Source organism: Catenisphaera adipataccumulans, from assembly GCF_014202755.1.
GTDB lineage: Bacteria > Bacillota_I > Bacilli_A > Erysipelotrichales > Erysipelotrichaceae > Catenisphaera > Catenisphaera adipataccumulans.
In genome coordinates this window covers 57,672-173,014 of sequence record NZ_JACHHK010000002.1, presented here as the reverse complement: position 1 = coordinate 173,014, position 115,343 = coordinate 57,672, and the positions used below count along the sequence as shown (strand labels likewise).

At 46.7% G+C, this 115,343-nt stretch carries 95 protein-coding genes, 1 tRNA gene and 1 riboswitch (2 of these 97 cut by a window edge); of the genes, 24 read left to right on the top strand and 72 right to left on the bottom strand.

The features are described from left to right. The 4 genes from HNQ47_RS02900 to glgB form a co-directional block, all read right to left on the bottom strand. On the bottom strand, positions 1–1,812 hold the 5' portion of the coding sequence (locus HNQ47_RS02900) for a DUF7601 domain-containing protein (protein WP_183327369.1). The gene continues 912 nt to the left of window position 1, outside the view; 1,812 of the gene's 2,724 nt are visible here — the first part of the coding sequence; its start codon is at positions 1,810–1,812; the stop codon falls past the left edge of the window. 186 nt (positions 1,813–1,998) lie between these two features. Continuing rightward, complete coding sequence (locus HNQ47_RS02895; protein WP_183327367.1) at positions 1,999–4,689, bottom strand: DUF7601 domain-containing protein; 2,691 nt, start codon at positions 4,687–4,689, stop codon at positions 1,999–2,001. Between the two features lie 212 nt (positions 4,690–4,901). Next, positions 4,902–5,615, bottom strand: coding sequence for a gamma-glutamyl-gamma-aminobutyrate hydrolase family protein (locus HNQ47_RS02890; protein WP_221247952.1), 714 nt, complete (start codon positions 5,613–5,615; stop codon positions 4,902–4,904). A 54-nt stretch (positions 5,616–5,669) separates the two neighbouring features. Further along, complete coding sequence (gene glgB, locus HNQ47_RS02885) at positions 5,670–7,436, bottom strand: 1,4-alpha-glucan branching protein GlgB (protein WP_183327363.1); 1,767 nt, start codon at positions 7,434–7,436, stop codon at positions 5,670–5,672. Positions 7,437–7,557: 121 nt separating this feature from the next. On the opposite strand from glgB, the gene HNQ47_RS02880 reads away from it, so the two are divergent. Further along, a complete protein-coding gene (locus HNQ47_RS02880) occupies positions 7,558–8,127 on the top strand; it encodes a TetR/AcrR family transcriptional regulator (RefSeq protein WP_183327361.1) in 570 nt (189 codons plus the stop codon). Here HNQ47_RS02880 and HNQ47_RS02875 read toward each other — a convergent pair. The 5 genes from HNQ47_RS02875 to HNQ47_RS02855 are packed head-to-tail and all read right to left on the bottom strand — an operon-like array spanning position 8,103 to position 15,126. After that, on the bottom strand, positions 8,103–8,879 hold the full coding sequence (locus HNQ47_RS02875; protein WP_183327359.1) for an enhanced serine sensitivity protein SseB C-terminal domain-containing protein: 777 nt from the start codon (positions 8,877–8,879) through the stop codon (positions 8,103–8,105). The two genes, HNQ47_RS02880 and HNQ47_RS02875, sit on opposite strands and share 25 nt — an antisense overlap. Positions 8,880–8,881: 2 nt before the next feature. Further along, positions 8,882–10,627, bottom strand: coding sequence for a metallopeptidase TldD-related protein (locus HNQ47_RS02870; protein WP_183327357.1), 1,746 nt, complete (start codon positions 10,625–10,627; stop codon positions 8,882–8,884). Then, positions 10,620–12,002, bottom strand: coding sequence for a TldD/PmbA family protein (locus HNQ47_RS02865; protein ID WP_183327355.1), 1,383 nt, complete (start codon positions 12,000–12,002; stop codon positions 10,620–10,622). The genes HNQ47_RS02870 and HNQ47_RS02865 overlap by 8 nt, the downstream gene beginning before the upstream one ends. A gap of 2 nt (positions 12,003–12,004) precedes the next feature. Further along, entirely contained in the window at positions 12,005–12,721 is a 717-nt protein-coding gene (locus HNQ47_RS02860) for an SEL1-like repeat protein (RefSeq protein ID WP_183327353.1), read from the bottom strand. Further along, on the bottom strand, positions 12,721–15,126 hold the full coding sequence (locus tag HNQ47_RS02855; protein WP_183327351.1) for a hypothetical protein: 2,406 nt from the start codon (positions 15,124–15,126) through the stop codon (positions 12,721–12,723). The genes HNQ47_RS02860 and HNQ47_RS02855 overlap by 1 nt, the downstream gene beginning before the upstream one ends. 52 nt (positions 15,127–15,178) lie before the next feature. On the opposite strand from HNQ47_RS02855, the gene HNQ47_RS02850 reads away from it, so the two are divergent. Beyond that, positions 15,179–16,033 (top strand): carbohydrate kinase family protein, encoded by an 855-nt coding sequence (locus HNQ47_RS02850; protein WP_183327349.1) that lies wholly within the window; start codon positions 15,179–15,181, stop codon positions 16,031–16,033. A 24-nt stretch (positions 16,034–16,057) separates the two neighbouring features. After that, a complete protein-coding gene (locus tag HNQ47_RS02845) occupies positions 16,058–16,807 on the top strand; it encodes an alpha/beta hydrolase-fold protein (protein WP_183327347.1) in 750 nt (249 codons plus the stop codon). Here the strand turns inward: HNQ47_RS02845 and HNQ47_RS02840 are convergent. Together HNQ47_RS02840 and HNQ47_RS02835 are read right to left on the bottom strand one after the other, a co-directional pair. Beyond that, positions 16,784–17,167, bottom strand: coding sequence for a hypothetical protein (locus HNQ47_RS02840; protein ID WP_183327345.1), 384 nt, complete (start codon positions 17,165–17,167; stop codon positions 16,784–16,786). The two genes, HNQ47_RS02845 and HNQ47_RS02840, sit on opposite strands and share 24 nt — an antisense overlap. Positions 17,168–17,207: 40 nt before the next feature. Further along, entirely contained in the window at positions 17,208–17,981 is a 774-nt protein-coding gene (locus tag HNQ47_RS02835; protein ID WP_183327343.1) for a DeoR/GlpR family DNA-binding transcription regulator, read from the bottom strand. A gap of 248 nt (positions 17,982–18,229) precedes the next feature. Here HNQ47_RS02835 and HNQ47_RS02830 point away from each other — a divergent pair, with 248 nt between their 5' ends. From HNQ47_RS02830 to HNQ47_RS02810, 5 genes are all read left to right on the top strand, one after another. Next, complete coding sequence (locus HNQ47_RS02830; RefSeq protein WP_183327341.1) at positions 18,230–19,597, top strand: radical SAM/SPASM domain-containing protein; 1,368 nt, start codon at positions 18,230–18,232, stop codon at positions 19,595–19,597. A gap of 47 nt (positions 19,598–19,644) precedes the next feature. Beyond that, entirely contained in the window at positions 19,645–20,130 is a 486-nt protein-coding gene (locus HNQ47_RS02825; protein WP_183327339.1) for a peptidylprolyl isomerase, read from the top strand. Between the two features lie 314 nt (positions 20,131–20,444). Continuing rightward, positions 20,445–21,023, top strand: a complete 579-nt coding sequence (locus tag HNQ47_RS02820; RefSeq protein WP_183327337.1) for a cytidylate kinase-like family protein — start codon at positions 20,445–20,447, stop codon at positions 21,021–21,023. Next, entirely contained in the window at positions 21,023–22,417 is a 1,395-nt protein-coding gene (locus HNQ47_RS02815; RefSeq protein WP_221247950.1) for an MATE family efflux transporter, read from the top strand. The genes HNQ47_RS02820 and HNQ47_RS02815 overlap by 1 nt, the downstream gene beginning before the upstream one ends. After that, entirely contained in the window at positions 22,410–22,889 is a 480-nt protein-coding gene (locus HNQ47_RS02810; RefSeq protein WP_183327335.1) for a DUF2798 domain-containing protein, read from the top strand. Before HNQ47_RS02815 ends, HNQ47_RS02810 begins: the two co-directional genes overlap by 8 nt. 27 nt (positions 22,890–22,916) lie before the next feature. On the opposite strand, the gene HNQ47_RS02805 is transcribed toward HNQ47_RS02810, so the two are convergent. The 5 genes from HNQ47_RS02805 to HNQ47_RS02785 all read right to left on the bottom strand — a co-directional run bounded on the left by HNQ47_RS02805 (position 22,917) and on the right by HNQ47_RS02785 (position 26,684). Then, positions 22,917–23,324 carry a hypothetical protein gene (locus HNQ47_RS02805; protein WP_183327333.1) on the bottom strand — a complete coding sequence of 136 codons (408 nt, stop codon included), beginning with the start codon at positions 23,322–23,324 and terminating at the stop codon, positions 22,917–22,919. Positions 23,325–23,394: 70 nt separating this feature from the next. Further along, positions 23,395–24,417: a PTS glucitol/sorbitol transporter subunit IIB gene (gene srlE, locus HNQ47_RS02800; RefSeq protein ID WP_183327331.1), complete on the bottom strand. Its 1,023-nt coding sequence runs from the start codon at positions 24,415–24,417 to the stop codon at positions 23,395–23,397. An 11-nt stretch (positions 24,418–24,428) separates the two neighbouring features. Further along, positions 24,429–24,947: a PTS glucitol/sorbitol transporter subunit IIC gene (srlA, locus tag HNQ47_RS02795; RefSeq protein ID WP_183327329.1), complete on the bottom strand. Its 519-nt coding sequence runs from the start codon at positions 24,945–24,947 to the stop codon at positions 24,429–24,431. 107 nt (positions 24,948–25,054) lie between these two features. Continuing rightward, positions 25,055–26,263: an iron-containing alcohol dehydrogenase gene (locus tag HNQ47_RS02790; RefSeq protein ID WP_246346021.1), complete on the bottom strand. Its 1,209-nt coding sequence runs from the start codon at positions 26,261–26,263 to the stop codon at positions 25,055–25,057. A gap of 130 nt (positions 26,264–26,393) precedes the next feature. Beyond that, positions 26,394–26,684 (bottom strand): hypothetical protein, encoded by a 291-nt coding sequence (locus HNQ47_RS02785; RefSeq protein WP_183327327.1) that lies wholly within the window; start codon positions 26,682–26,684, stop codon positions 26,394–26,396. 167 nt (positions 26,685–26,851) lie between these two features. Here HNQ47_RS02785 and HNQ47_RS02780 point away from each other — a divergent pair, with 167 nt between their 5' ends. Together HNQ47_RS02780 and HNQ47_RS02775 are read left to right on the top strand one after the other, a co-directional pair. Beyond that, positions 26,852–27,226 carry a winged helix-turn-helix transcriptional regulator gene (locus HNQ47_RS02780; RefSeq protein WP_183327325.1) on the top strand — a complete coding sequence of 125 codons (375 nt, stop codon included), beginning with the start codon at positions 26,852–26,854 and terminating at the stop codon, positions 27,224–27,226. 17 nt (positions 27,227–27,243) lie between these two features. Continuing rightward, positions 27,244–28,209: a helix-turn-helix transcriptional regulator gene (locus HNQ47_RS02775; protein WP_183327323.1), complete on the top strand. Its 966-nt coding sequence runs from the start codon at positions 27,244–27,246 to the stop codon at positions 28,207–28,209. A 1-nt stretch (position 28,210) separates the two neighbouring features. Here the strand turns inward: HNQ47_RS02775 and HNQ47_RS02770 are convergent, their stop codons facing one another. The 20 genes from HNQ47_RS02770 to HNQ47_RS02675 form a co-directional block, all read right to left on the bottom strand. Further along, a complete protein-coding gene (locus HNQ47_RS02770) occupies positions 28,211–28,777 on the bottom strand; it encodes a sugar O-acetyltransferase (RefSeq protein ID WP_221247949.1) in 567 nt (188 codons plus the stop codon). Positions 28,778–28,880: 103 nt separating this feature from the next. After that, positions 28,881–29,147, bottom strand: a complete 267-nt coding sequence (locus tag HNQ47_RS02765) for a hypothetical protein (protein WP_183327321.1) — start codon at positions 29,145–29,147, stop codon at positions 28,881–28,883. 84 nt (positions 29,148–29,231) lie between these two features. Next, positions 29,232–30,407, bottom strand: a complete 1,176-nt coding sequence (locus HNQ47_RS02760; RefSeq protein WP_221247947.1) for an iron-containing alcohol dehydrogenase — start codon at positions 30,405–30,407, stop codon at positions 29,232–29,234. Between the two features lie 37 nt (positions 30,408–30,444). Then, entirely contained in the window at positions 30,445–30,891 is a 447-nt protein-coding gene (gene lepB / locus HNQ47_RS02755) for a signal peptidase I (RefSeq protein WP_183327319.1), read from the bottom strand. Beyond that, positions 30,888–31,547: a DUF2238 domain-containing protein gene (locus HNQ47_RS02750; RefSeq protein WP_183327317.1), complete on the bottom strand. Its 660-nt coding sequence runs from the start codon at positions 31,545–31,547 to the stop codon at positions 30,888–30,890. Before HNQ47_RS02750 ends, lepB begins: the two co-directional genes overlap by 4 nt. A gap of 63 nt (positions 31,548–31,610) precedes the next feature. Continuing rightward, on the bottom strand, positions 31,611–32,390 hold the full coding sequence (gene trpA, locus HNQ47_RS02745) for a tryptophan synthase subunit alpha (RefSeq protein ID WP_183327315.1): 780 nt from the start codon (positions 32,388–32,390) through the stop codon (positions 31,611–31,613). Continuing rightward, entirely contained in the window at positions 32,383–33,573 is a 1,191-nt protein-coding gene (gene trpB, locus HNQ47_RS02740) for a tryptophan synthase subunit beta (RefSeq protein ID WP_183327313.1), read from the bottom strand. Before trpB ends, trpA begins: the two co-directional genes overlap by 8 nt. After that, positions 33,570–34,175 (bottom strand): phosphoribosylanthranilate isomerase, encoded by a 606-nt coding sequence (locus HNQ47_RS02735; protein ID WP_183327311.1) that lies wholly within the window; start codon positions 34,173–34,175, stop codon positions 33,570–33,572. Before HNQ47_RS02735 ends, trpB begins: the two co-directional genes overlap by 4 nt. Further along, complete coding sequence (trpC, locus tag HNQ47_RS02730) at positions 34,172–34,954, bottom strand: indole-3-glycerol phosphate synthase TrpC (RefSeq protein WP_183327309.1); 783 nt, start codon at positions 34,952–34,954, stop codon at positions 34,172–34,174. The genes HNQ47_RS02735 and trpC overlap by 4 nt, the downstream gene beginning before the upstream one ends. Further along, positions 34,947–35,969: an anthranilate phosphoribosyltransferase gene (trpD, locus tag HNQ47_RS02725; protein WP_183327307.1), complete on the bottom strand. Its 1,023-nt coding sequence runs from the start codon at positions 35,967–35,969 to the stop codon at positions 34,947–34,949. The genes trpC and trpD overlap by 8 nt, the downstream gene beginning before the upstream one ends. 393 nt (positions 35,970–36,362) lie before the next feature. Then, positions 36,363–37,697, bottom strand: a complete 1,335-nt coding sequence (locus tag HNQ47_RS02720) for a prealbumin-like fold domain-containing protein (protein WP_183327305.1) — start codon at positions 37,695–37,697, stop codon at positions 36,363–36,365. Between the two features lie 196 nt (positions 37,698–37,893). Beyond that, on the bottom strand, positions 37,894–39,231 hold the full coding sequence (locus HNQ47_RS02715; protein ID WP_183327303.1) for a SpaA isopeptide-forming pilin-related protein: 1,338 nt from the start codon (positions 39,229–39,231) through the stop codon (positions 37,894–37,896). Between the two features lie 193 nt (positions 39,232–39,424). Next, entirely contained in the window at positions 39,425–40,801 is a 1,377-nt protein-coding gene (locus HNQ47_RS02710) for a SpaA isopeptide-forming pilin-related protein (protein ID WP_183327301.1), read from the bottom strand. A gap of 180 nt (positions 40,802–40,981) precedes the next feature. Next, entirely contained in the window at positions 40,982–42,274 is a 1,293-nt protein-coding gene (locus HNQ47_RS02705; protein ID WP_183327300.1) for a SpaA isopeptide-forming pilin-related protein, read from the bottom strand. Positions 42,275–42,474: 200 nt separating this feature from the next. Beyond that, entirely contained in the window at positions 42,475–42,723 is a 249-nt protein-coding gene (locus tag HNQ47_RS02700; protein WP_183327298.1) for a hypothetical protein, read from the bottom strand. Then, on the bottom strand, positions 42,710–45,037 hold the full coding sequence (locus HNQ47_RS02695; RefSeq protein WP_183327296.1) for an HAD-IC family P-type ATPase: 2,328 nt from the start codon (positions 45,035–45,037) through the stop codon (positions 42,710–42,712). Before HNQ47_RS02695 ends, HNQ47_RS02700 begins: the two co-directional genes overlap by 14 nt. 47 nt (positions 45,038–45,084) lie before the next feature. Further along, the gene (locus HNQ47_RS02690) at positions 45,085–45,525 is read right to left on the bottom strand and encodes a bifunctional 2-C-methyl-D-erythritol 4-phosphate cytidylyltransferase IspD/2-C-methyl-D-erythritol 2,4-cyclodiphosphate synthase (RefSeq protein WP_183327294.1); all 441 of its coding nucleotides are present in this window, start codon (positions 45,523–45,525) and stop codon (positions 45,085–45,087) included. A gap of 10 nt (positions 45,526–45,535) precedes the next feature. Then, the gene (gene ispD / locus HNQ47_RS02685) at positions 45,536–46,180 is read right to left on the bottom strand and encodes a 2-C-methyl-D-erythritol 4-phosphate cytidylyltransferase (protein WP_183327292.1); all 645 of its coding nucleotides are present in this window, start codon (positions 46,178–46,180) and stop codon (positions 45,536–45,538) included. A 193-nt stretch (positions 46,181–46,373) separates the two neighbouring features. Then, on the bottom strand, positions 46,374–46,622 hold the full coding sequence (locus HNQ47_RS02680) for a hypothetical protein (protein WP_183327290.1): 249 nt from the start codon (positions 46,620–46,622) through the stop codon (positions 46,374–46,376). Next, positions 46,619–47,875 (bottom strand): DNA polymerase Y family protein, encoded by a 1,257-nt coding sequence (locus HNQ47_RS02675; protein WP_183327288.1) that lies wholly within the window; start codon positions 47,873–47,875, stop codon positions 46,619–46,621. Before HNQ47_RS02675 ends, HNQ47_RS02680 begins: the two co-directional genes overlap by 4 nt. Before the next feature lie 108 nt (positions 47,876–47,983). Between HNQ47_RS02675 and HNQ47_RS02670 the strand changes: the two genes are divergently transcribed. Together HNQ47_RS02670 and nrdD are read left to right on the top strand one after the other, a co-directional pair. Continuing rightward, a complete protein-coding gene (locus HNQ47_RS02670) occupies positions 47,984–48,583 on the top strand; it encodes a LexA family protein (protein WP_183327286.1) in 600 nt (199 codons plus the stop codon). A gap of 169 nt (positions 48,584–48,752) precedes the next feature. Further along, the gene (nrdD, locus tag HNQ47_RS02665; protein WP_183327284.1) at positions 48,753–50,903 is read left to right on the top strand and encodes an anaerobic ribonucleoside-triphosphate reductase; all 2,151 of its coding nucleotides are present in this window, start codon (positions 48,753–48,755) and stop codon (positions 50,901–50,903) included. Positions 50,904–50,979: 76 nt separating this feature from the next. On the opposite strand, the gene HNQ47_RS02660 is transcribed toward nrdD, so the two are convergent. Next, complete coding sequence (locus HNQ47_RS02660) at positions 50,980–51,345, bottom strand: DUF488 domain-containing protein (protein ID WP_183327283.1); 366 nt, start codon at positions 51,343–51,345, stop codon at positions 50,980–50,982. 1 nt (position 51,346) lies between these two features. Next, a complete protein-coding gene (hcp, locus tag HNQ47_RS02655) occupies positions 51,347–52,996 on the bottom strand; it encodes a hydroxylamine reductase (protein ID WP_183327281.1) in 1,650 nt (549 codons plus the stop codon). A gap of 379 nt (positions 52,997–53,375) precedes the next feature. Here hcp and nrdG point away from each other — a divergent pair, with 379 nt between their 5' ends. Further along, positions 53,376–53,897 (top strand): anaerobic ribonucleoside-triphosphate reductase activating protein, encoded by a 522-nt coding sequence (gene nrdG / locus HNQ47_RS02650; protein ID WP_183327278.1) that lies wholly within the window; start codon positions 53,376–53,378, stop codon positions 53,895–53,897. Positions 53,898–54,022: 125 nt separating this feature from the next. Beyond that, entirely contained in the window at positions 54,023–54,622 is a 600-nt protein-coding gene (gene thrH / locus HNQ47_RS02645; RefSeq protein WP_183327276.1) for a bifunctional phosphoserine phosphatase/homoserine phosphotransferase ThrH, read from the top strand. 29 nt (positions 54,623–54,651) lie between these two features. On the opposite strand, the gene HNQ47_RS02640 is transcribed toward thrH, so the two are convergent. The 3 genes from HNQ47_RS02640 to HNQ47_RS02630 form a co-directional block, all read right to left on the bottom strand. Then, the gene (locus tag HNQ47_RS02640; RefSeq protein WP_183327275.1) at positions 54,652–56,394 is read right to left on the bottom strand and encodes a glycerophosphodiester phosphodiesterase family protein; all 1,743 of its coding nucleotides are present in this window, start codon (positions 56,392–56,394) and stop codon (positions 54,652–54,654) included. Between the two features lie 106 nt (positions 56,395–56,500). Next, positions 56,501–59,326, bottom strand: coding sequence for a heavy metal translocating P-type ATPase (locus HNQ47_RS02635; protein ID WP_183327273.1), 2,826 nt, complete (start codon positions 59,324–59,326; stop codon positions 56,501–56,503). A gap of 10 nt (positions 59,327–59,336) precedes the next feature. Further along, the gene (locus HNQ47_RS02630; protein ID WP_183327271.1) at positions 59,337–59,624 is read right to left on the bottom strand and encodes a metal-sensing transcriptional repressor; all 288 of its coding nucleotides are present in this window, start codon (positions 59,622–59,624) and stop codon (positions 59,337–59,339) included. A 108-nt stretch (positions 59,625–59,732) separates the two neighbouring features. On the opposite strand from HNQ47_RS02630, the gene HNQ47_RS02625 reads away from it, so the two are divergent. Beyond that, positions 59,733–60,425 (top strand): PrsW family intramembrane metalloprotease, encoded by a 693-nt coding sequence (locus HNQ47_RS02625; RefSeq protein WP_183327269.1) that lies wholly within the window; start codon positions 59,733–59,735, stop codon positions 60,423–60,425. A 26-nt stretch (positions 60,426–60,451) separates the two neighbouring features. On the opposite strand, the gene HNQ47_RS02620 is transcribed toward HNQ47_RS02625, so the two are convergent. From HNQ47_RS02620 to HNQ47_RS02595, 6 genes are all read right to left on the bottom strand, one after another. After that, complete coding sequence (locus tag HNQ47_RS02620; RefSeq protein WP_183327267.1) at positions 60,452–61,462, bottom strand: alpha-hydroxy-acid oxidizing protein; 1,011 nt, start codon at positions 61,460–61,462, stop codon at positions 60,452–60,454. Positions 61,463–61,514: 52 nt separating this feature from the next. Then, positions 61,515–63,155 carry a Na/Pi cotransporter family protein gene (locus tag HNQ47_RS02615; RefSeq protein WP_183327265.1) on the bottom strand — a complete coding sequence of 547 codons (1,641 nt, stop codon included), beginning with the start codon at positions 63,153–63,155 and terminating at the stop codon, positions 61,515–61,517. Between the two features lie 131 nt (positions 63,156–63,286). Next, positions 63,287–65,176 carry an extracellular solute-binding protein gene (locus HNQ47_RS02610; RefSeq protein WP_183327262.1) on the bottom strand — a complete coding sequence of 630 codons (1,890 nt, stop codon included), beginning with the start codon at positions 65,174–65,176 and terminating at the stop codon, positions 63,287–63,289. Beyond that, the gene (locus HNQ47_RS02605) at positions 65,173–66,012 is read right to left on the bottom strand and encodes an ABC transporter permease (protein ID WP_183327260.1); all 840 of its coding nucleotides are present in this window, start codon (positions 66,010–66,012) and stop codon (positions 65,173–65,175) included. Before HNQ47_RS02605 ends, HNQ47_RS02610 begins: the two co-directional genes overlap by 4 nt. Continuing rightward, complete coding sequence (locus HNQ47_RS02600; protein WP_183327258.1) at positions 66,009–67,595, bottom strand: ABC transporter ATP-binding protein; 1,587 nt, start codon at positions 67,593–67,595, stop codon at positions 66,009–66,011. The genes HNQ47_RS02605 and HNQ47_RS02600 overlap by 4 nt, the downstream gene beginning before the upstream one ends. A 12-nt stretch (positions 67,596–67,607) precedes the next feature. After that, positions 67,608–68,141, bottom strand: a complete 534-nt coding sequence (locus HNQ47_RS02595; protein WP_183327256.1) for a helix-turn-helix domain-containing protein — start codon at positions 68,139–68,141, stop codon at positions 67,608–67,610. A gap of 166 nt (positions 68,142–68,307) precedes the next feature. Between HNQ47_RS02595 and HNQ47_RS02590 the strand changes: the two genes are divergently transcribed. Beyond that, positions 68,308–68,832, top strand: coding sequence for a hypothetical protein (locus HNQ47_RS02590; protein WP_183327254.1), 525 nt, complete (start codon positions 68,308–68,310; stop codon positions 68,830–68,832). Between the two features lie 12 nt (positions 68,833–68,844). Here HNQ47_RS02590 and HNQ47_RS02585 read toward each other — a convergent pair whose 3' ends face one another. The 5 genes from HNQ47_RS02585 to HNQ47_RS02565 all read right to left on the bottom strand — a co-directional run bounded on the left by HNQ47_RS02585 (position 68,845) and on the right by HNQ47_RS02565 (position 74,141). Further along, the gene (locus HNQ47_RS02585; RefSeq protein ID WP_183327252.1) at positions 68,845–69,693 is read right to left on the bottom strand and encodes a patatin-like phospholipase family protein; all 849 of its coding nucleotides are present in this window, start codon (positions 69,691–69,693) and stop codon (positions 68,845–68,847) included. Between the two features lie 79 nt (positions 69,694–69,772). After that, positions 69,773–70,078, bottom strand: a complete 306-nt coding sequence (locus tag HNQ47_RS02580) for a PTS sugar transporter subunit IIB (protein ID WP_183327249.1) — start codon at positions 70,076–70,078, stop codon at positions 69,773–69,775. Positions 70,079–70,209: 131 nt separating this feature from the next. After that, positions 70,210–71,685, bottom strand: a complete 1,476-nt coding sequence (gene malQ / locus HNQ47_RS02575) for a 4-alpha-glucanotransferase (protein WP_183327248.1) — start codon at positions 71,683–71,685, stop codon at positions 70,210–70,212. Positions 71,686–71,820: 135 nt separating this feature from the next. Further along, positions 71,821–73,050 (bottom strand): pyridoxal phosphate-dependent aminotransferase, encoded by a 1,230-nt coding sequence (locus tag HNQ47_RS02570; protein ID WP_183327246.1) that lies wholly within the window; start codon positions 73,048–73,050, stop codon positions 71,821–71,823. Next, positions 73,047–74,141 (bottom strand): chorismate mutase, encoded by a 1,095-nt coding sequence (locus HNQ47_RS02565; protein ID WP_183327244.1) that lies wholly within the window; start codon positions 74,139–74,141, stop codon positions 73,047–73,049. The genes HNQ47_RS02570 and HNQ47_RS02565 overlap by 4 nt, the downstream gene beginning before the upstream one ends. Before the next feature lie 138 nt (positions 74,142–74,279). Here HNQ47_RS02565 and aroB point away from each other — a divergent pair, with 138 nt between their 5' ends. From aroB to HNQ47_RS02545, 4 genes are read left to right on the top strand one after another with little or no spacing between them, the layout of a single operon-like run. Further along, entirely contained in the window at positions 74,280–75,293 is a 1,014-nt protein-coding gene (gene aroB, locus HNQ47_RS02560) for a 3-dehydroquinate synthase (RefSeq protein ID WP_183327242.1), read from the top strand. After that, positions 75,283–76,392 carry a chorismate synthase gene (aroC, locus tag HNQ47_RS02555; protein ID WP_183327240.1) on the top strand — a complete coding sequence of 370 codons (1,110 nt, stop codon included), beginning with the start codon at positions 75,283–75,285 and terminating at the stop codon, positions 76,390–76,392. The genes aroB and aroC overlap by 11 nt, the downstream gene beginning before the upstream one ends. Then, positions 76,383–77,639: a 3-phosphoshikimate 1-carboxyvinyltransferase gene (gene aroA / locus HNQ47_RS02550; RefSeq protein ID WP_183327238.1), complete on the top strand. Its 1,257-nt coding sequence runs from the start codon at positions 76,383–76,385 to the stop codon at positions 77,637–77,639. Before aroC ends, aroA begins: the two co-directional genes overlap by 10 nt. Beyond that, positions 77,636–78,472: a prephenate dehydrogenase gene (locus HNQ47_RS02545; RefSeq protein WP_183327236.1), complete on the top strand. Its 837-nt coding sequence runs from the start codon at positions 77,636–77,638 to the stop codon at positions 78,470–78,472. The genes aroA and HNQ47_RS02545 overlap by 4 nt, the downstream gene beginning before the upstream one ends. Positions 78,473–78,960: 488 nt before the next feature. Here the strand turns inward: HNQ47_RS02545 and HNQ47_RS02540 are convergent, their stop codons facing one another. The 13 genes from HNQ47_RS02540 to sstT form a co-directional block, all read right to left on the bottom strand. Then, the gene (locus HNQ47_RS02540) at positions 78,961–79,902 is read right to left on the bottom strand and encodes a site-specific integrase (RefSeq protein ID WP_183327234.1); all 942 of its coding nucleotides are present in this window, start codon (positions 79,900–79,902) and stop codon (positions 78,961–78,963) included. A gap of 49 nt (positions 79,903–79,951) precedes the next feature. Beyond that, on the bottom strand, positions 79,952–83,125 hold the full coding sequence (locus HNQ47_RS02535; protein WP_183327232.1) for a type I restriction endonuclease subunit R, EcoR124 family: 3,174 nt from the start codon (positions 83,123–83,125) through the stop codon (positions 79,952–79,954). 42 nt (positions 83,126–83,167) lie between these two features. Further along, a complete protein-coding gene (locus HNQ47_RS02530; RefSeq protein WP_343052892.1) occupies positions 83,168–83,662 on the bottom strand; it encodes a restriction endonuclease subunit S in 495 nt (164 codons plus the stop codon). 26 nt (positions 83,663–83,688) lie between these two features. Beyond that, positions 83,689–84,210: a restriction endonuclease subunit S gene (locus HNQ47_RS02525; RefSeq protein ID WP_221247942.1), complete on the bottom strand. Its 522-nt coding sequence runs from the start codon at positions 84,208–84,210 to the stop codon at positions 83,689–83,691. 140 nt (positions 84,211–84,350) lie between these two features. Next, entirely contained in the window at positions 84,351–85,592 is a 1,242-nt protein-coding gene (locus tag HNQ47_RS02520; protein ID WP_183327228.1) for a restriction endonuclease subunit S, read from the bottom strand. After that, complete coding sequence (locus HNQ47_RS02515) at positions 85,592–88,171, bottom strand: type I restriction-modification system subunit M (protein WP_183327227.1); 2,580 nt, start codon at positions 88,169–88,171, stop codon at positions 85,592–85,594. Before HNQ47_RS02515 ends, HNQ47_RS02520 begins: the two co-directional genes overlap by 1 nt. Before the next feature lie 178 nt (positions 88,172–88,349). Then, the gene (locus HNQ47_RS02510; protein WP_183327225.1) at positions 88,350–90,440 is read right to left on the bottom strand and encodes a DUF262 domain-containing protein; all 2,091 of its coding nucleotides are present in this window, start codon (positions 90,438–90,440) and stop codon (positions 88,350–88,352) included. Between the two features lie 205 nt (positions 90,441–90,645). After that, complete coding sequence (locus tag HNQ47_RS02505; protein WP_183327223.1) at positions 90,646–95,898, bottom strand: DUF7601 domain-containing protein; 5,253 nt, start codon at positions 95,896–95,898, stop codon at positions 90,646–90,648. Between the two features lie 342 nt (positions 95,899–96,240). After that, complete coding sequence (locus HNQ47_RS02500; RefSeq protein WP_183327222.1) at positions 96,241–98,925, bottom strand: DUF7601 domain-containing protein; 2,685 nt, start codon at positions 98,923–98,925, stop codon at positions 96,241–96,243. Positions 98,926–99,164: 239 nt separating this feature from the next. Further along, on the bottom strand, positions 99,165–99,638 hold the full coding sequence (locus HNQ47_RS02495; protein WP_183327220.1) for a flavodoxin: 474 nt from the start codon (positions 99,636–99,638) through the stop codon (positions 99,165–99,167). A gap of 29 nt (positions 99,639–99,667) precedes the next feature. After that, positions 99,668–100,924, bottom strand: coding sequence for a bifunctional folylpolyglutamate synthase/dihydrofolate synthase (locus HNQ47_RS02490; protein ID WP_183327218.1), 1,257 nt, complete (start codon positions 100,922–100,924; stop codon positions 99,668–99,670). Continuing rightward, a complete protein-coding gene (locus HNQ47_RS02485; protein WP_183327216.1) occupies positions 100,921–101,439 on the bottom strand; it encodes a folate family ECF transporter S component in 519 nt (172 codons plus the stop codon). Before HNQ47_RS02485 ends, HNQ47_RS02490 begins: the two co-directional genes overlap by 4 nt. A 65-nt stretch (positions 101,440–101,504) precedes the next feature. Continuing rightward, positions 101,505–101,602, bottom strand: a riboswitch (THF riboswitch). A gap of 47 nt (positions 101,603–101,649) precedes the next feature. Continuing rightward, a complete protein-coding gene (gene sstT / locus HNQ47_RS02480) occupies positions 101,650–102,909 on the bottom strand; it encodes a serine/threonine transporter SstT (protein ID WP_183327214.1) in 1,260 nt (419 codons plus the stop codon). Positions 102,910–103,065: 156 nt separating this feature from the next. On the opposite strand from sstT, the gene ftsH reads away from it, so the two are divergent. Further along, entirely contained in the window at positions 103,066–104,952 is a 1,887-nt protein-coding gene (gene ftsH / locus HNQ47_RS02475) for an ATP-dependent zinc metalloprotease FtsH (protein ID WP_183327213.1), read from the top strand. A 904-nt stretch (positions 104,953–105,856) separates the two neighbouring features. Then, positions 105,857–106,531, top strand: a complete 675-nt coding sequence (locus tag HNQ47_RS02470) for a DUF4186 domain-containing protein (protein WP_246346019.1) — start codon at positions 105,857–105,859, stop codon at positions 106,529–106,531. On the opposite strand, the gene HNQ47_RS02465 is transcribed toward HNQ47_RS02470, so the two are convergent. Further along, the gene (locus HNQ47_RS02465) at positions 106,528–107,481 is read right to left on the bottom strand and encodes a carbohydrate kinase family protein (protein WP_183327211.1); all 954 of its coding nucleotides are present in this window, start codon (positions 107,479–107,481) and stop codon (positions 106,528–106,530) included. The genes HNQ47_RS02470 and HNQ47_RS02465 overlap by 4 nt on opposite strands. 204 nt (positions 107,482–107,685) lie before the next feature. Here HNQ47_RS02465 and HNQ47_RS02460 point away from each other — a divergent pair, with 204 nt between their 5' ends. Together HNQ47_RS02460 and HNQ47_RS02455 are read left to right on the top strand one after the other, a co-directional pair. Beyond that, entirely contained in the window at positions 107,686–108,213 is a 528-nt protein-coding gene (locus HNQ47_RS02460; RefSeq protein ID WP_183327209.1) for a DUF8052 family protein, read from the top strand. Positions 108,214–108,278: 65 nt separating this feature from the next. Continuing rightward, positions 108,279–109,997, top strand: coding sequence for a carbon starvation CstA family protein (locus tag HNQ47_RS02455; protein WP_183327207.1), 1,719 nt, complete (start codon positions 108,279–108,281; stop codon positions 109,995–109,997). Between the two features lie 44 nt (positions 109,998–110,041). Here the strand turns inward: HNQ47_RS02455 and trxA are convergent, their stop codons facing one another. From trxA to HNQ47_RS02425, 6 genes are all read right to left on the bottom strand, one after another. After that, on the bottom strand, positions 110,042–110,362 hold the full coding sequence (gene trxA / locus HNQ47_RS02450; RefSeq protein ID WP_343052879.1) for a thioredoxin: 321 nt from the start codon (positions 110,360–110,362) through the stop codon (positions 110,042–110,044). A gap of 53 nt (positions 110,363–110,415) precedes the next feature. Beyond that, entirely contained in the window at positions 110,416–111,792 is a 1,377-nt protein-coding gene (gene purF, locus HNQ47_RS02445; protein WP_183327205.1) for an amidophosphoribosyltransferase, read from the bottom strand. Positions 111,793–111,833: 41 nt separating this feature from the next. Further along, positions 111,834–112,172: a hypothetical protein gene (locus HNQ47_RS02440; protein WP_183327203.1), complete on the bottom strand. Its 339-nt coding sequence runs from the start codon at positions 112,170–112,172 to the stop codon at positions 111,834–111,836. Between the two features lie 42 nt (positions 112,173–112,214). Next, positions 112,215–113,792 (bottom strand): glucose-6-phosphate isomerase, encoded by a 1,578-nt coding sequence (locus HNQ47_RS02435; protein WP_183327201.1) that lies wholly within the window; start codon positions 113,790–113,792, stop codon positions 112,215–112,217. Positions 113,793–113,905: 113 nt separating this feature from the next. After that, a tRNA-Leu gene (locus tag HNQ47_RS02430) sits at positions 113,906–113,991 on the bottom strand. 138 nt (positions 113,992–114,129) lie between these two features. Beyond that, on the bottom strand, positions 114,130–115,343 hold the 3' portion of the coding sequence (locus HNQ47_RS02425) for a hypothetical protein (protein ID WP_183327199.1). Its footprint extends 319 nt past the window's final position; the window shows 1,214 of its 1,533 coding nt (coding positions 320–1,533); its start codon lies off the right edge, out of view — the gene reads right to left on this strand; it ends in the stop codon at positions 114,130–114,132.

Sequence of the window (115,343 nt, the reverse complement as noted above, 5' to 3'; positions counted from 1 at the left end):
TACAGTGAACGGTTTTCCCACTTCTGCCAAGTCAGACACACGCACGCCGGAAATGACAGCGGTCAATTTACTGTCGATCATTGAATTTATCAATGTCAACACTTTTTCATGCTCAAGATAAAATATTTTATCATCACCAATTTTAATAAAATCCTGAACAATTTCATCTGGTGATAAATAAGCAGTAAAAGTCAATATCCGGTTTACTGCATCATATTGCGTCTTGGACGGATCCAGCTGCCATAAAGGCGAACCGTTTGGGTTTTCCTGGATCAGCTGAACATTCTTTAATGCGTCTTCATCAACGATCAAATCATAATTACCATTTGCATCCTTATCCTTCGGTAATGTGAACGTAAATGTAATTGTCGGATAAAATTCAATCGCTTTCCTGTTCGGCTGACCGCTTATATACAGCCAAGGTAAAACCATTCGGTGATCCTCAAAAAACTGCTGAACTTCTTCGGAAAACTCGGCATCAAACGCGTACTCTAAAGCTATGCCTTGATACAGCTTAAACAACATTTCTCTTTCCGCAGACAGATCGAGATCGATCTTATAGGTGATCTGATCGCCGCGGACCACGCCGGTAATCGTTTCATTCTCTGAATCGGAACGAATCGTAGTTGTACCGTCTTGATCCGTCGTCTTGATTTCGGCGCGCATGTCCGCATCTGAAGTATTCATTTCTTCACTTTTTACAGTTCCGTCCTCAACAATAAACTGCTCAACATCTTTCGGATTATGAATTAAAATTTCATACTTCTGGCCGTCAATCTCAAACTTACAGGTGAATTGATGGATCAATTCAACATTTAATATGCCTCTGTAATTTGGATCAAAATGAATTCCTGCAGGATTCGCTTCAGCAGATATGTACGGCAGATCGTCCAGTGAACATGTTAATAGATCTTCTCCGTTCTTCCGCAATGAATTATTGTTGAGTTCGACGGCGATGTGATCCGCTTCTCTATCTACAGACTGATCTTCATTTCGCCGCCAGTCATTCCAGTCAAATGAATTCAGGAAATAAAAGTCGATCCATGGTTCTCCCGAATCATACGGATTTGTGACATAATACGGTAATGAAAGATCGATGAAGTTGACTGGTTTTCCATTTTCGTCATAAAAGTAAGCCCCAGCTTTAAAGTCAAAAGAAAAGTTTTTTATCAATGTTTCCTTTGTCCAGTTTTTTCCATGTTCCTGTCCCCATTTCAGAATTTCCTCTGTAAGATCAAGATGTAACGTACTATCGGTTGAAAGAAAAACATTGTAATTTTTTGCATCCTTACCTTGCGGAACGATATATGCAATAATATTTTTCGATTTTGCCGCGACAATTGTATTTCCGGACACATAGTATGAGGCACTCAAATAATAATCAATCAAACGCTGCTCACTGTCTGGATCTACATTCACATAGCCCAGTCGATTTGATCCAGAGCTGATTTCTGTGTTATAGACATGATCACCTTTTTCAACTGTTTCAGTTTCTGCGACAGATGCTGTCGTTATTGGAGTGGACGCTTTTTTCACTCCTGTTTCCTCTGAAACTGCCGCCTTGTCAGAGTCATTCGTTTCCGCAGTTTCATTTATAGTTGATAACGAACTGCTTTCTGTTTCTTGAATGCTTTTTTCTTTTTGTGTACTCTGCTGTACTGCATTGTCTGTTTCCTGATCCAAAACAACGGTCGGATCATCAGCAGACTGTGTCTCCTCGGCGAATGCTGTCATACGGAAACAGAAGAAACAAGCCGCAAGACAGAAAAACAACGCGATCCACCTCAAAACAGAATTACGCTTTAATTGCATAATTTCACCTCCCCTCTATTTTTTGACCCTCTCTATGGATCATTTCCATTATATCATCTATGATTTCTATATCTTTATTAATATTTTTTTTATTTATGTTTGCTTAATCGATCTCAGTCAATCACATTTTCTTCCTTGTATGTTTCAATAAAAAAACGGCATCGATAATTCGATGCCGTGTACTTCTTACGCACGTTGTTTGTGCAGGATCACGATACTTGCCAGGGCAAGCACCATCCACATGCCGGTCTGTGTCATCACACCGGTCTGTACGCCTGTGCTTCTTGTTTCCTCTACGTTTTCTTCTTGCTGTTCTTCTTTCGATTCTTCTTTTAGTTCTTCCGGTTGCTCCGGTTCTTCATACTCATTTGTAAACGTATAGGCATTCTTGTTTTCTTCGATCTCTTCCAGGCTTGTGTAGGATTCAATGACGCCTTTCAGCGTATCACTGAGGATCCTGTTTCCGTTCTTGTCGATCGTAACAAAATAGCCGTTATGATCGGTCTCTTGTAATGTGAAGTGCGTATCGAACGGAACAATAATGCGGATGGTCTGACCATTCTTCAATTTGAACGTTGCCGTTCCATTATTAAAGCTGACCGCAATGTTTTGAACTGTACCGTTTTCATGCAGTTCGGCATTGTAGGTCGTACCGTTGAACGGTCCTGCCATAGCTGCATCATCCAGTTTCAGTTCAAAATTGAACTCCTGATCTGTGTTGATCCCTTCGACTTCTTTTGTGATATCCAGTGACGGAATGATCACGGTATACCAGAATTCTTCGGAATTGTCTTCTGTCTGGATAACGTCTTTTGTGGACGGATCCTGTAAATGGGTCCAGGCAAAATGACCGAACAGCAATTGATGCAGATCGTAATCAGAAACATTCAGTGGTGAATAAAGATCATCTTCTGTATAAGTGCCTTCTGCGGAAGCTGCAGCCACTGCACGAAGCATTCTGACTGCGCGGCGGGCTGATTGATAGGAAACATCCTCGTCCCAGCCTGCATCTGCATCTTCAAAGTCTCCGCCTGGATTTGGTTTCGCACCTGGCACTCCGTGGTCCGAAATCTCCATTACATAACTGTTTTTATAATCCAAGGAACCAGAAACCTTTGCCTTTACGGTAAATGGTTTTCCAATTTCTGCCAAGTCAGACACACGCACGCCGGAAATGACCGCCGTCAAATGATCACCGATCATCGAATTCAATAAAGCCAGTGCTTTCTCATGATCAAATTGCGGGACCATATCTCTTGTATTTATTTTTTCGGCAAAACTCTGAGCAATTTGGTCCGGCGACAAATAGGCATAAAATTTCAATTCTCTTGATTTAGGATCATATTTTGTCATGGACGGATCCAGCCGCCATAAAGGCGTTCCATCTTTCTGGATCAGCTGGACATTTTTCAGCGCCTCTTCATCAACGATCAAATCATAGTTACCATTGCCGTCCTTGTCCTTTGGCAATGTGAATGTAAACTCAATGATCGGATAAAATGGCTTATAATCAGAATCCTCGATCCAACTTGGGCAAAACCGACTGAGTGACAAACCGTGATCATCCACGAATTGCTTCGCTGCATCAGAATAATCAAATGAAAAATGATTCTGCAAAGCAATGCCCTGATACAGTTTTAACAACATTTCTGTTTCTGTAGACAAATCAATATTGATCATATAAGTGATCTGATCGCCGCGAACCACACCAGTAATTGTTTTATTCTCTGAACTGGAATGAACCGTGGTATTACCATTGTGATCTGTTGTCTTGATCTCGGCGTTCATATCAGCATCCGATGATTCAGATTTGTTATTTTTCGTGATGCCATCATCAACGACGAACTTCGCAACATCTTCCGGATTATGGATCAAGATTTCATACTTCTGTCCATCGACCTCAAAGATACATAGTACTTCCTGCTTATATTCAACATTCAGTATACCTCTGTAATTTGGATCAAAATGCATCAATCCTGCACCTTGTATCATATCCAGCCTAGGTAAATTGCTGAAAGGACAAATCCGTTCATCACTTTCATCATTGAACGGCCAGTAATTATTTCTGACTGTAAATATTACGTGATCTGCTGTTATATCGGATTTAATATCTTTCGGTTTTTCGATATTATTGATCCAGTAATTAAATAATATCGATTCCGAATTATACAACAAAAAATTGACTGGCTCACCGTTTTCGTTATAAAAATAAGTTGCAGTCTTCAAATCAAAAGTAAAATTCTTTATCAGAGTATTCTTCGTCCAGTCTTTTCCGTGCTGTTGACCCCACTTTAGAATTTCATCTTGTAAGTACAAGCGCATAACGCTATATGGCGTTAAGAAAATGTTGTAATCATTAGGGTTCGTACCTTCTGCCGGTGTATAAGCAAGAATATTTTTCGATTTTGCAATGACACCCATGTCTCCATTTTTGTAAATCGAGTAATACAACAGGAAGTCGAGTAAAGTTTGCTGACTAACCGCGTCTTTATTTTCATAACCCAAATGATTAAATCCAAAGCTGTTTTCCGTATCGTAAACATGGTCGCCTTTTTCAACAGTCTCAGTGTCTGTTGTTTCCACTGTGCCCGATTCTTCTGTGCTATCATTCGCTGCTGCGGTCTCGCTCGTTTCTGCATCACTAGATTCTATTGTTGTATTTTCTGCTGCCGGAACATTCTGCTCCGTTTCTGCAACAGCCTCCGTCTGGACGCTTTGCTGAGCTGTGTTGTCAGTTTCTTGATTTAAAACAACAGCCGGATCATCGACGGGCTGGATCTCCTCGGCAAACGCTGTCATCCGAAAACAGAAGAAACAAGCAGTCAAACAAAAAAACAACGCGATCCACTTTAAAACAGAATTATGCTTTACTAACATTGTTACACCTCCCTTCTCCTTTTTGACCCCCTCTATAGGCCACTTCCATTATATCATCCATCGTATTTATCTCATTATATTTATATATTTTATATTTCTTTTCACTTAAGTAATTTGATTTTATATATAGATGACATATTCAAACATAGACAGTCTATAAAAATAGAAACACAAAAAATTTTTCTTCATGATTGCATACAAAAAGCGCCGCATCAACGGCGCTTTCTCTGTCTGCATGCTTGAACAAAAATACGGAAAATAGACAGCTGATCCGGATCGCTTTGAAAACTGAACTCCGGATGCCACTGCACGCCCCAAAGAAACGAATGCTCCGGATGATAGACGGCTTCGATCAGACCATCTTCCGCATATGCCATGGCCCGCAAAGAATCTGCCAGCTCATAGACTCCCTGATGGTGATAACTATTTACTCCTTTCTTTTGAGCATGCCACAGACGATCCAGCGGCGAATTGGGGACAACGGTCACCTGATGAGCGGTGCGGTCATACGGCGGATGCATATGATGATCGATCGCTGACGGTCTTTCCTTCGGCAGATCCTGATACAACGTGCCGCCCTCCATGACGTTGATCCACTGTATGCCCCGGCAGATTCCCAGGATTGGCAGGTCCAGAGCCGCCGCATAGCGATAAATCATCGTCTCTGTTTGATCCCGCTGCCCGCAAAGTTCTCCTGAGCCCTCTTTATGTTGACCGTATAAAAACGGATCAATATCCTGTCCGCCGGTAAACAGAAAACCGTCGAACATACCGGCGATCTGCTGCCAGTCCGCCGGTGTGATCGTAAGCGGAACCTGCAGGGCAATGCCGCCGGCAGTCGTGATGCCGGCCATATACCCCGGCAGCATCCAGATACTTTCCCTTTCCTGGTCATACAAAGACAGCACGCCAATGATTGGTTTCATACGCATCCTCCTCACAAAAAAAGAGCTGTGCATGCACACAGCCCTCATCGGCAATTATTCCATTACTAAGTATAACGCACTGAACGGAGCTAAATCAAATCCATCCGTTGACGGCACATTGATATCGGCAGGCGGACGCTTGGTCGATCCGGAGAATTCCTCCCAATCCGAATTCAGCGTCACGACCCATTTGTCCTTATCATGATGATGGCCTTTCTGATCCGAGAAATTGAACAGCGCAGCGACCGGTTTGCCTTCCCCGCACGAACGTTTGATCCCGAACACATTATTTCCGTTCTCATTGATCGTCAGCCATTCGAAACCCTGGTTGTCATCGTCCCATTCATACAACTGCGGCGTGCTGGTATAGATTCGGCCCAGCTCCTGCATATATTTATTGAAAGAATCATGCATCGGGTATTTCAGCAGGAACCAATCCGGTTCTTTTTCTTCATCCCACTCCCGGAACATGCCGATCTCATTGCCCATGAAATTCAGCTTTTTGCCCGGATGCATCATCATATACATGTACAAGACACGCGCCTGCGCAAATTTCTCTTCATAATTTCCGTAGATCTTATCCACGATCGTCCGTTTGCCATGGACGACCTCATCGTGGCTGAGCGGCAGCAGATAGCGCTCATTATAGTAGTAATACATTGAGAAGGTCAGACGTTCCGACAAGCTTTTCCGCTCCTCACTGGTCTTCATGATATAGTCCAGTGTATCGTTCATCCAGCCCAGATCCCATTTGTAGTCAAAGCCAAGACCGTCCTGATCGACCGGTTTTGTCACATTTGGATACGCTGTGGAATCCTCCGCAATTAACATCGCTGTCGGATGCAATGTATGCAAGCCGGCATTCATGCGCTTGATGAACTCGATGCTGCGCGGATTCACGCCGCGGTTCTCATCGCCCATCCAATAAATCAGCCGGCTGACCGCATCCATGCGGATCCCGTCAAAATGATATTCCGTCAGCCAGTAGTTCGCCGCCGACTGCAGGAAACTGCACACTTCGTAACGGGAATAAATAAAGTTGCATGTGCCCCATTCGCTGTTGCCGACATCGCTGGCTGGATATTCATACAGCTCGCTGCCGTCAAACCGTTTCAGGCCATAGGAGTCGGTCGCAAAATGCGCCGGCACAAAATCGATGATCGCGCCGATATTCGCTTTGTGCAGCCGGTCGATCAGCGTCTGCAGCTGACGGGCCGTCCCGTAACGCGAAGTCGGACTGAAGTAGCCCGTGCTCTGATAACCCCAGGAACCATCGAACGGATACTCGTTCAGCGGCATGAACTCCACATGCGTAAAATGATGACGATGGCAGTATTCGATCAAGTCATCCGCCAATTCATCGTATTCATACCAGCCGTCCTTGGCATCGGTCTTATGTTTCCAGGAACCAAAATGGATCTCATAGATATTCATCGGATCACCGAAATTCCGGGAACGTTTTTTCATCCATTCTTCATCCGAAAATTCGAACGACAGATCCCGGATCACGGAAGCAAAGTCCGGGCGCAGTTCCATGCCGAAGCCGTACGGATCACAATGCTCCACACGGCCGTTGGCACCGTAAACGACATACTTATACTTTTGGCCTACCTTGGCATTGCCGTTCAGCAAGCTCCAGATGCCGCTGAGACCGTCCTGCGTCATTTCCTCTTCATGCCAATCGGTGAAATCACCGATGACCGCGATCTTCTGCGCCTGCGGTGCATAGGTACGGAACACTACGCCGTCTGCCGTCGGATGAGCACCGAAATAGGTGTACGCATCAAACGCTTTTCCGATATAGAAATCTTGTTTATTCATGTAAATTTCCTCAAAGACACACTTGTGTCACTTTCTATCTACAGATATAATAGCATTGAGGATGCACAGATTCAATACATCCGGTGCAACTGATACAAAACGAAAGAAAGTGGGTCAATCCATGTACACAAAACAAACCAATCCGGTCGCCATCCGTTCCCAGACACTCATCGGCCGCAGTCTCTATGACTTGATGAAAACACGCTCTTATACCGACATCAGCGTCACCGAATTATGCCGGCATGCCGGGGTCGGCCGCAAGACCTTTTACCGCAATTTCGAAACGATCGCAGATGTCCTGCAATACAATATGGACGCTTTCTTTGCGTCGTTCTTGAAAAACTGTCCGAAAGATCCCACCTTTGCCGAATACAGCTATTATTTTTTCTTGTTCTGCAAGACGTACCGGGAACGGCTTGCCCTCCTCTATCGGAACAACTTGTTCTTCATATTGGAGCAGCGGTTTCTGGCCATTGCCAAAGACATCCAGGTCAACTGGGGCAAGGAAGCCGGCGATCAAGTCCGTTATATCCATGAGTTTGCGGTCGGCGGCTGCGTTTCACTGGTCTTCCAGTGGGCCAGCCGCGACTTTGCCGAACCCGTTGAAGAAATCAGCACCCAGGCGGCAGAGATGTTGGAGAAACTCTACACAAAAGAAAAGAACCATCATTCCGATGGTTCCTTCACATAAATCGGCTCCACATCCTTGATCAGTTCCTGACCGATCTGGGTCTTGGCAAACGCAAATTCCATATCTTTGCCGTAGGTCATGCCCCGGCAGCCTTCGCCTAACTTCTGGAACAGCTTCGTGTTTTCCGTCTCCATATCGACAATGACCAGCCAATGGCTCGGCTTGTTTTTGACCAGCCGCTCTTTTAAATATATCGCATCGATATCCGGACTGTCCGCGCCCAGTTCGCGCAGACGTGCCACAAATTTGTCGACATTGCGCACCGGCTTGCGCACACGGATATCGTCGCCTTCCTTGACAGTCGTTTCCTTGAGCTGCTGATCGGTCTGGTGCTGCAGATTCAGCAGGAAATCGCTGTCAAACGGCAGCGAGGCTCCATAAGGATCGATCACGATCCCCTTGACCTGGCCCTTGCCCATTTCCACAAACGGAATATATTGATCAAATTCCATGACCAGCGACTGCAGCTCATGGTTCTTATCCCATTTTTCCAGCTCCTGCATATCGGTAAACAATGGAAAGTACTGATCGCCGGTATCGGTTTCGATCAACAATAATTGAAACTTCGTATCCGGTTCAAAAACCATCTGTCCGTTTTCATCCATCACCGGATCTTTATCCCATTCGGCCGGCGCCAACAACCGTGTTGTCAGCAGACATTCCATCAAACGCTGGGTATTTTCCGGCGTACCGTTTTCCTGAAACGCACGCATGGCTTCCTGCATCTGGGTATTTTTGAAACTACCTGGCATGTTTATTCTCCTTCGCCGCTTACGGCACATTCTTCGAACCAAATACTTGGTGCGATGATTTGATGATACTCCCATTTCAGATCATTGCCAACTGCTTTTACCCGCTTCATCAGATCCAGGAAATTACCGGCAACAGTCATCAATTCCGCCGCCTGCGCCTTTTTCCCATCCTTGACCAGATAGCCGGAACACTGCAGGCTGAAGTTGCCGGAGACAAAATCCAGACCGGCATGCAGCCCCTGCAGCCTTGTGACCACGATGCCATCGTGCATCTTCGCACACAATTCCTCCAGGCTGTCCGTGCCCGGAACGATCTGACAGTTCATCGGCTGGACCGAAATAGCGGCACCGGCCTTAAAGCCGTTGCCCGTACTTTCCGCACCGATCCGCTTGGCACTCTTGGAATCCAGAAGCATATTCGTAAAGACACCGTCTTTGACCAAAACGGTTTTCTGTGTCGGGCACCCTTCATCATCAAAATCCGCCTGAGACAATGCTGCTTGTTCCTGCGGATCATCGATGATCGTGATCTGATCCGAGAAAATCGTTTCGCCCTGCTTGCCTGCGATCGGGGAAATTCCTTTATAGATCAAGTCCCCGCTGAACAGGCCGGTAAACGCCGCAAACAGCTGCGTCATCGCTTCCCGTTCAAAGATCACCGGGAACCGGCCGCTTTTCGGCGACTGTCCCTGCAGCCGGAACAACGCCTTGTCCGCCAGTTCCTGCACGAACGCATCGGTATCAAACGCGCTCAGATCCGGTACGATCTTCAGCAGATCGCCGGTCTTGACCTGATCGCCTTCCTGTACGGCAATGCCGGCCTGCAGAAACTGCGCTTCTTCCTGATCGGACAGATCGATGCCGTAGGAATTGACGATCGACCGTCCGGCTTCGGTTTCACTGTACCCCAGATAAGAAACCTGAACAATGCGCGGATCATATGTTTCCAGCTTCGTCTGCAGATCATCCAGCGTTTGTTTGATCAATGCCGACGGCGCTTTTTTCCAAATAAGATGCCGCGGTGTCTGCTTGACCGGCAGCGGTTTTCGGATCACGCCTTCATCCGGATCGGTCACCGTCTGCGCCTGCTCCTTCAATGCATCCAAAACGGCATCGGCATCCTGATCGTCGATCTTTTCGGCCGCCAGATTGGCAATATGTCCGTCGATCAACGCCCGGATGGAGTAGTCCGTACTTTGTTTGATCGTATAGGAATCCATCGCATGTTCATACCATGTCATTTCTTTTCCCTTCAGAAAAGACTGATAGATTTCCAGCCCGTCAAAGCCTTTTTCTTTCGCTTTCTTAAACCACAGTTCTTTGTTCATATGTTTCCTTTCCAGCTGACGCAAAGCACGCCGGTATTTTTCCGTACGTGTCCTGTCGTTCGGCCTGACTTCCGGCAGACGGCTAAGATCCATATTGTGGATCAGGTCTGCCCGCTTGATCCGGGCCGCCAGTGGATGCTCGGCGACCCGTTGGATATAGGTTTCATAAGATTCGTCTTGACGCGTCAGGATCCTGACCGTCTCAATGACCTCGGCCGAAAATCCCGCCTGTTTCAGATCTTCAACGGTCGTATCGGTATCTTCCAGCACATCATGCAGATAAGCAGCCACCTTTTCCTGATCCGTATTCATGGCTTCCGCTACCGCTTCTGCATGTTTGATATAAGGAACACCGGCCCGATCGACTTGTCCGGCATGTGCCTGCCGCGCCCATGCGTGTGCCTTTTCGGCCTCACTCACTCTTGGTGCCTCCGACCGTGATCGACGAGACCCGGATCGTCGGCTGTCCGACATCCACCGGAATATTGCCGCTGACCGAGCCGCACATTCCCTGCGCCCGGGCCACATTGGCACCGACCTTATCAATATTCATCAAGATCTCCGCACCGGTGCCGATCAAAGACGCACCGCGCACCGGTTTGGTGATCTTGCCGTTTTCGATCAAATAGCCTTCATTGACCGCAAAGTTGAATTCACCGGTCTGCGGATTCACGCTGCCGCCGCCCATCTTCTTGGCATAAAGCCCTTTTTCGATGCCTTCAAGCATTTCTGCCATGGTCGATTTGCCCGGCGCGATATAGGTATTGGACATGCGGCTGGTCGGTTCATACCGGTACGACTGCCGGCGGCCGGAGCCTGTAGAAGGCATGCCCATGCGGCGGCCGTTCAGCTGATCGATCATATAGGATTTCAAAATGCCGTGGGAAATCAAGACCCGTTTCTGCTGCGGATTGCCCTCATCATCAACGTGCTGACTGCCCCAGGCGCCTGGGATCGTACCGTCATCGATCGCCGTGACACAGCGATTGGCGATCTGTTTGCCCAGTTTGTCCGCAAATACGCTTTGATGTTTGGCGACCGCCGTGGCTTCCAGCGAATGGCCGCAGGCTTCATGGAAGATCACACCGCCGAAGCCGTTGTCGATGATGACCGGCATCCGGCCGGACGGGCATTCTTCCGCCTCCAACATCACCAGCGCCACCCGGCAGGCTTCCTTGGCGATGGCTTCCGGTGTGGCTTCTTCGTAAAATTCCAGCCCCTTGCCGGCGCCCGGTCCATGAAAACCGGAACGCAGCCGATCGTCTTCCTGCGCATAGGCATGCACCATCAGGCGTGTCCGGATCCGGGTATCCTGCACCAGCCGACCGGTACTGTTGGCAATTTGAACGGTCTGCCGGACATTGGCCATGGCGGTCTGTACTTTGACGATCCGCGCATCATAAGCCATCGCCGTCTGTTCCGCCCGTTTCATCAAGTTGATCTTATCCTGCAGCGGCGCCTCGACCGGATCGACAGCGGCATCGGCCGGATAGGTCTGCTTCTGCAGATCGACGATCGTATTCGTCTCCTTCCGGCCAAAACCGTCCCGCAGCTCATCCACCAACGCCAACAAGGAGTCTTTGTCACATTCGGTACTGTAGCCATAGACCGACCGGTTTCCCTGATATAAACGGATCCCGATGCCGGCCCGCCGGGACCGATCGACCTTTTCAACGTTCTCATTCAAAGCCGAAATGGATTCGGACATGGTATCTTCTTCAAAAACTTCCGCGAAATCCGCCTCGCTCTGCATCGCCCGCGAAAGAATCATTTCCAACATTTCCTGATCTAACATTTCTATGCCTCCTGCTGATGCTTCCGTAACAAGGCAATGATCCGTTCGATCTTCGCCTCGATCATTTCATCACCGTGCTGTTTCAAAAGCGGCGCAATGTTCTTCGCATCCGCCAACATGGAATCCAGCGCCTCGTGGATCTCTTCCTTATAAACATCCCGATCCACATATTTGGCCGCCAGCGCATTGCCGTTATCTGCCGCCAGATTCAGCCAGTAATCCGATTTGATCAGATCCTTCTTGGTTCCTAATCCTTCCCGGTAGCAGAATCCCAGTGCGCACTGGGCCCGGGCATGGCCGCAGGCGGCTGCTTCACTGAAGCAATCCAATGCCTGCCGCAGGCTTTTCGCCGTGCCGTGACCATGAAAATAACACATGCCCAAGCTGAACATCGCATCGGTATCGCCTTGTTTGGCGGCCAGATCATATAATTCTTTGGCTTTTTCGGGATTTTTCATGACCCCGATGCCTTGTTCATAATCAACAGCCAAATTATAGATGGATTTCACATGGCCGCATTTGGCCGCCTGATAATCCAGCAGGGCGCTTTCCTGCTCATTTTTTGCGGTTCCCCAGCCGTGATAGAAACAGCCGGCCAGCTCACAGATCGCATCCAGATTATTCTGCAGCGCATACGTGCGGCAGTACCGGTAGAGCTCGGTATATTTTTTTTGTTCCTTCAGCTGTTTGACCAGCTGCATGTTAAATTCTTCTGCCATTAAAACAGCCTTTCCTGCGCATAGGTGGTTTCCGGCGGCCGCTGCCGATAGATGCGTTCGGTATCGGCGCTGTAATAAATGCCGGATTGGCGCAAAGCGCGCATCACTTCGCCCTTTTCCATATCGATATCAAAACGTTCTTTCAATACTGTGCACAAACCGCTGATCGTCATCCGGTCCACGATGATCGAACGCAGGAATTCGCCGATCGAGGCATCCTTCTTCGATTTTTTGAACACCCAAACGTGGTTGATGGAAATGCTCCGGATCTGCGGATCAGATTTCAGCAGTGATTTATAAAATGTATTCGAGTAAGCACTCTGCGCGATGCGGTCGGCTGCCAAAGAGGCATCGTTGAAATACGTATCGGCTTCGACGTAATTGATCACATTGCGCGCAAATGTACGCAGTTCCTTTTTCCGCAGACCTAGCTGTGCCGGTGTGCGGTATTCATTGCGGTCGACCTCAACGATCTCCAGATTCTGTTCCATCTGGTTCGCTACCGACGCAAAAGACCAGATTCGATTGTATTTCGGTGACAGGACCAGATCCGGATCATCGAGGATGCGCTGCCGGAAATACTGCAGACCATTGTATTTGTCTTTCAAAATATAGCCGGAATGGCATTTATAACCTAAACGGCGCAGCACGTACGGATCGTTCAGCGAAGCCGGCAGATCGTGTTCCTTGAGCAGCTTTTTGACGTCTTCACTGAAATAGAAATCCTCGGTCAAAATACCTTTGAACGTCTGATAGTCCTCGCTTTCCATCACCGCGGTATCGACGCAGTCGAGAATGCGGTCATGGATATACGAACTGAAATTTTTATATAAATACTTCGTAAATGTCCCGGTATCATAGCCGTAACGCCGGCACATGCGGCGGACAAAGTTCTGCACCGAGATCGGCGCCAGCTGCCGGATCTCTTCTTCGATGATCTGATCTTCATCACCGCTGCCGAACTGGATCATCGGCGTATGGACAATGGACCAGCGGTTGATCTCGACCGCATAGGTCTCCTTGGCGATCCGCAGGATCGAATGCAGTTCATATTGATCGCGGATATCGTATTTTTCCATGATGTTCGGCGCTTCGTCAAAGAGCTTTTTGGCAGAGAGCACCGTATTGCGGTATTTCATGATATCCAGATCATCGATCAGCGCCTGTACAAAATCCGCATTGACCGGCCGATAACGAATGCCGCGTTTCATCGAAGTGACCAAATATCCCCGCAGGCTGATCCGGTCGGCACGGAAATCATCCAAACGCCATTGTGCCATACGTTCCGGACGGACCTTGGCAACCACATCGTTGAACCGCTGAATGAGCTGTTCTTTGGAAAAATAGCCGTCAAAACTGCGGCAGACTTCACGTAACAATTCACCACGATCTTCCTTGGAGATCCACGTTTCATTGTATGGAAAATATTCTTTCTCCAGATACTTCTGAAGTTTTTTTAGATCGACCGTGCGTTCCTGACGGATCGGCCCGGATAAGGTCCGGCCGGTGACCGGCTGTTTTGGTTCAGAAACCGGATAGCGGATCTGCAGGTAGCGGTAGGTCGGTTCCAGCGCATTGGTGATCTGATAGAAGACCGTTTCGCTGATATCATAGGTTTGGATCAAATCGATGTATTTGTCTTCCGCGACCGGCGGCAGCGCAAAGATCGCTGCCCGGGCGATGGCTTCCTGATGGCGGCTGACGGACTTGCCGTAAAGCAGACGCACGGCGGCCTTTTGTTCCTTTTCATCTTCCATCTGGTCAAGGACCGTGCTCAGGCTTGGTTTTTTATCGATATACTGATACTGATCCCCGCTGCGGGAAATGATCCGGCTGTCACACAAGTCGTTCAGCAGGTCGTTCAGCAGGGCATCGCCGCTGCGCCAAAGCATGCCTTCTTTGATCGTCTGCAGATCAGCAGGCGCATCCAGGCTGGAAAAGAAGATCTCCAAGTCATCGCACAGGACATCCTGCTTGGCCTTGACATCATCTTCGACCAAGTCATGCAGCGCAAACCGGCAGGCGGCAATGATCTTGCGGCCTGTATAAACCGATACATGAAGCGTACGCATGATTTCATCCTGTTTCATGAACAGCACATCTTCCAGATCGGCACGGCCGTACAGATGTTCCTTGATGACCGGACGGGTCAGTCCATAATTCAGCAGCACATAAACACTGTTGCCATGGATGCCCTGACATTGATCGATCGCCGAACGATGTTCACGGGCCAAAGCCATCACTTCATCACAGACCGGCTGCGTAAATACCTTGCGGCAGGCTTCTGCCAGTTTGTCATCCGGCCAGTGTACAGAGATTTGATGAACGATCAGCATCTGCACAATTTGCGGACAATAACGGAAGTCACAAAGCTTCCAATTTTCGATAAGATCCAATGATTTCATAGTCATATTATAATTTTTTCTATGATTATTTACAATCTGGTAATATATAGGTATGACGATCTTATGTTTAGGACAGACGGTGTACGATACGGTGCTGCCGATCGATTCACCGCTCAAAGAAAATGAAAAACGCCGCGCTGTCAACGGTTTTTCCTGCATGGGCGGACCGGCAGCCAATGCGGCTTATTTATGCGGCCTGTGGCATGCCGATACATATTTATGCGCACGCATCGGCAAGGATGCCGCCGGCCAGGCGATCCTCGATACGCTGACAAAGGTCGGCGTGCATACCGAAACGATGCTCGTGGACGAGCAGACCAAAACCAGCACCAGCAGCATTCTGGTCAACCTACAAAACGGCAGCCGCACCATCGTGAACATCCCGTTAAGCGAAGCGCACGTCCTGCCGGTGACCTGGCCGGAACACGTCGATGTGATCCTCATGGACGGACATGAGCTGCCGTTGTGCCGCGAAGCCATGCAGCGGTATCCAAATGCGCAAATCGTCTGGGACGGCGACCGCGTCAAGCCGCATTCCATGGACTTATTGAAACGTGTCGATCATCTGATCTGCAGCGAAGAGTTCGCTGCCCAGATCACTGGTCATGAAACCGATGAAACAACTTATGCTCAGCTGCAGCCTTTGGCACGCCATGTGATCTTAACGGTCGGCGAAAAAGGCTGGATCAATAACGGACGGCTGCATCCGGCTTATCAAGCCAAAACGCTGGACACGACCGGCGCCGGCGATGTGTTTCATGGTGCCTTTGCGTACGGATTGGATCAGAGGATGTCCGTGCCGGAAAGTCTGGAACTGGCCGGTCTGGCTGCGGCGATTTCTACAGAAAAAGCCGGCGGCATGCCTTCCATCCCGACGCTTGAAGACGTAAAACAACGACGGCCGTGACCGTCGTTGTGCTATAATGGCTCCATGAAAGTTTTATCAGGGAAATTTACGTATTGGCGGGAAGACCTGGAGCGGAACATGAACATCCGCATCTACGGCACCGGCGGCATGCCGGTGATCGCGTTTCCGCCCCAGGGCTCAAAAGCCGATGCCTATGAGTCGTTCGGCCTGATCGATGTGCTGGCCAAAGCCATCCGGGCCGATCAGGTGCAGCTGTTCTGCGTCGACAGTGTCGATGACCTCAGCTGGAACGCGGCCGATAAACCGGCCGATGTCCGCATGCTTTGGCAGGAACGCTACTATCGTTATATCGTCGAGCAGGTCGTGCCGTTTGTTTCCGGCGTCAATCCGGAAAACGCACGGCCGTATGTATTCGGCGTCAGTTTAGGCGCCACGCAGGCAGCGATCGCCTTTTTCCGGCGGCCGGATCTGTTTCAAGGCGTCCTGTCACTGTCACCGGCCCTGGATCCGCATTTGTTTTTCGGCGACTGGTCCGATGATCTGCTTTACCAGAATACACCGCTCTATTTCCTCGACCGGATGCCGACCGACCATGAATACATTGCCTTATACCAACAGCGCAATATCATCTTCTGCGCCGGCCAGGGGACATGGGACCGGCCTTGTGCCGACTCGATGCGCAGGCTGCAGCCGCTGCTCGAACGTCTGCACGTGCCGGCATGGTTTGATTACTGGGGCACGGATGCCGATCATGACTGGTACTGGTGGAAAAAGCAGGTCGTTTACTTTTTACCGCATCTTCTGAAGGATTAACGGACCGGTGGACTCCTTGTCGTTATAGTAACGGCGGCAGGTATCATCCATCGTATACTGGTATGCATCCATTTTATCGAAAAAATGATGATAGACACGGTCGACATCGGTACAGTCCGTACAGGTGCCGGCTTTTTTTCTGGTCTCGTCCCAGAACCGGTCGATAAAACGGTTCACGGTGTCGATGTCGCGGGCAAAGGCGCCGGACAGCTCGGATTCCGGCAGATAATGGCTGTTCGTCAGCATGGTCATGGTCTCAAAGTAAAGTTTCCGGCAGGCAAAGAACACATCCGGCTGACTGGTCGCATTCATGATGTTCGTATTATCCGTTACGACGGATTCCATTGGAAAACGATTCATTTTGATCACCTCTGCCTATAGAATAAAAAGAAAAGTGACATTATTGATGTTCGTAATGCCACTCGATCGAATAGTGATCCATTTGTTTGTGTGCCCAATCTTCCGGTTCCTTTTCCATGAAGGCCCCGTCAAAGGCATCCACCGAAGCGATCTTATAGTTGCCGGATAGATTCAGCTTGCGCGTTTCCAGCATGATATAGTTCTTTTCTGAATTCTGCATGACGATGAGCTTGGTCATCGCGCTCTGTACGTTATGCGTGTACACCGCATTGCGCTCCAGATCGACGCCGACCGTGCCGATAAACGTTTTATCAAAATGAAACGACATCAGCTGATGGTCGGTATAATCGCCGACAAACGCATCGTTTTCATCATTCAGCATGCCGCCGATCAACAGAAAGCGCTGATGTTCCACGGAGGTATACATCAACATGATCTCGATCATATTGGTGACGACGGTCACGTCCTTGCCGCTTTCAATCAGCAGGCGGGCTAGTTCAATATTGGCGGTCGAAGAGTCCAGAAAGACCATATCGCCTTTTTCGATGACTTTCATCGCTTCTCTGGCGATGGCTTGTTTATCCGGGGTGTTTTTACCGATACGCTGTGATACATACAAATCGTGCATCTTGGCCCGGACCTTCACCGCGCCGCCGTACGTTTTTTTCAATAAGCCTTTTTTCTGAAGCAGCGTCAGATCCTTCCGGATACTGTCTTCGGTCACTTGGTATTTTTCGGCCAGTTCCTTGACCAGCACCGAACCATTGGCGTTGACTTCATCTACGATAGCGTTTTGTCGTTCTCTGGCAAGCATAATTCATTCCCTTTCGTTTTTTACATTATAAGCACATCAGAACAAATTTTCAAAATAGTCATTTGAATCCTTTTCACTTAGGTAGACAGTTCAATGATTTTGTTCGAATTTCAGTCAAGACTGGAATTAATCCCGTTGGAAAAAAAATCCGGTTCTCGTAATATTAACCATGACAAATTAGGGGATCTGCCCGATTTGGCATTTGAGAATCATTCAAAGCAACGAAATAGATCATAAGGAGGAAGAACATGAGCGTTAAAGACACTATCAAGAGTTTCGGAATTGAACAAACAATGAAGTATGTTCAGAAAGATCCGGAAAAGAACCTGATCAAATTAATGGACTGGGCCGATAAATATGCCGAAGGCTATTTTGTCCGTCAGCGCAAGGATATCCGTGAGGCCATTGAAAATCCGGATCATCCGTACCACGATTTTATTTTCGATCGTGTCACGCACTTGGACGAAGGTCTGCTGAATACGATGGCCGTCAACTTCTTCGGCAACGCCGTATTAAAAGGCTGGAAGAAACAGGAAAAACTGCGCAAGAAATACAACTGCAACATTCCTTGGGCGATCCTGCTGGATCCGACCAGTGCCTGCAACCTGCACTGCACCGGATGCTGGGCCGCTGAATACGGCAACCGTCTGAACCTGACTTATGATGAAATCAACGATATTGTCCGTCAGGGCCGTGAACTGGGTGTTTACTTCTATATCTTTACCGGAGGTGAACCGCTGGTTCGTAAAAATGATATCATCCGTCTGTGCGAAGAGAACGATGACTGCATCTTCTTGTCGTTTACCAACGGTACGCTGATCGACGAGAAATTCGCCGATGATATGCTTCGTGTCAAGAACTTCATCCCGACCATCTCTTTGGAAGGTTTCGAAGAAGCAACCGATTCCCGCCGCGGAACCGGCGTCTTCAAGAAAGTCATGAACGCGATGCACTTACTGCAGGACCGTGGTCTGCCGTACGGAATTTCCTGCTGCTATACGCGTTATAACTTCGAATCCATCACCAGTGAAGAATACTGGGATGCCATGGTGAAGATGGGTGCCTTCTATGTATGGTACTTCCATTATATGCCGGTCGGAAACGATGCATCGCCGGAACTGCTGCCGACCCCGGAACAGCGTCTGGAAACGATGAAGCGGATCCGCAAATACCGTGTTGAAAAACCGTTGTTCGCATTGGATTTCCAGAACGATGGTGAATATGTCGGCGGATGCATTGCCGGCGGACGTCGTTATCTGCACATCAATGCCAACGGAGACTGCGATCCGTGTGTCTTCATCCACTACAGTGATTCGAACATCCGCGAGAAATCGCTGCTCGAGGTATTGCGTTCCCCATTGTTCCAGGCATACCACGACAATCAGCCGTTCAACAACAACCACTTGAAACCGTGCCCGATGTTGGAAAACCCGACCGTTCTGCCGCGTCTGGTCAAAGAGACAGGTGCTCATTCGACCGACTTACAGTCGCCGGAATCGGCTGAACATTTGGAAGAAAAATGTGATCCGTATGCAGCGAACTGGACACCGGTTGCCGATGAAGCGTGGGAAAAGCGAAAAGAAGAACTGCGCGCAAAATACGGACTGAACAATTAGTGATCAGAAGAAACGCTTCGGCGTTTCTTTTTTAGAAAGGAATCATCATGAAAACGATCGAAATTGAAATCAAAATGAAAGACGGCGGCGTGATGAAAGCCGAGTTGTATCCGGAAACTGCGCCGAAAACCGTAGAAAACTTTGTGAAACTGATCAACGAACATTTCTATGACGGACTGACTTTTCACCGGGTCATTCCGGGTTTTATGATCCAGGGCGGCGATCCGGCCGGCAACGGTACGGGCGGCCCGGGCTATACCATTGAAGGGGAATTTGAAGCCAATGGCTTCCACAACGATCTGAAACATGTGCGCGGCGTGCTCTCGATGGCCCGTGCCATGGATCCAAATTCGGCCGGCAGCCAGTTCTTTATCATGCATCAGGACGCCCCGCATCTGGACGGTCAGTATGCGGCATTCGGCCGGGTAATCGAAGGCTTTGATGAACTGGACCGCATCGCTTCGGTGAAGACCAACTGGCGGGATAAACCGAAAAAAGACCAGGTGATCGAGTCGATCCGGGTGCTGGATTAAATTTTTCCTTCGTTCTGGGCAAATCGCTCGATTTCCAGCATCGATTCTGCAATAATGACGCTGGATTCATGATACGAGGGTATATGGCATCCGTTTCGAAACACTGTGTACATTGATTCATTTTACCCGTTAGGGTTTTGAACCTTTGTGCATGGGTCTTCGGAACAAAAATACCGGTAAATGCCGGTATTTTTTCCTTACATTTCAAATTTTTTTGTGTTAAAATTCGTTTCGGAAACAACGAGTATTCTTTGTGGATGTAAATCCGGTTGTCAAAGAATGCTCGTTGTTTTTTTGTCTGAAAGGAGTCAAAAATGAAATACAACGTTATTACCATTACGCGTGAATTCGGCAGCGGCGGCCGGACCATTGCCAAGGAACTGGCTGCCCGCCTGGGCTATTCGTACTACGACTATAACCTGGTGCAGAAGATCGCGGAACAAAGTAATTTCTCCCGTCAATATATCGAGGAGCATGGCGAAGACGCCAGTCAGAGCGGCTGGTTCGCGTTTGCGTGGAACAACTACGGCGGCGGTCTGTCCGATCAGCTCTATGTCGCGCAGCGCAATGTCATCACGAATCTGGCCGAGCAGGGACGGTGCATCATTGTCGGCCGGTGTGCGGATTATATTCTGCGGGAACGTACCGATACGTTCCATGCCTTCATTTATGCGGACCGTGCCTTCCGGCAGAAGCGCATCGTGGATGTCTACGGCGAAAGTGATGAATCGATCGAGAGCCGGGTCGAAAAGAAAGACCGCCGCCGGATCACCTACTACCGGTATTACACGGATCGGAAATGGGGCCAGGCAAAATATTATGATGTCTGCCTGAACAGCGGCCATATCGGCATTGATATGTGCTGCGATCTGATCGAAAGGATGGTGAAATAATGCAGGAAAACAAGATGGGCTATGTGCCGATGCCAAAGCTGATGTTGACGATGGGACTGCCGATGATCGCATCGATGTTGGTGCAGGCTTTCTATAATATTGTCGATACCTACTTTATTTCACACATTACCAGTTCAACGATTGCCGATATCGGCGATCTGGCAATGAACGCGCTGACATTGGCCTATCCTGTGCAGATGCTCATGATCGCGATCGGCGTCGGTACCGGGGTCGGTGTCAATGCGCTGCTTTCAAAATATCTAGGTGAAAAGAAACGGGAAAAGGCGTCGCTGATCGCAGGAAATGCGATCCTGATCGGCATTTGTACCTTCCTGGTCTTCTTTTTGTTCGGACTGTTCGGCGTGGAGGCATTTTTCCGCACCCAGACCTCGGATCCGATCGTTTCCGAGATGGCCTGTACCTATCTGCGGATCTGCTGCATTTTTTCGTTCGGTTCGATCGGTTCGATGATCTTCGAGAAACTGCTCCAAAGTACCGGCCGCACGATGTTGTCGACGATCGCACAGTTAGCTGGTGCCATTACGAATATCGTCCTGGATCCAATCATGATCTTTGGTTACTTCGGTCTGCCGGCGATGGGCGTTGCCGGTGCTGCCTGGGCGACGATCATCGGTCAGATCGTCACTTTGGTCATGGATATGTGGTTCCATTATCGCCGCAATACAGAGATCGATCCTTCTTTGGCTTATATCAAACCGGACCGCAGCGCCATTCGGGATATCTATAAGATCGGAATTCCGGCGATCATCATGCAGTCGTTGATGTCGATCATGTCCTATGGCATCAATATCATCTTCGGCGGGGTCTCGCAGAATGCGGTCACGGCGTTCGGTGTCTACTACAAAGTCCAGCAATTTGTTTACTTTGCGGCCTTCGGCATGAACAATGCGATCATTCCGATCGTTTCCTACAACTTCGGCAAGCAGGATCAGAAACGTATCCAAGACGGCATTTTCTATGGTACCTTGTACACGGTGATCTTGACGGTTGCCGGCATGATCCTGCTGCAGACCGCCGGATCGGCGATCGTCGGCTTGTTCGGTCTGACTGGTACAACGAGCTCATTGTGTGTTTTAGCGATGCGCATCGTTTCACTGGGTTACTTCTTTGCCGGTCTGAACATCGCATATCAGGGCATCTATCAGGCATTGGGCAACGGCGTGCGTTCTTTGATCGTCTCTTTGATCCGGCTGATCATCGTCCCGCTGCCGCTGGCCATGGCATTGGCAAACTTGAACGATCCAACGACAATGATCTGGTGGTGTTTCCCCGTTGCGGAATTCCTCGGTTCGATCGTGGCCGTCTACTACATGCGCAAGACCCGTGAAGAAAATGGCCTGACCAAAAAGAAAGGCAAGCGGATCTATGCCTAAAACAAAATCACAGGGTGTCGTCTTTGGATTGCTGATGTCCTATTTCATGGCATACGGCATGGAAGTGTTCAACGTCGCGATCAAAATGGGCTACGGAACCGATCTCAGTCAGATGCCCAATGCGGTTTTTCTCGGGGCCCTCAAGGAAGCCTCGTATATGGGATTGTTTGTCTTCTTGTTTTCATCTTTATGGGGCAACCGGATCGGAGCCCATTTCATGCATCGGCATAAAACCGAGAATTCGTACCTCAATCGCCTGCTTCGTCAGGCCGGCACGGTCGGGATCATGTGTCCGACCATGAGCATGGTCGCTGCGATCTTGTTCAATCTTCTGATGGGCGGTGCACCATTTTCACAGATCATCGCGATCTGGATCGGAACCGTTCTGAAAAATTTTCCAATCGCATTTTTCTGGAACATGTACGGCGCGGCCCCGCTGACCCATCGAGTCTTTCAAAAAATCTATGCATAAAGAGGCTGTATAAACAGCCTCTTTTTCTTATTGTATCGCCTGCAGCCGATCCATGATCTGATCGACCTGCACAATGGCCTGGTCTACCTGACGGCGTGCATCCTTGATCTTCGACTGCACCCATATATCCGTTACGAGCCCGTCGAGGAAAAAGTCCGCAAAGGTCAGAAAACCACCGATGTTCACCTGCAGTCCGACCAGTTCCTGTACATCCGCCGCTTCCCGGCTGAAAGTCTGCAGATCGTCCTGTGCCCGTTTCAAGGCGCGATTGGCCTGGCGTACATTCATATGTTTCATTAAGCCGGAGATCTCATTGCCGCCGATCAGATCGACAATGCCCCAGCCCCGGGCATGATCGAGACAGGATTTCGCCTCCTGCAGGCTGCGCTGTGCCTGTCGTCCGGCCCAGATTGCTTCTTCCACTTCTTGATTCATAAAGATTCCTCCGGTTCCATCATAGCACAAAAAAGGCCGATCCCCTATCACAGAGATCAGCCCCCCAATTCTAATACAGGCCCATGCTGAAGAAGTACGCAATGACAACGGCCAGCGGACCGGTGATGACACGGCTGTACAAGACCGCCGGAACACCCATCTCGATGGTATCTGGTTCTGCTTCTCCTAAAGACAGACCAACTGGAATGAAGTCGCATCCTACCTGTGCATCGATGGCAAACAAGGCCGGCAATGCATACTGAGCGGGAATGTTGCCCTTTGCGAATTCAGCACCCAACAGTGTACCAACGACCTGCGCAATGACGGCACCTGGACCCAGGATCGGGCTCAGGAACGGCAGACCGCAGATGAAGGAGATGAAGATCATGCCCGGCAATGTGGAGCAGAACGGACTGATCGTGTTGGCGATGACGTTTCCTAATCCACTTGCGGAAATGATTCCCAACAAAGTCGAAGTGAAGGCCATGAACGGCAGGATGTTGCGGATGACCATATCGATGGAATCACGGCCGGCTGCGAAGAATTTATTGACAACGTGGCCGACGCCGACACCGATACGAGTGACCAGGTTCTGTTTCTGACCTTCCTGTGCTGCAGCTACATCGGCTTTGGCCTGATCTTTGGTTTTCGGGCCGTTATCGCCTGCTGCATCGGCAGCTTCCAATTCTTCGGCAGCGGATTTTGCGGCAGAAGCATTGGTTTCATCGGTATAGCTCAAGTTTTCTTCACTGACATCCGATACATAGATGTCTTCGGTGATATATTGTGCAAGCGGTCCGACCGCACCGACGGGTTCTACATTGACCGTCATGATGTGCTTTCTTGGATAAACCCCGCAGCGGGCGGTACCGCCGCAGTTTACGACCGCGACCGCCACCTGTTCATCCGGGACATTGGTCTTGAAACCGTCAACCAGTTCACAGCCTGTCATTTCGGCGATCTTTTTTGCGACCGGGCTGATGGTCTGTCCGGTAACGCACAATACTTTATTACGAGTTTCTGTCGGTTCGATGATCAGCGGCCCGCCGAATCCTGCTGAACCTTTTGTGATCTTGATATTTCTGTATGCCATGTTCACGCCTCCTACTCTTTAATTCCGGCTAAATGGAAATAAATGCGCTGCGTGATCAGGCCGCGCAATGTGATCACGATCAAACCAACAATAAAGTAACGAACTGCCAGACCGCCTAATTCATAGCCGGCTTTCTGCAGACCTTGGGCAATACCCAAATACACGAACAGTTCCCCTGCATTCGCATGCGGAAACAGTCCGGTGATCGGGTGCAAGAAGCTGACACACGAATCATAGAAGGCCGGTTTATACTTTTCTTCAACGAAGCGTCCGAACGTATAGCACATCGGATTTGCCAGGAACATGTCGGCCAAAAGCGGAAACAATGAATAGCGCAGGATCGCATTCTTGGTCAATTTCTGCGCGCCGGCTTCAACTTTTTTCTCACCGACCAATTTGACGATCGAATTCATGAACGTCATCAAACAAACAACTTGCGGAATAATACCAGTGACCCAACCGGTAAAGGTTTCACCGCCGGTCGTAAACCAGCCGATAAATCCTTGCGCAATCGCGGTAATTACATCCATAACGAATCTCCCTCCTTTATGTATTTACCATAGAATCTATGATCCAGACCGGAATGCCGGTCATGATCATCCTTGAAAAAAGGGAGCCAGCCGGCTCCCTATCATCACTAGCGATAGCTAGCTTTGTAAATTGCCAGATAGTCTTCGTCCGATAACGGCAGCGGATCGGCCGTAATATCGCCGCCCAATACCTCGTGCACTTTGGCAGGATATTTTTTCAGCTCTTCTTTCGTGATGCCGGCATCGCTCATCCGCAGATCGCTGCATCCGACCTGATCGATCAAGTGATCCAATGCCTGAATGAAATCCTTTCCGGACGTTGGATCTTTCACGCCCATGGCCTTTGCCATTTTGATCATCGGTTCTTCGGCTGCTTGACGCTGCGCAAAGAAATCAAAATATGCATGGCTGATCATGATCAAACCGGCACCGTGGGCCAGATCGTCATGGAAGCTGCCCATGACATGTTCCATCGTGTGCTGCGAAGTACAGAGCATGTAGTAACCGGCCAGTGTATTTGCCAAGGCGACATCGGCGCGCGCTTCTTTGTTTGAACCATCCTGATAAGCAACTGGCAGGCTTTTGGCAATCAGTTCGATCGCTTTGAGCGCAAACATTTCGCCCATCGGGTGTTCATTTTTATTGATCACGGATTCCGCAGCATGATAGAACGCATCCATTCCCTGGTAAGCCGTGAACTTCGGCGGCACGCTCATCATAAGATCCGAATCCACGACAGATAAAGTCGGGAACATCGACGGGAAGAAGATGCCGGTCTTTTCCTGCGTTTCATCATTCGTAATTACGGAAGCCATGTCGACTTCAGAACCCGTTCCCGCCGATGTGGTGATCGCAACGATCGGGGCAGCGTCCTGCGTCGGGTTCTTTTTTCCTCCGGCCGCGGAGAGACTGTAATCCCAAATATCTCCCGTGTTGGTCATCATCAGGGCAATGCACTTACTGCAGTCCATCACGGAACCGCCGCCCAATGCGATCACAAAATCACACTGGTTTTCTTTGGCCATGGCAGCACCGTCCATGACGTTTTCACGGGTCGGATTCGGCCGGACCTGATCAAAAAGCACGTACTCCACATCTGCCCAGGCAAGCTGTGTTTCCAGTGCGCTCAGGTAACCATATTTCTTCACAGATGTACCGTTTGTCGTGACGATCAAGGCTCGGCGGCCTGGCAGTTTTTCATCGTGAAGATCGTTCAGACGGCCGGCGCCAAATAATACTTTCGCCGGCATATAATAATCAAAATGATACATGTTGTCCTCCAATTCCCGAACCTTTTCCGGTTCGTTTGTTTTCATTATAGGCGGCAAATTTTCAGGAAACAGCGTTTCATCTTAAGAATCTATGTGTGATAATTAAAGAAATTGAGGGGGTTTGGATATCTGTTCAAAATAAAAAACACGCTGCAGATGCAGCGTGCCATGAAAATTATGCGACTTCGTAGATCTTTACTTCCGGATCCGCCGACCAGGTCGGTTTCAAGCCGACAAATACATCATTTTTGAACAGGTCGCTTGAAAGATAGGCCTTGGCATGTTCTACACTGTCAAATCCGTGCAATACCTGAACATCTTCATCGCGGATGAGAAGATCTTTCGTCAGGGCACCTGGGATGGTTTCCAGGAACGGTCCTCTGTAATCGTTGTATACCTTTGCGGCCGCCGGGCGATTTTCTTCATCAATTTTCATCGTAATTTGTAAATAAGCTTTGACTTTCATTTGAATGACCTCCTAGTTTGTGCTCTTTCTTGAGCCATCCTCATCATATACGAGCATCTTGGAAAATGTAAGATATCCGTAAATTTATTAGTAACTAATAAATTTAATAGTTACTTGTAGATCTAAAAGCAGTTCATTATAATAAAGTCGAACGTGGAGGGATGAACATGTATCAACATAAACTGGAATCGGACATTCGCTGCCCGTTAGAGTACGGGTTACAAATTTTCGGCGGAAAATGGAAGTCGAGAATTATCTGTGTGCTGGCAGAAATGGGGACCCTTCGGTACAGCACGTTAAGAGATGAAATGAGCAACATTACCGACGCCGTTCTGGCATCGACGTTAAAGGAACTGCTCAAGGATGATCTGGTGGATCGGATCCAATACAATGAAATTCCGCCGCATGTGGAATATAAACTGACAGAGAAAGGAAGATCCGTCGTACCGATCCTTCGGAGCATTTGTAAATGGTCGGGGATCTTTTATAATGAAGACAATGAACATACTCTGAAACAGTGTCAAAAATGTAACTATCGATAAGAAATAAAGGAGAATATATGCATATTCCTGATTTAAATGCACGTACAGAAGAAGCGCTGGAAGAACTGGGCAAAGCGTTTCCAAATCTGAACTGGAATTTCCGTCCGGATCCGGTCCATCAAAATGTATTGGTCTCCCAATGGCTGGGCGATCCGGATGATGATGTGATGCTCTGTGCGTTTAAAGGCAATTACATTCATGAAGCGTTCCATCGGCAGGAGTTCTTTTTTTTCAATTTTGCCTGGCAGGGCGATTATGAAGCATTGTCCGCAAAATACGATCATAAGATCACGATCAAACAGGGAGACTGCTACATTGGTCAGCCATTCAGCGGATACGCGCTGCGCTGCGATCAAAGCGAGGATGTGATCATTCTCGGGATCTTGATCCAGAAAGGCGCTTTCTTAGAGAAATATCTGCCAGTGCTGGCGGCAGACCAGGGGATGTACCGCTTTTTCCTTGATCCGCAGACCAATCGCTTTTCCGATGAATACGTCCACCTGACTTTTGCGGAAGACTCTCTGCTCTGGCCGTTATTACAGACGCTGATCCTGACCTATCACGATCATAAAGAGGATCTGCAGATCATGGTGCAGCCGCTGATCCTGGCGGTCATGATGTTCATTTCGTATCAGTACCATATCGAATACGGCTCTGCGAAGCAAGCCTCACTTGCTGAACAGATCGTATACTATATTGAAACGCATTCACAGCACATCTCATTGAAAGAACTGTCGGAACACTTTGGCTATCATCCGAATTATATTTCTTCGATCCTGCCGGAACAAACCGGGCGGACATTTTCGGAAACAGTTCTAAAAGTGCGGATGGAAAAAGCGGAGCTGCTGCTGAAAAATACCGATATGACCATTGAAAAGATCGCGGCGATCATCGGCTACAGTAATACCAGCAATTTTTACAAGGCCTTCCGTTCGTATTTTCATCAGACCCCGCGCAGCTATCAAACAAAAAACAACGTCTGAATCATTCGACGTTGTTTTCAATTTCATGAATTAATTTTGCCGGCACACCGCCGTAGACGCCGTTATCCGGTAAGTCTTTGGTGACGACAGCACCTGCAGCTACGATCACATTGTTGCCGATCGTCACGCCGGGCATGACACAAACATTGGCTCCGAACCAGACATCATTGCCAATATGGATCGGTTTGGCAAAAGACAGGTGCTGCCTTCTGCCTTTGGGATCGGTCGGATGCCCGACGGTCGAAAGCACACAGCCCGGTCCGATCATCACATTGTCGCCGATGATGACCGGCGCAATATCCAAGATGGTCACACGGTAATTGGCGGTAAAGTTATCTCCGACATGAATGTTCTTGCCGCAGTCGCAGACAAATCCTTTCTGTACGGCAACCGACCCGGCACAGGAACCGAACAATTTGCGGGTCGCTTCGGCCCGGCGTTCCCCGTCCCAGCTGGGTACTTGTTCCAGTTTCTCGCACATCTTCACGGCATTTTGCTTTCTTGCTTCCACTTCCGGATCGTCAAAGCTGTACAGCAGTCCGGCCTGCAGTTTTTCCATCTCTGTCATGATGATCACCTCATAGATAGAATAATAGATTTCAAGTAAGTTTTCAGTCTCCCGGGTTCAGATGTTTGTTGTCCTATATTCAGAAAAAAAGGCCTTGCGGCCTTTAATCATCATCGTCGTCTGAACCATCGGTAAAGTCATCACTTTCTGCCATGGCTTTTTTCTTCGTGTAGCTCAATTGAAGGATCAAAGTCACGATCAGGATCACATCAAAAACGATACCCACTCCGGTGCTGTCATAGGCAGCGGATGTGAAAAACGGTGCTAAGACCGCAATCACGATGACCAGCGGGATCATTTTACGGGTCCGTTCATATTTTCCTTGATAAGTCAGGCTCCAATAGTTAAAAGATTTGTCTTTTTTACTCATAGTCATCCTCCTGCTGAAAGGATACCATGATTTTATCGGTATCGGACCCATTTTTACATACTCTTTACATACATATTACGCATATTAAGCGGCAATTTTATAGATTTTATAATAATCATCCCGGTCCATGACCTTGGCACTGCCTTTGTGGCCGTTGTGCGCAAAACAGTCATCGGCCAGCTTGTTGAACTGTTCCTCGGTCGGATGCACGCCCAGTTCGCTTAATGAAGTCGGCATACCGATCTCGTGGAAGAAGTCTTCCATCGCATCGATGCCTTCTGCTGCCGTCTCCTCTGGTGATTCGTCGTGGATATCCAGCACGGTTTCCGCAAATTTCGCAAACCGATCCAGGCAGTCAAGCATCACATAACGTGCCCAGGATGACCAGACAGCGGCCAGTCCGGCCCCATGCGTGACGTCAAACATCGCTCCCAGTTCGTGTTCCAGACCGTGGCAGACGAAATCGCCTTTTTTGATGCCGCAGCCGGTCAGACCGTTGTGCGATAAACTGCCGGCCCACATCACCTCAGCACGAGCTTCGTAGTTCTGCGGATCTTTATGCAGGATCAATGCGTTTTTCATCACGGTGCGCAGCAGACCTTGAGCGATCTCATCAGTCAAACCCATCGAACCGCCGTTGACAAAGTAGCGCTCCATCGTGTGCATCATGATATCGGTGCAGCCTGACTCTGTCTGATAATCCGGCAGCGACATGGTCAGTTCCGGATCCATGACCGCAAACTTCGGCCGGGCAATATCATCGTTGTACGAACGTTTGATCCAGCCGTCTTCCTTAGTGATGACGGAACTGTTGCTCATTTCCGAGCCCGATGCGGCAATGGTCAGCACGACGCCCAGCGGGAAGCAGCCCGTCGCTTTTTTCTTGCGTTCATACAGTTCCCAGACATCGCCTTCATTGGCCAGTCCGTAAGCGATGGCTTTCGTGGAGTCGATCACGCTGCCGCCGCCGACCGCCAGCAGGAAGTCGACATTTTCTTTTTTACATAAATCGATACCTTTGTAGACCAGGGATAAACGCGGGTTCGGGACCACGCCGCCCAAGGTCACATATTCAACGCCGGCTTCATTCAATGATTTGCAGATGCGGTCGATCAAGCCGGACTTCACGGCATGCTGGCTGCCGTAGTGAACCAGGACTTTGCGGGCTTGATAGGATTTGACCAGTTCGCCCGCCTGGTTTTCCGTTCCCTTGCCGAAAACGACACGGGTCGGCGTATAATAATTGAAATTTTGAATCATACGATCCTCCTTTATGATTTTTTCCACCCTTACCATATCACATTTTCCATAAACTTTTGCGCACATTCTTCGCAATCATGTCTTTTCGGTGAAAAGGACCATAAGTTCGAGAATCAAGTGAGGCCGGCCGATTGTCCCCCAGCACAAAATATTCATCCTGATCCAGCTGCACCGGTCCGAAATCCATCGTGATACCATGGGAAAATGGCTCCGTGAACGGACAGCCATCGATGTAAAGCTGATGGTCCTGATAGGCAACGGTCTCGCCGGGCAGACCGATGATCCGTTTGATCAGACGTCGGCCGCCGTGCAAACGCAGGATGACGACCTCAAACCGTTCGATCGACGCATCGGCTGTCATGCGGCGGGCGACCACCCGTTCCAAATGGTGAAAATTCGGTTCCATGCTTCGGCCGTCAACACGGAAGCTTGGGTATCTGTGAACAAGGATCAGCACAAACAAAAGCAGAAGGATTTCCATCATCGATCCGCCTTTTGAATGTTGGTTTGATAAAACTGTTCCGCCGTATGCAGGAAGAAACCGGCCAGTTTCTTTCTTTTGATGATCAAAAACGTCAACACCAGACCGGCGGCGGTGGAGCACATCATGTCCGTGATCGAATCATAAACTCCGGTCGTATAGTGGTTGATCGCATCGTTGTTGAACAGCACCAACATCATAAATTCATAATATTCCCAGATCAGTCCGCCGGCCATGTTGCAGGCATTGATGAACACATAAAACAAGATCTTGGTCCGGTCATCTTCCAGGCGGTCGGTGCCGCGGATGCCGTAAAACAAGATCATCGCAATCGTTAAAACCAGAAAGCCGCTCACAAAGTGCAGCGCCTTATCAAAGCCTGGGACACTGTAGCCGCCCAGCGGGCTGCCCAGACTGGCAAAAAAGATAAAGATCGTATTGATCAGATAAATTTCATAAACGGGCTGCCAATGCATGCAGTGAAACAGAAACGGGATCAGACAAGGCGTCACGGCAGCGACCCCGGTCATGAAAATGCCGTTGGCATTGCCCAGACGGATATTATGGATCAGCGAATAGATCCAGACGATCCCATAGATCGTGTTGGCAATATGCCATTTCTTCTGCGCTGTCATTTGATCATCTCCTGCTTCCATCATAAAAAAGAATGTCATTGGATACAACGGTCGTTCGTCACGGAATGTCGAAAAAAAATGCGGTCTTTACAGACCGCGGATCGCTTCTTTCATGGAGCGGACATATTCGCCGACATAACGAGGAGCGTCTTGTTTATATTGTGCGATGATCTTAACAATCGCAGACCCGACAATGACGCCGTCCGCACCGGTCATCGCCATATTCCGTGCTTGTTCCGGAGTGCTGATGCCAAATCCGATGGCACACGGTATATCCGTCGCCGCTTTGATCTTGGCAACCATGCTTTTCAGATCGGTCGTGATCTTGCTTCGTACGCCGGTGACGCCCAAACTGGAAACTACGTAAACAAAACCATCTGCTTCGGCGGCGATCATCTGGATGCGGTCCTCACTGGTCGGTGCGATCAATGAAACCAAATCAAAATCATATTTTTTGCACAAATCGAGGAATTCTTCTTTTTCTTCATAGGGTACATCCGGCAGGATCATGCCGTCCATGCCGATTTCCTTGGCAGTCTTGATGAAGCGTTCGCTGCCGTAGGAGAAGACAACATTCGCATAGGTCATGAAGACCATCGGGATGGTAACTTCCTGACGGATCTCTTTGACCATCGCAAAGATCTTGTCAGTGGTGCAGCCGTTGGATAACGAGCGCAGATTGGCTTCCTGAATGGTCGGTCCTTCAGCGGTCGGATCTGAAAACGGAATGCCCAATTCAATTAGATCTGCCCCGGCTGCCTGCAGTTCTTTGATGATTGCTTTGGTTGTGTTTAGATCCGGGTCTCCGCATGTCACAAATGGAATGAACGCTTTGCCGTGGTCAAATGCTTCTGCGATCCTACTCATAAATATCCTCTCCTCTATAGCGGGCAATGGCCGCACAGTCTTTATCGCCGCGTCCCGATAATGTCACGACGATGATCTTGTCTTTGTCCATTTTCGGTGCGATCTGCATCGCGTAAGCCAGGGCATGGCTGGATTCAATGGCCGGAATGATGCCTTCCATACGGGAAAGGTATTCAAACGCATTGACCGCTTCTTCATCGGTGATGGCGACATATTCGGCCCGGCCGATGTCATGCAGATAGGCATGTTCCGGTCCGATCCCTGGATAATCCAATCCGGCACTGATCGAATAGACCGGTGCGATCTGGCCGAATTCATCCTGACAGAAGTAGGATTTCATGCCGTGGAAGATGCCTTCGCGGCCGGTGTTGATCGTCGCTGCGGTTTCCGGTGTATCGATGCCGCGGCCGGCTGCCTCACAGCCGATCAGACGGACATCTTTGTCATCGATAAAGTTGTAGAAGGAGCCGATGGCATTGCTTCCGCCGCCGACACAGGCCAGGACGGCATCAGGCAGACGGCCTTCTTTTTCCAGGATCTGGGCTTTGATCTCTTTGGAGATGACTGCCTGGAAATCACGGACGATGGTCGGGAACGGATGCGGGCCCATCACGGAACCGAGGCAATAGTGCGTATCGGCAATGCGGTTGGTCCATTCGCGCATCGCTTCACTGACGGCATCTTTCAATGTCCCAGTGCCAGTCTTGACCGGCACGACATCGGCACCCAACAGTTTCATTTTATAAACGTTCAGTGCCTGTCGTTCGGTATCTTTGATGCCCATGAATACGACACATTCCATGCCCATCAGCGCAGCAGCCGTAGCGGTGGCAACACCGTGCTGGCCGGCGCCGGTCTCGGCGATCAGACGGGTCTTGCCCATCTTTTTTGCCAACAGCGCCTGGCCCAGGACGTTGTTGATCTTATGGGCGCCGGTATGGTTCAGATCTTCCCGCTTTAAATAGATCTTGGCACCGCCGAGATCTTTGGTCATTTTTTCCGCATAGTACAGACGGCTCGGGCGGTTGGCGTATTCATTTAATAAGGTCTGCAGTTCGTCCTGAAACTGCGGATCGTTTTTATAGTGATTGTATGCTTCTTCCAATTCAATGACCGCATTCATCAACGTTTCGGGAATATATTGTCCGCCGTGAATGCCGAATCTTCCTCGACTCTTTGTCATAACTGCTCCTTTCGACACAACGCAATGCATTGTTTGATTTTTTGTTCATCTTTGATTTGATTGGTCTCAGCCCCGCTGCTGATATCAACGGCAGCCGGGCGGAGGGTTTGAATGGCCTCCGACAGATTGTCCGGGTTCAGGCCGCCGGCCAGGATGAACGGCCGGTCCATCTGTTTCAGCAGGCTCCAGTCAAAGGTACGGCCGCTGCCTTGACCGGCATCCAGCAGGATCGCGTCGGCCGGACTGTCAATGGCTGGCTGCAGGTCTGCTTCGCTGCGGATCACAAAGGCTTTGATGACCGGTGCGCCGAATGATTGAACGGTGCGGATCATCGCCGGTGTCTCATGGCCGTGCAGCTGCACCATTTGGATCGTATTAGTCCTGACCAATTGTTCGATCACGGCCGGATCTTCATCGACAAAGACACCGACGGCCGGAATGGCAGGATCGAGCCGATCGGTCAAGGTATGCAGAGCAGCCGGCTCTACACTGCGGAAGCTTTTCGGAAAATCAACGATAAAGCCCGCATAATTGGGATGACAGCGATTGGCGATCGCGATATCTTCAAGCCGGCGCAGACCGCAGATCTTGATCCGGATCATTGTTTCAATTCCTTCAGTTTCTGCGTCTTGTCCGCCGCCAGCATCATGGTTTCACCGATCAGCACGGCATCGACATCAGCCTGGCGCAGCGCCTGTACATCGGCTGCATTCTTGATGCCGCTTTCGGCCACAAACAAACAGTCATGACCGACTTGTTCACGCAGCCGCAGACAATTGTGCGGATCCACGCTGAAGTTTTTCAAATTCCGGTTGTTGACGCCGATGATCCGGGCATGGCAGCGTTTGGCTGTCGCTACTTCGTTTTCATCATGGCACTCCACCAACGCATCCATTCCCAGCGCTTCGGCCTTGGCCAGATAGCGGCTGAGCGTCTCTTCATCCAGCAGCGCAACGATCAGCAGCACCGCTGCAGCGCCGTTCAGCCGTGCCTGGTCAATCATATATTCATCAATGGTAAAGTCTTTGCATAAACATGGGATCGATACCTTCTGACTGATTTCATGCAAATAATCAAAGCCGCCTTTGAACCACTGCGGTTCGGTGAGCACCGAAATGGCATCGGCACCGGCTGCTTCATATTCTTCGGCGATCTTTACGTATGGAAAGTGTTCCACGATCTGGCCTTTGGACGGCGATGCTTGTTTGCATTCACAGATAAAGGAAATGTCCGGTTTGGCCAGCGCCTGATAAAACGGGTGGTTCAATTTGGGCAGTGCTTCGGCCTTGCGGCACAAGGATTCCGGTGTGACGGCTTCTTTGGCGATCTCTACGCGCTGTCTCGCCGCTTCGGCAATCGTCACTAAAATATTTTCAGGCATTGGACACCTCGATCAGCTTCTGCAAGGTAGCCATGGCCTTGCCGGAATCCAATACCTCTTTGGCATACTGCACGCCGGCTTCCGGGGTCTCCGATTTACCATAAACATAGAAGCCCAAGCCTGCATTCATCAGTACGGCATTGCGTTTCGGTCCTTGTTCCTTGCCGGACAGAATGTCCTTGGTGATCTGAGCATTTTCCTGCGGTGTGCCGCCGATGATATCCTCTTTGGTACCGCGTTCAAAGCCGAATTGTTCCGGTGTGATCTCACTGGTGCGGTAGAAGCCGTCTCGGATCTCGCAGACCAGGGTCGGTGCGGAGATGCTGACTTCGTCCAGCTTATCTTCGCCGTAGACGACAAAGCCGCGCTCGACGCCCAGGTTGACCAGTACTTTGGCGATCGGTTCCACCAGATAGCGGTCATAAACCCCAAGGATAAAGTAATTCGGTTTGCTTGGGTTCGTCAGCGGACCAAGAATATTGAAGACGGTGCGGAATCCCAATTCCTTACGGATCGCACCGACATATTTCATCGATGTATGATATTTCTGTGCAAAGAAGAAGCACATGCCGGCTTCCTGCAGACATTGTTTCGCTTTTTCTGGATCTTGGTTGATGTTGACGCCTAAAGCTTCCAGGCAGTCGGCCGTGCCGCATAAGGAGCTGGCTGCCCGATTGCCGTGCTTGGCGACTTTGACACCGCCGGCAGCCAAGACCAGAGCTGCAGTTGTAGAGATATTAAAGCTGTGCGCGCCGTCTCCGCCGGTACCGACGATCTCTAACAAGTCCATGTCGCCGCGGTCATATGGGATTGCTTTTTCCCGCATGGCGGTCGCACAGCCGCTGATTTCATCAATGGTTTCCATGTGCGCGCTTTTGGTGCTCAGCGCGGCCAGGAAGGCAGCATTCTGGGTCTGGGAAGTTTCACCGGACATGATTTCATTCATGACGGTATACGCTTCATCATAGGTTAAGTCTTCTTTGTTTACGATTTTTTCAATTGCTTCTTTGATCATGTTTTTTTCCTCTTTCCTTTTGTTCGCAAGAAAAAAGTCCCTGACAGAAACTTTTTTCTGTCAAGGACGAATAAACATTATCCGCGGTGCCACCTTGATTCACATCGATCGATGTGCGCTTGCGAAATACAAACATATTTCCGGCCTCTGACGCAGGCCTTACGTTACAGAATACTCAGGGATCTCCTTTTCACTGTACCCTCAGCGGTCCATTTGCCAAATCGGTGTCCGTTCCGTTTCCACCATCGGGAACTCTCTGTACGTCCTGGTCTGACGTTATCTCCGCCTCAACGGTTTTGTTGATTGAATTGTAACACCTTGAAAGAAAATTGTAAATAATGAAATGAATGAAAATTGTTTCAAAAAAGAACCGGGATCCCGGTCCTTCTTATTTTACATTTCTTTTCTGACTGCAGCTGCAGCACCCAGTGCGCTGATGGCCGCTATGGTCCACATCATCGTATGAACTGCACTGCCCGTCTGAACACCGTTGGTTTGTACAGTCTGTGCATTGACAGTTTTCTTTTCTGTCTTCGGTGTTTCTTTTTCTTCCTTCGGTGTCTCTTGTTCTTCTTTTGGCGTTTCTTTTTCTGTCGTTTCCGTAGTTTCCGTTGCTTCTTTTTCATCCACCATGATCACTTCCATCGATGTGACCTTGGCAGCGGAGATCCAATCTGGGAACATACCATAATTTTCGTAATTTGATTCATTCGCTTTATAAAAATACAACATGTAATATTCGACAGGATCGTAATTTTCATCTGCAGCAGCCTGCTTCGCAGCCGTCAGCAGTTCATCACTTTTGGTTAAGGCAGCGTCCATATCCAGTGTACTTTCAACCTCATCAAGATGTCGAAAGAAAAAATACTGTTCCAAATAATCTTTTGCGTCGCCGTTGTTCCACTGATCCATTATTTCCTCATCACTCACAAAGGTCCTGTCATTGATTGCCTGGAAAATAGCCAACTGTGTCGCTGCATACGATGTCGCATTTGACAATCCACTAAAAGCTGTCCCATTGTAGCCATGATTGATCAAATAAATCAGTTCTTTCTGCAGTGCCGCCATGTCACGGCCTTCGTACACAGGGCTATCCATCAGTAACTTCAATTTATTTTCGGTCCCATAAGAAATAAGATACGTACCAGCTGTGGTTTCTTGACTATAGTATGCATCTGCAGCCTGAGTATTCCGAAACCAATCTGCCCAAACGGAATTAAATTGGTAGAGGATACCATTTTCTGCATCGTGCCATGCGCCATCAGAGAATTGAATTCTGGATTTGTTTTCCGCATCATAATTTGTGATGTTTCTTTGCATCGTAATGGTCTCTCCGTTCCGGCTGTCCGGTATGACCTTAACATTGAATGTCACATCGGCCGCTTTTTGATAACCGGCCGGTGCGTCCGTCTCATGCAGAAAATATGTACCTTCTGCCATATTCAGCGTCGTCGCTTTATATGTGGTGACGATATTTTTCTGAACGACACCATTTGAATCGACAACACTGATTTCAGCATCCTGCAGCTGTGTTCCATTTGGATCCGTTTTCCGGATGACCACCGGCTGCTGAACATCACTTGGAACCGATGTATCCGTTATATCCGGCCGGCTAAGATGCTGATGATAACTGGAAGCATATGTATTTCCCGCCGTCATCCATAAGCCGCCGAACAGACATACAAAAAAGAAACCCCACAAATATACTCTCTTCATTTTTTGGTTCATTTTTTCACCTCCCTCTCATCCAGAGATATTATATCTTATAACATCAATTTTTACTATATTAATGCTCTGATTAATATATCCTTTTTATTACACTTTTTGTTAATTTATTTATTATATTTTTCATATCTATTCAAACAAAGAAAAACCCCTCCGGCTGGCTGTCCAACTTTTGGGGTTCACGTAAAAATAGATTATTTTATTCTGCTTCTTTTTTGATGAACATCGCAGCACCGAATGCACTGATCATCATCATGGTCCACAGCATCGTATGGACCGCACTGCCGGTCTGAACACCGCTGGTTTGCACCGTTTGTGCATTGACCGTTTTCTTTTCTTTCTTTGGCGTCTCTTGTTCTTCTTCCGGCGTTTCTTCTGGCTCCTCCGGGATCGGTTCATCGATCATCGTAACGATGATCGGATCCGAAGGATCTGCAGCAGAAATCAGATTTTGGAATTCTGGTATCTCTCCATTTCCATATTGTTCATTATAATATAACATGTAATGGTCATATTTCGTTTTGGCCAGTTCATCGGAGTTCTGTGCATTTTCGAATAACTCTTTCGCTTTAGCGATAATGATGTCACGGCCTGCTTCTTCACTGTCGAAATACTCTGGACCCACATTGATGTTATAAAGCCTGTTGATAAATATACGAAAGGCATCATCTTGTGGCAGCTCATAACCATTCCATTCCTCTAAATTGTCCCAAATCTTCCATCCATCAACTAAAACTGAAGACTCCAGATCAATATGGCAAGTTTCTGGTTGGATCGTTGCCCAGATTGCTAACTGCGTTGCAGCGTAGGATTGTTCATCCGTCATTCCTTCAAACGGTTCGCCAATTTTTTTGTATCCTTGATTGACCAGATAATTAAATTTGCTATTTAAATTATTCAATGTCTGATCGTTATATGAATTACCGCTCAAAGCAGCCGATAAATTTTCTTTGGAACCGTATACGATAAAATATTCCGGGTCTTCAACGCTCATTGGTTGAACCGATGCAACACCAACCGAATTCGAAGTTTTTATTTCCGGGTTGATACAATAAACAATCTTTCCAAATTCCGTATCCTGCCGCACGCCGCCTAGATTTGTTATTCCAGTAAATTGAACATCCTCTGTCGAAATGTGTTTTCCATTTCGGGAATCTACCGTTGGATTGACGGAGAACCAGATATCCTCAGCTTGCTGGTAACCGTCCGGTGCACCGCTCTCATGCAAAAAATACTCACCTTTGGACATATTCAGCGTCGTCACATCATACGTAGTCACAATATTCGTCTGAACGACACCATTTGAATCAACAACACTAATTTCAGCATCTTGCAGCTGTGCTCCATTCGGATCTGTTTTCTGAATGATCACCGGCTGCGTCAGATCATCCGGAACGGAATCATCGACAGTCGGCGCCGGAGCAAGCTGCTGGCGGTAGCTGGAAGCATATGTGTTTCCTGCCGCTATCCACAATCCGCCGAACAAACATACAAAAAAGAAAACCAATAAAGACGCTCTCTTCAATTTGTGATTCATTTTTTCACCTCCCTCTCTATCCGTTTACAAGTATTATATCATTTTTGAATCATTGATGGAGCGCCTATATAAATTTTATTTATATCTATTTTTTATAAATCATTTAATCATGAAGCATTCTGTTCATGCTCATAATAAAAACCCCTTCGGCTGGTTTTCCAACCTCTGGGGGTCATTTTATAGAACAAATTGTTTATTCTGCTTCTTTTTTGATTAACATCGCAGCACCTAATGCGCTGATCGCCGTCATGGCCCACATCATCATATTCGTTGTGGTGCCTGTATTGACGCCATTGGTTTGTACAGTCTGTGTATTGACTGTCTTTGTTTCTGCTTTCGGCGTCTTCTTTTCTTCTTTTGGTGTTTCTTTTTCTTCTTTCGGCGTTTCTTCTTTTTCTTCCGGAATTGGTTCATCGATCATCGTGATCGTGATCGGATCCGAAGAAGCAGCAGCGGAAATTAAATTCTGATATTCCGAGATAGTACCGCAATATCCATCTTGTTCACTATAATACAGCATGTAATGGTCATACTGAGTGTTCGCCAATTCATCTGCGTTCTGCGCATTTTCAAATAATTCTTTTGCCTTGGCTATAATCGTGTCACGATCAGTACTGCTTTCTTCGCTCATGTAGTACGTATTAATAGCCGGATCATCGTTGTATAATAAATTAGCAAAATTCAAAAACGCTGCAGCTTGTCCATAGATTTGGCTTCCATTATTAAATTCAAAGTTCTGTGGGTTATCCCAAATTGCCCATCCGGAATTAAATCCATATTGCATTTGACGTACACCCGGTTCCAACGTTGCCCAGATTGCCAACTGCGTCGCCGCGTACGACTGTGCATCGGTCATACCTTCAAACGGTTCACCGAGTTTTTTGTATCCTTGATTGACCAGATAATTAAATTCTTTATTCAAGTTTGCCAATTTTTGTTCATAAGCAGCACTATCTTCATACATAGTCCAGCAAGCTGACAATTTATCAGCATTCCCATAAACGATAAAGTATTCAGAGTCTGAAACACTCATCGGACTGATAGACGCAAGCTGCGGAACTGGCATTCCCTTCTTTTCTGGATTGATGCAGTAAACAATCTTTCCAAATTCTGTATCCTGCCGCACGCCGCCTTTTTCGGTCAGTCCAGTAAACTGAACACTATCTGTCGAAATGTATTTTCCGTTTCGGGAATCCACCGTCGGATTGACAGAGAACCAGATATCCTTGGCTTTCTGGTAGCCGTCCGGTACACCGGACTCATGCAGGAAATACTCACCTTTTGATAGGTTCAATGTTGTCGTGTTGTATGTGGTGACAATGTTTGTCTGAACGACTCCGTTCGAATCGACAACACTAAGTTCAGCATCGCTCAGCTGAGCTCCATTTGGATCCGTTTTCTGAATGATCACCGGCTGCGTCAGATCATCCGGAAGCGAATCATCAACAGTTGTTTCCGTCGGACATGCAGAAGATGTTGTACACGCTGCAGCGGATACTTTATCTGCGCAAAAGAAAAATCCAGTAAACAAGCATACGAAAAAGAACGCATACATTCCTGCTCTCTTCATTGTTTCACCTCCCTCCTCTATCCGTGTTTATTATAGCACTGTATAAAGAATTTAAAACTATTAAAAACTTGCTTTTGTTTTATAATTTTATATCATATTATGATTTTTGATTCTCAAAAATCATAAAAAAAGAACATCTTTTTCGATGTTCTTTCCTACACAACGTATTTTGTTCGTTTATTACTCTGTTGCTTTTTTCATCATAATTGCGGCTCCGATTACAACTATGGCACCCATAAAATAAATAGCTGTCTGTGTTGAGGCTGCTGTGTTTACACCGCCTGTTCTGCTTGTCTGTGCAGCTTGTACATATACACCTTGATCATTTGTTGTTTCTGTTGTCGTTGTGTTTGTTTTTTCTGTATCTGTTGTTTCTTCCGGCAAGTCTAACATAAAGACATGTCCTGGTGTGACGAATCCCAAAGAAATATAATCTGTGAATCCTTCTCCATAAAAAGTCATGCCTCTGATTGAGGAAGAATATACCACGTAATGGCGATATTTCGCTTGATCTGCCTTGGTCAAAGCATCGTTATATAATTCGCTCATTTTAATTCTGATACTTGACGTATTTACCGTCAAATCAGGAATGAGCGGCTGCCCATCACTCGTTGGTGGATATATAATATTCAGAGCAGTTTGAATTTCATCGTCAGTAAAATTAAGTATCGCTTCTCTTGGCATTTCTTGAAAAATTGCCCAGATTGCTATCTGAGTAGCCACATACGATTCTGCATGGCTCATACCAGAAAATGGTGTTCCTTTATAACCATAATTCAATAAATAGGCGATGCGTCTGTCGATTGTTTCTGGGTCAGCAACCATATTGTCACCGCCATAATATGCATTACGGTTGTTTTTTGTCATATACGAAATCGTATAAGTCGTTTCGCCGGCTTCTTCAGATGGCTGATAATACATCTCTAATTGATAAACAATAGCACCATAGCCTTCTGTATCGATCCATACACCGGCAGCTTCGCCGTCTGATATAGCGCCGATCCGGCTATTTATTCCAGCACCCTTATTAAATGTTTTTAAATTTTCATCCGTTGTCCGCGGATCCGGTACTGGTTTTACTTGAAATGAAACATCATCGGATTTTTGATAACCATCCGGTGCATTTTTCTCATGCAACGTGTATTCACCATCCGGTAAATTCACGACCGTTGCATCGTCTGTGGTAACGATCTCTGTTGAATTTCCATCTTGATCGGTCAATTCCAATTCTGCATCTTTAATTTGATTTCCATTTTCATCGATCTTATGGATCAGAATTGGTTGTTCTAAGTCTTCCGGCGGATTTTCATCGGTCAGCGGCGGTTCCTCTGTATCACAGTTAACATCACATGCTATACCTTCTGTCGTTTCGTTCGTTGATGCATAAGCATTTGTCTGCACAAAACAGAATCCGGCAAATAAACAAACAAAGAAGAATGCATACAATGAAACTCTCTTCATTGTGCTTTTCACTGTTTCACCCCCTCCCTCTCTACCATTCAGAATTATATCACTTATTATAACGTTTATGAATCATTTCATTGAACTCGAATTTAGAATCAATATTTTTATTAAAATATTGTATATTAATTAATATTTTTCATTCCTATTTGATTGTTAAAAATCATATGATCTTCTTTCTATTCCCAAACAAAAAGGCTTCATTTGAAGCCTTAACGCACGATGTATTTCTCTTTGAATTTATTTTTCTTATAATCCGATGACGTGCCGATCTTGATCAGCTGGATCATGACGGCATCGAATTTATCCGAAAAGCGGCCCCGCACGGTATTGCACGTGAGTTCCATGACTTTATTCGCTCCCAGTTCCATGCGGATCGAGCCTCGCTCTTTGGTCGTTTCTTCAAAAAAATCCGCATAGATCTGGCGATGGTCCAGTTTCTGCACATTATACAGATACATATTGCGCCTCATCTCTTAAAATTGTCTTATCCACAACATGTTTGACAATGATCAGGAAATCCGGGATCAATGCCATGTTGCAGACCAGATAGACCGTCTGCCAAACGCTCAGTCCGGTCAAATACAACAAGTCGTGGAAGCCGAGCATGCCGATGATCGACGCCAGCAGCATCGCTGTCATCAGCCAGTTCCGGATCCGCGTCATTGGTTCGCAGACCGTATACAGAACGCACAGTGAATTCCATGTGGCCACGATCGTGCAGATCGTCGAAAGCTGTGCCGAGCTCATGCCCAGCAGGCCTTTAAACTGATAACAAATCACGACGGACAGGATCACGCTGGCTGCCCCTGGAATGGCGCGGCCGAAGACATGACGCAGGAAGTGTCCGTGAACTCGTTCTTCGTTTGGCTCCAGTGCCAGCACGAAGCCCGGAATACCGGTGCCCAGACCGGAAACCAACGACAGCTGGATCGGTTTGAACGGATAAGCTGACAGCCAGAAGATCGTGATCAAGGTCAGGCCCAGAGAGAACAACGTTTTGACCAGAAACAAAGAAGCCGAACGCTGAATGTTGTTGATGACGATGCGGCCTTCGCGTAAGACCGAAGGCAGGGCATCAAATTGATCGTTCAGCAGCACGACGGATGAAATGGCCTTGGCTGCCTGCGAACCGGTTCCCATCGCGATCGAGCAGTCTGCTTCCTTCAGTGCCATGACATCGTTGACACCATCTCCGGTCATCGCTACGGTATGTCCTTGTTCTTTTAATGCCAGCACCATTTCTTTTTTCTGTTCCGGCGTCACCCGGCCGAAGATCGAATAACGCTCCACGGCCTTGGGGATGTCCTTGACCTTGCTCATATCCACCGGACGGCCCCGCACGCCGGCTTTTTTTGCCAGCGCGGTAACAGTCAGCGGATCATCACCGGAAATGATCTTGATATCGACACCTTGGTCTTCAAAATAGTCCAGCGTTTCTTTGATGTCTTCCCGCAGTACGTCCTGGATACAAATCAGCGCTAAAATACGGTGGTTTCCTTTTAACGTATCGGAAAGATGCGAAGCATGAGCCAGCACGATCACGCGCATCCCTTGTTCCGCATAGCTGTCGATCTTTGCCTGGATCTGCGGATCCGTGTTCTGCTGCACAAAGGAATACGCACCGGTAATGAAACAATTGCCGTCCGCGAATTCAACGCCGCTGGCTTTGCGGTCACTGGAAAATGGGATCGTATGAGATACAGCGGCTTCGCGTTGGCCCGCAAATTCACGGATCGCCTGCGCCGTCGCATTGTTGTCATCAAGCGCGGTATAGACCTCAGCCAGAATATCCTTGACCTCGGATTCCGTAATATCATCGAGACATTCGATATGCATCACTTTCATTTTTCCTTCGGTGATCGTACCGGTTTTATCCAGACACAATGTATCGACCCGGGCCAGTGTTTCAATGCAGTACAATTCCTGGATCAGTACCTTTTTCTGTGCCAGCTTGATCGAGCCGATGGCCAATGCCGTACTGGTCAGCAGTACCAAGCCTTCCGGGATCATACCGATCACGGCAGCGACCGTTGACAGGAACGCTTCCTGCCACAATAAATGCTCGATGAACAATTCTTTATATAAAAGCACCAGACCGGACGGGATCAAAATGATCGTACTGAACCGGATGATGGTCTGAATGCTGTCACGCAGTTCGCTCGGATAACGTTTTTCCCGCTTGGCTTGGTTCATGATCGAATACGAATACGTATCATCGCCGACCCGGACCGCTTGAGCCTTGGCCTTGCCGGAAACGATGAAACTGCCCGACATCAGCGTATCGCCGAATGTTTTTTCAATCGCATCGGATTCACCGGTCAAGATGGATTCGTTGCATTCTACATGGCCGTCCAGCACCACCGCATCGACGCTCATCTGATCGCCTGGTTCAACGATAAGCACATCGTTTTCCACGATTTCCTCGGCCGGAATTTCTTCAATACGTGAATCACGTAATACTTTGGCCTTCTTTACATTCAATAAAGCCAGTTCATCCAGCACATTCTTGGAACGGATTTCCTGAATGATACCGATGATCATATTGATCAGCACCAGCAGCACGAAAAGCATGTTCCGATAGGAGCCGGTCACAAAGACCATCAGGCCTAGGATCAGGTTGATCAAGTTGAACAGCGTGAATACGTTGTCGTGCACGATCTGTTTATAGGACCGGCTGTTCTTGGTTTCGACCTCGTTGGTTTTATTCTTGGCCACGTCGGCTTTTTTCAAACCGGTCTTGATATTTGTATATTTCTTTACCTTTAAATCCATAGTTCCATTTTACTCCATTGCGGATATGAAAAAAAGCCGAAATCCAGCTATCCGGAAATCGGCTGCATCGGTGTGTCGTACAAGGCAACGACATCCCCGTAATTTTCAAATTTTTCGTGTTTCTCCATTGCGCTTTGCAGACAGAACATCAACAGCCGTGTATCAAATGCCCGGCATGCCCCGCCGTCAATGGCCGGATACTGGCTCAGCGCCTCCAGCAGACGGTCGATCGAGGCACGATCTGTCTGCCTGTTGCGGCAGACAATGGTATTTTCCTGCGTGACCGCCTTCAGGCCGTTCAGCAGATTCTCATGAGCATTCCCTTTAGCCACCACGTACACCGTTTTACCGCGCGGATGGGCTGCCCGTCGGACAATTTGTTCATCCGTACCGACCGCAACGATCTGCACACAGCGTTCATCTTCATCAAAGGCGGATAAATCAAATGGATCCTGTTCATCGATCCGCACCAACACCGTATAGTTCATAAGCGCCCTCCTAAACCAGATCGATCGGCAATGTGATCTTCAGATTCGTGATATCGCCGATCACCACTTTGATCGGCACATCACTGTACTGTTCGACGACTTGGGCATCATCGGTTGCCGAAAACCCGTCCTGCTGCGCCTGCGCCGAACAGCGTTTGATCAATTCGGTCTTAAAACATTGCGGTGTCTGCGCACAATAACACGACGAACGAATCGGCGTGGTCTTGACATAACCGTCTTCCACGATCTTGATCGTATCGGCGCTCGGCACCATAAGCAGACAAGCATCCTCGGTTTCCAAGGTCTGCTTCAGCGCTTTGATCTCTTTAAACTGAATATATGGGCGGGCCGCATCGTGAATGAACACATATGGATACGTCACTTTCTGCAGGCCCTTGTCTACGCTTTCCTGGCGGGTCGCACCGCCTTGGCATAGAACGATCCGTTCATTTTTACTGTATTTCTTGGTGATGGCTTTCCAGTCATAAGCTGAACAAACCAGCACCACCTGGCGGCAGTCCGGATCATTTAGAAAAACATCCAATCCGGTATCTAAAACGGTCTTGCCGTTGTTCAAGGTATAAAAAACCTTGTTATATTCGAGATGCGTCCGTTCGCCGCGTCCGGCCGCCAACAATATCACACTATATTCCATGGTATCCTTATTCTAACACATTCGTTCAGAACACAAAAGGCAGTGGGGTAAGCACTGCCTTTTGTTTTATTCATATGCTTGGGAGAGAGAAATTGTCTGAACCTGTTCTAGGTTCATCTATAATCTATAAGAAAGTATTCAAACTTTTATCATATTTCCATGTGAAAATATGTGAGATTCGGCCTGAATTATGTCAAATATCGGATACTTTGACCTCACTTTCCAGAAACCAGCGGTCTTTTTCCCAATAAAGGTTGCGGATCTGACTGCCGAACCGGCATTTGTAGCATACGCCGCAGCCGCCGGCCGGCGAAAACTTTTCCTGCTTGGCCAGCACCTGATCGATCTTATAGGTTTTTTCCTGCCAGCGCACGAACAGCGGCTGCAGCTGGCCCTCCTTGCCGACCAGCGTCACCACATCAATATAGTATTTGTACATCATAATGAAATGCTCCCATCCAGGAATCCGACCGGATGAATGGTGTGGGTCCCTTTCGGATCAAAATCCGTCAGATCCGAATCCAGCTGCACCGATGCCATGCCGCAGCTGTGATAGCCATAACGGCCGCGGATCTCTTCGATGACCGCTTCGGCCCGACGTTCTTTTTCCCGCCGCCGGGGATCGCTGAACAAATCCGGCTGGTCATAAGCAAGCTTGGTCAGATCTGAGACCCGGATCCCGACGCTGCGGTAGCGTACATCGAAGCGCGGATCCTTGCGGGCCAAAAACATCGCCGTATGCAGGATCTCATCGGCCAGATCGGTCGGCTGGCTGAGCCGCTGCTGAAAGCCGATATAACATAGCCCCGTATCGCGCATGTACACCGAGACCACCGATCCTTTCGAATGAATATCGCGCAGCCGGGCCGCCACGGATTCCGCAATGACCCGGAACACTTCATACAGCTGCTCGCGGTTTTCGATATCCCGCACCACGGTCTTGCCGTTGCCGACCGACTTGATCTCCCGCTGATAGCCCACCGGCTTGACTTCGCTGTGATCCAAACCATTGGCAAACTGATACAGCATCCCGCCGATCTTACCGAACCGGCGGACCAGCAGCGTGCCGTCCGCCCGGGCCAGATCTCCGATGGTCAGGATGCCCATCTGATGCAGCTTGGCCTCCGTCCGATGACCGACCATCAACAGATCACCGACCGGCCGCGGCCAGACCACATCCCGGAAGTTTTCTTCGTCGATCAGGATATAGCCTTTCTTCTTTTTCATATCCGACCCCAGTTTCGCAAAGACTTTATTGAATGAAACGCCCATGGAAACGGTCATGCCTGTCTTGCGGTACACCTCTTCCTGGATGCGGCTGGCCAGATGCACCCCGTCACCAAACAGGCGTTGGGAATGGGTCAGATCCATCCATGCTTCATCCAATCCAAATGATTCCACCCGGTCGGTATACTGCCGGTAAATGTCCTTGATCTTCTCCGTATAGTAAATATACTCTTCATAATGCGGATGTACGATCAGCAGATCCGGACATTTCGCACGGGCTTCCCGCAGTGATTCGCCGGTCTGAATGTGATAACGCTTGGCCAGGTCATTTTTGGCCAGGATGATGCCGTTGCGCTTTTCTTCACTGCCGCCTACGGCCATCGGTACTTTCCGGTAAGCTGGATTCTTCATCTCTTCGATCTGCGCATATGCATGATTGATATCCGAATGAACTATGACTCGTTTCATGCTTTCATTATAGAAACAGCGATGCATTTTTTCAACCATTTATGCAACTTTTATGCAACTTTTTTATTTTCATCTGTATTTGTTCCATATTTTGTGTATAATAGAAGTATGAACATCCAACAAATCCTGCAGGAGTACAAAAGACAGAACAACATTACCAATGAAGACATCGCCCGTCAGATCGGCGTGACCAAATCAACGGTTTCACGCTGGTGCAGCGGTCAGACCAAGAAAGTTTCACCGGATACGCTGGAAAAGCTCTCAGACCTGATGCATCTGGATCTGGATGAACTGACGCGGATGTCAGAGTTTGCGTTTGAAAAACCATTATTGGGCGTGGTCAAGGCCGGCTATGGTTTATTGGCCGAAGAAAATCTGGAAGGCTATTTGTCGGTCAGCGAAGAAGATTACAAGAAAGGAGATTACTTCTTACGCGTGACCGGCAACTCGATGATCAATGCGAAGATCCATGATGGTGACTTATTGTATGTGGAAGCATGCAGCGACGTGCCCAGCGGTACGATCGCGGTCGTTTTGATCGGACATGAAGAAGTCTCCGTCAAGCGAGTCATCAAAAAACAGAAATTTTTATTATTGGAGGCCGCCAATCCCGATGTAGAGACAAAAATTTTCACAGCGGAGGAAGTTGAAACACTGCCGGTGCAGATCATCGGGCGGGTCATTTATGCCCGTACAGAGATCCAATAAAAAAATATTTTGCGTTTTCCATTTTATATAAAGCAAAAGCAAATTGGCATAGAAATTCAAGGGTTGATTTAAAAAATTTTATCAGTATACTAAAAGTACGCAAGCTGAATTAGTTGAACCCTCAACTAATTTCAAAATACCGTTTTATTTTTAGGAAGGAAGGTACAATATGAACGTAATCAAACGAAGCGGTGAAGAAGTCAATTTCAACATTGATAAGATTGCCAATGCGATCCGCAAAGCAAACAAAGCAACGGCGCACTCGCCGATGAGCGAAAAAGACATTCAGGAGATTTCTGAATCGGTTGCCGCTCAATGCAAAGATCTGAAGCGCAGTGCCAATGTCGAAGAGATCCAGGATATGGTGGAAACCGGCATCATGGAAAAAGGATACTATTCGGTTGCCCACAATTATATCACCTATCGATATGAGCGTGCTTTGGTCCGCAAGGCCAATTCGACCGATAAGCAGATCATGAGCCTGCTGGAGCGTCAGAACGAAGAAGTGAAACAGGAAAACTCAAACAAGAACCCGTTGGTCAACAGTGTGCAGCGTGATTACATGGCCGGCGAAGTATCCAAGGACATCACGAAACGTTTCCTGCTGCCGCAGGATATTTCGGAAGCCCACGAAAAAGGCATCATCCATTTCCATGACGCCGATTATTTCGCTCAGCATATGCATAACTGCTGCCTGGTCAATTTGGAAGACATGTTACAAAATGGTACGGTCATCTCCGAAACGATGATCGAAAAACCGCACAGTTTTTCAACCGCCTGCAACGTCGCAACGCAGATCATTGCACAGGTTGCTTCCAGCCAATACGGCGGCCAGAGCATCACGTTGTCTCACTTAGCACCGTTTGTCGAAGTCAGCCGCCAGAAAGAGCGCAGCGCGGTCCGTCAGGAATTCCAGGATTCCGGTATTCCGTATGATGAACAAAAGATCAATCAGGTAGCGGAGATGCGTGTCCGCCGCGAGATCGAAAAAGGTGTGCAGACGATTCAGTATCAGGTCATCACACTGATGACAACTAACGGTCAGGCGCCGTTCGTAACCGTCTTCATGTATCTGGATGAAGTTCCGGAAGGACAGACACGCGATGACTTGGCTTTGATCATCGAAGAAATGCTGAAGCAGCGCATCCGCGGTGTGAAGAATGAAAAAGGCGTTTATATTACGCCGGCATTCCCGAAATTGATCTACTGCCTGGAAGAAGATAACATTCACGAAGATAGTAAGTACTACTACTTGACTCGTTTAGCGGCAAAGTGCACCGCTAAGCGTATGGTGCCGGATTATATTTCCGAAAAGATCATGAAAGAATTAAAAGGCGGCGACGTGTATCCGTGCATGGGCTGCCGTTCCTTCCTGACACCGGATCCGGTCAACCATAAATATTACGGACGTTTCAATCAAGGTGTTGTGACGCTGAACCTGGTCGACGTGGCCTGCAGCTCAAAGCAGGACATGAATGAATTCTGGAAGATCATGGACGAGCGTCTGGATCTGTGCTACCGTGCACTAATGATCCGTCACAACCGTCTGCTGGGAACGCCGTCGGATGTCGCACCGATCTTATGGCAGAACGGTGCCCTGGCCCGTCTGGAAAAAGGTGAGCCGATCGATAAATTGCTGTACGACAATTATTCAACGATTTCCCTTGGCTATGCCGGCTTATGCGAATGCGTCCGCTATATGACCGGTCATTCCCACACCGACCCGGTCGGCAAGGAATTCGGCCTGAAAGTCATGCAGTATCTGAACGATGCCTGCGCAAAATGGCGTGAAGAGACGAACATCTCCTTCAGTCTGTACGGTACGCCGATGGAATCGACGACGTACAAGTTCGCTAAATGTCTGCAGGATCGTTTCGGAATCATCCCGGGCGTAACAGATAAGAACTACATCACGAACAGCTATCATGTTCACGTTACGGAAGAAATCAACGCATTCGATAAACTGACACTGGAATCTGAATTCCAGAAGCTGTCTCCGGGCGGCGCCATCAGTTATGTCGAAGTGCCGGATATGAAGAACAACATCGAAGCCGTATTGGCCGTCATGAAGCACATCTACAACAACATCATGTACGCCGAGCTGAATACCAAGAGCGATTACTGCCAGGTATGCGGTTACGATGGTGAGATCGAAATTGTGGAAGACAAGAACCACAAACTGATCTGGAAATGCCCGAACTGTGGCAACACCGATCAGGAGAAGATGAATGTAGCCCGCCGGACCTGCGGATACATCGGTACCCAGTTCTGGAACCAAGGACGTACGCAGGAAATCAAAGAGCGCGTGCTGCACCTATAAACAATAGAGAATAACTTACCTTTTCCCCCAAAAGGTAAGTTATTTTTTTATGGCAGATAAAAAGCTTAGATCAATATTATCTAAGCTTTTCTTCCAGCCACTCTTTCAAAACAAGTGCGTGATTTACATGCTCATTTTTTGCGGCATACAGCAGCAGTACATCCTGTTCATCCAGAATGTCCCTGACTCTTTTTACAAATTCCTCCGCAAATGGATTCTCTGTCAATTCTTTCTGATATTTTCGGGTAAATTCCTCAAAACGATCCGGATCATGTCCGAACCATTTTCTAAGTTTATCTGTAGGGGTAATACTTTTTGCCCATTCAAACGGCTCAAGAGCCTCCTTCCGGAGACCTCTTGGCCAAATTTTATCAATCAAGATACGATATCCTTCCATATCTGGTTTCAGTTCATAAACCCGAACAATTTTTATTTCATGCATTTTAATTATTTTCTCCAAAGAATAGCTTTAAGTCTTCGTCCGCTGTACCAATGCCGGCAATGCCAAAATTATTTACAAGGACATTTGTTACATTCGGTGAAAGGAATGCCGGCAGAGTCGGTCCAAGATGAATATTCTTTACACCAAGAGAAAGCAGCGCCAAAAGCACGATCACGGCTTTCTGTTCATACCAGGCAATATTATAGACGATCGGTAAATCATTGATGTCTTCTGCTCCGAAAATTTCCTTCAGTTTCAAGGCAATCAGCGCCAAAGAATAAGAATCGTTGCACTGTCCGGCATCAAGCACACGAGGGATCCCTCCAATATCGCCTAGATCCAGCTTGTTATATTTATACTTTGCACATCCGGCTGTAAGGATCACAACATCCTTCGGAAGTTTTTCTGCAAACTCACGATAATAGTTTCTCGTCCTCATTCGGCCGTCGCAGCCAGCCATGACCACGAACTTTCTGATCGCACCAGATCGAACGGCATCCACGATCTGATCCGCAAGCGCAAATACCTGCTCATGTGCAAAACCGCCGACAATACTTCCCGTTTCAATTTCCTGCGGCGCCGGGCACTGTTTCGCCTGTTCGATGATCGCTGAAAAATCCTTCACTTCGCCATACTTTCCCTCAATATGCCTGCATCCAGGGAAACCGGCAGCACCAGTTGTCCAAAGTCTTTCTTTATAACTTTCAGCCGGCGGCACAACACAATTTGTGGTCATTAAAATCGGGCCGTTGAATGTTTCAAACTCTTCTCGCTGTTTCCACCATGCATTTCCATAATTGCCCGCAAAATGCGGATATTTTTTAAATGCCGGATAATAATGAGCCGGAAGCATTTCTGAATGCGTGTATACGTCTACGCCTGTTCCTGCTGTCTGTTCCAGCAGCTGCTCAAGATCTTTCAGGTCATGACCAGATACAAGGATGCCTGGATTTTTTCTAACTCCGATATCAACCGTTGTCATTTCTGGATTCCCATACGCACCAGTATTCGCCGCATCTAAAAGTGCCATTCCTTCAACGCCGTATTTCCCGGTCTCCAACGTCAATGCAACAAGATCATCTACCGTCAAGCGGTCATCCAGCGTCTTAGCCAGGGCTTTCTGAAGGAACGCATCAATCTCTTCGTTCTCCTGAAGAAGGGCATTGGCATGTTTCGTATAGGCCGCCAAGCCTTTCAATCCGTATGTGATCAATTCTCGAAGAGAGCGAACGTCTTCATTTTTCGTGGCTAATACTCCGACCTCATCGGATGCAGATTTTGCTTCAAATTCCGCTTTTGTTCCGTTCCAAAGCGCTGCATCCGGAAGATCAGTACGATTGGTCAGTTGTTCAATCAAATCTTCCTTGACCGATAGCGTTTCTTCGATTCTGGCGCAAATTGCATCGAAATCAAAGTTGGCATTGGTAATGGTCGTAAAAAGATTCACAGTCACTAAATGATTGACATTCTTATCTACCGCTTTCCCTTCTGCACGAAGACGCGTAGTGACAACGGATAACCCTTTTGTTACGTAAATCAATAAATCCTGCATTCTCGCAGTCTGAGCATTCTTTCCGCATACGCCGGCTAAAGTGCAGCCGGTTCCTTTCGCGGTTTCCTGACACTGATAGCAAAACATTGTATGATTCATTTTCTTCATCCTTTCCCATAAAGCACATGCACGTTCTGCAGCTTTATGCCTTAACCATACAATCATTTTGTCGATCTTTATGTTGTTTAAACAACAAAACGGAAAATAGCCCGCACTTTTTATCCATATCAATCTATTTCATTCACAAGAAAAATAGGTCTTCAAACGAAAAGCCGAAAAAATGCAAAAAAGATTGGTTGAACCTTCAACTTGTGCTATACTGTAGTTGGAATTTGATGAGCCACAATGGGTGGACTAAAGATGTGTATAGACTTGACAGAGTGTATATAGAATTGCCCCCAGAAACAGCCAAGACTGTTTAAATTTGATCAGGAGTGAATTCCTCACTCCTGGTTTTTTATTCAAAAGGAGAATCATCATGTATTACGGAAATATTAAAAAATATGATATCGCCAACGGCGAAGGTGTACGCATTACTTTATTCGTTTCTGGCTGCACCAACCACTGCAAGGGCTGCTTTCAGCCGCAGACCTGGGATTTTCATTACGGACAGCCATACACGGCAGATACGGAAAAAGAAATTCTCGATTTTTTGGAACACGACTACATCGAAGGCCTGACCATTTTAGGCGGTGAACCGTTTGAACCGGAAAACCAACGTGAACTGGTCAATCTCTGCCGCAAGATCAAAACCCAGTATCCACAGAAAAATATCTGGTGCTTCACGGGATTTGTCCTGGATAAAGATCTGATGCCCGGCCAGCGCAAGCACTGTGAAGTTACCGATGAATTCCTGTCGTATCTGGATGTCCTGGTGGACGGTCCTTTCATTGAAGAGCAGAAGAATCTGGTACTCGCTTTCCGCGGATCAGAAAATCAGCGCATCATCGATGTACCCAAGACCCGAAAAGAAGGAAAAATTGTATTGTATATGGAATAGAAAACCGTGAGGTCTGCTGATCTCACGGTTTTTATTCATCACTTCGATCTATTCGCTGTATAACCAAACATTCGTCTGCATTCGTTTCTATGGTATACTGTGTGTATTCAACAGGAGGATCCCAAATGGATATTGTATGTTTAGATATGGAAGGCGTCCTTGTTCCGGAAATCTGGATCGCCTTTTCCAAAGCCAGCGGCATTCCGGAATTGACCCGCACCACCCGCGATGAACCGGACTACGAAAAACTCATGCACTGGCGTCTGGAAGTCTTAAAAGAACATGGCCTCGGCCTGAAAGAAATCCAAGAAACAATTGCGACGATCGATCCGCTGCCAGGAGCCAAAGCCTTCCTGGACGAGCTGCGCACAATGACACAGGTCATCATCATCAGCGATACTTTCACCGAATTTGCGATGCCGCTGATGAAAAAGCTCGGCTATCCGACCTTATTCTGCAACTCACTGCAGATCAACGAAGACGGCACGATCGCCGACATCAAAATGCGCATCGATAATTCCAAATTATCCACCGTCAAAGCGCTACAGTCGATCGGCTTTGAAACCATTGCCGCCGGCGACAGCTACAACGACTTGGATATGATCAAAGCCAGCAAGGCCGGTTTCTTATTCAAAACCACCGATCAGATCCGCAAGGACAATCCGGACATTCCGGCATATGATGAATTCGATGATTTATTGACCGCCATCAAAGCAGCAATGTAGCGCAGGATATTCTCTGCGCTTTTTTCTATTTAGAAATCAAGCATCTGATCCCAGATCCGTTCATAATAATTGCGGTTCTGAATGGCTTTTTTCTGTCGGACGGCTTGTTTTACCTCATCGGTGATCAGATCATCCGCATCCGAAAGCAGGATGTTATACATCATTTCTTCGTCGTTGACCGTCCAGACGATGGCCTTTTTTCCTGCCTCATGGATCCGTTCGATCGTCGCATTGGAAGCCATCTCCTCTTCGATGATCAAATCATCGACCTGCAGATCCTCATCCCGTCCCACGGCGGCAAAATACAGATAACCTGTTTCAATATCTGGATACTTCTTTTCGGTATAAGACACCACATCGTATTTCAAACTGATCACAGCAGTCTGCTTTTCCATATGGTACTTGCGGATCATTTTTACTACGTCATCTGCCATCCGGCGGTCCGCTGTTTCTCCTTTCAGCTCAATATACAATTTAACCTTCCCTTTGGATGTTTTCAGCAATTCTGCCAATGTCGGCACGGTATGACCGTCCGCATCATGCAGCTGTTTGATTTCTGCCAGCGTCATTTCCGAGGGCTTGCGGTCATCCCCATACAAACGCTTAAACGTATTGTCATGATTGATGATATAGGCGCCGTCTTTGGTCCGCTGTACATCGGTCTCACTGCCGACAGCACCTTGACGCGCAGCCGCTTTGATGCCGGCCGCACTGTTTTCAAACGCCAGTTTTCCGCCTGTTCGATGCGCGATCACACCAACCGAACTGGCCGCCGGAAAGAATCGGTCGAACGACATGGTCATCACGGTCGATCCGGCGGTGCAGACCGCCAGGCAGATCGTGATCACAAGCACCCTGCGCCTGACATGGGCCGGCTGTTCCGGCAAGGTATAAACTGCTTCATCCCGATAGCGCTCATACAGAATCGTTACTTCCAGGATCTCCAGCGGCAGCATGGCCAATGATAAGATACTGCCCACAATGGCCGTAAACAAGGTCGTGAAAATGGTCCAGAACCGTGTCATCTCCGTTGATAAATGCAGTGATTGGATCAATGCATAGGAACCGCCTGACAAGGCTAATGTCAGCACTGTCACAATGCCGACCAGAACCAGTGTAAATAAAATGATATGTCCTAAAAAGTTTTTCCAGTTACGCCGCATCAAAGTTTTAGCGGCATCCAAAGCCTCATCGACCGGTTTGCCTTCTAAGATGATTTCATGAAAAACAAAAAGATTGCGGATACAGAGGATCGCAGCGGCCGCAACCGCCGCTCCATAACCTATAAACAACAGCGGCCGGCTGTAAATATACGATGTGATAAAATCCGGGATCGTCAGATTGCGCGTTGCCGGCACGGTCAGGCCGATGCCGCATAACGGCACCAGCAGGCTCATATAGAAAATCGTCCAGACCCCGCGCCGGGAAAACAGCGGCCGCGAAGCTTTCATCGCCTGTAAAAATGTCTGCCGGAAGCTCTTGGTCCGCCGATGGATCAAATCATCACAATAAACGATCTTCACATTGGTGTCGATGATCTCATAAAGCACGAGCACACCTAAACCTACCGCCAGCAGAAGCCAGCCTTGCCAAGTGGTAAATAAAAACCGATAATCTCCTGAAGTCAAAGCCACATGACCTGATGAGCGCAGCAAAAAATTGATCAGCTGCCGTACCAGAAAACCGATCCCGGCCAGGATCCCTGCCAGCAGCGCCTGATACCATAACAAGCCGTCGATCGCGTTAAAATATATTTTGATCCGTTTCCGCATTTTTCCATCTCCCAAACAAAAACAGGAACCTTGCGGCCCCTGTTTCCGTATATATTGACATATATTTTCTCTCTCACAATTAGTTTACCGAATTATGAGACGTTCGTCAACAATTTCGGATATTTCCCGGCTGATATCCAGCATCCGTGACAGCTTTTTTCAGCATCTCATCTGTTACGCTGTCCTCTGCATTGAATGTCGCGTTCTTCTTTTCCAGGCTGACCTGTACATCACTGACACCTGGTACATCCGACAGTGCTTTCGTGACATGTGCCTGACAATGTTCGCACATCATACCGTCTACATCCATTTGTTTCTTCATTCTTGTATCCTCCTTTTTGACCGGCTGATCCGAGGTAATGGAAACCACTTGATAGCCGGCATTTTCTACTGCTTGTTCCAGTGCTGCGTGCGTCACCGTGCCGTCGGTGGAAACCAAAGCCGAATGAGGATCCAGCTTGACATCCGCATCGATCACGCCTTTTACATGACGCAGCGCATACGTTACCGAAGCCACACAATGATTGCACATCATTCCCTGCACATCCAACAAGAGCTTCTCTTTCACGACCGGCTCCTCTTTCACAGCAGGTGATGAAACTTCTGATTGTTTGTGATCGGACGGCTTTGCTTCCTGCTTTGATCCGGTCGATGCATATTTAGACTGGAAGAAACGCAGACGCCATGCATTGGTGCAGACGATGATGCTGGAAAGCGACATGGCAGCCGCACCATACATCGGTGATAATGTCCAGCCTGTCAGCGGCGTCAGAACGCCCATCGCCAATGGGATGCCGATCACATTGTAGATCAGTGCCCAGAACAAGTTCTGATGCACATTGCGGATGACCGCCCGGCTCAGATCGATCGCGGTATTCACATCGGTCAGATCGTTTTTCATCAAGACCACATCTGCAGAATCCATCGCAATATCGGTGCCCTGTCCGATCGCAATACCGATATCCGCACGTACCAGTGCCGGTGCATCGTTGATGCCGTCACCGACCATCGCAGTAAATTGTCCTTTTTCCTGCAGACTGCGGATCTTCGCTTCCTTGTCCGCCGGCAGCACATCGCTGATCACTTCATCGATGCCCACGCGGTCTGCCATCGCCCGCGCCGTCTTAGCATTGTCTCCCGTCAACATGACAGTATGAATGCCCTGCTGCCGGAAAGCAGCGATCGCCGCGGCAGAAGTCTGCCGTACCGTATCGGCCACCGCGATGATGCCCAATACCTGCTTTTCATCCGCAAACAACATCGGTGTCTTGCCCTGTTCAGCTAAATCGTTCAGGGCGGTTTCCGCCTTTTCCGGGATCGCGATACCGACCTGATCCATCAGTTTCCGGTTGCCCGCATAATAGGTCTTTTGTCCGATCACGGCTTTGACACCTTTGCCGCTGATATTTTCAAATGCATCGGCTTGTGCCAGATCCCCATTCGCTGCCGCGGTGATCGCCTCGGCCAGCGGGTGGTTGGACCCTTGTTCAATGGCAGCCGCCAGCTCCAGGAAGTCCGCATCGCTTTGGTCCGTAAAATTCACGACATCCTGCACGGATGGTTTACCAGATGTGATCGTACCGGTCTTGTCCAATACGATCGTCTGGATATTATGCAAATTCTCCAGACTTTCGGCATTCTTCAGCAGAATTCCAAACTGTGCTGCTTTCTCGGTGCCGACCATGATCGCCATCGGCGTCGCCAATCCCAGCGCACACGGACAAGAAATGACCAGAACGCTGATCGCATTGTTCAACGCGGTCCGGAAATCTCCGCCGACGATCATCCAGCCCGCAAAGGTTGCCAGCGCCAGACCAATTACGATCGGCACAAATACGGCTGCCACTTTATCGGCTGTCCGGGCGATCGGCGCCTTGGACGTGCCGGCTTCATCGACCAGACGGATGATCTGCGACAAGGTCGTGTCATCACCGACTTTTTCCGCTTTAAAACGGAATGTACCATTCTCATTGATGGTTGCCGACAACACCTCATCACCAGCCGTCTTTTCGACTGGAATACTTTCACCGGTGATGGCACTCTGATCCAGATAACCCGTGCCTTCCAGCACGGTGCCGTCCACTGGTACGCGCTGCCCAGGTTTCATGACGACAATATCACCGACCCGGACCTGATCCTGCGCGACCTGGACTTCCTGTCCGTCGCGGATCACGATCGCATTTTTCGGGGTCAGATCCATCAGCTTGCTTAACGCATCGCCCGTCTTCGCTTTGGATTTCGATTCCAGATATTTGCCGATCGAAACCAGGGTCACGATCATTGCGGCCGAATCAAAATAGAGCGAATGCGCCGCATGATGGACCAGCGTCATCTGACCATGCCCATAGCCGTAAGCCATGATATAGGTCATCGCCAGCGCATAGACAAAGGAAGCTCCGGAACCCAGCGCAACCAACGAATCCATGTTCGGCGCCCGTTTGAGCAGACCTTTGAAGCCGTCGATATAAAAATGCTTCTGGATCACCATGATGATCGCAGCTAAGATCAACTGGGTCAGCGCATTGATCAGATGGTTTTGTTCTCCCGATAAGATCGCCGGTAACGGCAGATGGAGCATTTCACCCATCGCCACATACATCAGCGGGATCATCAGGATCACCGAGCTGATCAACCGATCCCAGGCAGCTTTACGATCCCTTTCGACCCGTGCCTGCCGATCGGCCCATTCTTTTTTCAGTGAATTGGTTTCACTTTTGGGTGCTTGTTTCTGCTCTGCCGTATAACCGATCCGGTCAACCGCATCACAGATCGTCTTCGCATCGACTTTCTGTTCGTCGTAATCTACCTTCATGGAGTTGCCCAACAAGGACACATCCACATCCTTGACGCCGTCCAGCTTGGCCACGGCTTTCGTCACATTGGCCTGGCAGGCAGCGCAAGTCATTCCATATACATTAAAACTTTCTTTCATCGCTTCACCTTCATTTCAATTTCTTGATCAATTCCATGACTTCATCCATGATTTCATCGTCCCCGGCGCGGATCTCATCCGTCACGCAGGTTTTTAAATGGCCTTCCAAAACATTGTAGCCAAAAGCCTGAAGCGCTTTTTCTACCGCGGCGATCTGTATCAGAACATCCCCGCAGTAGCGATTTTCTTCGATCATATTTTCGATCCCGTTCAGCTGACCGGTGATCCGGTGCAGACGGTTTTTTAACTGTTTGATTTCCGCTTCACTGCGCGGAACATGCTTCTTTCGGTTATCCATCGGGTCTTCCTCCTTCAGCACGCTCATTATATACCCCTATAGGGTATATTTCAAGCACAATGCCGCAATTTATGATCTATGTTATAATTGTCGCATAGGAGGTTTGTTATGCGAATATTGGTTGCAGCCGCCGTTTTTCCAGCCATCTTCCTGCTGGTAGAGATCAATCTAATGGACCGGAAAGAAAAAGAGCCCACATGGCTCATCACAAGACTGGTCCTGATGGGGATCGTCGCGACGTTCTGTGCGATCATCACCGAGACCCAGGGCGATTATATACTCCGGCATTATTATTCCGTTTACAGTGACACCTACACTTTTTTGATGATGTTCATCGTGGTCGGTTTATCGGAAGAAGGTTTCAAATTTCTCTGGATGCAGCAGGCAACCTGGCGCTCACCGGAATTCAACTGTCTGTTTGACGGCATCGTTTACGGCGTTTCGGTCGCGCTGGGATTTGCGTTGTTTGAAAATATTATGTATGTCGTACGATTTGGTTTAGGAACTGCCTTCCTGCGGGCCGTGACCGCTGTACCAGGCCATGCATGTTTCGGTGTTTTCATGGGCACGTTATACGGCTTAGCCAAGCGGCAGGACTATCGTCAGAATGCCACGCTCAGCATATTGTACCGTGTCTTCGCCGTTCTGGTTCCGACGATCCTGCACGGCATCTATGATTATATAGCGACCGTCGAGAGCATCAGCATCTTATTTATAGCGTATGTGATCGTGCTCTTCGTGATCAGCGTCCTGATCGTCCGCTATGTTTCTGCTCACGACGAATACATTGATTATTTGTAAAAAAAGTCTGATCGCCTCAGACTTTTTTAATGGATCATTGTTCGATCGATGGCAGCCAGATCTTCCGCACCGCACATCTCCATCGTATCTTTTAATTCAGCGCCCAGCTTTTCGGTCAGCACCTTGATGCCTTCTTCCTGCGCGCCGTATACCGCATTTACATACGGACGGGCGATCAATACCGCGTCTGCGCCCAAGGCCAGTGCTTTGAACACATCCACACCGGAACGGATCCCGCCGTCCACAAAGACTTTCACTTTATGATCGACGGCCGAAACGATCTGCGGCAGGACTTCCGCCGTTGCCGGCACACCGTCAAGCACCCGGCCGCCATGATTGCTGACGACAATGGCTGCGGCACCGGCCTGCATGGCCTTTTTTGCTCCTTTGACCGTCATGATGCCTTTGACGATAAACGGTACCGGCGAAAGATCGATCATTTCCTTCAGTTCCGCTTCCGTCTTACGGCCGGCCGGCGGAATATGATTCTTTAAAAACGGCAGACCGGCTGCATCCACATCCATTGCCACGGCGAAGGCGCCGCTGTCTTTGACTAGATCGAGTTTCTTTTGATACGTTGCCAAGTCCCACGGTTTGATCGTCGGCACACCGATACCGCCGCAGGCCTCAATGGTGCGGCAGGCTGTTTCCATCGTCAGATCCTGCATGCCATCACCAGTAAAAGCAGCAATACCGGCCGCCTTGCATCCCGGAACAAGGATATCATTGTATTTCACATCATCCAGCACATCACCGTAATGCAGGTTCACATGACCGACCGGGCCGGCAAAGATCGGATATTGAAAGGTCTGACCAAATAGATGAAACGTTGTATCCGCAGGCTGATTGGCGCACAGCGTATCCATTTGGATCCGCACATCCTGCCAGGCATCGTAATTGCGGACCGCAACCGTGCCGGTTCCCTTGGCACCGGGACCGGGCATATGATTGCTGCAGGCCCTGCCGTTGCAGACCGGACAGCAATGGCAGCCTTTCATGACTTTTTTACTTTGTTCCAATACTTCATCGTATGTCATTTTCATCCTTCTTTCCCTCTCATTATACACAAAAAAACCGCATCTGCGGTTTTTACAATTTTTCCTCTTCCACGACGAATTGTGCGATCTGCTCAGCATGATCGGACATTCGCTCGTAGTTCATGATGGAATCCAGGAACGTGATGCCGGCTTCGACACTGCATCGTCCGTCGATCAAACGTTGAATATGACCTTCGCGCATTTCTTTTTCCATCACATCCACTTTATTTTCATGCTTTTCCACATTGGCGATCTTCGTCAGATCCTTGGTCGTTCGGATATCCATGGCCCATTTCAGCGTCTTATACGCCTGTGTGGAAATGGTCTGAATATCTTGTTTGGCTGCATCCGAGAACTCGACATTGTTGTCTTCTTTCATCATGTCGGCAATTTCCCGGCAATGATCGCCGATGCGCTCGATATCGGAGATCGCTAACAAGGAATGCTGCAGCTGCAGCTGTTCTTTTTCCGATAAAGTTGTCGCATTCAGATTGCTTAAGAAATCCGAAAGTTCTTTTTCATATTCGTTGATTTTCTTTTCATTGGCATATAATTCATCAAAATGCTCATTCGTCAATAAAGTATCCCGGGAATAGCTGATATTTTCCAAGGCGACCTCACCCATTTTATTGATTTCCTGCTTGACCGCTGCCAGCGCAAAACCCGGTGTCTGCAGCATACGGTTATCCAGATGGACCAGGCCTTCCTTCTGTGCTTTTTCTTCTTCCGTTTCCGGAATGATCTTCTGCGATAAAGCAACGATCTTATCGGCAAATGGATAGAGGTAGATGGTCGTTATAATATTGAAACTAGAATGGAAGATCGCCAGAGAGGTCGACGAAACTTTCGCCATCGCCATATCCGGCACTTTGATAAAATAGATCCAACAGACGATTCCGGCGACCACAGCACCGATGACATTGAACAGCAGGTGCATGATCGCGGCCCGGCGGGCATTGCGGCTCGCCCCGACACTGGAAAGCAGCGCCGTGACGCACGTACCGATGTTCTGGCCCAAGGCAATGAAAACTGCCGAGCCCCAGTTGACGATGCCGTTCAAGGCCAAGGTCTGTAAGATACCCATAGAAGCGGAAGAACTCTGAATGATGGCGGTGACCACCAGACCAACGAGCAAGCCTAGGATCGGGTTGCGGCCGATGGTCGCAAAGGCATTGGAGAAGACCGGCGAATCCGCATACGGGGAAATGGATCCCGACATCGTGGACAGGCCGATAAATAAGATACCGAAACCGACAAAGATATTTCCCTTGTCTTTCGTGTGCTGTTTTGTACTAAATAGAATCAGGGCCACACCGATGACCAGCAGGATCGGCGCAAAAAAATCCGGCTTCAGCAGACTGCCCCATTCACCGATCGATACGATCCAGGCGGTCATCGTTGTACCGATGTTCGCACCCATGATCACACCGATGGCCTGTGACAGGTTCATCAGCCCGGCGTTGACAAAGCCGACGACCATGACCGTGGTCGCTGAGGAACTCTGGATGATAGCCGTCACGAGGGTACCGAGCAGTACGCCCATCAGCCGGTTGTTCGTAAGCATGCCAAGCAATTTCTTGGTTTTCGATCCAGCAGAATTCTGCAGACCTTCAGCCATGACTTCCATGCCGTAGATGAACATGCCTAATCCGCCCAGAAAGGTCAAAATACTTTTTATCAAATCGATAGACATAACGTTCTCCTTCGAATCTCTCCCTATTCGACGATTCTATTTTATTTTAACATGAATTTAACATCAATATTTTTTTCTTTACAAACATTTTACATAATAAAACGGCTCCTTAACAGAGCCGTTACATATTCTTAATCCGCGTTGCTTGCGGCAATCTTTACGTCTGACCACAAATCTGCAATTTCCTTGCGTGTTTTATCATTGTATTCAAAGACTTCATCGGCCGCATAATCGGTACGCGGCGTATAGGCGTTGATGCCTTTGAAATCGTGCGTGCTCAAGTATTTTTCCACTTTCTGATTCGGTGAAGTATAACCGACATAAAGGGAATTGGCTTCGGCTGCCTCATAACTGTTGATATAGTTCATGAACGCATAAGCCAGATCCTTGTTGGATGCCCCTTTAGGAATGACCATCGCATCCACCCAAATGTTCGTACCGCTTTTCGGCATGTAGAAGCCCATGTTCTTGTTTTCTGACATGATGTAGGTTGCATCGCCGGAATAGATCAGTCCCAATGCCTTGCGTCCTTGGGCCATGTTGTCGATGATCTCATCCGTCACGATTTCCGGATCCATCGTTTCCACGCATTGTTTGAGCCAGTCGTACGCCTTGGTCAGTTCTTCATGACTCTCTGTATTCATCGAATAGCCCAGAGCTTTCAATGCCATCATGAATGAATCCCGCTCAGAATCGTATAAATAAATATCAGACTTGTATTTCGTATCCAGGAAAATATTATAGCCTTCTTTTTCCAGGTCTTCACGGTCGACCTTGGTTTTATCATATACGATGCCGACACTGCCCCAGAAATACGGGACCGAATAAACATTGCCCGGATCATAGGCAACATCCAGAATATATGGATTCATCTTTTTCAAGGTCTTTTTGACCTTGGAACGATCCAGTTTTTCCAGCCGGCCTTCATCTTTCAGACGCTGGATCATATAGTCGCTTGGGATCAGAAGATCATACTGTTCGCCGTTGGCGACTTTAATATACATCTGCTCGTTGGAATCAAAGTTATCGATCACGACCTTAGCACCGGTCTGGGCTTCAAATTCTGAGACCACATCGTTGTCGATGTATTCTCCCGGCATATAAATGCGCAGTGTCTGGCCGGCATACGGCAGGCTGCTGCTCTGATGGATACCGAAGTAGGAAATCAGCACGGCAGCTGCCAAGGCGCAGATACCGCCGATCTTCCAGCCTCGGGAAGAACGGCTTTCGATACGATCGCCTTTGTGCTTTTCCCGGATGACCGGTATAACGTTGATCACGATCAATAAGATCGTCACCAGTACGACCACGACCGTACTGATCGCATTGACGCTCGGATTGACCCGCTTGCTCATGGTATAGACCATGATGCTCAAGTTCTTGATGCCCTTGCCGGTGACAAAGTAGCTGATGATAAAATCATCGAACGACATCGTAAAAGCGATCAAGGCACCGGAAACAATGCCCGGCATGATCTCCGGCACGATGACTTTTGTGATGGCCTGCATCGGGGTCGCTCCCAGATCCAGTGCCGCATCGGCCAGATTCGGATCGAGCGATCGGACCTTGGGCATGACGCTTAACATCACGTACGGAATACAGAAGGCGATATGCGCCAGCAGCAGGGTCAGAAAGCCTTTCTCGATCTGAAAGGTGATAAACAAAAGCATCAATCCAATGGCCGTTACGATATCTGGGTTCATCAGCGGAAAATCGTTGACCTGTGAGATGAACCGGCGCATCCGTTTGCCGGATTGTGAAAGGCCAATGGCCGTCAGCGTTCCGATCAGCGTTGAAATGATCGTCGCCAGGACCGCAATGATGATCGTGATGTACAGCGACTCCATCATGCTGTGGTTCTTCAGCATCGCATCATACCAGCGCAGGGAGAAGCCCGTGAAATGCGTCAGTGACTTACTGTCGTTGAAGGAAAAAATGATCATGAACAAGATCGGCAGATAGAAAAACAACAACGACAGCACCAACAACGTCCGCCCGCTGAAACGTCTTTTTTCGTTCATGAGCGGTCCTCCTGCACGGCGGATTTCTTTTCCGCTTTGCGTACGAGCATCATCAAAAGCATCATGATCAACGCAATGATCACACTGATCGCCGAACCGAAGTTCCATTCACCGACCGTGATGAACTGGTTCTCGATGACATTGCCGATCAGGAAGAACTGGCCGCCGCCCAACAGTTTCGGAATGAAAAAGGACGAAACCGACGGCAGAAAGACTAACGCGATCCCGCTGACCACGCCCGGCATGGAAAGCGGAAAGGTGACCCGCCAAAACGTCTGGGCCCGGTTGGCACCGAGGTCCGCAGCCGCTTCGATCAAGGAATTGTCCATCTTGCTTAAGGAGGTATGGATCTGCAGGATCATGAACGGCAGAAAGTTGTAGACCATACCGATGAGCACTGCGGTCCGGGTATAGAGGATCTGCACATCGTGAAAACCGATCAAGCTCAGGAACTGTACCAGAACGCCGTCATTGCTCAAAATGCCGATCCAGGCATTGGTCCGCACCAGCATGTTGATCCACATCGGCAGCGTGATCAATAAGATCAGCAGATTCTGCCGCTTTTCATCACAGCGCGCAATATAGTAAGCGATCGGATACCCCAACAATAAACAGATGATCGTCGTTTCCAGGGCGATGGATAACGAACGCCAGAGGATCAGCAGAAAGTCCGGATCGGTAAAAAAGCGCACATAGTGTTCCAGGGTCAGCCGAAATGGGATGATCGTATTGCCGGAGGTGATGACCGAATAAAATACGATCAATAGCATCGGCAGCAGAAGCATGAGAATGCTCCAGATCAAATAAGGCAAAGCCAGCTGCTGCATCTTTTTCATGAGTTGAACCCCATCTTTTCCATCACATGGATATCTTCCGGATAGAACATCAAACCGACTTCCTTGCCTTCCGGGACATAATCGGTCGTATGGATCTTAAATTCCCGGCCGGCCGTCGAGAACGTCACACGGTAGACACCTTCCTTGATGTGCTCCTGATCAAAATCATAATCCACGGACAAGTCCACGCTTTCATCTTCGTCGCTGATCTTCCATGCCTGGGCATTGGCCCACAGCTTCAGATCGGTCTCCAGCGCCATCGATTCCTGGATCTCATCCACGGTCTTGAAGAAGTTGAACGCACTGATGGCTTCGTCCGCTTTCTTGTTTTCCACCACGCGCTGATCGATGACCCAGATCTTACGGGTGATCGAGGTATCGTTGGCGGTCGCAAAGCGCACGCTGTATTCGCCGATCTCCCGTTTCAGATCGGTATCGATGGTCGTGATCGAGATATATTCATCGGTTTCCGGATCCCAGGCCTGCGCATCCGCACGGGCGATGATCTCCTTCTCATCGATGTCCTGCATATCTTCCAGGTCGAGGTAAAAATCGTTGGCGCTGATCTTCTCCTTGCCGTCTTCGCTGGTGATCGCAAAGTTGCTGCGGACATGCATATTGACCGTGACCGTGGTGCCCGGTACGGTTTCGACCATGATCTCATAGTGCACCCCTTTAAATAAGACCGAAAGCACCTCACCGGTCAGTTTGCCCTGTTCCTTGGGCACGATGTCAATGTCTTCCGGACGGATGATCACATCCACACGTTCGTTTTCCTTGAAACCTTTATCGACACAGTCAAAGACCGTATCGTCAAAGAAAACTTTTTCATCCGCCACCATGCGTCCTGGGATGATGTTGCTTTCGCCGATGAAGCGGGCAACATAATGATTGACCGGTTCGTTGTAGATCTCCTCCGGCGTACCGACCTGCTGGATCTCGCCGTCTTTCATGACCACGATCTTATCGCTCATGGTCAGGGCTTCTTCCTGATCATGGGTAACGAAAATAAACGTGATGCCGACTTCCTGCTGGATGCGTTTCAGCTCATACTGCATTTCTTTGCGCAGTTTCAGATCCAGCGCGCCCAATGGTTCATCGAGCAGCAGGACCCGCGGTTCGTTGACCAGGGCACGGGCAATGGCCACGCGCTGCTGCTGGCCGCCGGACATCAGCGTGACGTTCTTTTTCTCAAAGCCTTCCAGTCCGATCAGCTTTAACATTTTCATCACCTTCTGGTCGATGACATCCTTGCTCATTTTTTTGATATTCAGACCGAAGGCAATGTTGTCGTAGACATTCAAGTGCGGAAACAGCGCATACCGCTGAAAGACGGTGTTCAGTTCGCGCTTGTAAGCCGGCACTTGGGCAATATCCTCACCATTAAAAATGACCTGTCCCGCGGTCGGTTCCAGAAAACCGCCCAGAATGCGCAGCAGCGTGGTCTTGCCGCAGCCGCTGGGCCCGAGCAGCGTCACAAATTCATTTTCATATATATCCAGATCAATTCCCTTTAAAACTTGTTGGTCATCGAAGTTTTTGACAATGTGTCGGAATTGAATGATCTTCTTTTTTTCTTCCATTTTCCTCTCTCCTTAAAACATCGGCGGGTTGGTGACCCATAAAACCTTGGCCTCCCGCTTGCCGGAATTTTTCAAATAATGGGACCGGCTGGCCGAAAAATAAAACGTTTCGTGAGACCGGACGGTCAGCGTCTGGTTCTCTGTGCAGATTTGGATCGTTCCCTGCAGGACATAACCGAATTCTTCTCCTTTGAAAGCCGGGATCGTTTCGCTGCAGCACTGCGGCTGCAGTTTCAGCAGGATCGGTTCCATGGCATTTTTCTGCGCATTGGGAACGATCCAGGTGACGGTTCGGCCGTCCTGTTCGTTGACAAAGTAATCCTCCTTGCCGAAGACGAGCTGTTCCGGTTCTGCTTCATGAAAAAAATCCGACAGATTGGTCCCCAGCGCTTCAAGAATGTCCTCTAAGGTCGATACGCTCGGGCTGGTCAGGTCGCGTTCCAGCTGGGATAAAAAGCCTTTGGTCAGTTCCGAACGGGCTGCCAGCTCTTCCAACGTGAGACCATTCTGCAGACGCAGGGCCTTGATTTTTTTGCCAAGTTCCATAAAGCTCCTTTCTGTTTTATTTTTTAAACTTTTTGTTCATTTAAATAAACCATGGATATTATACAGGATATGGCATAAAGTGCAAGAGCGTTCTGTGCAATTTTTTACTTGATTTTTTTCACGGTCCGGCTAATATGGAGGATACACGCAAAGGGGGGAAGGGTCCATGGAAGAAAGTAATATTGATAAAGAATTTCTGCAGCGGTTAGTGCCGATGACCGTAGAACTATTTGAAGGCTTTGATTCCGAGCAGCTGATGAACATGCTTTCGACGCAGATCATTGCCGGTGATAACGTTGCGCTGGTCCTGCTGAATGATCTGCCGAAGGAAACGTTAGATAACGTGTCCGTTTACTTAGGCAACGCACTGCGCTGTGCGATGATGAACATCTTATGCATCGAGGCCGTGCTGAAAGAGCGGGATCTGCTCACAAGTTTTTATCGCAAACGTCCTTTCGTCGACTATGTCAACGGCAAGCTGAAATACTTTGAAGATTATCGGGATCATCTGGCCAACTGGATGGTGGCCAATGATGAGGGCAAGCTGAACGAAGCGAAAAGGGCCAAGGTCGACCGCCGGCTCAAAACAAAATACGAGAAACAGGGCCGCGATATCACGCCCTATCTGAATTCGACGTATATGCGCCGATGGAATGAACTGTTCCCGGAAGATGTAGCGGGTTCGGCATAAAAAAATGAGCGATCACTCGCTCAGAAATTGTTTCATTTTTTCAACCTGGCGTTTGCCTTCGGCCTTGCCGATCTTGTAGACACGTTTCATCTCTTCCGGATCGTGTTCGATCGAGCCGATCTGCAGCGGCCGCGGCGGCCGGACGACAAATGCCTGCCCGGTCTGTTCCAGCTGCCGGATATAAGCCATGGTTTGATTATAAGCCACATGACGGTGTTCCAGCTTTTTGAAGACTTCCGGATAATTATGCAGCGCATGTTTCAGCAGTTTCTGATGATCCTGCGGTTCTTTCACATAGGCAGCCGGCTGAGTCAGAATGATGACATTTTTCCGGTAGCCGATGGATTCAAAGTAATGCGCCGGGACCGAGTCGGAGATCCCGCCGTCCAACAGATCATAACCATCGATATGCACCGGATGGGAAACCACGGGCATGGAAGCGGAAGCCCGGATCCAGTCCAGATCCTGTTCGGTGCCTTTGACCAGTTTATGGTAAACCGGTTTGGCCGTATGGGCATCGGTGCAGACAACATAGAATTCCATCGGGTTTTTACGGAACGTCTGGAAATCAAAGACATCCAAATGTGCGGGCAGTTCCTTGTAGCAGAAATCCGCACCATATAAATCGCCCGTCAGCAGCCAAGAGCGCCAGCTGCAGTAGCGCCATTCGTCCGCAAAGCGGATGTTATAGCGGATGGTGCGGCCGATTTGTTTCGATTTATAGTTGCATCCAAAAGCAGCGCCGGCCGATACGCCGATGGCGCCGTCAAAATCAATGCCGTTTTCCATCATGACGTCCATGACCCCGGCACTGAATAAGCCGCGCATGGCGCCTCCCTCTAATATCAATCCTTTTCTCATATAATCGATTGTAAAAGGTTCTGCAGGAAAGTCAAGCGGTGAATTTCGCAAAATAAAAAGGCCATTTGGCCTTTTTTCATTATCCGATCACAAATTGATCCTCTGTCTGTTCAAATACTTTTTCGATTTTCGGTCTCAGTTCCTTCATCGACATGATCTGATCCAATTCCACGCGGCGCGGGAATTTCTCGAACTGCGGTGCTAATTCTTTCGCGATCACGTAAACGGTATTTTCTTCCGGTTCCAAACCTTCGATCTTGGCATGTTCTACCGTGATGCCCTTTTTACCGAGTTCTTTCATTACTTTTTCAACATTCATTTGTACCATCATCGAGCTGCCGACACCCGAACCGCAGACACAAATGAATTTTTTGATTTCTGCCATGTTTAAACCTCCTCGCATAATATCAATGTTACTTTTATTATAAGGCTATTTTTTCAGTGAATAAAACCCTTTTTTGCATTATTTTCAAAATATGAGCAAAACATGAAAAAAGCCCGAATTTCGGGCTTTTATCAACGTCCTGCATTCTCTACCCAGTCTTTGGTGTTGGCCACCAGTGCCGGGAAGGTCTTGAAATCTTTCAGTTTCCACGTCCAGTTTTTGTCACTGATCGTACCAGGCGTATTGATGCGCGCTTCTTCTTTGTAGCCGCAGATATCCCAGATCGGCAGGATCACCGTATCGGCCTCGCTGTCCAGCGCAAAGTGGCAGACCAGCTCATTGAATTTACGGTGCGTATAGCCGCGCTTCTTGAAGAACCGGCGCAGGCTGATCCGTTTATTGTTTGAAAAAGATTGATAGGCCTGGCAGACCGTTTCATTGTCATGTGTGCCGGTATATAGGACAATGTGCTCCGGCAGCGGTTTTTTCAATACTTTGCTTTCGAGCTTGAAAAGCAGCAGTTCCATGCCCGGAATGCCGAATTCGCGTTCCAGCGCATACAATTCCGGACGCAGCTGATCACCTAGATCCTCGGCCACCATTTGGATGCCCGGGCAGGCATCGATGATCGCCCGCAGCAGATTTTCTCCCGGTGATTCGATCCATTCGCCTTCTACTGCGGTCGGGCAGGAAGAAGGGATCTTCCAATAGGTATCGAAAGCACGGAAATGATCGATGCGGATCATGTCGCAGCACCGGCTCATCCAGCGCATGCGGCGGGTCCAGAACGAAAAGTCATTGTTGATCTGGTGCTCAAAGTTGTAGACGGGCATGCCCCAGCGTTGGCCGTCGGCGCTGAAATAATCCGGCGGACAGCCGGCAACGAAAGAGGCGTTGCCTTCGCGGTCAATCATGAAATCCTCGCGGTTGGTCCACATATCGGCACTGTCCAGATCGACATAGAACGGAATATCTCCCATGACTTCCAGACCGCGGGAATGAGCATACATCACGATGTCATCGAACTGCTTGTAGAAGATGTACTGCAGAAATTTAATGTAAAACAGCTCATCTTCGTAATCGCGCAGATCCACCGCGCTTTTATCATATGGCCATTGTTTGTATTCTTCGTCCCACTGGGTCCAGTCTTTGCCTTCGTGCAGATCATGGAACAGCTGGAACACGGCCCAGTCATCGAGCCAGAAGGCGCTTTGTTTAAAGGCATGGTAATCGTCTTTGAAGGCGTCAAATTCCTTTTTAAAGCTATGGAAAGCCCGGCGGAAGTATTTTTCTTTGAATGTGCGGACCTTATCATAGTCGACAAAGTTTTTAAATTTATTACAATTGACGATCGAGCTTTGCGTGATCAGTCCCATTTCGCTCAGACGGTCAATATTGATGTAAATCGGGTCACCGGCAAAGCTGGATAAAGTCTGGTACGGCGAATGCGTCGGTCCGGTCACTTGCAGCGGCAGGATCTGCCAGATCTTATAGCCGGCATCGGCGATGATATCGATCATTTTTTCTGTTTTGGTTCCGAAATCACCGATTCCTTGATTGGAAGGAATGGAAAAAACAGGACACAATATGCCTGCACGTCTCTCCATTTTGTTTCTGTTCTCCTTATTTGTTATCCCTTTCATTTATCCTATTTTAGCATATTTCTTATTGTTTTCCTATATGGAGATGACACAATCGGACTAGATGCAAAAAAGCCGCCGGGATCCGGCGGCATCGCTTCTTTATTGAACCGTGTCCAGAATTTTCTTCATCTTGGCAGCCAGGCCTTGGCACTGGCTGACCGGCAGCGAACAGACCGCTACCCGGATGCCTTGGTTGACCTTGACCGTATAAATATGGTTGGCCATCAAGGCTTCATGATACGCATCACGGGTCTTATTGTCCATATTCAGCGTAACGAAGAATCCTTCTTTATATGGATAATGGCTCAGGCCGACTTCATCGGCTTCCTTGATGAAGGTGCTGCTGCGTTTCTGCAGAAGATCGACATATTTCTGGCGCTCGGCATTGTATTCCTCCGGCTTGTTGTCGAGAACATCGACAAACATGGCCATGGCACCGTTGTTGATGTTGGACCAGGTCGCCCGGGCATCTTTCGCAAAAACCGTCACGATTTCGTCGATGGTTTTTTGCTGCTGTGCCAGCAGGATCGCTGCCCCGCAGCGCAGACCATAGCTGGTCATCGATTTCGACAGGCTGTATGCCACTTCCACAACGACATTGTCGCTGATTTTGTCAAATGCGCGGAAGTACTTCTTCGCTGCCTTCTGACCGTACGCAAAATCGATATAGGCGACATCGTTGATCAATACGACCGATACGCTTTTTGCGCATTCATTCATGATCTCGACAACTTTTGCCCACTCCTCATCGGTCAGTGAATAACCGGTCGGGTTATGGCACGGGGAGTTGATCACGATCACCAATTTATTCTGACGGACCATGACCTTCTCACAGACTTCCTTGAAGGATTTCAGATTAAATGCATCGCCGTCAAACATTTCATAGGTTTCGATGTTCAAGTTGTCCATCTGCGCCATTAATTTATAAGAACCCCACGCGATGTTCGGCAGAATGATGGTTTCGCCTGCTTCCAGGAATTCATCGATGCCCATTGCCACCGCACCGGTTCCGCCCGGTGTTGCCACTACATCGTGTGCCAGCGAACTGTTGCCGTCCAGGCCCCAGTCGTACATATGTTCTTTGAAGTCCGGGTTGCCGGTAAAGCTGGAGGCGTATTTGGCCAGTACGCGGTTATCCATGTTTTTTAATGAATCATAGACCGTATCCAGCGCCACCAATTTTCCGTCTTCTCCGTATAGAGAACCGATGGTCGCGTCGACCACATGTTCCGGTCCGTTTAGTTCCTTGTCTTCTTTGGCCTTTGCGGCAATCGCAAAGACGGCGTCTGCCAATGGCTGACGGTTCACACTCTCTTTCAAAAAGCTCATTCTTTTTCATCCTTCCTCTCGCCGATGATCGGGTATGTCCCCAATGCTTTGTATGACTCGCACATCGGTTTTAATTCTTTCAGACACTTTCGGGTATTTTCCGCATCCGCGCTGCCGTCCATTTCAATAAAGAAGAAATACTCAAACGGGCGGCCTTTGATCGGCCGGGACTGAATACTGTCCATGTTCAGTCCGTATTTCGCAATGATCTCAATGATCCGGGCCAGTGATCCGCTGGTGTGCTTGATCGTGAAGAGAATGCTGAAATGCTCACCATTCATCAGCGGTTCCCGTCCAATGATCACAAAGCGCGTGGTATTTTCAGGATTTTCTTCGATCCCTTCCGCCAGGATCTCCAGATTGTACAGATCGGCGTTTTCTCGGGCGCCGATGGCTGCTTTGTGGATGTCCTGTTCATCGGCCACATAGCGTGCGGCCAATGCGGTGTTTGGATACGCTACGGTCTGTACCTGCAGCGGCTTCAAAAATTTTTGTGCCTGTGCCAATGCCTGATCTTTCGAATAGACATACTGCACATCTTTCAAGGTGGCGCCGGGAACGCCCAGTAAGCACTGTTTGATTCTTTGGTCGGCCATTTCATGAATGTATACCGGGTATTTCATCAACGCGTCCAGCACTTCTCCGACCAAGCCGGAGTTGTTGTTTTCAAATGGAATGACACCGTACTGCGCTTCGCGGTTGACCACAGCCTGAAAGACGTCGTCAAACGATTTGCAGGAGCGCATCGGATGACCCGGGAACAAGCGTTCGCTGACCATATGGGCAAAGGCACCTTTCACGCCCGCATATGCCACGATGTCCTGTGACATCAAGGTCTGCTGGTAACGGCGTGAATTGCTCATCACATCTTTCATAAATTCCCGATAAAACGGCAGATAATCCGGATTGGTGATGTACTGCGTGTTCTTTTCGATCACGCGCTGTTCACGCTTGGCATCCAGGATCGGCAGGCCGTTGGCTTTCTTATAGTGCAGAACGTCGCGGGCAGCGTCCATGCGCTGCTGATAAAGATCTGCCATTTGGCGGTCGATCACATCGATGCGGTGCCGTGCTTCTTCCAGTTGGTTCATAGCTCACCTCTGCTCATAATCATACCACAAGTTTCATTTTTCTGAAAAAAATTGCTTTGTTTTCATGGACTTTATTTACATTTTTTCGTCTTTTTGTCACTTCATGGTAAAATCGAACTGATAAGGAGCAATAAAATTATGAAAATGGTCGTTCATTTGGATAAAAACTCGTATCCGATCGTCCTGGAGCGCGGTGTGCTGACACATATCGGCGATTTCTTGGATGTACAGCGCAAAGTCGCGCTGATCACAGAAAGCGGTGTGCCGGAAAAATGGGTGGAATTGATCCGGAAACAGCTTCCGGACGGACTGGTATTGACTTTCCCGGAAGGGGAAGGTTCGAAATGTTTTACACAGTATGAAAATCTTTTGAAACAATTGATCGATGCGCATTTCACGCGTAAAGATGCCGTAATTGCTTTAGGCGGCGGCGTGACCGGCGATCTGGCCGGATTTGTGGCATCAAGCTATATGCGCGGCATCGATTTCTATAATTTGCCGACCACAGTATTATCGCAGGTGGATTCCAGTGTCGGCGGCAAAGTAGCGATCGACGTGGGTGCGGTCAAAAATATCGTCGGCGCCTTTTATCAGCCGAAGGCCGTACTGATCGATCCGGATGTTCTCCAGACGCTGCCGCAGCGTCAGATCAACAATGGTTTGATGGAAGCGTTGAAAACTGGTTTGATCCAGGATCCGGAATTGTTCCGCCTGTTTGAAAGCGATGATCGATGCATCGATGCGATCATCGAACATTCCATCGACGTGAAACGTCGGGTCGTGGAGCAGGATGAAAAAGAAAGCGGTCTGCGCAAGTGTCTGAATTTTGGTCATACGATCGGTCATGCGATCGAAGGTGCCTATGGCCTGAATACCTATCTGCACGGCGAGTGCGTCGCAATGGGCATGTTGTTCATGATCGAAAATGCTGCTTTGAAAAAGCAGGTGCTCACGATCTATGAGAAGCTGCATATCCCGCCGGTGCCGGACTATGATGTCGATGTACTGATGGATTTTATTGCGCACGATAAGAAAAATAATGCGGGTTCGGTGACGGTGGTCCTGGTCAAGGAGCTGGGTTCCTTTGTATTGGAGCAATGGTCCTTCGATCAGGTGCGTGCTGTCTTGGAAAGGGGTCCTTATGAAGAATAATATTGGAACAAATATTTCCCTGACCGTATTCGGGGAAAGTCACGGGCCGCAGATCGGCGCCGTCCTGGATGGACTGCCGGCTGGTTTTGCGGTGGATGAAGACCGCATCGCGGCAGATATGGAAAAGCGCAGGGCCAAGGGACGCATCTCTACTCAGCGCCATGAAGCCGATGAAGTGCATATCGTCTCCGGCTATTTCAATGGCTATACGACCGGAACGGCTTTGACCATCTTGATCAACAATAGCAATACACGTTCGAAAGATTATGAAAAAACCAAGAACCGATTACGCCCAGGGCATGCGGATTATACCGCTTTTGAGAAGTACCATGGTTTTCAGGACTATCGGGGCGGCGGCCACTTCTCCGGCCGGCTGACGGCCTGCCTGGTCGCTGCGGGAAGTATCTGCCGGCAGATCCTGGAACAAAAAGGTGTTTTCATCGGATCCCATATGGAGCAGCTTTACTCGATCCATGACGATGTTTTTTCGGATGATCTGGAAACATTAAAAGAACAAATCGATTTGATGAATCATCGTGAATTTGCGGTCTTGAATACCGAGGTCGGCAGACAGATGAAAGAAAAGATCGAAGCCGTTGCTTCCCAAGGGGATTCATTGGGCGGCATTTTGGAGACCGCCGTCATCGGCCTGCCGACCGGGATCGGTGAACCGATGTTTGATTCGGTGGAAAGCGTATTAAGCCATTTATTGTTTTCGGTGCCGGCCGTCAAAGGCGTTTCATTCGGTCTGGGATTTGGTTTTGCGAAAGTCAAAGGCTCGCAGGGCAACGATGATTTCCATGCCGATCCGTATGGACACATCACGACCATGACCAATCACAATGCGGGCATCAACGGCGGCATCACCAACGGCATGCCGATCGTGATCCATACCGTGATCAAGCCGACGGCATCCATCTATCAGCCGCAGCCATCGGTCGACTATCAGACAAGAGAAAATGTGACGCTGCAGATCGAAGGGCGGCACGATCCATGCATCGTACACCGGGCCCGCGTCGTCGTGGATTCCGTTGTGGCCTTCGGCCTGCTGGATCTATGGATGTCCAAAAAAGCGACGGAGGACTGGGTATGCGCGTAAAAGTCCTGCCGGGTGCCCTGCAGGGTACCGTATCGATCCCTTCGTCTAAATCATTGACCCATCGGGCCATCATCTGCGCATCGCTTGCCAAAGGAACAAGCGTCGTCGATCATATTACGTTTTCAAAAGATATTGACGCAACCATCGCATGCATGCGCAATTTGGGTGCTAAGATCACGGTAAAAGAAGATGCTTGTACGATCCAGGGGACCGATGTCCGCCAAGTCGCAGGTGAGATCACATGTGATTGTTCCGAATCGGGCTCCACGCTGCGTTTCTTGATCCCGATTGCCGCCTTATCCGATGCGAATGTTACATTCATCGGGCATGGCCGGTTGATGCAGCGTCCGATGACCGTATACAAGGAAATCTTTCAGGCGCAGCATCTGCGCTTTGAACAAGACCAGACGATCCGTCTGCGCGGTCCTCTGCAGGCACGGTCCTTTGCCGTGCAGGGAGATATCTCCAGTCAGTTCATATCCGGCCTTTTATTTGCGCTGCCGCTGTTGGAACAAGACAGCACCATTGAAATCCTCCCACCGTATGAGTCCGCCTCATATGTAAATTTGACAACGGACAGTTTGGCATCATTCGGGATCACGGTCCATCATCCATCCCCGCTGGTCTATCAGATCCCGGGCGGCCAGTCTTATCAGGCGGCCCATGTATCGGTGGAAGGTGATGCCTCCCAGATGGCATTTTATGCGGTGGAGGCAGCCATTCAGTCCTCGCTGACGTGCGCGCATATCGATCCGCACAGTCATCAGGGCGATCAAGTCATCCTGGATTTTGTCAAAGCAGCCGGCGCCGATGTCCAGGGAACGACGATCACGCACCAGTCGCTGCAGGCGCAGACGATGGATATTGCGGATTGCCCGGATCTAGGACCGATCCTCTGCGTGCTGGCCGCTTATTGTCCGGGCACAAGCCGGATCATTCACGCCCGCCGTCTCCGGATGAAGGAAAGCGACCGCATTGCGGCCATGGAACAGGAACTGCGTAAATGGGGCGTGCAGATTTCCAGCACGGAAGATGAAATCACGATCACTGGCAAAGCGGAATACCATAAAACAGAGCCAGTCCGGATCGACGGACATAACGATCATCGCATCGTGATGGCGATGACAATATTTGGCTTGTGCGCCAAAAGTCCAAGCATCATCGAAGGCGCCGAAGCCATCGAGAAATCGTATCCTGATTTCTTTACGGATATCAAACATTTGAACGGAAAGGTGGAAATACTATGATTTACGGAATAGTCGGTTTGGGTTTGATGGGCGGCAGTTATGCGAAACGGCTGACCGATCAGGACGAGACCGTCATTGGGTTTGCGCGGCGGCAGGCAACGGTTGATTATGCGGTCAATCATCATATGGTGGCCAAAGGCACGCTGCAGGCGGATAAATATTTAAAGGACTGCGATATCGTGGTGCTGGCATTGTATCCGACGCAGATCAAGCCGTGGATTGAGGAACATCAAAATGCTTTGAAACCAGGCTGTCTGTTGATGGATATCAGCGGTGTGAAGTCGAATATCATCGTACCTTGTCAAGACGTACTGCGTGAAGATTGCGAATTGATCAGTACCCACCCGATGTGCGGCCGCGAATCCCAGGGAATCGAATATTCGGATCCGACGATTTTCGACGGTGCTAATTTCATCGTGGTGCCGACCGAGAAGAATTCCCAAAAAGCGATCGATACAGCCAAGGCGCTGGGCGCAAAGCTGGGCTGTACATATATTGCCCAGCTGACCATGGAACAGCACGACCGGATGATCGCCTTTCTGTCGCAGCTGACCCATATCATCGCGGTCAGCTTGATGAATACGCATGAGACCAAAGATCTGGTCAAGTATACGGGAGACAGTTTCCGCGACCTGACAAGGATCGCGACGATCAATGCGGAAATGTGGACCGAGCTGTTCTTGTTGAATAAGGATATCCTGCTGGATGAGACCAATCAGTTTATCGACACGATCTCGCATTTCCGAGACGCTTTGGCCAATGAGGATGCCGATGAGATGAAACGCTTGTTCCGGCAGTCCAGTGCCCGTCATGAAGTATTTATCCGGAAATAATAGCGTTCAGCTATAGATATATTTTATATCTGCTTATTCATTCCCTAAAAAAATGTGTAAAGTACTTACACATTTTTTTATATTGAATTGTGCGAACTATATCCTTTGTGATATGATTTCATCAGCATATGATAGTAAAAGGCGTTGCGGCGATTCCCAAACATACTGAGACCAGCTCACGTTGCGCAGTGACGTTTTTCGCATCATTGCCGGAAGCTCATAAGACCTAGTCTTAGCTTTCTAATTACGGAGCTGCCGCCTCTCACACGAAACAAAGGCAGCTTCTTTTTATTTTAAAACGAGTGGGATTATTACATACCCACTCGCTTTATATGTGTTTATATTGAAGTATGATCTGAATCAAATTTAGTGGAAAGACTTCTTTTCATTTCAGTTCATCGAAAGTATGCAGATCAATATTTTTCTTTATACAGACCCTCATCAGTGTTATATTTTATTCTACTCGAAAACGATTCAATTCAACAACGTTAAACAAGATTAGCTAACGAACGCATAACCAGGTCTATGTCCTGATTTTCCAATTCTTGAATTATATGAAGATACGTTTTTTGTGTTGTAGTCATACTGGCATGTCCCAGTCTGCGTGCAACACTACCGATTGATACTCCGGCAAACAACAATATAGATGCATGCGTATGACGCAATCCGTGTACTGTAATTACTGGTATATTTAACTTTTTACAGTACCGTTCTAAAATTCCGTTGATCGTTGCATTATAAATTTTTGCGTATTCTTCTCCTTTTTTAATAAATATTGGTTCTTCTGGGTTCATGTTTTTGGTCAGTTGTGCAAATTGCATCACTGTTTGCCAATCGATTTGAATCTTTCTAACGGATGATTTATTTTTTGTCGGCAAAAATCCTCCGCCGCCTTTATAATTCCAAGTTTTGTTTACGGACACTGTTTGATGTGCGAAATCAAAATCATTAGGTGTCAAGGCCAGAGCTTCCGAAAAACGCATGCCCGTTTTTGCGATCAACAGTAAAAACCAGTCCCAATTTACTTCATCACTAAGGTTTAAATTGGACAATAAGGTATGCAGTTCAAACTGATTGATATACTTTATTTTCTTATTTTTCGGCGTTTTTCCTTTAATAATTACTTTTCGTGTTGGATCTCTTTTAATTAGGCCTTCATCCACAGCATCAATAATGGCACCCTTTAACTGGTGATGAAAATCCATTGTCGTCTGTCGTTCATGATCTTTTGCATATTCATTAATAAGCTGTTGATATAAGATCCTGGACATGTCGCAGAGCTTTACATCAGGAATAAGTTTCTTCAGCCATGCATGTGTCATTTTATACTTAGCCAGAGTGACTTCCCGTATGGCACCTTCTTTGTACATTTGAACCCATTGTTCGTAATAATCCACAAATAAATCGGTTGTTTTCGTTTCCTTTAACATATATGTGACCTCCTCATTTTACACTGATGAAAGTCACATATATGAGGCTCTATTTTTTATTCTTTTCTGGATCTGGTATATCGATTCCGCCAGATAATATAAAGTCCCTCAGCAAATCATCCACGCGATTGTTCACTCTGAAGTTTGGCAATCTTTTGCCTTCAACAGCTGTAAAATATTCTTGTGCGTCTTCTTTTACAACTGTCGCTTTTAAAGCATCAAATCGGCCATATTCGTTTAGGTTTTTTTCTGTCACGTGTGAATCCAATAAGGTGAATACTTTCTTTTCTGATACGCCTAAATATTTATGCAGACGATGGACTTGTTCTCTTTTCATATTGGTAGCATACATTGTAATGTAATCCTGAAAGCGCAGTCCCTCCTGCAGTTCAACATCACCTGTTTGTACATCGTGCAAAAACAAATTTGCATATTGTTGGTCTTCTTGTGATAGGAATGCGAATGACTTGTGCAGTTCTTCTAAAGTTTGTTCCAGTTCTTCTTCTGTCACATTTGGCTGAGCCAGCTTTTTCAACCATTTTTCGAAGCGGGAATTCATGTAATTATAATCAATGACACCGGTATTTTGTTCTGTTAAGTATGGATCGATTTCAAATGTTACATCTTCTGCAGCGCTCGATCCATCTCCATCGTTTCGAAGTTCTTTATAACGTGCCAATAATATTTTATAGTCTTTTTCCGGTACTTCGAAAGACACTGTACCGATTTTTTCACCTTCTTCATTGATTTCGTCATATTCTTTGTTTTGCCAGTTGAATCCTTGAATCTGCGCTGCCTGATAATATGTAGAAAATTGCCGGAATAACTGGGCAAATTTAACCTTTTCAGCATGTTCTTGTGGCAATTTCAACATTTCAGGTTCTCCGGCATTTTTAAACACTAAAATCATATCTTTATAAGATAGATTCATATGTCTGATATTGTCAGCTAAATGATCCGCAAATAATCCCATTGGACGATCTCCGGAATACAATTTTACCGCGTTTTCAATATTGCGTTTCATTGTATGAGGCCGACGATAATATCGAATCGAACCGAACGGTTTTTCATTAATATTAAATAAACGATTGGTCCGCGAAAATGCTTGAATCAAATTCTGATAAACTAATTCTTTATCCAGATACAATGTATTGATCCATTTTGAATCAAATCCGGTCAATAATTGGTTCACAACAATCACAAGCTCTAATTGATGCACCATATCGACACGCTCATAAGGACGTTTATGTGCCAGGCGGGCCGCAACATCTTTTTTAAACATACCGTAACGTCCAATATCAAAATTTTGTTCAAATGCTTCATTATAGTCTTCAAGCATTTCTTTGATGCCGTCTTCTTTTGCCAATGAAATATGACCATGCTTATTATCAATTGTCGGGTCAAACACACAGGTTGTTTTTAACCATGGCGCACATTCCTTAAATTTTCTATAATACTGAACCGCTTCCGGAATACTGCTCGTCGCAAAAATGGCATGAAACTTATGATTTCGGCTCATTGTCATCCAATTATCAACAATATCTTTCACAACGGCATTTTGGTAATCATCCGATTCATATTGTTCTCTCGGTAAATAATCTTCGATTCCTTTATGATATTTACCGTCATCTCCCTGATAGCCTGCCATCGGCACTTCCGCATTGGACATAAAATGATAAAAAACTCTCTCTTTTTTTGGATCTCCCATGACCTCATCGATGTCGCTGGCTTTTGCCTGCTCTAATGCAACTGCTTCACGTAATTCTTTATCGTTGTAGACCATCACCATCGTTGGATCAAAACCCAAAACATTCTTATCTCGAATACCATCCGCAATGCTATATCGATGCAGTTCATTTCCGAAAACATCTGCAGTCGTGCTTAAAGCTTTTTCATTTTCTTCGAATACTGGCGTACCAGTAAAACCAAAGAATAAAGCATTCGGAAATGTTTGTTTGATGGTGCTCAGCATCTGTCCAAATGTAGATCGATGGCACTCATCAATAATAAATACAATGCGTTTTGATTTCATATCTTCAATGTCTTTCGCACGCATTTTCCCCTCAGCATCTTCTTTGATATTGCTCATTTTCTGAATGGAAGATACGATCAGAGTGTCTTTTGGATTTATACTTTTCAGTTTACTAATCAACGCGATAGTATCTTCTGTTTCCTGTACATCGTCCGCATTGTCCGCAAAAGCACGATACTCTTTTAATGACTGTGTTCCCAGTTCGATACGGTCCATAAGGAAAACAACTTTATCCGCATTATGTGATGAAGCGATCAACTGTGCGGATTTAAAGGAAGTCATTGTCTTCCCAGATCCAGTCGTATGCCAAATATAACCGCCCAACTGATTGTGATCATTCCAGTCATTTTTAGCAACACGGTCTGAAATTCTATTTGCCGCATAATATTGATAACTTCTCAGCACCTTCAATACGCCGTCAGAATCATCCGCAACTGTGTAATACCCAATTAGCTGATGAGCCTGTGGTATGGATAAAAATGCCTCTGAAAGAGAACGCCAATCATTAATCGGTTCATTATTAAAATCTTCCCAGTGAAAATAAAAATCAGGATTGAATCGACCATCCGGTCCAGGGTTCGCAAAATAAACCATCTCTTCTGGATTCATTGCCACAAAAACCTGCACAAGTGAAAATAAGCCAGTGAATACACCTTCATGTGCATATTTCTCAATCTGATGACATGCTTCCATTACTGGGACTCCGCTTCGTTTCAATTCAATATGAAACAGCGGCATTCCGTTGATCAAAAGCATCAAATCGCCACGTCGATCCTGAAGCGTCTTATCTTGTCTAGGGAAAACAGGTTGTTCAGCAATTTGGTAAATGCTTCGTCCTCCTGCAATCTCTTTTCTGTCGTATATTTTTAGACTGACTTCTTTTCCATAATGCTGTGTATCATTGGGATTTTTTCTGATAATTGATACCGAATTTCCATTTACAAACCCGTTTAATGCTAAAGGAGTCCGTAAAGATCGGATCTGTTCAAGCAATTGATCCATCTCTTCCGGTATCAATGGTACATGATTAAGACGATCTATATCCTGATTATTCTTATATAAAATATTCGCCCAATTTTGAATAAGCTGCTCCTCTGTTGGGTGGTATATAACTTCCTTTTCCCATCCATTACTCTGAAGTGCAGTAATTAAAGCTTTCTCAAACTCCAGTTCTTTCTCAAATCCAATCATAATTTCTCCTATATTTATATGTTTATTATATTAATTTTTATGTCACTGATGAAGGGCGATAAAGTTATCAAGTTGCTCAAAATACTCCCCAATTTTCTTCTGTTCATTAATGTTTGGAAGTGTAAATTTAGTTTTTAAGAAATTTTCGTTGTAAAGTCGCTTAATAGTACTCCCTTCAATTCCTTCCCATTTTACCAAGGAATATATACACTTAAGAAATGTATTATCCACTCTATCATCATGCTTGAACCACACAATATTGGAATCCTGAAAATACTCATCTTTTCCAGTATATTCAACAGTTCTTCCTATCGTACCAGATGCAGAAATCAATACATCTCCAATCTCTGGGTAATTAAATTTCTCTTTATACTCCTCAAAAAGTTCTTTTGAAATATATGCATCAGGTTCTCCACCAAACGTTCCAATTTTATAAAATGGAACATCTCCTTTTGTGGCTGTTTGTTGCTTAAATATTCGCTTACACATAGCAACTGAGCCTAAATCTCCAAACTCACACTGTTCCCAAGAATATATCTAAACAATTTTTATAAATAATTTTATTAACACTGATGAAGTGTAATAAGGTTATCGAGGTTCTTAAAGTAATGTCCAATTTGCCTCTGTTCAATGCTCTCCGGAAACCAAAAAGTAAGTTCACCTAGTTTCTTTCCCGATATCTCTGAGAAAGTAGATCCCGCTGCCACTGTTTCCGCCCTTGCTTTGATGATTTCACTCATTGAGAAAACAAAATATGGGTCAATATCTTCATTACACACAAGTGACTGAAACCCTTGATTTGTAGCTCCTGGACGCTGTAAGATAGCCATATTTCCTATTCCAGCACGACTTGTAAAGAGTACTGTTCTATTGGCAGGAAGCATCTTGGCTGAGCTGTTATTCAACCCTTCTTGGGTTATCTTACGTACACTTCCATTTACAAAAATCTGTTCTCCTATCTCTGCAGGAGTATACCAATCAATTTCACCGTCCCAATAATTAGGATTTGATGTACTTGGTGTACCTCCGCCGATGATATCGGCTATTTCGAACAGCTCACGCTGTTCCCAAAAATCAATATTCAACACAATAATTTATGGTCTTATAAACAAACAAGAAACAATGATTTGGTTTGATAAAAAAATCAATTGTAACTATTACACAAACCAAGAATAATGATTTTGAATTTCTATAGCAAATCTCAATCAACAAATAATTGAATAAATTAAATAAACATAGAATTTAATAAAGCTTTTTTAAGAGTTTTTAATTTATCAATTTTACACTGATGAAGGGTAATTAGATTATCTAAGCCTTGTAATGTAGCTCCAATTTTTTTCTGTTCTTGGTATGATGGTAGAATAACAGGAAAATCAACAAGTATATTTTGGTTTAAATGTTTAATTGTTCCTCCAGTTGCACGCTTAGATACATAGTCCATTAAATACGGACCAGAAAGATATTGATAAAGATATGTACTGTCAACATTATCGGTTTTAATGGTTACGTTAAACACACCTGCGTTTAGAGTTGCTGGCTTATTTAAGCCACTTACATAGGCAACTTTTCCAAGAGTTCCATCCTTTGTAATAAGGATACAGCCATTCTTTATTTGTATGTTTTTATCTTGTTCATATCTTTCCTTGGCTACATAATGACAGTTAGAGAAGTTAATTTTTCCATCATTAAAATCTGTTCCTGTTATCAAGTAGTAATCCCCATCATTCAGAAATTCAGAGGTGCGAAGGTTTTGCCAACCAATTCTTGCATGCATCGTGGTTATCTCCAACAGCTTACGCTGTTCCCAATCGTCAGTAAAACCTTTAAATCTTATCTTCGGATTTTTTTCACCGTTTTTCGGAAACATTTTTTCAAGCATTGATTTTTTTACATTTTTTAGGCTTTCTAATTTACGCTGATGAAGTGTAATAAGGTTATCGAGGTTCTTAAAGTAATGTCCAATTTGCCTCTGTTCAATGCTCTCCGGAAACCAAAAAGTAAGTTCACCTAGTTTCTTTCCCGATATCTCTGAGAAAGTAGATCCCGCTGCCACTGTTTCCGCCCTTGCTTTGATGATTTCACTCATTGAGAAAACAAAATATGGGTCAATATCTTCATTACACACAAGTGACTGAAACCCTTGATTTGTAGCTCCTGGACGCTGTAAGATAGCCATATTTCCTATTCCAGCACGACTTGTAAAGAGTACTGTTCTATTGGCAGGAAGCATCTTGGCTGAGCTGTTATTCAACCCTTCTTGGGTTATCTTACGTACACTTCCATTTACAAAAATCTGTTCTCCTATCTCTGCAGGAGTATACCAATCAATTTCACCGTCCCAATAATTAGGATTTGATGTACTTGGTGTACCTCCGCCGATGATATCGGCTATTTCGAACAGCTCACGCTGTTCCCAATCATCCGTGAATCCTTTAAAGCGAATATCTGGAGCTTTCTTCTTTTTCATCAGAAATCACCCCCTAAAAGCTTCTGAAATTCACGAATTCCTTCAATATCCTCTTCTGATCCAGTCAAATCTGACATCATTTCTGATAGTTTTGCTTCTGTTTCTTGGATTTCTTTTTCAATATCCGCAAGAGTATCAGAATATTTATTGTTTAACGAATTTACCTTATTTTGCAGCTCTTTTAGAGCTGATTCAGGTAATTCCATGATTCCATCCAAAATAGGTTCGATCCACTTTTTCTGAAGAATAATATGTATTTCATTTACATCTAAATTTAAAATGACTTCTTTGGTACGTAATTCGATTTCTTCTTTGTCTTTTTTAAGTTGTGATTTCAAAGATTTTTCTTCTTTATTGCAAACTTCTACTTTTTGCAGCTGATCAATTAATTCTGAATATTCAACAGAATCTGTTTTTGTAAGCATTTTAATGGTTGGTTTAATATTCTTCATTACAAATGCATCATTATCTTCTTTTAAAGCGTCCGATATTGTCTCTTTATCATCCTCGGACATTTCACTTAAAATATTTTCATATTCTGAAGGAATCTCGTTCAATCTTGATTCTTTTTGTTTGATTTTTTCTAGTTCATCAGAAAGAAATGTTTTTTGTACCAAATCAAAAGGTAGAATATGTCCCTTCCAACCATCCTGAATTTCTTGTTCTTTGTTATTTTTCTTCTTAATGACCATATTCGGATCGACCTGTTTTACTGCTTTCATTCCTTCTGTCTGTATCATTTCTAAATCTGTCGAAATAACAGAATAAGCATTGTGGAAAATTTCATAAGCATCATAAGGATCAACTAAAGGAATGTCGTCAAACCGTTCAAATAATTCGGATGATAATAAATCTTCTGTTTTCGCAACATTTAAATTTTCTGCTTTCGAAATCAACACATCTGTTAATACGTTTCCAAAGTTAGAAAATTGTTTTTTGTATGCAGCTAAAAAGTTTTTCACATCTTCATTTTGATCAATTACTTGTTTTAAATCATCCACTTGAACTTTTGAATACGTTTTATCTTCACCGAAAATATCTTTCCGTAATGTTGGAAAAGCTTCCCAATATTGATTTAATTGATCAATTTCATTTTTCGGTATGCCACCAAACATTGATGCATAAATATCCCAAGATTCTGCTTCTTCAGAAGAATCAACATAGCGCGGAATATTCAAATTGTAATCATTTGAACGAATCTCTTCCAAAGTCACCCGTCGAGAATACTTATCTATTTCTTGTCTTTTTGTAACTGTGTCTACGATTTTACGAATATCACAGGCACGCAGTTTATTGTTTTTTCCTTCCTTCGTAAATCCTTTGGACGCATCAACAATCAACACATCCGTGTTCTCCCGTTTTTGGCGTAAAACCATAATTATTGTTGGGATTCCCGTTCCATAAAAGATATTAGCCGGCAATCCGATGATCGTGTCGATATTGTTTTGTTCGATCAAATTTTTGCGGATCTTGCCTTCTTCACCGCCGCGGAATAAAACTCCATGAGGCAGTACAATGGTCATGATTCCATTAGGCTTTAAGTGATATAAATCATGGAGCAAAAAGGCATAATCAGCTTTTGCTTTCGGTGCAAGTCCATAGCGGGCAAAACGAGGATCATTCTCTTTCCCCGATGGATCCCAGTTTTGTGAGTAAGGCGGATTGCTGACAACAGCATCAACATACAAAGGATCATAAGTACCTATTGGATCAGACTCCTCAAAATAAGGCCAGTCTTCTTCTAATGTATCGCCGTTGCGCACAACAATATTATCCGGAAGAATTCCTCTCATCACCAAATTCATTCTTGTTAAGTTATATGTGTTTGCTTTCAATTCTTGCGCATAATATCGAATTTTGTTTGGATCATCTATATACTTCGCAACCGCATGGCCAATGTTAATTAATAATGATCCAGAACCAGATGTTGGGTCATAGATTTTAATCTCATCATTTCCCTGTAAATGATGCGCTACAATTTCTGACATTAATAATGATACTTCATGCGGAGTGTAGAATTCTCCTGCCTTTTTTCCTGCATTTGAAGCAAATTTTTCCAGTAGATATTCGTAAATATAGCCCAAGACATCATAACCTTGTTTACTATCCATCGGAATATCTTTAATCAAGTGGATCAAATCACTGACTGCTTTTGTTTGTGATTTTGTATTATCTCCTAATTTACTTAATCCTGTATCCAACGTATTAAATATATCTTTAAAGACATTTTGATGTGTTGGTGAAATCAAGCGAATAAAGGAAGACAATGCCAATCTGACATTATCGATACTAAAATCTGATCCCATTTTGATCCAAGTAGAAAACAAATCTTCATATGCAATAAAGTAACCGAGACTCTGTTGTGTATTTTTTACCGTCTCTTCATCCTCTTCATTTACATACTCTTTTATATCTTCTGGTGTGTATTCTCTGGATAATAACCATTCTTCTTCGCGATCAGATAAGTATTTATAGAATATGAAACCAAGAATATAATCTTTATATTCGTTTGCCTCAATTTTCGAACGCATTTTATTTGCAGATTCCCAAATTTTTGCGGCCAGTTGTTGTTTGTTCATATGATCCTCCATCAATTATTTTCAATCATGTTCTTATCTGTGCAGATTCTTAGTAATAAAGAGCTCTCTGCTTTTTATTATACAGGTGCTATTTACTATCAGATACAGATGACTGTATTATTTTATTCGAGCCCATTCTGTAATTCAATTCATAAAATTTTGCATTACCTAATGATTTTTATATTTCTTCCGTTTGTTTTTTATGTTTTACTGTAAATTCTAAATCCTGCGGATCTGCATGAAATTTTTTAAATAATCTTCTTAAGATTGATAATTTTTGCCTATTTGCAAGCTTAATATATGCATAAATTCCATCCTGCACTTCCTTGTAGAAAAATGGATCAGCGTTTCCTGTTGTAAAATAAATTGAAAGATCATTTTCATCTGTGTTATAAGCAAGTTCTGTTAATACTGAAGCATCTTGCTGATGAAGGATTCTAATGATTTTCATATATGCATCGACCCAGGACTTTACATTCTGCACGTTTCCCTGATACGAGAAGGACAAAATTGAATAGCCTGTTGCATCTACTTTCTCATCCAGCGTGAAACGTTCACTGTCTTTTTCTTTTGGTACAAATTCAGTTTCCATATACGGCCAAATTTTCAGTGCTTGTTCCATCATTCGCTGGTTGCGCTCTTCCAGTTCTTTCAGCGTCCATTGGTTCTGCTGACCGATCCATTGATTCATGCGCAGACCGCTGTTTGAGAAACCAATCCCTAATCCAGTCTTTGAATCGATTAAATCTCTCTTTTTAAGGAACGAATCATTACTATAATTCGAGTTATACGCAGTCAATGTAAGATTAGCTAATCGATGCAGCCATGTTTCATGGACCGTCTCATAATCTTTCCCCAATGCATTCTGCCATTGTATAGTCAAATTTTGAGGCATGATATGCTCGATTGAATATGTGCCATCATCTAAGCCTTTGAAAACATTTTTAACTTCCCTGGTCCCAAAGTTTTCATAACGCTCCATGATATAAGATCGAATGCGACTGCTCATTTGATAGATATTTCGAGTCGATAAAGCAGTCAAAAATTCCTCATCGGATGGATAACGTCCACTTTCTTTTCTGCTTTTTAGGGAATACTTCATTTTTTCCACATAATTGTCCGTTGTCTGATCATAGGCTATAACGGAACGATTCAATGAAGTAAAGATTTTATTTAAGGCGTTCGTCGGTACATCACAAATTTTTCTGCGAAAAATATAATCTTCAATCAATAAGAACACTTCTTCTGTCTCATCTATATTTAATATTTCTTCATCAAAAAGGCGCAGAACTTCCATCAAGAATGGACGTGTAACCGTGGTCTCCAACCAATTCAGACGTAATATTGTACTACGCAACTTTCCGCTTAATTTTGCCTCCAATGTGTTATATTCAGACTTAGTTTTTATCAATACCTCATAATATTTCGCATACATAAAAAGATTCTGAAATAATTCTTCAGTTGGAATTTCATGTTCTTCTACATACTCTTTAAATGCACGATAGACCTTCGACATTGGTGGCTGCTGCTGTGTTTTCAAGCGCAGATAATCCCGCATAAAAATACTGACATCGTTATCTACTGCCTTTTCAATCGGGCTCCAGTACTTATTAAAATATTCTTCCTGTTCATGTTCACTCAGGCCCATCAAAACATAGTTGCGAATTTTGTCTCCTTCGTTTAGATTCACACCAGTCGAATTTAGACTTTCGAAAATCAACTGCGGATTATCGTCTCGATTCAATTCAATATGAATGATTTGCAGCTTTTTGATTGCATCATACAATTCATCAATTGTAATTTCCTGCTTTTGGATCTGTTCACAGAAATACTTGTAATTTATAGTAATATCCGAATTTTCAATAAACTCGTCTTCACTTTTAAACAACTGTAAATATGCTTTATTATCATCATTAACTGGTTTTAATTTGATTCGTTTATCTTCTTTTTTCCAACGATCAATAATGTATACTTCATAAATCTGTTCAGCAAGGAGCGGATCATTTGATGTCACCTTACCTTGTTTCAATAAATGGCACATAGCTAAAAGTAATAAAGAAACCGTTGTTAAACGTTGCTGTCCGTCAATAATTAAATTTGTATTATTTGAATCCTCATGTACCGCAACAATGCAACCAAAAAAATGTGCCTTTAAATGATTTTTCGCTACACGAATTAAATCATTATATAACTGTTCGCAGTTTTCTTTTTTCCAATTATAATTTCGTTGGTAGACTGGAATGACAAACCGTTTATCATGTCCGTCCATGTACTGCAGTAAATATTCCTCAGACCCTTTCACTTAATATTCCCTCCAAATTGCTCATACGAAATAATTATAGCATAGTTATGTAACCGCACTCGTTGTGTCCATTTATACTCATTTCAGTTCATGAATACCACAATTATTGTCATCATTTATGACAGAATGTGGATCTATTCAAAAAAGACAGGCATCTATGCCTGTCTTTTCTTTAGGATCTTCTCTTTCGTACGGCCACAAAGCCAAGAACTGCGAGAGCACTCAACAACAGGAAGAAGACCGTTCCTGTATTCAGCCCAGTTCGCGAGCCTTTGTGCTTAGTTGACTTGCGCGTAACTGTTTTCTTCTTCTGTCCGGTGTTGGTAATGGTCCAATGACTGCCTTGATGATCCGTGCTCTTCTTATAGCCCTTCGGCACATTGACTTCATCAACGCTCCATTTCTGTTTGGCATCCAGGCCTGTCCACGTATAGGTCCAGTTCTGCGCAGCTGTCAATTCGATCGGATCTCCTTCCGGTTTTCCGTTTCGATACAGCTGTACCTTCACAGACTGCGGCGTCTTCGATGTATTCTTCCAACGCTTCGTGACCGTGAGCTCTGTGCCCGGACGATCATTGACATACGCAACATCCTGCTCATCGTCACCAACGATCGTTCCTTCTGCTTTGTCAACAGTCTGTCCATTGACCGTGATCGTGACGTCATATTCTTTATTGTCGCTTTCTGTAACGACATATTTCGTCTTCTCCGGAATACCTTCGATCGTCACACTGTCTCCGTCTGCCAGTTTGATCGTATCGCCGCTCTTGAATTCCTTGCCGTCCGCTTGGAACGAATCGGTCAATTCATTTCCGTCGGCATCTGTCAATGTGACGGTGAACGGGAATTTCTTGGTTTTATCTCCGGCCGTTCCGGTCACTGATTTATGAATGGTCAAGGAACCAGTCGGGATGATCGGATCGTCCATGACGATCGTCTGCTCATCCTGTGCGGCCCAGCTGCCGTCCTGTTTGATCTCCACGGAGCCGTCCTGGTTCACACGGAACGTGATCGGATCAGCTTTGTACCAGCCTCTTGGCGATTCGGTCTCAACGAGTTGATATTCCCCTTTCTCCAGGACAAAGGATTTGTCCTCTGTCGTGCTGGTCCAGGAATGCAGGGTCTTATTTCCCTGCCGGATCTCCAGTTTTGCGCCGGCCAGCGGTTCATCCTCGCCCAGTTTTCTAAACTTGACGGTTGAATGTTTATAGTTCGTGAAGGAAACAACGGTTTCTTCTCCTTCTTTCAATTGGTCGGATGTCTTGCCGTCGATCGTTGTCGTATAGCCGTTCAGCGTTTCTTCCTTCACGGTGTATTTCGCATCGCCCGGCAGTTTCTTGATGGTCACTTGTTCGCCGTCTTTCAGCTTGATCGTGCCGCCGTTCTGGATCGTGCCTGTCGATACAGACGCACCATCTTTGGTGATCTCATAATCGTACGTACCGGTATCCGCTTTGCCTTCCGCATCCATTAGATTGACTGTAAATGTGAATTCCTTATCGGCATCTTTCTGTACGCTGCCGACGGTCTTCTTGATCGTCAAGGTACTGTCCTTGAACTTGCGTTTATGATGCGTTGTTTCACTGGTAATATCCACGTTCTCATCACCGATGGACGTGATTTTTGCGGTGTTGTCATAAGTGACCTTCGACTTCGCAATTGTCGGGATCACCAGGTGTACAGTTTGTCCGCCCTTCAGTTCCGCGATCTGGAAGACCAGTTTCTGGTCGGTCTTGGTCATTTGAACCGCATCGTCATTGACGGCTTTCGCATCTGCCGGATCATCTCCGGTGTAATATTGAATATTTTCTGTATCGATCGTCAAACCGTCCGGGATCGGATCCGTGACTTCTACATCCTTTATTGAATCTTGTTCCAGTTTATTGGTCACATGCAGCGTATAAGTCAGATTCTTGTCTGTTTCTACAACAGTAGGATCTTCTTTGGTTCCGGTTTCTGGATCGCTGTCTTTATGGATCTCGATCTGTGGTTCCAGATCGACCTTTGTGACATGCGAACGTTCCAGACTGGCCGTTGCCGGCGGTTGTTCACCCTTGCTCCAGAACTTTTCCTGCACGGTCGCATCGTTATATGCATATACCTGCGGATCGACGTATTTTGATACATCGGTCGGCGCTTTCATATGAAGCAGGACAACGGCACTTTCACTTGGACCGAAGATATATTCCTCGCCGTTTTCTTTATAGCGCATATCGACTGCGATCGCGGTGATTTTTGATGGATCGCTTGGCTTGGTCGTGCTCCAGAAAGCTGAATTGGAAACATCAGCCTGTCCTGGGTTGTTCTGCGGATCGATATGTTCCAGTGTTGAGTAATATACAACTGGTTTGATTCCCTTGCTTTCCAGCTGAGATGTATCGATGCTGAGGAGCTTACCTTTCCAATACGTATTTTCGCCGTACGCATCTTCCAAGGTATCGTACATGATCAAACCCTTGGTGTTGCCGTTATTTTTGGACACGTAGCGCAGCTGATATTCATATTGACCGCCGCCCTGAACGTGCGCCGTCTCTCCATACAGATTGTCATTTTCTGCTTTAACACGCTTATAGTAACCGGACTGTGCTAAGAATTCGACAGGAAAATTACTGTACGCTGCAAACGAATAGGAATATTTTTTATTGTCATCCGTCTTTCCGTTGCCGTCCAGATCGGTATATACGTCCTTATTTGCTGTATAGCCGCCATTATCATTCGTTCCCGACCGCATATCCGTACTATTTTCATAGGCATAACTATTTTGGATCGACTTACCGTAATCTACAATGCTCGTCCATGGATAATAAGCATCAAACGATACTTTTAAATACGAATTCAATATTGTACGATAGCCGGAACTGGATGAATAATTTTTTGCATCTTCCGGCAAATGAACATGTACGATGACCATGGTTCGTCCGGTGTCTTTCCAGTTATTTACCGTCTCTACATCATATTGATCCTTTGTCAGATCGCCTAGATTGCTTTTTACCGTCGTATTTCCTTCCAGATAATAACAGCCCTTCGGCAGTAAATCGTAGAAAGTTCCGTTCGTGTACACATCAATGAAATCGGTTTTTTCCTTTATTTCTTCCGCAGATGTCACATCCGGCAGTGCTTTGATTTCATTGCTCTTTTTCAAAGTATAGTGCAGAATTTCTCTTCCATGTACCGGATCCGATACCGGATTGCCTACGGACTTCGTCGTATCTTGATCATATGGATAATCGATCACATAGTTGTAAGCATCCGCATGAATCCCAACATGCCCGTTGAAATTCTGCCGATCTTCTGCAGCCAGCTGCGCACGGTCAACCGAAGTACTCAGTTGATTGCCTTGTGTAATATCGACATACTCACCGGTGCTGTCCTGAACGGCTAACGTATTGATATTCCGCACGAGCATTGAATCTTTTCCCTTCGCTAATTCATCATTGATGATCTGTTTGACATGATCTGTACTGTTTAATGTGATCATGAGCTGCGGGTTTATATCCACTTGGTAATGTTTCGTATGCGCCGAAACCTTTACCGCATAGGTTTGATCCGGCAAATCAACATTTTTCGTCTCTTCGATCGTGCCGGTTTTCAGCTTCGTCCATTCCTGATTTTCCGGTGTCTTATACCAAATGGTGATTTCCGTTGTTTCATCATTTTTTTCTCGGATCGCTTTACCGTTATCCGGATCCATATTATACGTGCTTATTCTTGGTGCGAAATGCGAAAATGAGTAATCGCCTGGCTGCAGACGCTGACCGGCGAACGTGATATGGTCATCGATGAAATTTGCGGTATACATCTTTTTGCCATATTCATTGCCGTCTTTTGTAAAGCTCCAGCCCCGTGCCGAACTGCCCATGAAGAAGTAGCACTGCAGCGGCACGTCCTTGCCATTCAGCAGATCACGGTAGGAGTAGCTGCTCATATATTGCCAAAACTTGGATATCGAGTACATATCGCCGCCGTATTCATATTCTTTACCGTCATATGCATGTGAAGCCGAAGCACTTTTCTCTTCGGTATTTCCATCAATGCCATGGAGCGTCACATTGATCGTATTATCCACCTCAGCCGGCAGACTTGTATATTTGGATTTTTTATACCGGCAGACATAATACACACCATGTGCGGTACATAAGCGACCCGCAAAATTGTCGATATCGCGATATGTCTGGCCGTCTTTTTCATAATCATCATAATTATCACAGACAACTTGACTATCTGTAGTACGAACAAATGTATCTCCCTGCGCCATATCACTAAATGACTGATCATAGTAATCTAAGCCTGTGTCTTTGTAATATCCGACGATCCCGTCGCTTTTCGTCGTATCTTCATCAATCGTCACATAATATGGCTGCGTAGAATCTCTGTCAACACGATAATAGCTCTGCCATTCCAGATAAAAATAATCATCTGCATCTGCAGGCTTTTCGCCCCATTCATCACGCCATTTACTGATTTGCTTGACCATTTTCTTTTTTGCATCGGTTAATTTTGCGGACGTATTGACCGACACATTCAACGTATCGCTGGTTTGATCCAGCTGTCCTGCATTGCCTTCATCATCCGTGTACTTCGTTGTAAATTTGGCTTGAATATCATCATGTGTATACCCATTTGCCACATCCATCGGCGTAAAAGACCAAGACATTGTCGTTGTAAACATCGCTGCATCTTTTACTTCTTCGAAGTTGGTGATCACGATCTCATTCGTATCTGTATCGATACGATAATTAAAAGAACTTTCTGTCGATGTATTTGGATACTTTGGCAGCGCTGTTTTCAGCGTATCACAAGGATCGCCGTTTCGATCATAGAATATATGATACGGGATACGAATTTCGATGGAATACGGTGCACAGACTTTGTGACCGCCTGTTGAGAAATCCAGCTGTGCTTGTACAATACCTTTCGTGAAATTTGTCGTCGGTGTGATCGACAAAGAATCGCCGTTGTTGGTGATCTCCGAGTTATCGGTTCCGTCGATCCACTTTAAACGATGCGTCGCTGTTTCCACATCACCCGAATCATTCTGAGCCGGCACGCTAGTGGAATCCTTTTGATCCTCCGTACTGGCCGCTTTCGGCTGAACTTCTGCTTCCGGATTGACCGTGATAATACGATCTTTCTGACCGATCGGATCCTGCTGATTCACATCATCTGCTGCATACGCACTGTAGGTCACAGTATACACCGCACCGGCCGCCGCATTCAGCTCGGTCATGCCCTTCTGAAAGACGAAAGTTTCATCACCGGCCGCCTTAACATTCGTCACTTGAACAGATAACGATTGTCCGTTCTGTGCGGCTGTTACACCGTCCGTCAGCTTCACTGTTCCGGCATCAACGGTTACATTATCGACACCGCTCCAAGAAACCTCTTCTTGTGCAAATGCAGATTCTGCAACAAGCGAAAAAGCCATACAAAAAGAAATAAACACGCTAAAAAGCATGTTGAAAAGTCTGCTGATCTTCATTTTTTTGCCCTCTCTATATAATATCCTTATATAAATAATACATCTTATAACTTATTTATTCCATATTTTATAAGGATTAATACAAAAATACTTTTTATACTATTTAATAGATATTTCTATAAAAATACATTTTATCAAAGTTACCTACTCTCTGAGAAACGCTTCAACAGCGTATTTATCAACTTTTGATAAACAATGAATTCAGGCAAAAAGAAAAGGCCTGACTCTTTATTATTCAAAGAATCAAGCCTTAGAATTAGACGATTTCACTCGTTTTTTTTGCAGTACTTATGCGTATAACTTACGTAATGCAGCACAAGATGCACACAGTAAGATGAACCATACTGCTACGTTTTCACTCATTCCTGTTTGTACACCTTGACTGGATGTTGGCTGAGCTGCTTTCGGTTCTTCCTTTTTCGATTCCGGTTCTGGTTTTGGCTCCGGTTTCGTTTGATTGCGGAAAACGATTTCGCTCGCTGACTGACCGTTCAAAGTGATGACCGGCTCTCCATAAGCATAATAGATACCATCTTTTTCATCCTTTACAGCTTGCGGTGTAATACGGATCTCGTATACATTACCATCATAGATCATGTTCGTTCCATCTTGGACTAATTCGGAGATCGTATATAGGAATGTATGTCCGATATCTTTACTGGTAAATGAGATCGGGTCAAATACGATGGTTCCATCCGGCAGATTTTTCTTGATCTGCAGAATCTTTCCAGAAGCATCTTTCAGTACAAATTCAAAGACTGAACTTCCTGGTGCCTGTCCATTCAGTTGTTTTTTAGCTGTTAACGTAACCTTACCGTCTGCAATCTTTGCGTTCGTAAACGATACTTCGTTAATCGATCCTAGTTTGATCTTAGCTAAGATACCGTTGAACTCTGTTTCTATTGTGTCTTGAGAATCTTCTGTATCGGAATCATCTGTTACGACTTTACCGCTCTCAACAAATTCATTGGTATCCTGTTCACTAATATTGAACGTCACCCCATAAGGCAAATCTTCAATCGTAAGACTTTGTCCGCTTCTTAGATAAAACTGCGCATTTCCATTTGTGAAAGTAATGAGATGCAAAGTGCCGTTCTGGTCTTTGGCACTGTAATCTCCATTCAAATTTGGATCATCCGATTCCAACGTAATGAGGAATTCTTTCAGCGAATCATCTGCCGTTGTATTTCCAGTGACGGTCTTAGCCACTTTCAAATCCGTCTTCGTACGGTTTAGTGCCTGCAAGTAAATGTTTCCATTTTTACGAATTGTTACATACTCCGTGATCCATGCATCTTGACCATCAACGGCACGCTCGACGATTTTATATTCATGAGAGAAATCGAGATCATCACTTGGAAATTGATAAAGAAATACTTTATCTGTTTCGTTTGATAAGGATGATACATATTCACATTGCCAACCAGTATAGTAAAATGTATGAGTATCGATCGGATGTTCCATTTCAGGATCTGCCGTTACATCATACAAATCAAACGTGATTCGCGGATCTACCGTGACCGTGCCATCTTCACTGACTTCGGTTGCACTACCTGCCACCTTATTCAATTTAAATTTTCCGATCCAATCTTTTCGTAATTCGACCACTCGATCAAACAAGTTCAAATACAGATCAGAAAGAAGACAATTGCAGTGATTTAAATATCCAGTCACACTATTTGGATCAAACGAATGCGTCGGGTCACCGTCAGCAGTTGGAGAAATAAATAGATCATAATCACCTGCTGGCAAATATATACATGGACTTTCAAAATAACCATTTTTGTTTTTTGATACAACTGAATACACTTTTCCAGTATCTTTGTTCTTGAAATTAAGCAACAGTCCACTAATATTTTTGATAGCCTTTACCGAACGAATGGAGATTTGTAATCTTTCATATTTTTGGCTATTTACAGTATCCAGCACATAATTTGCTCGGATACCACTGCTCCAATTGCTATAACGATTAATGCTCTCAACCCAAAATTTATTGTCGTTATCAGAATAAGAAGAAATGTAACTGTAACTATTTATATCAGTAGAATCAATTTTTTCACCATCTACATAGAATCCCTCGAAAACAAATCTCATACCATTGCTTTCAATCGTTTTTGGCAGTCCGACAATGTACATTGAACGACCAGGATTGTATGTATCCTGAAGAACATATTTCACATTGTTCGCATCATAAGAATTAATAATTTGCTTTAGAATGTCATCAGGTACTTTGGCGCCTTTATACCAAGAAATGAATTGATAAAATAGTTGTACTTTTCCTTTATAAACATTTAAAGAATTTTGGGTATCTAAATTCATAGAATAATCAAAGTTTTCATTATCTTTATCTTTCAATTTGATATTGAAATTAATATTTTCTAACAAACCTTTTTTTAACAATTCTTGAATTAAATAACCTTCTCCATCTGGTGCTTCCTCTGCATTTTGGAATTGATTTTCCTCGTATGTTACGCCTTTAATTTGATCAATCGACAAATGATTATACATAAAATTGACATTTGCTGGTAAATCAACACGAATATTAACATATTGTGAAGATAATAAATAATCCAAATCAATTTCATGACCGTTTTTATCAACCAATTTACCGTTTTCATACTTCAGCGGCTCCTCCGGTTCATAGCTGAAATCCGGAGTATCACTTTCTTCCGCAGCCTGCGCGGTTTTTGCCATTGATTTGGCTTTGGTTGCCTTGCTTGTCTCTTCAGAAGTGGTTTGAGCTGTGCCTTCTGATTGACTGGTGGTTTGAGTCGCTGTTCCTGATTCACTAGCAGTTTCAGTTGCATCTTCCGGCCCGCTGGTTGAATTCGTTGTCAGCTCCGTTGTTTCAGTTTGTTGTTCAATTGGGGCCGTTTCCTCCGCCAGCACCCCTGCTTTTAACAAGAAAAGACAAAGAAAACAACTCACAAACAACGCTGCCAACTTAAAATAATTGGGCTTTTTCATTGTCATTTCTTGTCACCTCCTCTCTATCTATATTTATAATGTTAAGACTTTTATATCATTTAAACAACCAAGTTATCCTTTATTTTTCATTTCTTGCACATATTTTTATTTATATGACAATATTTTGTATTAGATTAAACCTATACCAATTCTGTTTTTCTTTGGCGCTGCACTAAAAAAGCACGCATTTCTGCGCGCTTCTTTTCAATATTTCTCTGTTCAATAAAAAAGACCGTGTCGACGGTCTAATCAATATATGTATGTACCCAGTCGAATACAGCTTCGGTATCGTCTTCGCTGATCTTCTCATAGGCTGCAAAGCAAGGTTTCACATCTGCACCGGCACATAATTCCTCCAGCTGTGCCTGGATCTTCTGCTCACCGGCTCCGCCATGCGATAAGAACGGCAGTACCATCTTGCCCTGCCAATCCTGATCTTTGATGAACGTTGCTAAAGGCAAAGCGATGCATCCGCCCCAGTTCGGCGTTCCGATCAGGATCGCATCATAGTCTTTCACATTGTAGTCTACGCTTTTATAGGCTGGATCTTCTTTGCGTTCGATCTGTTCCTGGACTTGTTTGATCATCTTTTTTTCATCCGATGCGTAGGCTTCGGCCGGCTCAATGCGGCAAAGATCCGCACCGGCCGCATGGCTGATCATATCTGCCAGATCTTTTGTATTTCCTGACTGACTGTAATAAACAACGAGTGTTTTCATAGCGTTCCTCTTTTCTTTATAGAGATATTTTAATCTATTTTCGATGGATTTTCACTCTGCATGCACCGCCGGATCGCCGGTACGGCATACAACGAACCGAAAACACAAACCGGCCTGCCCTGTGCCCGTGCCAGATGCAGCGCCGTTTTGACATTCGCACAAGCCTGCGCCGACTGGTGATTATTGTTCAGCCAGTCCGCCAAAGCTTCGGCGGACAAAGCACGTGGATTCTCCGGTGTCACCGTATAGAAACGATCCGCCAACGGTGATACGATCTTCAGCATCTTTTCATACTCTTTATCGGCCAGCATGCCGGTCACAAAAACGATCTTCTGATCGGGAAAATAGCGATCCAGGCTTTCTTTCAGCACGGCAGCGCCCTGGACATTGTGTCCGCCGTCCAATATCGTTACCGGATCGTGAGCGATGATCTCAAACCGTGCCGGCCACTGGGTCTGTGCCAGTCCCTGCCGGATCGCCGCATCGGAGATCCCCAGCCATTGGGCTGCCTGCACCGCCAAAGCGGCATTGTTGATTTGATACAAGCCAGCCAATCCGATTGAATATTCTTGTCCTGCCAATACAAAGGTCTGTCCGTTGATATCGGCCTGCTTGCGAATAGGGGATCGCGCTGCGCGAAGCTTGGCCTGCTGCTGATCACATGTCTTCTGGATGACCGTCATTGCTTCCGGTTTTTGATCGACCGTGAGCACTTTGTCGCCTGGCTTGATGATGCCGGCTTTATGACCGGCAATTTCGGTCAGCGTATTCCCTAACAAGCCCATATGATCATGATCGATCGGCGTCATGATATCCAAAACTGAGCGTTTGATCACATTGGTCGCATCATCCGTTCCGCCCAGTCCTGTTTCTAAAATAACAAGTTCACAATGTTCCTGCTTAAAATACTCGAACGCCAAGGCGGTCAAGGTCTCAAACTGGCTCGGTTTGACTGGCATGGTCTCGATCACGGTCTGCAGATGCGCTGTTAATTCCGCAAATGAATGATCATCAATGTGATGAGCTCCGATGCGGATTTGATCCATGACAGAATCCAAGGCCGGTGAAGTAAAACAACCCGTCTTGATGCCGGCGGCCGTCAGGATTTGATGCAGAAATTCACAGGTCGATCCCTTTCCATTGGTGCCGGCGACATGGATGCATTTTAACTCATCCTGCGGATCGTGCAGACGATGCAGCAGATCTTTTAATGCATCCAGTCCGAATGCTTCACCGGCAAAGGTCGGAAAAGAAGCAAAATACGCCAGTGCTTCTGCTTTCATCATTTGACCGTCACTTGCGGCCGGTACAGACGGGTGATCGGCTTTAAGACCACCATCACGATCAACGAATTCACCGGGATCATGACGATCTCCTTCAGCAGCCGTGCTGCCAATACGACCATGAACGCATTTCCGTAGAGCATCGACAGCCAGATACTGTTCAGGCCGATGCCGACGATCAGCGTATGTACAATTTCAGCCAGCACGATGCGCTGTACCGTGATTTCCTTGCCGTAGAAAAACTTCCCAAAAATGAAACCGGAAACCAGTCCGCTGATCGTGAAGCCTGGAAAATATGGTCCTGTCGGCTTGACCAGAAACGCACCGATATCTGTCAGGGCACCGACCAAAGCACCGATCCCCGTTCCGTAGAATGCCCCGGCAATCGCAATCGGCAGACTGCCGAAACGAATCTCGATCAGCTGTGTCAGCGGGATCTTAAAGAAGCCCAATAAGATCCCGACGGCCACCAACATCGCGGCCCCGGACAATACTTTGACATCTTTTAATTTTGACATTGAAAAACCTCCTTGTGCAGTCGGTCCTTTTACTACATAAGGAGGTAAATTACCTGTAGTTATGTAGCAGCGGGATGCGAACCGAACACCGCAAGCTTTGCTTTTCGTCTATTTGTCAACTCCCTGTTCAAATAGCACTTTACGCATTCAGTTCTACTCTGCTCTGTTGTCGTACATACTGTATCACACGAAATTCGTGTTGTAAATTTTTTATACATCCATCTTCTGCTGACCGCCAAGAAAAGTCGGCAGCGATTCCGGATGTCCGTCTTTGATCCACTGAGTATATTCTGCCGTGGCCGCAAACATGACATCGCCGCTCGAGTTCAGCGCCGTCTCAACACTGTCCTGCACCACGCTGATGATAAAGCCGATGCCCACCGTCTGCATCGCCACCGATGCATCGATCCCAAATAAGGAACAAGCCATCGGGATCAGAAGCAGGCTGCCGCCCGCCACGCCGGAGGCGCCGCAGGCACCCAATGTTGCAAGGATGCTCAGGATGACCGCTGTCGCAAAATCCACCTGCACACCGACGGTGTTGGCCGTTGCCAGCGTCATGATCGTGATCGTGATGGCTGCCCCGTCCATATTGATCGTTGCTCCCAGCGGAATGGAAACCGAATACATTTCTTCATCCAATCCCAGGCGCTTACATAAATCCATATTCACCGGAATATTTGCCGCGGAGCTGCGGGTGAAAAACGCCATCAGACCGCTTTCTTTCAGACAGCGCCAAACCAATGGATACGGATTCCGACGCATGCATACAAAAGACACCAGCGGATCGATGACCAACGCCACCAATAACATACATCCTACCAACGTCACAAGCAATTTCCCATATGTTCCGAACACGGAGAGACCGCTGCTGGAAACCGTTCCGTAAACCAGTCCCATAACGCCAAACGGCGCCAGGTTGATGATCCAGCGGACGATGGTGGAAACCCCCTCCGATAAATCTTTAAACATCTGCTTGGCCGCATCGGAATCCACCTTTTTCAGCGCCATTCCTAATAATACAGCCCAGAATAAAATACTGATATAGCTGCCTTCGGCCAATGCGTTGACCGGATTCTGAACAATGGAGTTCAATAAATTCGTCAGCACTTCACGAATGCCGCCCGGCGCATCCTGCTCCGCCACTTTGCCGGTCAATACCACCGTCTGCGGGAAGACATAACTGACCACGACGGCCGCAAACGCTGCCAGAAAAGTACTGAGCATATAAAGAAAAATGACCCGTCCGAAACGACGGTCCATCTTCGATGCCGAATTGGACAGCGACGTGACGATCAGCACAAAGACCAAGATCGGCGCCAGCGACTGCAGCGAACCTTTAAATAAGGTTCCCATCAACGTGATAAAATCCAGATGCTTCCAGATCAGACCAAGAACAGTTCCGACGATCAATCCGATCACAATACGTAAAATCAAATTTGTTTCATTGTATTTTTGAATAATTTTCATATTTCTGCCTCTTCCATGAAAAAAAATACCATAATTTACATCCTAAAAAAAGCATCATCTATAAATTGTGTGAAAAAAACGGAAATTTTAGCACTTCGCTTGCAAAAGTGCTAAATCTATTTATAATAAATATAACTTAACAAAGGAGGACCCATTATGGATGATCAAAGAAAACGACTCCTGCGCACAGAGCTCATCATCTTTGTCGTTTTGCTTATCATCGATTTAATTGTCGCCCCGATGGTGACGGCTCACCAAAAAGTTGCCGTCAGCTATTCGAAATTCCTCGACCAAATCGAAGAAAAGAAAATCGACAATGTCACGATCGAAGATGAGACCATTGAATATACGCTCAAAGGCGATGAAACCAACACCGTTTACACCACCGGCGAAATGAATGACCCTGATCTGGTCAACCGTCTGGAAGAATCCGGTGCAACGTTTACGCAGACCGTAGAAAACCAGTCGATCTGGAGCAACCCGTTCTTCTATTTCCTGATGACATTCGTGCTCCCGATCCTGCTCATCTACTGGCTGCTGCGCCGGAACATGAAACGGATGAAGAAAAATATGGATGACGGACAGTTCACCTTTACGCCGTGCGGAGACGGCGGCGGTTTCGGCTTTGGCAATATGGGCAAAAGCAACGCCCGTGTCTACAAAGGCGAAAAAACCGGCGTCACGTTCATGGACGTAGCCGGTCAGGATGAAGCCAAAGACAACCTGATCGAAATCGTGGATTTCCTGAATCACCCGGAAAAATATCAGGAAATTGGTGCAAAGATGCCGAAGGGTGCTTTACTGGTCGGCCCGCCGGGCACTGGTAAAACCTTATTGGCCAAAGCCGTAGCCGGTGAAGCCGGAGTTCCGTTCTTCTCGATTTCCGGCAGTGAATTTGTCGAAATGTTCGTCGGCCGCGGTGCCGCAAAGGTCCGCGATCTGTTCAAACAAGCCCGTGACAATGCCCCGTGCATCGTCTTCATCGATGAGATCGATACCATCGGTAAGAAACGTGACGGTGCCGGCAGTATCGGCGGCAACGATGAACGAGAACAGACTTTGAACCAGTTACTGGCTGAGATGGATGGATTTGACGGTTCCAAAGGTGTGGTCCTGCTGGCCGCAACGAACCGGCCGGAGATCCTCGACCCAGCCCTGACCCGTCCAGGACGGTTTGACCGCCGGATCCCTGTCGAGCTGCCGGATCTGGAAGGCCGTGAAGCCATCCTGCGTCTGCATGCGAAAGATGTAAAATGTTCACCAGAAATCGATTTCAATGTCATTGCCCGTGCCAGTGCCGGATCATCCGGTGCCGACTTAGCCAATATCATCAATGAATCCGCCCTGTTGGCGGTGCGTGATCACCGGAAACAAGTGGTTCAGAAAGATATGGAAGAAGCCATCGAAATTGTCATTGCCGGTGAGCAGAAGAAGGGCAAAGTCATGAGCACGAAAGAAAAGCTCATCGTATCCTATCATGAAATTGGTCACGCGCTGGTCGCTGCCAAACAGAAGAATTCGGCGCCGGTCCACAAGATCACGATCATTCCGCGTACCAAAGGTGCTTTAGGTTATACGATGCAAGTGGAAGAAGACGACGAAAACCTGATTTCCAAAGACGAACTGTATGCGCGGATCGTTACGTATACAGCGGGCCGGGCCGCCGAAGAATTGATCTTCCACTCCGTGACCAGCGGTGCTTCCAATGATATCGAACAAGCCACCAAGATGGCCCGGGCCATGATCACCCGGTTCGGTATGAGCGAGACATTCGATATGACCGCTCTGGAAACCGTCAACAGTCAGTATTTAGGCGGCGACACCAGTCTGGCTTGCTCGTCGCGTACAGCTGCCCGCGTGGATGATGAAGTCATTGCTTTGATCCGCAAGGCACACGCTGAAGCATATAAGATCCTGGAGGACAACATCGCCAAGCTGCACGAGCTGGCAAAATACTTATATGAAAAGGAAACCATCACCGGCGAACAGTTCATGTATATCTTGAACAAGCCAGCGGAAATTCCGACCAAAGCACAGAATTAATTTCTGTGCTTTTTTCAGACGATTTTAAGTCGTGCTTCGTATGATAGAAGCAGAAAGAAGGTGTCCACCATGAAAAAAATTTCTACGATTTGTACCGAAATGGCAACGACGATTTTGATTCTATTTGGAGCAGTCAATTATGCGGACCTTCGAAGTGACTTAGTAAGAGTCAGAGAAAACTCAACTTTCTAAAAAAATTTCAGCTTTCTTTCAGTCAAGTCACATAAGATAAAAGCAGAAAGAAGCACAACAGCTCTTTCGATAAGTATATGATATACATACTCTCTTCATACATATAAAACCCTCTCTCTATCTTTCATTCATATACTTATACGAAACGGAAAACCAAATGGTTTTCCGTTTTTTCTATTTATGACATAAAAATTTTGCATCGATTTTACAAACTCCGGTATCAACTTTACATAGCATTTGATACGATAAAGCTGACAAAGGAGAACCCCCCTGCAGCACATAAATCCATGGTTCACCGGAATCGCTGTGCTGATACTGAACGCTCTCATCCGTCAGCCACTAATAAGCATCCGAAACCCTCACAAATAGTGAACGATTCCGAAAAAAAATTACTGTCGCACAGCTGCAGACCGCATACTCTCCTTGTCCTGAAATGAAGAATCGTATTGATTTGGGTCCTTTCGTTTCTCTCCGGAGCAGGTCATCCTGCTCTATTTTTTTATTTTTTTAAGAATCTTTTAAGCAACTTTCGTTAAGGTAATAGTGTAAAAGATATGGACTGAATCTTTTACAGGAAACAATCACCTTGACAAACAAAAAAACTCTCTTCATAAAAATTAACCCTCTCTATCCAAAAGATGATTGTTCCTCACCATAAAATCGAGGATGAAAATCCTCTTTTTTTTTGACCAAAAACGCGTATCCTGTAAGTATGATCTATCCTTCCTTTACTTGCTACACCCAAGCGGATATCGATCAACTGCCGGATCTTCATCCCATGCTTCTGTATCTTTACCCAAAAGAACCGCTGACGATCCAGCCTTCAGCAACGGATCATGTGTTCTGCACCGGCTGTCACAGCCGCTTTGAATGGATCCGCGATCTTTGCGTACAATGTGTTCAAACGCACACGGATTTTACTTTTGTGCGCACGGGCAGTGAACTGATCGTCAACGGCCGGCTCTATCATATTCCGGCCGATCAGCAGATCCCGCAGGCCCGCAAAGCCGGCATCGACTATCATCCGCTTGATCCGCTGTTCGAACGTCTGTCCCGCTCTGCCTTCCGCAGCCGGTTTCACCTTGGCAGCAAGGAAACAGCCTACATTCAAGCCAAAGGCATCGAAACGATCCAGCACCATGCATATGACCTGATCGGCAGACGGCTGGCGCCGGCGGAACCGGAACACGACGGCAAGCAGACACCGATGCGCGGTCATCCCGTTTTCATCGCCCAGCATGCCACGGGAACGTGCTGCCGTTCCTGTTTATATAAATGGCATCACATCGCCAAAGGATCTGCCTTGAGTGCTGCACAGCAGGACTATGTCATCGCTGTGCTCATGGAATGGATCTATCGTGAGCTCAAAAAAAAGCAGGAACGTTAGTCCTGCTTTAATTCTTTTTCGACCGCTTCCAGATCCGGGATCGCCGGGATCGCACCGCGTTTTTCTACTGTCAAGCCAGCAACCGTGTTGGCAAAATTAATAAATTGTTTGGCCTGCGCTTCTGTGATTGAATCTGGTTTGACACGATATTTCGCAAACTGCGCCAGCATGCCGCCCCAGAACGAATCACCGGCACCCGTCGTATCGACAACTTCCCGCTTGACGGTATCTGCCTGCACGGTAAAGTTCTTCGTGCACATGGTCGCACCGCCGGCACCTAAAGTGACCACGACGCATTTCACGCCTTGATCCAGCAGTTTCTCTGCCGCTTCCATCGGATCATCGACACCGGTCAGCAGGCGGGTTTCTTCATCAGAAATCTTCATGATATCAACATACGGAATAACATCGCGCATGAAGATCTTCGCGGTCCGCTCATCTTTCCACAGCGGTGCCCGATAGTTCGGATCGTACGAAATGATCGCGCCGGCATCCCGTGCTTCCTCAATGGCGTAGAATGTCGCACTGCGGGACGGTTCATCCGTCAAAGACAACGAGCCGAAATGGAAAATATACGTATTATGAACAACATCCAATTCGACTTCATCGACCGTGATCTGCGTATCAGCACCTGGTTTCCGCGCAAATGCAAAATCCCGTTCGCCGTCTTTCAGCTGAACAAAAGCCAGGGTCGTAAAATAATTCGGATCCACGACCAATCCGGAAACATCGATATCATCTGCTTCCAATGTTTCTTTCAGCATTTCTCCGTGCATGTCTTTACCGACCTTGCCGATAAAGGCGCCTTTCAGGCCCAGACGTGAAACGGCAACCAGTACATTGGCCGGTGCGCCGCCTGGATTTTGTTCAAATAACGCGCGTCCGCCGGCACTGGTTCCGCAGGGCGTAAAATCAATCAGCAATTCTCCCATCGCTGTTACATCAAACATGGTTCCTTATCCTCCTTTGATTCATCCGTTGTCCTTATCTTAACATGACAAGCGATTGTCATTAAACACTGAAAACTTTGTAATTATGTAAAATTGCGTGAAAATTGTTAGACAATTTGTGTAATTTGTGTGAATTATTTTTCAGAATGATTGACAGGTTCTTTCAAAGTGCTATGATTTTCACATACAATCAGAGGAATCAAAATGAATCGAGCGGAATATATCGAAAAATTATTAACTTCGTATGAAAGCTACTATAATGTCCATCACATCGAAGATGACACCCCGCTGACGGCCCGATGTGATTTTCATATGGAAAACAATCGTTATGTCCTGAATAAACGGAATGTCTTATGGAGCACGAACAGCCATGAATACTGCTATGTGTTCAGCATCCCGCATCTGACGGATGATCTTTATCATACCTTTCAAAAAGAAGTATACGAAAAGGGCATGGCGTTGATCAAAGCCGGACAGGAAGAACATCTGGCGACCAATCTTACCTTATTGATCGTGTGCGACACGTGTGATGCAAAAGCAGCCAAAGCATTGAAACATTGCCGCCTGCATGAGGACTTCCGCTTCGGTTTAGACGGCTGGATGAATTTCCGGACCGCAATGGTCTGCATGAGCAATGAAAAAGTCACGGCCAATTTAAGCGGCCACGACTTGAAGAAACTGCTCCGGCAGTTTTTTAAACAGAACACCCGCACGGTGTTTTCCCAAATTTAGTCTTGTTCTTTCCGGGTTTCGGAAGGTGCAAATAGATAAGGTTTTTATGTAAGGAGGATTTTTTTATGAACGCAGCAGTCTTGTTGTTGATCGGCATTGCCGTTCTCGCCTGCGGATATTTGTTCTACGGACGATGGCTTGCCAAAACCTGGGGAATCGATCCCAATCGTAAGACCCCGGCCTACGAATACAAAGATGACGTCGACTATATGCCGGCTAAACCTGCCGTATTGATGGGCCATCACTTTTCTTCGATCGCCGGTGCCGGCCCGATCACAGGCCCGGTCCAGGCAGCTGTCTTCGGCTGGGTCCCGGTCGTTTTGTGGATCTTGGTCGGCGGTATCTTCTTCGGCGGCGTACATGATTTTGGTGCCTTGTTTGCATCCGTACGTCACAAAGGACAGTCGATCGGTGAGATCATCGCCGATACGATGGGCACGAAGATGAAGAAAATGTTCATGGTGTTTGCCTATTTGACCTTGCTTCTGGTCGTGGCTGCCTTCGCTTCGATGGTTGCCGGAACATTCAGTGCGACCTTCAAAGCCAACGGCACTGTTGATATGGCCGCCAGTGCATCGAATGCGACGACCGCAATGATTTCTTTATTGTTTATCGTGCTGGCAATTATTTTTGGTTTTATGATCTATCGCCGCAACGCACCGCTGCTGCTGTCTACGATCTTAGGCTGCGCTGGTATCGTATTGATCATTGCCATCGGTATGAACTATCATCCATTCTATTTATCAAACGCAACTTGGATGATCATCATCGGCATTTACATTGCCGTGGCTTCGATCGTGCCAGTTTGGCTCCTGCTGCAGCCGCGTGATTATTTGAGCTCATTCTTACTGTATTTTATGATGATCGTCGCCGTACTGGGTATCCTGGGTTCACATCCGAGCATTGCCTCCATGCCGATGTTCACCGGCTTTTACAATGAGACCCAAGGTTACTTGTTCCCGGCATTGTTCGTCACCATCGCCTGCGGTGCCATTTCCGGTTTCCATTCACTGGTTTCTTCCGGAACGACATCCAAACAGCTGGACAATGAAAAACATGCCTTACCGATCGCGTACGGCTCGATGTTGATTGAATGTGTCCTGGGTATCTGCACGGTTTGTGCGGTCAGCTACATTTGGACGAAATACGCCGGCGGTGAGATCACCAACCCGATGCAGGTCTTCTCGATCGGTATCGCATCGATGGTCGCCAGCATTCCGGGTCTGTCCGGTACGCAGAGCTTCCTGCAGACGATGCTGATCCTGGCGATCTCGGTATTCTGCCTGACATCTTTGGATACAGCGACTCGTCTGGCTCGTTATACGTTCCAGGAATTCTGGCTGGATGAAGGCGAGACCGTTGCGGATGCGACTGGCTATAAAAAAGTTCTGACCAACCCATACCTGGCAACCATCATTACCGTTGTATTGGGTATCGGTTTAGGTATGACCGGTTATCTGCAGATCTGGCCGCTGTTCGGTGCTTCCAACCAGCTGTTAGCTGCCGTTGGATTACTGGCTGTCGCAACTTGGTTAGGAAAAGTCGGCAAGAACAACAAAATGTTCTACTTCCCGATGATCTTCATGCTGATCGTCACGGTCACTTCGCTGACCTTAACGGTCCGCACCAATGTAGCGAACTTAAGCAGTGGTTTGGCAACCGATCCAGGATGGGATGTTGCCCGTACGATCATTGCCGTGGTCTTGATCGTTTTGGCGATCATTCTGGCCATCGATTCACTGCGGACCATCGTAAAACAAAACAAAGCAAAGAAAGCGGCATAAGCCGCTTTTTTCATGAAAAAAGCCCGCATCTGCGGGCATTTCTTTTACGCTAAATGACTGTCCAGCCACTGCTGCACCTGCGGCTTTGCCTGATAGCCGGCAAAGCTTGCAGCTTGTTTGCCGTTCTTGAATAAGATCACGGTCGGTACCGCCATGATGCCAAACTGACCGGCCAGATCCGGTTCCTGATCGACATCTACTTTTACAAACTGGCAGCGGCCTTCGTATTCACTGGCCATGGATTCCAGCAGCGGCGACAGCATTTTACATGGGCCGCACCACGTTGCGAAGAAATCCACCAATACAGCGTCTTCTTTCATTAATTTATTAAATTCATCTTGATTTACAACTTTCATGATATCCACCTCATTTCTGTGTTCATCGTACGGAAAATTTGGCGATTTCGCACTTCAGATGCTCAGTCTTCCAATTCCTTTCCGTGTGTATATAAATTTGTCACATACTTGCCGTCAAAACAAGCCAGGCATAAACCAATCTGACCGGCTACTTCACGCATATCTTCCACTTCCAGATAGCGCAGCGAATCCGCCTTGATATAATCGCAGATCTCCTCGACATTCAGACGGGCCCCGATCAGTTCCGCTCTTGTGGAAGTATCCACACCGTAGAAACATGGATATGCGAACACCGGACTGGCAATGCGCACATGCACCTCTTTGGCACCGGCGCTTTTCAGCAGCTGAACGATCCGACGCGAGGTCGTCCCGCGCACGATCGAATCATCGATCATGACGACCGACTTGCCGCTGACCACGCTTTCGACCGGGCTCAGCTTCATGCGTACGCTCTGATCCCGCATGGCCTGGGTCGGCTGAATGAACGTACGGCCGACATAGCGGTTCTTAAATAAACCGGTTTCAAACGGCAGGCCCGATTCTTCGGCATATCCAATCGCTGCCGAAAGCGAGGAATCCGGTACTCCGACCACGATATCCGCATGCAGATCCTGATCCTTCCGGGCCAGCACAGCACCTGATTCTTTGCGGAACGTATGCACGTTCTTGCCTTCGACCACACTGTCCGGCCGCGCAAAATAGATGTATTCCATGGCACACATGTGATGACTGATATCATTGGTATATTGATAATGTTTCACGATATCCTTGGAGAACTCGACGATTTCTCCTGGTTTCAGATCATAGCTTTCATAGATGCCCATGACCTCAAAAGCACACGTCTCTGAACTGATGACATAGCCCTGGCGGCACGGCGCATAGCTTAGCGGCCGGATGCCGTAGCGGTCACGCACCGCATAAATGCGGTCTTCGTCCATGACCAAAAATGAAAACGCACCGTCCAGCTTGCGGGCTGCCTGCGTGATCCGTTCCAGCAGTGTTCCGCGTTCATATTGGATCTGATGCAGGATCACTTCGCTGTCGCCGGTGCCCTGAAAGATAGCACCATGATTTTCCAGCTCCAGCCGCAGTTCCACATCATTATCGATCTGCCCATTATGCGATACAGCCAGACAGCCATTGTGTCCTTTTGACACGATGGGCTGAATGTTTTCTGCTTCCTGTCCGCCGGCGGTCGAATAGCGCACGTGACCGATGGCGGTGTTTCCTTTCATCGCACTCAGTTTTTCTTTTTGAAAAACATCAACGGTCAAGCCCTTGCCTTTATAGGAATTGATCGTTTCCCCGTCCGAGACGGCAATACCGCTGGATTCTTGTCCCCGGTGCTGCAATGAATGCAGACCATAGTACTCCAACATTGCCGCGTTTTCAACGTGATAGACGCCGAAGACACCGCATTCTTCATGTATTTCTGCCATTTTTTGTTCTCCTTATCGGTATTACCATTCTACCACAAACGTCAATCCGTCTGCATCGTAAACGTGTCGGAATCATCCGGCTCAAAATCATAAAACATCTGCTCTTCACATTCTTTATCGTAGGAAACCTTGATGGTCAACGTATTGCCGGATTTTTTGATCACGGTGTATTTCAGACTGTCATACCATTCTTTGTCTACTTCGTTATATGGATCGAGTTCTTTTTTCAGCGCCGGATCCTTGGTCACCGTATCATCTTTCACGATACAATATTTTGTTAGGTCGATCGGCTTATAGACACTTTGATGATCGAAGATCAGGTAAAACACGATCACCAGGACCGCCGCGCCGATGCCCAGCCATGTGCGAATATCTTTCATATGGGTATTGTATCAAAAAAGCCCGCGGCTGCGGGCTTAAAATTAAATCTCAAACAAATCACTGTAAACAGCCAGAGCACCGTCGGTATCGTGTGCAAGGACACGTTTTGCCAGGACCTTGCCCAGCTGAACACCTTCCTGGTCAAAGCTGTTGATATTCCAAGTGAAGCCCTGGTACATGACTTTGTTTTCAAAATGTGCCAGTAACGTACCTAAAGAAGCCGGTGTCAGTTTCTCACCGATGATGACGCTGGACGGACGTCCGCCGTCAAAGCGCTTGTTCGGGTTGTCATCGTCTTTGCCGCACGCAAAGGCAACGATCTGAGCAGAAACATTGGCGCACAGTTTCTTCTGGCTGGTGCTGCCTTCGATGACCACATCGTTTCCCATCTGTGATTCTTTAAAGCCGACGAACTGCAGCGGAACGATCGTCTTGCCTTGATGCAGCAGCTGATAGAATGAATGCTGTCCGTTGGTGCCTGGTTCACCGAAGATGATCGGACCGGTCACATAGTTGACCGGATCGCCATAACGGTTGACAGACTTACCATTGGATTCCATATCCAATTGCTGGAGATGGGCCGGGAAACGGCTCAAAGCCTGTGAATACGGCAGAACAGCCGTTGTATCGTAACCCAGGACATTGCGTTCATAAACACCGATCAGTGCATCCAGCAGCGCTGCATTCTTGCGGATATCCGGATCTTTGGCGGTTTCATCCGCTTTGGCTGCACCATTCAGGAAGTCGGCATATACATCCGGTCCGAAAGCCAGCGACAGGACAGCGCATCCGACCGCAGAAGAAGTCGAATAACGGCCGCCGATGTAATCATCCATGTAGAAAGCATCCATAAAGCCTTCATTCTTTGCCAGCGGGCTGGTCTCACTGGTCACAGCGATCATATGTTTGGCCGGATCCAATCCTGCTTTCTTCAATGCATCCTGAACAAATGCACCATTGGTCAATGTTTCCAAGGTCGTTCCGGATTTTGAAACCAGAATAAACAGCGCATGTTCCACATCCAATCCGTACAAAACAGCCGAAGCATCATCCGGATCGACGTTGGAGATGAATTTTGCCTCCATCTTTAATTTATTGTTTACTTTTGCCCAGTTTTCCAATGCCAGATAAATAGCGCGCGGACCTAAGTCACTGCCGCCGATACCGATCTGTACGACGATCTTATACGGTTCGCCTTTTTCGTTGGTCAGTTCACCGCTGTGCACCTTGTTTGCGAATTCTGCAATACGATGCTGCTGAGTCGTGTAGAATTCACGTTTATTGACACCGTCCACAACAACATCTTTGCCCAGCTGACTGCGGCAGAGATGATGCAGGACCAAACGTTTTTCACCCGTATTAATCACTTCACCGTTGTACAATGCGGCATATTTCTGTGTCAATTCCGCTTCATCCGCCAAAGCCTGCAGCTGATCCAGGATCTTATCGTCAACTGCTTTTGCGGCATAATTATAAGCCATTCCTTCGGCCATCGGTACGCTGTAGTTCTTTACTCGGTCTGCACCATTTGATCCGGTCATGACATCGCGGACATTCACTGGTTCCGTGTTTTTCAGCGCATCGAACGCCTTCAGTTCATCTAAATTTTTCCAGTTCATTTCTGTAATTCCTCCTTCGGCTTGTGATGTGTTACTTCGATTTAATAATAGTATATTTACACATTTTTTCCAACAGAAAAAAGTCCGGTTCTCCCGGACTTTCGTTTTTTACATGGTGCAGAAGAAGGGATTTGAACCCTCACGAGATCTCTCTCACTGCCGCCTGAAGACAGCGTGTCTGCCGTTCCACCACTTCTGCATTTTTCTGTAGCTTTTTTATTATATCGTAATTTCTCAAATAATCAAGCCTTATTTTCATGCTCCCATCAGCCGATCATGAAAATATTAAAAGAACCTATGAGCATAAAAACTCATAGGTTTTTAGTTAAACTATAGATCATTCGTTAAAATAAATGTGATATTCAGTGACTCCATTATAATCGACACGTGATGAAATCGAGTATGATGAACAGCGTCCGCTGGCAGCCTGCTGCTCACCATAAGCAACAGCCTGATTATAATCCAGCGCTAAAGCCGCTGAACTTTCGCCATTGTCAAAGATACCACCATTTTGTCTCGCAAGTTCAACCATATAACGATCCTGTGCTTTAGCGGCTTCCGGCGTCATTCCGGCAAAACCGTTCGGATAATCATCAAATACGGAATGTCCGGTATCAGCGGATGTATTCGATGAAGACTGCGAATTCTGATTCTTTGTTTGTTCATCGGAAGAGCTTGAGGCGGAATCGTCTGCTGTGTCACTGTCAGACGAATTATCTTTTTTATCTTCTGATGTTGTGTCTTTTTTGGCCATTTCTTTTCTTTTATCCTCGATCTCTTTGATACTTAAGCGTTTATCGGAATCGCTCTTATATTGATAATTGAAAGATGTATAACCGTTGACTGATTTCCCTTTCTGAAAGAGTTCCTTCGTCTTCTCTGAGATGTCAAGCATCTGCACGGTCATATCCCCATTCATGACCTTCTGATATGTGGATGCGGAAAGCGGAACAGTCTCATCCAGCATCGGTGTCAATTTTTTCCCCTTCTTCAGATCCTCTTCAGAAAGAATGTGAATCACAATAGATTTTTTTGCTTTATTCCCTGCCTTATCTTTTGCTGAGACCTTGACGGTTTGTTTTCCGGTTTTCTTTAGAGAATACTTGGAAAAAGACAGTGATACCTTTGATTTATCGGTGACAAGAAAATACCGGGAAAGATCAACGTCTTCTGCATCCTGTTCGATGAAGATTTCCGACGGGGCGATTTGAAACACGGGCTTTTTCGTGTCTTCAACGATGATATTGACCTTTTGGGTATCTTTGGCCTCAGTGAGCTGCACAGTATAATGCCCAGATAATAAATACGGATGGCCATTTGAAACGACCGTTTTTGATTTTGGATCATACGTATAGTGTTTTGAATCCGTCATCAACTTGGATGAAACCTTTGTATTCTTAACGTCTTTGCCTTTCATTTCATCGGTGTTCAATAGTTTGGATTTAGACAAAACGACTGGTTTTCCCAGTTCGACATGGACCGTATCCGCGCGAACAACCATCGTTTGACCAAAAGAAAGCTGGCTGACAATGAGAGCAGCGCATATGGCCA

Coding starts and splice junctions, on each gene's coding strand:
- HNQ47_RS02895 (WP_183327367.1), bottom strand. CDS start 4,689: ATGTTAGTAAAGCATAATTCTGTTTTAAAGTGGATCGCGTTGTTTTTT.
- HNQ47_RS02890 (WP_221247952.1), bottom strand. CDS start 5,615: ATGAAACCAATCATTGGCGTGCTGTCTTTGTATGACCAGGAAAGGGAA.
- glgB (WP_183327363.1), bottom strand. CDS start 7,436: ATGAATAAACAAGATTTCTATATCGGAAAAGCGTTTGATGCGTACACC.
- HNQ47_RS02880 (WP_183327361.1), top strand. CDS start 7,558: ATGTACACAAAACAAACCAATCCGGTCGCCATCCGTTCCCAGACACTC.
- HNQ47_RS02875 (WP_183327359.1), bottom strand. CDS start 8,879: ATGCCAGGTAGTTTCAAAAATACCCAGATGCAGGAAGCCATGCGTGCG.
- HNQ47_RS02865 (WP_183327355.1), bottom strand. CDS start 12,002: ATGTTAGATCAGGAAATGTTGGAAATGATTCTTTCGCGGGCGATGCAG.
- HNQ47_RS02860 (WP_183327353.1), bottom strand. CDS start 12,721: ATGGCAGAAGAATTTAACATGCAGCTGGTCAAACAGCTGAAGGAACAA.
- HNQ47_RS02855 (WP_183327351.1), bottom strand. CDS start 15,126: ATGAAATCATTGGATCTTATCGAAAATTGGAAGCTTTGTGACTTCCGT.
- HNQ47_RS02850 (WP_183327349.1), top strand. CDS start 15,179: ATGACGATCTTATGTTTAGGACAGACGGTGTACGATACGGTGCTGCCG.
- HNQ47_RS02845 (WP_183327347.1), top strand. CDS start 16,058: ATGAAAGTTTTATCAGGGAAATTTACGTATTGGCGGGAAGACCTGGAG.
- HNQ47_RS02840 (WP_183327345.1), bottom strand. CDS start 17,167: ATGAATCGTTTTCCAATGGAATCCGTCGTAACGGATAATACGAACATC.
- HNQ47_RS02835 (WP_183327343.1), bottom strand. CDS start 17,981: ATGCTTGCCAGAGAACGACAAAACGCTATCGTAGATGAAGTCAACGCC.
- HNQ47_RS02830 (WP_183327341.1), top strand. CDS start 18,230: ATGAGCGTTAAAGACACTATCAAGAGTTTCGGAATTGAACAAACAATG.
- HNQ47_RS02825 (WP_183327339.1), top strand. CDS start 19,645: ATGAAAACGATCGAAATTGAAATCAAAATGAAAGACGGCGGCGTGATG.
- HNQ47_RS02820 (WP_183327337.1), top strand. CDS start 20,445: ATGAAATACAACGTTATTACCATTACGCGTGAATTCGGCAGCGGCGGC.
- HNQ47_RS02815 (WP_221247950.1), top strand. CDS start 21,023: ATGCAGGAAAACAAGATGGGCTATGTGCCGATGCCAAAGCTGATGTTG.
- HNQ47_RS02810 (WP_183327335.1), top strand. CDS start 22,410: ATGCCTAAAACAAAATCACAGGGTGTCGTCTTTGGATTGCTGATGTCC.
- HNQ47_RS02805 (WP_183327333.1), bottom strand. CDS start 23,324: ATGAATCAAGAAGTGGAAGAAGCAATCTGGGCCGGACGACAGGCACAG.
- srlE (WP_183327331.1), bottom strand. CDS start 24,417: ATGGCATACAGAAATATCAAGATCACAAAAGGTTCAGCAGGATTCGGC.
- srlA (WP_183327329.1), bottom strand. CDS start 24,947: ATGGATGTAATTACCGCGATTGCGCAAGGATTTATCGGCTGGTTTACG.
- HNQ47_RS02790 (WP_246346021.1), bottom strand. CDS start 26,263: ATGAAAACAAACGAACCGGAAAAGGTTCGGGAATTGGAGGACAACATG.
- HNQ47_RS02785 (WP_183327327.1), bottom strand. CDS start 26,684: ATGAAAGTCAAAGCTTATTTACAAATTACGATGAAAATTGATGAAGAA.
- HNQ47_RS02780 (WP_183327325.1), top strand. CDS start 26,852: ATGTATCAACATAAACTGGAATCGGACATTCGCTGCCCGTTAGAGTAC.
- HNQ47_RS02775 (WP_183327323.1), top strand. CDS start 27,244: ATGCATATTCCTGATTTAAATGCACGTACAGAAGAAGCGCTGGAAGAA.
- HNQ47_RS02770 (WP_221247949.1), bottom strand. CDS start 28,777: ATGACAGAGATGGAAAAACTGCAGGCCGGACTGCTGTACAGCTTTGAC.
- HNQ47_RS02765 (WP_183327321.1), bottom strand. CDS start 29,147: ATGAGTAAAAAAGACAAATCTTTTAACTATTGGAGCCTGACTTATCAA.
- HNQ47_RS02760 (WP_221247947.1), bottom strand. CDS start 30,407: ATGATTCAAAATTTCAATTATTATACGCCGACCCGTGTCGTTTTCGGC.
- lepB (WP_183327319.1), bottom strand. CDS start 30,891: ATGATGGAAATCCTTCTGCTTTTGTTTGTGCTGATCCTTGTTCACAGA.
- HNQ47_RS02750 (WP_183327317.1), bottom strand. CDS start 31,547: ATGATGGAAGCAGGAGATGATCAAATGACAGCGCAGAAGAAATGGCAT.
- trpA (WP_183327315.1), bottom strand. CDS start 32,390: ATGAGTAGGATCGCAGAAGCATTTGACCACGGCAAAGCGTTCATTCCA.
- trpB (WP_183327313.1), bottom strand. CDS start 33,573: ATGACAAAGAGTCGAGGAAGATTCGGCATTCACGGCGGACAATATATT.
- HNQ47_RS02735 (WP_183327311.1), bottom strand. CDS start 34,175: ATGATCCGGATCAAGATCTGCGGTCTGCGCCGGCTTGAAGATATCGCG.
- trpC (WP_183327309.1), bottom strand. CDS start 34,954: ATGCCTGAAAATATTTTAGTGACGATTGCCGAAGCGGCGAGACAGCGC.
- trpD (WP_183327307.1), bottom strand. CDS start 35,969: ATGATCAAAGAAGCAATTGAAAAAATCGTAAACAAAGAAGACTTAACC.
- HNQ47_RS02720 (WP_183327305.1), bottom strand. CDS start 37,697: ATGAACCAAAAAATGAAGAGAGTATATTTGTGGGGTTTCTTTTTTGTA.
- HNQ47_RS02715 (WP_183327303.1), bottom strand. CDS start 39,231: ATGAATCACAAATTGAAGAGAGCGTCTTTATTGGTTTTCTTTTTTGTA.
- HNQ47_RS02710 (WP_183327301.1), bottom strand. CDS start 40,801: ATGAAGAGAGCAGGAATGTATGCGTTCTTTTTCGTATGCTTGTTTACT.
- HNQ47_RS02700 (WP_183327298.1), bottom strand. CDS start 42,723: ATGTATCTGTATAATGTGCAGAAACTGGACCATCGCCAGATCTATGCG.
- HNQ47_RS02695 (WP_183327296.1), bottom strand. CDS start 45,037: ATGGATTTAAAGGTAAAGAAATATACAAATATCAAGACCGGTTTGAAA.
- HNQ47_RS02690 (WP_183327294.1), bottom strand. CDS start 45,525: ATGAACTATACGGTGTTGGTGCGGATCGATGAACAGGATCCATTTGAT.
- ispD (WP_183327292.1), bottom strand. CDS start 46,180: ATGGAATATAGTGTGATATTGTTGGCGGCCGGACGCGGCGAACGGACG.
- HNQ47_RS02680 (WP_183327290.1), bottom strand. CDS start 46,622: ATGATGTACAAATACTATATTGATGTGGTGACGCTGGTCGGCAAGGAG.
- HNQ47_RS02675 (WP_183327288.1), bottom strand. CDS start 47,875: ATGAAACGAGTCATAGTTCATTCGGATATCAATCATGCATATGCGCAG.
- HNQ47_RS02670 (WP_183327286.1), top strand. CDS start 47,984: ATGAACATCCAACAAATCCTGCAGGAGTACAAAAGACAGAACAACATT.
- nrdD (WP_183327284.1), top strand. CDS start 48,753: ATGAACGTAATCAAACGAAGCGGTGAAGAAGTCAATTTCAACATTGAT.
- HNQ47_RS02660 (WP_183327283.1), bottom strand. CDS start 51,345: ATGCATGAAATAAAAATTGTTCGGGTTTATGAACTGAAACCAGATATG.
- hcp (WP_183327281.1), bottom strand. CDS start 52,996: ATGAATCATACAATGTTTTGCTATCAGTGTCAGGAAACCGCGAAAGGA.
- nrdG (WP_183327278.1), top strand. CDS start 53,376: ATGTATTACGGAAATATTAAAAAATATGATATCGCCAACGGCGAAGGT.
- thrH (WP_183327276.1), top strand. CDS start 54,023: ATGGATATTGTATGTTTAGATATGGAAGGCGTCCTTGTTCCGGAAATC.
- HNQ47_RS02640 (WP_183327275.1), bottom strand. CDS start 56,394: ATGCGGAAACGGATCAAAATATATTTTAACGCGATCGACGGCTTGTTA.
- HNQ47_RS02635 (WP_183327273.1), bottom strand. CDS start 59,326: ATGAAAGAAAGTTTTAATGTATATGGAATGACTTGCGCTGCCTGCCAG.
- HNQ47_RS02630 (WP_183327271.1), bottom strand. CDS start 59,624: ATGGATAACCGAAAGAAGCATGTTCCGCGCAGTGAAGCGGAAATCAAA.
- HNQ47_RS02625 (WP_183327269.1), top strand. CDS start 59,733: ATGCGAATATTGGTTGCAGCCGCCGTTTTTCCAGCCATCTTCCTGCTG.
- HNQ47_RS02620 (WP_183327267.1), bottom strand. CDS start 61,462: ATGACATACGATGAAGTATTGGAACAAAGTAAAAAAGTCATGAAAGGC.
- HNQ47_RS02615 (WP_183327265.1), bottom strand. CDS start 63,155: ATGTCTATCGATTTGATAAAAAGTATTTTGACCTTTCTGGGCGGATTA.
- HNQ47_RS02610 (WP_183327262.1), bottom strand. CDS start 65,176: ATGAACGAAAAAAGACGTTTCAGCGGGCGGACGTTGTTGGTGCTGTCG.
- HNQ47_RS02605 (WP_183327260.1), bottom strand. CDS start 66,012: ATGAAAAAGATGCAGCAGCTGGCTTTGCCTTATTTGATCTGGAGCATT.
- HNQ47_RS02600 (WP_183327258.1), bottom strand. CDS start 67,595: ATGGAAGAAAAAAAGAAGATCATTCAATTCCGACACATTGTCAAAAAC.
- HNQ47_RS02595 (WP_183327256.1), bottom strand. CDS start 68,141: ATGGAACTTGGCAAAAAAATCAAGGCCCTGCGTCTGCAGAATGGTCTC.
- HNQ47_RS02590 (WP_183327254.1), top strand. CDS start 68,308: ATGGAAGAAAGTAATATTGATAAAGAATTTCTGCAGCGGTTAGTGCCG.
- HNQ47_RS02585 (WP_183327252.1), bottom strand. CDS start 69,693: ATGAGAAAAGGATTGATATTAGAGGGAGGCGCCATGCGCGGCTTATTC.
- HNQ47_RS02580 (WP_183327249.1), bottom strand. CDS start 70,078: ATGGCAGAAATCAAAAAATTCATTTGTGTCTGCGGTTCGGGTGTCGGC.
- malQ (WP_183327248.1), bottom strand. CDS start 71,685: ATGGAGAGACGTGCAGGCATATTGTGTCCTGTTTTTTCCATTCCTTCC.
- HNQ47_RS02570 (WP_183327246.1), bottom strand. CDS start 73,050: ATGAGCTTTTTGAAAGAGAGTGTGAACCGTCAGCCATTGGCAGACGCC.
- HNQ47_RS02565 (WP_183327244.1), bottom strand. CDS start 74,141: ATGAACCAACTGGAAGAAGCACGGCACCGCATCGATGTGATCGACCGC.
- aroB (WP_183327242.1), top strand. CDS start 74,280: ATGAAAATGGTCGTTCATTTGGATAAAAACTCGTATCCGATCGTCCTG.
- aroC (WP_183327240.1), top strand. CDS start 75,283: ATGAAGAATAATATTGGAACAAATATTTCCCTGACCGTATTCGGGGAA.
- aroA (WP_183327238.1), top strand. CDS start 76,383: ATGCGCGTAAAAGTCCTGCCGGGTGCCCTGCAGGGTACCGTATCGATC.
- HNQ47_RS02545 (WP_183327236.1), top strand. CDS start 77,636: ATGATTTACGGAATAGTCGGTTTGGGTTTGATGGGCGGCAGTTATGCG.
- HNQ47_RS02540 (WP_183327234.1), bottom strand. CDS start 79,902: ATGTTAAAGGAAACGAAAACAACCGATTTATTTGTGGATTATTACGAA.
- HNQ47_RS02535 (WP_183327232.1), bottom strand. CDS start 83,125: ATGATTGGATTTGAGAAAGAACTGGAGTTTGAGAAAGCTTTAATTACT.
- HNQ47_RS02520 (WP_183327228.1), bottom strand. CDS start 85,592: ATGAAAAAGAAGAAAGCTCCAGATATTCGCTTTAAAGGATTCACGGAT.
- HNQ47_RS02515 (WP_183327227.1), bottom strand. CDS start 88,171: ATGAACAAACAACAACTGGCCGCAAAAATTTGGGAATCTGCAAATAAA.
- HNQ47_RS02510 (WP_183327225.1), bottom strand. CDS start 90,440: ATGGACGGACATGATAAACGGTTTGTCATTCCAGTCTACCAACGAAAT.
- HNQ47_RS02505 (WP_183327223.1), bottom strand. CDS start 95,898: ATGGCTTTTTCGCTTGTTGCAGAATCTGCATTTGCACAAGAAGAGGTT.
- HNQ47_RS02500 (WP_183327222.1), bottom strand. CDS start 98,925: ATGACAATGAAAAAGCCCAATTATTTTAAGTTGGCAGCGTTGTTTGTG.
- HNQ47_RS02495 (WP_183327220.1), bottom strand. CDS start 99,638: ATGAAAACACTCGTTGTTTATTACAGTCAGTCAGGAAATACAAAAGAT.
- HNQ47_RS02490 (WP_183327218.1), bottom strand. CDS start 100,924: ATGATGAAAGCAGAAGCACTGGCGTATTTTGCTTCTTTTCCGACCTTT.
- HNQ47_RS02485 (WP_183327216.1), bottom strand. CDS start 101,439: ATGTCAAAATTAAAAGATGTCAAAGTATTGTCCGGGGCCGCGATGTTG.
- sstT (WP_183327214.1), bottom strand. CDS start 102,909: ATGAAAATTATTCAAAAATACAATGAAACAAATTTGATTTTACGTATT.
- ftsH (WP_183327213.1), top strand. CDS start 103,066: ATGGATGATCAAAGAAAACGACTCCTGCGCACAGAGCTCATCATCTTT.
- HNQ47_RS02470 (WP_246346019.1), top strand. CDS start 105,857: ATGATCTATCCTTCCTTTACTTGCTACACCCAAGCGGATATCGATCAA.
- HNQ47_RS02465 (WP_183327211.1), bottom strand. CDS start 107,481: ATGTTTGATGTAACAGCGATGGGAGAATTGCTGATTGATTTTACGCCC.
- HNQ47_RS02460 (WP_183327209.1), top strand. CDS start 107,686: ATGAATCGAGCGGAATATATCGAAAAATTATTAACTTCGTATGAAAGC.
- HNQ47_RS02455 (WP_183327207.1), top strand. CDS start 108,279: ATGAACGCAGCAGTCTTGTTGTTGATCGGCATTGCCGTTCTCGCCTGC.
- purF (WP_183327205.1), bottom strand. CDS start 111,792: ATGGCAGAAATACATGAAGAATGCGGTGTCTTCGGCGTCTATCACGTT.
- HNQ47_RS02440 (WP_183327203.1), bottom strand. CDS start 112,172: ATGAAAGATATTCGCACATGGCTGGGCATCGGCGCGGCGGTCCTGGTG.
- HNQ47_RS02435 (WP_183327201.1), bottom strand. CDS start 113,792: ATGAACTGGAAAAATTTAGATGAACTGAAGGCGTTCGATGCGCTGAAA.